A 90,942-nucleotide genomic window follows, 5' to 3' on the forward strand; every position below is an offset into this window, starting at 1 on the left:
GTGTGTTCTTGAGGCTGAAGCTTGTTTTATCGCTCTGCCATCCATTCTTTTTTGATATGAAAAATGTAACAATGATTAGCGCAAACCCGGTGAGAATCCCTGGAAAGATCCCTGCAATAAATAACTTGGAGATTGACTCTTGAGAAACGACTCCATAAATGACAAGCGGGTTACTTGGAGGGATAATGACCCCAATGGTTCCGGCTGCTGCAACAACTGCTGTTGCGAACCCCGGTGAGTATCCCTGTTTAATCATGGCCGGAATTAATAAAGTGCCAATCGCAGCTACCGTTGCTGGACCGGATCCGCTTATGGCAGAAAAGAACATACTTGTGACAATAGCAACCAGTGCTAATCCGCCGGGAAGAAACCCTAATAATTCATCTGAGAGCTTTAGTAATTTCTTGATGATATTCCCGCCGCCCATTATAATTCCGGCTGCGATGAAAAAAGGAACAGCCATAATTGGGAAATTGTCTATGCTGGTGAATGCTGTCTGCGGGAAAAAATCAATCGGGATGGCATTGGTTGCAAGGACGGTAGTCAAGGTGCTGATCCCTAAAGCAAAGGCAATCGGCATCCCGATCACAATAAATAATACAAAGTATCCAAATAATAATAGAGCGATGCTGGTTTCCTGCATAAATAGAACGGGAAGGATCATGAACAAGGCAATCGCCGCACCGATGATTCCGTCCCTGATTTCCATATCCTTTGCGTCATGAAGAAGGTTTTGGATTAGACGGAAAGCGATTAACAGAAAGCCTATTGGCACAGCGCTATATGGAATGGCCATCGGGATGGAAAGGGCTGGAGTTGTTTGCGCTGTTTCAAATTGAAATGATATCAGGTTAAACCCATTTGTTACCATCATATAACTGAAATGAAGCATAAAGATCGAATTGGCCAGTTGAATCGACTTTTGCAGTCCGGCTGGAAAACGTTCAACAACGGCAGTCACCTGGATAGAATCCCTTTTTTTAATCGCAAGACTGGCACCCAGGAATGATACAAAAATGAATAAATACCGGGAAGTTTCCTCTGTCCAGGTTGTTATGTTTGCAATTTCAATAAACGGGAGGACATAGCGGTTGATAACCTGAAGATTGATTAATAAGATAAACAGCAAAAAGCCTGCGACAATTAATATTTCTTCAAAACGGGCATCAATGAGTTTGATTAACTTGATAAACCGGCTATTGCTGTGCAGGATTGGCGGCTGCTGCTTCTCCGTACTGTTCACAGTCGGTAAACTTTGATTCATAACTTCAACTCCTTATCCCAAAAATGGGGGATTGCCAGATGCAGAATAACGGTCATTTAAAGATTTCTTCTTTTGTTTTTCCAAGAGTCTTTAAAATGGTTTCCACATACTCTGGGTCTGCAGCACCTTCTTTCACAAATTCATCCCATACATTTTGAACAGATTGTTTCCAGATCTTCATTTCCTCGGGAGAAGGTTCATAGATTTCAATGCCATAATCAAGGAACTGCTGCTTTGCTTCATCCTCTCTTTCATTCGCTAGATCACGCTGCCAAATGGTCGCTTCCTTTCCGGCTTCCATAATAATGTTCTGGTGCTGTTCTGACAGCCCATCAAATAACTCCTTATTCATTACGACAATATCAGAGCTGTAGTTGTAATTAACCTCTGTCGCGTATTTTAGAACTTCCTGATGCTTAGAATCCCATAATAAAGAGTAGCTGTTTCCTTCACCTTCAACAGTGCCTTGCTGCAATGCGGTGAAAACTTCTGACCAGGCAACAGGTGTCGGGCTTGCTCCAAATTCCTTGAAATCAGCTTGTTCTATTTTGGAGTTGGTTGTCCGTATTTTTAGGCCTTCCAAATCCTCTGGAAGAGTGATGGGCTTGACATTATTCACAACCTGCCGAAATCCATAATCGGGAAAGAATATGACCTTAAATCCGGAGTGTTCCAGCTCTTCACGGATAATTTCACCAGGTTTCCCATCTACTGCTTTATACACTTCTTCCTTGTTTTCAAAAATATAAGGAAGATCCCACGCTGTAAAATAGTTTGTAAAACTAGTCATATTTGGCGTCGATGAGCTGGCCATTTCAAGACTGCCTCGCTGGGCGCTTTCAATCACTTCTCTGTCACTGCCAAGGAGGGAGTCATGGAAGGTTTCAACTTCTAATTCTCCGTTTGACTTTTCTTTTACCAGTTCAGCAAATTTATCGATTCCTTTAGATACAGGATGGTTTCCTGCTTTCGATTGAGCAAGCCTTAAAGTAATTACGCCCTGCTGCTCAGCCCTTGCCTCAGGGTTTAATGCATTTTTCCCTATTAAAACGAACCCCAAAAAAATCAAAGCAGCCAGGGCGACAATAATAGAGTGCTGTTTCGCCTTCATTCAATCACTCCCCATGGTAAAGCTTACAATTCACTCTAAAACAAATGAAGCTGATGAACCATTATGCAAAAAGGATTTATAGATAATTTATTGAATATTCAGATAAAATACAGTGGAACATGGTCGAAACGGGAAGGAGATATAGTCCTGGCCCATTTCGATCATGTATTTATTTAAGCATGTCTGCTTACCAATTTCTATAGTCAAGGTGAGCATATTTTGGCAATAGACGGGTTGGCATTTTCAATGCATCCTTCCTGAATGGTGGAGCAAGCTGGGTACCGTCCACCTGAATATCAAGAACAGTCGGCATATTTGATTGGATGGCCTTCTGGATGGCCGGCCCGACATCCTCCGGACGCTCGACCCGTACGCCGGCAGCTCCCATTGACTTGGCTACTTCTGCAAAATCAGGGTTTTGGATATCTGCACCTACAAAACGATTGTTATAAAAATCAACCTGGTTTTTCTTTTCTGCGCACCATGCTCCATTATTAAAGACACATGCCACGACAGGAATGTTCTCTTCCACTGCTGTACTTACCTCATGTAAACTCATTCCCCAAGCACCATCTCCGACTATAGCTACTACAGGACAATCCGGGTTAGCCAGTTTTGCTCCTAATGCCGTAGGATAAGCGAACCCAGTATTTCCGAAGGTAAGGGCAGCTATATGTTTTCTAGGTTTATTAAATTTTAAATAAGCATTTGCGGTTGAGGAAACATTACCAATGTCAGTTGTAACAATAGTGTTTTCTGGAAGCACCTTAGTTAACTCCAATAATGCCCGGCGCGGGTTAATTGGTGAGCCTTCAACCATGGCAAGGTCGACAAGCTCTTTTTCCCATTGCTGCTTTAGTTCTGCTGCTTCTGCTAATCTTTGCTTATTCTTGCTGGCATTTGGAGCTAGATTCTTAATCCGCTTTAAAAGCTCCTTGCTTGCTTCGCGAGCATCGCCGATAATGCCTACTTCAATAGGATGCGTTCTGGCTAAATTTCTTGGATTAATATCAATCTGGATGATTTTAGCATTCTTTGGGAAGTAGTCAATATCATAGCAAGGAAGTGTTCCAAAGACGGATAATCTAGTCCCGATTGCCAGAACAACATCGGCTTTTTTGAGTGTGTGCATAGCGGCCTTTGAACCCATATAGCCAATCGGCCCGACAGCAAGAGGATGATCAGCAGGGAATGCATCATTGTGCATATAGGATACAGCTGCCGGGATGGTCAAGTGCTCAGCGATGGCCTTTACCTCTTCAATGCCATCTGAGTCTACTGTGCCGCGTCCGGATATAATGACTGGATATTCTGCATTTGCCAATAATTCAGCCGCTTTATCCAGTGATTCAGCGGAGCCGCAGCCGCGGGCATCGACACGGTATTGATGCGGTTCCAAAATATAATCTTCAATTTCACCGTAAAAGTAGTCACGTGGAATATCAAATAAAACAGGTCCGCGTTCTGCATAGGCAATTCTGAATGCCGTCCGGAGACAATCTGCCACCCGGCTTGGGTGAGTAACCCGGACTGTTTCTTTGGTAACAGCTTTGAAAACCGATACCTGATCACACTCCTGAAAGCCATCCCAGCCGACTGTTGGAGTACCAGCAGAAGGAGAGATGACGACCATAGGAGTATGAGCCTGATTGGCAGCGGCAACGGATGTCACCATATTTGTGATTCCCGGTCCATTTTGGCCGATCACTACTCCTGCTTTTCCTGACACCCGGCAGTATCCGTCTTCCATATGTGCCGCACTTTGTTCATGCCGCACACCAATGAACCTGATGCCTGCAGCCGGCAATAGGTCTAACATATCCATGAAAGCAGATCCTAAAATACCTGAAATGTGTGTAATGCCTTCTTTAACCAATGTTTCAACAATCGCTTCACTTGGTGTCATTTTTAGTTTTGTATTAATCACCTTTTTAGTTTCAACTTTTGACATTTGTATTCCTCCCAAATTGATTTAGTATATTTATAATTTGCCAGGTACCGAAATTAACAGGGAATTACTCGATAAAATCAGCTGTACACATAAGATAATTTGTTGGCCAACTTCTCAAATACCTTTATCAGCTCTTCATAAGAAGGGACTTTTCGATTGGTCAAAATCCCGTTCCCTGACAAGGCATCTCTAGATAAAGCAGAAATTTCTTTTTTCAAATCCTCGAGATTGATAAATTTTTGGCCATCAGTCCATATATTAAATTTAGTATTGTACTCATAAATCAGATGGATAGATTGTTCCGCCAATTCTTTTTGGCTTAATGAAGGGGAAGCTCCCAGAGCAACAGCCACTTCAGCATAGCGCTGTTCTGCAGAGTCCAGACTGAACTCCATTACAAATGGCAGCAGCAGAGCTACACTCAGGCCATGCGGGATATGGAACCGGGCTCCCAGTGACCTTCCTGCCGCATGAGCCAAATTTGTTGATGCATTGGAGAAGGCAATTCCCGCATAGCAGCTTGCTATACTCATATTTTCTCTTTCTTCCAGGTTCTCTCCGTTTTCATAAATAATAGGGAGTGATTTTCCAATCATTCGTATGGCTTCTAATGCAAAAAAGTCTGTCATTCTTGTAGCCCTTGTGGAAACATACGCTTCTATTGCATGTGTTAAAGCATCAAGTCCGGTATAGGCAGTGAATGCCTTTGGCAAGCTCAAAGTTAATTCTGGATCGAGGATAGCTGCGTCAGGAATTAAATCCTTATGGCCTGGATTCATTTTGAGGTTTGAGTCCGTATTCGTAATAACCATAACCTTTGTAGCCTCTGAACCAGTGCCAGCTGTTGTTGGGACTAACAGGAGCGGATAACGGTCCAGGATCGGTTTATTTACAATTTCTGCCCAGCTAAGATCCTGGCTTTTTCCAAATAGGGATGCGGCTTTTGATAAATCCATCGCACTGCCGCCGCCAATCCCAACGACACAATCTGCTTTAAAATCCTTCATGATTTCCAGAGCGGCATTTACATGTTCAGTTGTCGGTTCACCCGAAAAGGAACTAAAGATAACGCTTTCAATATTCACCTTCTTTAAAATGCCTCTTACCTTTTCATCAAGACTTACGGGTGCTCGTGCTAAAAATGAATCCATCAGCACAAAAACTCTGCTTCCGCCGGTGGAAAGGACAAATTCAGGCAGCTGATTTATACTCCCTCTTCCGGCATGGATGAGGGACGGAAGATCAAGTCTTGCCATATGTATGTCCATATACATCACTCCTTTTTAAGTTACTCGCTAATATTATTTGCAATATTCGTGCCAAACTGAATATTCTTGAAAATCAACTGTTTTTATATTGTATAATGAAATGGGTGGTATCAATTTGTAACCATAATGGTGTTAAAAGGACAACTGTTTATAAGGAGGGAGTTCTGTTGGGTTCAGCCGATATGCATAGCGAAGATAGACAAATGTTCGACGAGCTGGAAAAATTACGGATAATAAATGAAAACCTCAAGTCTATTATCCATTTCTCTTCAGATGGTTTATTCGTTGTCGATCGGAATGGAGTTGTATTAGAAGCAAACAAATCCTATGAGGACATGACTGGTATAGCGAGAGAAGAGGTTGTGGGGAAGAACATCAAGGACCTGGTTTTGAATGAATACTTTGATCGTTCAGCTGCGTTAATGGCAATGGAATCAAAAAAGAAAACAACTATCATTCAATTGATTAAGAAACAAAAGTATTTTGTGGTCACTGCTAATCCTATTTTGGACAAGGACCAGGAAGTAAAAATGATTGTAACCAGCGTGAGGGATGTAACCTATCTGCATCACCTGCAAAAACAATTACGACAAGCTCAGCAGCTGAATGAAAGTCATGCCGATAAACTCACAGCAAGTAATGAGGAAGAGCAGGCTTCTTTAATATACGCCAGTCCCCCTATGCATAAGCTCTATGAAAAAATTAAGCAGGTAGCTCCTTTTCCTACGAATATATTAATAACCGGGCCGTCGGGCACCGGCAAAGAAGTACTGGCGGGCATGATACATCAATTGAGCTCTTCAGATAAAAAAACATTTATCAAGGTAAACTGTGGTGCTATACCGGCTGAATTATTCGAATCGGAAATGTTCGGCTATGCAAGCGGCTCTTTTACTGGGGCACGGAGAGAAGGAAAGCCTGGCTTTTTTGAGCAAGCCAATAATGGAACGATCTTACTGGATGAAATTGGAGATATTCCGTTGCCGCTGCAAGTCAAATTATTGCGCGTATTGCAGGAAAAGACGGTAACGCGTATTGGGGATACAAAGCCAAGAGAGCTTTCTTTTCGATTGATCTGTTCCACTAACCAGGACCTGAGACAACTTGTATTGGAGAAAAAGTTCCGTCAGGATTTATGGTATAGAATCAATGTCATTCATCTTGAAATTCCTCCTTTAAGTGAACGGAGGGAAGATATTTCACCTCTGGTTGAGCACTTTTTAAGTGAATTTTGCCTCCAATATAAAATCCAAAAACAAATACAGCCGGAAGTGGTTGAAATTTTAACCAAATACGCCTGGCCGGGAAATGTCCGGGAGCTTCGAAATGTAATGGAGTTTTTAATCGTGTCGACTACTTCATTATTCATTACACCTAACGATCTGCCAGAAAATATTAAGGAGAATTGGGATTTTGCCCATCCTTTTAATACAGTTGAAAGTGAAGCCGATTTAACACAGAGAGAACCAGAGCCTAAGAACTTGAAGGAGTCCCTGGACGAGTACGAAAGAAACAGAATTATCGCTGCATTGGACAATTCCAAAAGCATTCGATCAGCTGCTGCTCAGCTGGGTGTCAACCATGCAAATTTAATACGGAAAATGAAACGTTTAGGGATTAAAAAAGACGATATGACGGGAGCGCGGAATTAGGAAGTTCATTAGGACGCGAAATACCCAGCTATTTATATAGCTGGGTATTTCGCTTTTTTTTTTGCTCAAGTGTTTTTATACAAAGATTTTTGTTTAATTATTAAATGTTTACTTTGAATTTTCTAACAATATGTGTATAATACATTTAAGGTATTGAAACGGAAAATGTCCGAAATAACAATCAAGAAGGGGGATCTTTATGGACAGCAGCTTTTTAAAGGAAATATCTCCCCAGCTGATCAAATGGCGCCGCACTTTGCATGCTTTGCCTGAACTGGGGTTCATGGAGTATATCACTACATACCGGATCGGAAAAGAACTGGAAAAGATGGGTTTCAAACTTTATATAGGGAAAGACGCCCTTGAAGAGAATTCCCGTATGGGGCTTCCGGCAAAAGCTGATCTTGAGGCTCAAGAAAAAAAGGCGAGGGAATGGGGAGTTGAAGAGTCCTGGCTCGCTCAAATGCGCGGCGGCAATACAGGACTTGTGGCAGTCTGGGATACTGGCAGAACAGGGGATCATGTTGGTTTTCGCTTTGATATTGACGCCCTGCCGATACACGAATCTGCAGATCGTGCCCATCGTCCAGCTCAATATGATTTTGTCTCAAAAGAAGAGAATGTGATGCATTCGTGCGGCCATGACGGACATACTGCCATCGGCCTTGGGGTAGCTCAGTATATCTCTTCCCATAGTGATCATCTTAAGGGCCGTTTTACCCTTTTGTTTCAGCCGGCTGAAGAAGGTGGACGGGGCGCTCGGGCGATGACGGACAAAGGCTGGCTTGATGATGTTGATTATTTTTATTCAGGCCATATTGGCATTAAGTCCCTGCCGGTTGGGACAATCGCTGCCACAACGCCGGGATTTTTGGCTTCGACTAAATACAATGCTTATTTTAAAGGAGTTTCCTCACATGCCGGCATCAACCCGGAACTCGGAAAAAATGCTTTATTGGCTGCAACGACAGCTGCTAACAACCTTTACGCTATTCCGCGCCATCATGATGGCGTCACCAGGGTAAATGTAGGAAAGCTTACTGCAGGGAGCGGCCGGAACATCATACCGGGAGACAGCTATATGGAAATAGAAGTGCGGGGTGAGACACCTGAGATTGCTCAATATATGGCCGAAAAAGCGACACGGATTATTCAGGCTGCAGCAGATATGCATGATGTGTCCTGCACAATCGAAGCAGTTGGAGTTACAGAAGTGGTTGTCTGTGATGAAGAGCTGATTCCGAAAATTACTAAATGGTGTGCAACAAGCGAGCTTGTGAAAGAAGTGCTGCCTTCTGTCCCTGTCTCCGGATCGGAAGACGTCAGCTTTATGATGAACCGGGTTCAAAAGCATGGAGGCAAAGCTACGTTTATGCTGTTTGGGACGAAGCTGGATTTTCCACACCATCATCCTCAATTCGATTTTGAGGAAGAAGCTTTACTGGCTGCGGTCGATGCTTATATTCACATCTTAAATGGCGGTTCGTCCATTAAGAACTAAGGGAGGAAATCATGAACTTTGCAAAACTATTTTTGTCTGAAAACAAAGAAGAATTCGAAAAAATCAGTGAGTATATCTACCATCATCCGGAAACTAGATTTGAAGAGTATGCATCAGCAGAATTCCTGGCATCTGAATGCGAAAAAGCAGGATTCCAGGTGGAACGGAATGCTGGAAATATTGAAACCGCTTTTGTAGCTTCTTACGGAAGCGGAGCTCCTGTTATTGGGTTTCTTGGTGAATTCGATGCTCTGTCCGGATTGGGGCAGGTGCCAAACAAAACTTCGTTCGAGCCAACCGAGCTGAATGTCGGTCATGGCTGCGGGCATAACCTGCTGGGGACAGGAGCTTTTGCAGCAGCCTGTGCAGCAAAAAAATATTTAGAAGAAAACAATATGCCTGGGACTGTTAAATTCTTTGGCTGTCCTGGCGAAGAGGGCGGCTCCGGGAAAACCTTCATGGTCCGCGAAGGAGTATTTGAAGGGGTGGATGCTGCCTTAACATGGCATCCCTCTCCAGGGAACAGCATCATGAGCTTATCCAGTCTTGCAAACTATCAGGTTTATTTTCGTTTTAAAGGCTTATCCTCACATGCAGCGAACTCGCCTCACCTGGGGAGAAGTGCCCTTGATGCGGTTGAGCTCATGAACGTAGGTGTGAATTACCTTCGCGAGCATGTCGTGCCGGAAGCCAGAATGCATTACGCCATCACCAACACAGGGGGCATCTCGCCAAATGTCGTACAGGCAGATGCCGAAGTCCTTTATCTGATCCGGGCGCCAAAGGTTCAGCAGGTGGATGAAATCTACAAACGGGTTTGCAAAATCGCGGAGGGAGCGGCTCTGATGACAGAAACAGAGCTTACCATTGAGTTTGACAAGGCATGCTCCAACTATATTCCAAACCGCAGCCTTGAAAAAATACTCTATCAAAGCCTTCAGGAAGCCGGCATTGAAAAACCAAACCAAGAGGAAAAGGCATTTGCCGAAAAACTTTGGGCCACCCTATCAGATGGTGAGAAAGAAAGCTATTTAGATATTTTAAGAGGATTTGGCTATGTAGGGGACGGCAGTGAGTTTGAAGGAAAATACCTGGCGGAAACCATATCTGCCTATGAACCTTCCAAAGAAGTCCTTGCCGGCTCTACTGATGTCTCTGATGTAAGCTGGGTCGTCCCAACCGCACAGCTGACAGCCTCAACATCAGCACTGGGGACACCGCTGCATACATGGCAGATGACCGCTCAAGGCATCAGCAGCTACGCCCATAAAGGAATGCTCCGGGCAGCAGAAGCTATGGCATTAACCGCTATAAAACTGCTGACAGACCAGGAGAAATTGGAAGCTATCAAAAAGGAATTCGAAAAGTTTAAGGAAGCTAATCCGTACACATGTCCAATTCCTGCAGAAGTTGAGCCTTCAACTTTAAAGTAGGTTCCATTTGGTCGGGAGCGAGGTGAGTCCGAACTAGGAGCAGCTTCGGACAGAAAAAGCGGAAATCCAGGGTAAAGAGTACGAACCTGGAGCAACTTCGGACAGAAAAAGCAAAAATCTCTGGTTTAGAGTACGAACCTGGAGCAACTTCGGACAGAAAAAGCAAAAATCTCTGGTTTAGAGTCCGAACCTGGAGCAGCTTCGGACAGAAAAAGCAAAAATCTCTGGTTTAGAGTCCGAACCTGGAGCAGCTTCGGACAGAAAAAGCGGAAATTCCGGGTTAAGTGTCCGAACTCGAAGCAGCTTCGGACACAGAAAGCAGAAATCCAAAACACCTGTCCGAACAAGGACGCCGCATGGGAAACAAACGCAGCTTCATTTACCAGTAACAAATCCAAAAACAGAAAAGCGAGGGGAGTATATGAAAACACAAAAGCAAGGAGAGAAAGTGGTATCAGAAAACACGAAACCAGGGATTGCCCAGCGATTTCTTAATGGAGTCGAAAAGGTCGGCAACAAGCTCCCGGATCCATTCATATTATTTGCCGGGCTCGCAGTGCTTGTTATTATCGTTTCAGCCATATTTAGCGCCTTTGGTGCTACTGTTGTCCATCCGGGATCTGGAGAGGAGCTCGAGGTTAAGAACCTGGCATCTGCAGAAGGCCTGAATTTCATCCTGACTTCCATGCTCGATAACTTCACCGGATTTGCGCCTCTTGGACTGGTTCTGTCCATGATGCTCGGGATCGGTCTTGCCGAGAAAGTCGGCATGCTGGATTATGCCATTAAGAAGACGATTTTAAAATCTCCTCCTGCATTAATCACGTACACCGTTGTGTTTGTCGGGATCATGGGGAATATTGCATCAGATGCTGCGATGGTCCTGGTTCCGCCGCTTGCCGCAATGGTCTTCTACAAAATCGGCCGGAATCCAATTGCCGGTTTGGCTGCAGGGTATGCATCCGCAGGTGCCGGTTTTACAGCAAACCTGCTCATTGCGGGAACGGACGCACTGTTGGCAGGGATTTCAACAGAAGCTGCCAAGATTATTGACGAAAATATTGTCGTTACACCAATTGATAACTGGTATTTTAATATTGTTTCCGTATTTGTTTTAACCATTGTCGGGGGACTAGTCACGACGAAGTTCATAGAACCGCGTCTTGGAGAATACAAAGGCGATGAGGTTAAAGAAGCAATTAAGGAAGATCCGCCTAATGCAGGCAAGGCATTGCGGAATGCAACGATTGCCGGGTTCGCCTACATTGCCCTTATTGTGGGAGCGATCCTTATACCAAATAGCCCATTAACCAATGAAGATGGCGGTCTGGTTCCATCTCCATTCCTGGATGGCATTATTCCAATTATTCTCTTCTTCTTCATCATTATCGGTACTGTTTATGGAATAACAGTTGGAAATATTAAGAGCAGTAAAGATGTTGCCAATTTTATGGCTGAATCCATGAAGGATATGGCGTCTTATATTGTCTTAATCTTCGCAATCGCCCAATTTATCGCTTACTTCAGCTGGTCTAATATCGCAACCTGGGTAGCAGTAAATGGAGCAGAATTCCTAAAAGACGTGGAATTTACCGGAATTGGCCTAATTATCGGCTACATCATTTTTACAGCTTCCCTGAACTTCCTGATCACTTCAGGTTCAGCTAAGTGGGCGCTTGAAGCACCTGTGTTTGTGCCAATGTTTATGCAGCTTGGCTATCACCCTGCGTTTACGCAAGTGGCTTACCGTGTAGCAGATTCATCAACCAATATCGTGACACCAATGATGCCATATATGGTTATTGCCCTGGCGTTTATGCAGAAATATGACAAAAAAGCGGGAATTGGAACATTCATTTCTTTAATGCTGCCGTACTCGGTTACGTTCCTGATCACTTGGATCATTATGATTTTAGTGTTCGTCTTCCTTGGAATTCCGTTTGGTCCGGGAATCGGCCCGTATCTATAAAAATAGGATGTGATTAAGTAGTGAGTAATCTTGAAAATCAACTAAAAAAGTGGAGGCGCGATTTTCACCGTTACCCGGAAGGAGGATTCCTGGAAATGCGCACAGCCTCCATTGTCGCATCAATCCTGGATGAACTTGGCTTCGGGCTTAAAATGGGCAGGCAGGTAATGTCCGCTGATTATGTTATGGGTAAGCCGAACCAAGAGGAAACAGCAGCACACTACCAATGGGCTCTTGAAAATGGGGCAAAAAAAGAGTATATTGAACCCTTCAAAGAGGGATACACCGGTATTGTCGCGACGATGGATACGAAAAAGGAAGGCCCGACCATCGCCTTCCGTGTGGATATGGATGCATTGCCGATCCTTGAATCAGAGGAAGACAGCCATTTTCCTCAAAAAGAAGGATTCAGCTCTTCAGTTCCAAACACCATGCACGCCTGTGGACATGATGCCCATACAGCGATCGGGCTTGGGCTGGCAAGCTTAATTGCTGAACATAAAGAGAGCCTAAAGGGGAAAATCAAACTGATTTTTCAGCCCGCCGAGGAAGGCACCCGCGGGGCTCGTTCAATGGCCGAAGCAGGAGTTGTTGATGATGTGGATTATTTAATTGCCTCACATGTCGGCACAGGAGTTCCAGATGGGCAGTTTGTGGCATCAAAAAACGGATTTTTAGCCACGTCAAAGCTTGATGTAACGTTTAAAGGAGTTTCATCCCACGCAGGCGGAAATCCGGAAGAAGGGAAAAATGCCCTGCTGGCAGCTGCTTCTGCCGCTTTAAATATTTATGCTATTCCGCGCCATTCAGAAGGGGCAACCCGCATTAATGTGGGTGAATTGCATGCAGGCTCAGGCCGCAATATTATCGCAGATAAAGCGGTGCTGAAAATTGAAACACGCGGGGAAACGACAAAAATTAACGAATATGTCAAAGCCCAGGCTGAAGCTGTTATCGCAGGATCTGCCCAAATGTATGGAGTAGTGTACGAGATTCAGACTGTGGGCGAAGCCATTAGCGCTCAAGGATCAAAAGAGCTGGCCAGTGTCCTGCATTCATGTGCACAAGAAGCTGACTATTTAAAAGAAAGCATTCTTGAAGACGGTTCACCGGCAGGCTCTGAGGACGCAACCTTTTTTATAGAGCGTGTTCAGCAATCTGGAGGGCAGGCCACTTACTGCATTTTCGGGACAGAACTGGCAGCTGGCCATCATAATGAAAAGTTTGATATTAAGGAAGACACGATGTTGAATGCCGTCAAGCTGCTGTTTGAAGCTTTAAAAAAATTACATTAAGGGACTGATGAGGCAGAGCAATCTGCCTCATTTTCTTCATGATATTCGAGGAGGAGTAAGGAAAATGAAAGAATGGCTGGATAAGCACCTGAAAGCATTGAACTTAACTGACAGCATGAACCAGACTGATGGGTTCTGCAGACTAGGCTACACGGAAGAAGAATGGATGTCCATTGATGTATTTGTTTCCCTTGCAGAGGATATGGGGCTCAAGGTTCGAAGAGATGAAGCGGGAAATGCGATTGCCCGCTGGGAAACCGAAGATTCTTCACCTGCAGTTGCTGTAGGCTCTCATGTGGATACGGTGAAAGGCGGAGGGGGATATGATGGAGTGGCTGGTGTCCTTTGCGGTCTGGCAGCCGTGAAGTCTTTAAAGGATGAAGGGTTTCAGCCTGCTGCCCCAATAGAGGTCATTTGCTTTGCTTCTGAAGAATCAGCCCGCTTCGGCGTATCCACCATCGGCAGCAAGGCTATGAGCGGACTTCTTAATAAAAAAGAAGTGGAAGATGTATCAGATGAGAATGGTATTACCATCCGCCAGGCAATCGAGTACATAGGGCTTTCATGGAATGTCATAGACGCAGCTGAACGGACTGAATCTGATTTAAAAAGTTTTATTGAGCTTCACATTGAGCAGGGAACGAGGGTGGAGGATGCTGGTGCAGACTTTGGAGCAGTTACGGCAGTTGCCTGTCCAATTCGCTTAAAGGTCATTATCAATGGTCAAATGGGGCACACAGGGACGACCCCGATGGGCAAACGAAAGGATGCCTTTGTCGCGGCGGCACCTCTCGTTTCGTTTATATCCGAGAAAGCTCTTGCTTTATCGGATTCAAGTTCCGTGCCGATTGTGGCAACTGCAAGCACCTTTGAACTAAAGCCTAACTCCATGAATGTGATTCCAGGAACGGTTGAGCTTGGAATCGATATCCGCAGTGTGGACGATTCACTGAAAAAAGAAATGGAGAAGCTTATCCGTGAGAAATGTGATCAGCTTTCAGAATCCTTTGGTGTTAAAATAGAAGTAAAAACGCTTGTTCATAATCCATCCATTCAGCTGGATGAGGCAGTGATGCGGAGATTGCAGCATTCAGGCGAATCGTTAGGATATAAAGCATTGGTGCTTGAAAGCGGAGCAGGCCATGATGTCATGAATATGGCGGCCAAATGGCCTTCAGGGCTTTTATTCATACCATGCAAAAATGGCCTCAGCCATCATCCTGAGGAATTTGCAGCGATTGAAGATCTGGAAATGGGTACAAAGATTTTGGCCCATTATTTAAAAATGGAAACAAGCAGATAAAGATAGAAGCAGGTGGAAAGTAATGAAGATTCGCGTTGGGGTAGTGGGGCCGGAAGACTCCGTTGGACACATTCTTGCCTTGTCGCGTGAATACAGCGAGCTTGAAATGACTCCATATGTTTATAAGGAAACAAAAGAAACAGAAAACATCATCAGGGACCATAAGGCGGAAATCGATTTATGGTTTTTCTCCGGACAGGCCCCTTATTATTACGCACGTTCTAAAGGGCTGATTGGGGAAGAAAATGCCCAATTTCCCCCTCTGTATGGCTCCAGCCTTCTGGGCACACTCCTTGAAGCTCATATCAGGGAGGGCGGATTTCAGCAGGCAAGCTTGGACACCATTCAGGAATCCGAGTTAGATATACTTAAGAACACATACTTTTTAGGAGATTTGAACATTCATACTTTTTCCTATCATGAATACGAGCCGGCAGAGGAAATCATCCGTTTTCATCAAAAGCTTTATGAGGAAGGAAAAACGGAGGTCGCCTTAACATGTGTTCAGGAAGTCCATGATCGGCTCAGGGCGCTGGGGATCCCCTGTTACCGGGTGGTGCAGTCTCCTGTCGCAATCAAACTGGTGCTCCGCTATTTAAGGGAAAGAGGCCAGTCCAATTGGTATAAGCGCTCGCAGATAGCGATTATGGGCATGGAAGTCGTTCATTCTGCAAATTCACTGGATGAGCAGCATTTTACCTATGAAATGAAGCGGCATGAGCTGGAAATGAAGCAGGTCCTGCTTGATTATGCCGAGAAGGTCCAGGGCTCGTTTGTGCAGATCGGGGATGGCCTATTTTTTATCTATACAACCCGTGGTGAAATGGACATGCACTTTCAGGAGGATTCCATGTATTCTCTTATAGAAGAAGCGAAATCCCACAGCAAGCTGAAGGTAAGAATCGGTGTGGGTTATGGACTGACGGCATATGATGCAGAGCAGAATGTCAGGCTGGCCCTTCAATATGCACGGGACCAAAAGGCCTCCCCTGTAATAAGCATTGATGAAAATAAGCAAATAAAGGAACACCTTTCAGAAAGCGGCAAAGAGGCGATTGCCTATCAGCAGCGAATATGGGGAGAGGAATGGGAAGAACGATTTAAGGAAGCGAAAATCAATCCGGCAATCGTATCCAAAATTGATTACCTCTCAAGGCATTACAAAAAGAAGATTGTTACTGCGCAGGAAGTTTCCAGGTGGCTCAAAAATACTGAGCGCAACTCGAGAAGAATTATGGCGGAGCTCGAGCGCCTCGGTCTCGCAAAAGTAACGGGTGAAGAACAGCCTGGGCAGCGCGGGCGGCCGCGGAAGGTTTATGAGTTAAGGTTTTGACTTAAATGAAATCAAGAGAACGCGTAAATCAAAAATAACTGATTCTCAGCAAGGTTCCCCCTATTCTTTGGGATTATGGGGGACTTTGATTTTCCCGTAAAAGGGAAATAAGAAAAAAACGTAAATTCAATCAAACGTTTGATTGAATTTATAGACCAGGAGCAAAATACAAGAAATTCAGTAGTCCACAAGCTTAAATTCGGCATTTGCCAAAATCAAAAGGATCTCAATAAGATTGGCTCTAATTGGCACGAAATAGTTTGAATATTTTGTAGTTGACTTTAAAACCACTTTCAATTATCCTAAAAGGGAATATAATATGTAACCGGTTACACAGTGGGATATGAATGTTTTAACAATTTCATCTGATTGGTGATTGTAAGCAATAGCTTTTTTATAGCTAAATGTGTAACCGGTTACATCTTGTGGAATACTAGCTGGATTTTTACTCTATCAAACTCCTAATAGGATGATTGCTTATGGGGGAGTAAGTCGATTCAAATTAGAATATGAAAAATTTTCAAGGGGGAAAAGTGATGAGAAAATCTTTTATTGCCATGCTAAGCCTCATTTTGGTTTTGGGTTTACTGGCAGCTTGTACGAACAAAGAAGATGCAGGTAAGGGAGGTAAAAAAGATAAAGATGGGAGTACAACAATCCGTGTTGTAATGAAGGATGATAACAGCTCTAACCCTGTATCAGAAAAGTATTATGATGCGATTGAAAAGGGTCTCCTTGAAGATGAAAATATTAAAGTGAATTTTGAATTAGTCGACCTCCCGCAAGGTAATTATGCTGAGAAGTTAAACTTGCTGCTCAACAGCGGAGATATACCTGACATGATTTACTTTCAAGGCGGAGATCAAGCCATGGCTGATCAAGGCTTGTTAGAAGATTTAAGACCATACATCAAGGAATCAAAATACCTAAAAGATATTATCCAGCCATTTAACGAAAAGAGGTTGGAAAATTATCCATACCTGCTTTGGATTAAACCGCTTGCTCCTAAAGTTCCTGTCATTAGAGGAGACTGGTTTAACAAAATGGAGACTTCTAAAGCACTAATGGAAAATCCAACTGTGGACAATTATTATGCATTTTTTAAAGAGTTAGTTGACAAGAAGCCTGGCAGTGATAAACCGAAATATGCCATTACGGTTGCCGGCGACATAGCAGAAATCGACTATATGTTTGATATGGCTTTTGGGATCAATAAGACATGGCTGCAAAAAGAAGATGGATCTTATGAATTCTCTAGAGTTTCAAAGCAGCAAAAAGAAAAGCTGGAGTTCTATAACAAGTTATATAAAGAAGGTCTATTGGACCCTCAATATTTAACAAAGCAATGGGATACAAAGGAAAAAGCATTTTTTGATGGAGATGCAGCGATTATCCCTGGTACAGCTGGAAAAGTAATTGATATTTATGAAGGCAAAATGGTTCAAGTGAGCGGAGAAGAAGCGTCATTAGTCACACTGCCGCCTGCAAAGGGTGAGTATCAAGGCTTTGGTGCTACAGATGTTACGAAAGAATCAAGAGGTATTGCCATCTCTGCAAATTCTGAGAATAAAGACCTTGTGTTTAAGATTCTGGATTATATGGCAAGCCCTGAGGGACAAATGATTGACCGATTTGGATTTGAAGGCGAGCACTATAAAGAAGCGGATGGAAAGCTTCAGCTTACTGATAAATATTACAGTGAATGGTTCGCAAGATTCTGGGAGCCGGCTGATTATACACCAGCTACTCCAGTAGATGAAGCAACACCATTATTAAGTGAATCCGCAGAAAAATCACTTCAATCAGCAGAAGAGTTTTATGAAGAGGATAATAGCTTCATTATCCCGGAAGAATACGTTGCTAATTGGGATGCTATGCAAAATCTATATTTGGAATATACAACGGACATCATTACTGGCAAACGTCCAATCTCTGATTTCGAAAAATTCGTGAAAGAGTGGAACAAAGCAGGCGGAAAAGAGATTACAGAACTGGCAAATAAACATTTAAAATAATCCTAAAAAAATAGTGGAGACTCCGATCTCCGCTATTTTTTTAGCAAACTTTGACAAAGGGGGGCCTCATTTGAAATTTGAACAATGGTATAAGAAGGTTTATGGCTGTTTAATAGGATTATCAGTCGGTGACGCGCTGGGAGCTCCGACCGAAGGCCTGGCTTTGGAAGAGATAAAGGAAAAATACGGCTGGGTTACTGATTTTGTCAATGATGATCCAGTGGGAACAGATGATACCGAATATACAATGCTGACTGCAAAAATCATCTTAAAATATGGCAGCAAACTAAACTATGAGGATATGACAAGAGAATGGACACGCTATCTTGTCTCCCAGGAAGGCGGCTTTAAAGGCGGCGGCTTTAGTGAAGTTGAGGCGATCTTTAATCTGCGAAAAGGGCTTGCCGTTCCTGCAGCTGGGGTTGATAACCATCAAATGTGGAGTGACGGAGTAGCCATGAGAATTTCTCCAATTGGCATTTTTTGTGCCGGAAATCCGGAGGAAGCAGCCAGGCTGGCTGAGATTGAAGCCAGAGTAAGCCACGACCGGGATGGAGTATATTGCGGTCAAGCTGTGGCCGCAAGTGTTGCTTACGCCATGACGGGAAAGGATTGGCAAAAAGTAATTGAAACAGGAATGAATTATATACCTAAGGATTCCTGGACCCATCGGAAAATCGACGAGGCTGTAGAAATTGGCTTAAAGTATAACGATGTTCAAGATGCTATGGAAGAGCTCTATAATAAGATCTCGGTTTTTTACTATCCTTGGGCTGATATGGGACCGGAAGCTATTCCGCTCGCTTATGGATTGTTTGCCGCAGCAAAGGGTGAATATATTCCTTCTGTCCTGGGCGGAGTCAATATCGGAAGAGATTCTGACACAATAGCGGCTATGAATGGCGCCATGGCAGGAGCGTTACATGGCGCCGATGCTGTGCCAAAGGCTTGGCAGGACAGAATTAATATTATCCGCGGACGATGTGTTCTGGCCATGAAGGGAATAGACGTTCGAGATATTGCCAAAGATTTAACAAATGTATTAATAGGAGGAAAAGAGTAATGTCCTATGATAAAATTTACGGTTCTCTTCTTGGTATGGCAATGGGTGACTCGACAGGCTTTGCTGCGATGTATCATAGATCGCTCGTACTTCCTCCTAAGCGAAGAAAGCGTTTATGGAGCTTTAGTCAAATTACCGACCAGCATCGGATTAATAAAATTTCACTGCCCTTCACACATGCTCTGAGCGAGGAAATTTTAGATCTGTGCGGAACGGATGATACAGAATTTGCGGTCATGGCAGCCCAAATCCTTCTGGATTGCGGAAATGAAGTAACAGAAGAAAAATTACTTCATGGCTGGATGCAATATATAGTTGGAGCTGAACAGGAAATATGGAGCGGCGTAAGTGAGAGAGCCTCTATTGAAAACATTAAAAAAGGAATCCTTCCACCGGCATCTGGCAATGATAATCCTCATCACTATGATGATGGTGCTGTTTCGCGTGCGGTTCCAATCGGTCTTATTTTTAAAGATCAGCCTGAAAAAGCTGCAAATATTGCACAGAAAATGGCTTCTATCACAAATGCTGAAGATGGCATCTATGCAGCACAGGCTATGGCAGCCAGCATAGCTGCAGCCCTATCAGGCGCTTCTCCGCAGTTGGCAGTAGAAGAAGGATTAAAATACGTACCGGAAAATACCTGGATTCAAAGAAAAATGGAGCTTGCCCTAAATGTATTAGATGAAACAAATGGGGACGGATTTGCAGCTATACCTCTATGGCAAAAACGAGTGGTCAATGCTGTCTATAACTATGCCAATATTGCTCCTGAGACACTCTCAGTTGCTTACGCCATTTTCCTAAGTACAGAAGGAAATCTGCAAAAAGGAATTCAGCTGGCATCCTTACTGCCGAAGCAATCAGATAGTATGCCTGCAATGGTTGGTGCCCTAGCTGGAGCTTCAGAGGGGGCAAATGCGGTCCCGGAAACCTGGAAAGAAGCATTAGACAAAATTAAAGGAATTTGTATTCCCAGTTTACAAGGGACATCCCTAAAGAGTGTTGCTGCTAAATTGGCCAGCTATTAAAAGGACTGAAGTATAATGTAGATGCACGATATACTGAAAGGTTGAATATGTAATCGTGCATCTTATCTTAATAAAAGTGTGAACATTACGATAATAATAGGTTGACAGGAATGGCTGTTGGAAGGTACCATAAATATATAAATGTGTAACCGGTTACACATTCTCTGGGTTTGATAACCCCTTTTTTTAAGACAATATGTAACCGGTTACACATCAAAGTGTTTAACAGACAAAAAACCAGTTAAAAAAGAGGTTAATACTATGACTAGCAGTGATGTACGTATTGTTTCACCGTGCGGAATATTAGGATATGGATTTCCGGAGGAGTCATTTAACAGGGCTTTTGAGAACGGGCAAAAGGTTGATGGAATTGTAGTAGATGCCGGTTCGACTGATGCCGGTCCGCATAAACTCGGTGCGGGTGTGGCGATTGTGAGCCGCCGGGCAACCAAAAAAGATTTGGATATCATCATTAAAAATGGAGTTCCACGGGGGATTCCGATTGTGATCGGATCCGCTGGCGGAGCTGGTGCCAAGCCGCATATGGAGTGGACATTGGATATTATTAAGGAAGTTCTGGAAGAACGCAGCTTAACAGCTAAAATGGCCATGATTTGGGCAGATTTTACACAGGAAGAAATTATGAAAGCAAACCATGAGGGCCGAATTAATCCTCTCACGCCTAACATTCCGACACTTACAGATGAAATCATTCTAGAGACCAGCAACATTGTTGCACAGATGGGGCATGAGCCTATTTTGGAAGCTCTCGAAAACGGAGCTGACATTATTGTCTGTGGAAGGGCATATGACCCGTCACCCTTTGCAGCAGTTGGAATATACCGCGGCAAAGATCCAGGTCTCGCTTACCATCTTGGAAAGATTCTGGAATGTGGTGCACTATGTGCAGAACCAGGGACAACAAAGGATTGTATCGTTGGGACACTAAAGGAAGATTCCTTCACAGTTCAGTCCCTGAACCCTATGCGTAAATGCTCGCCGATTAGTGTAAGTGCCCATACCTTTTATGAAAAAGAACATCCATTTATTTTACATGGGCCAGGCATCATCCTTGATCTTAGCCAATGCGAGTTTACCCAAGTGAGCGACGGTGTTGTCGAGGTGAAAAATAGTAAACTGCAAAAAAATGATCAGTATTGCATCAAGCTGGAAGGTGCGAGAAAGGTTGCATACAGAACCTTTGTTATCGCTGGTGTCCGTGACCCGATTTTAGTAGAAAATATCGAAGGAATCGAGGAGCTTGTGATAGAGCAGGTTAGAGAATATTACGAGGATATCCCGGAAGAAGATTATTCTATCAACTTCTATAATTATGGGAAAAATGGAGTGCTCGGTTCAAGAGAAAGTGCACCTTTCCACGGACATGAGATTGGCGTCATGTTTGAAGTGGTAGCCAAAACACAAGAACTTTCAAACAGTATCTGCTCGAGTGTGAGATCTACATTTCTTCATTACGGGTATGAAAATCGGAAATCAACAGCCGGTAATTTAGCCTTTCCATTTGCTCCAAGTGATGTAGAGTTTGGACCTGTGTATGAGTTTTCTCTCTATCACCTAATGGAAATCACTGAAAGTCCATTTGTCATTGAGTATTTGTAAGGGGATGAAAACATGGCCGCTTTATTTGATCTAGCTAAAGTCTTACGAAGTAAAAATGCAGGACCATTCGAGCTGACATTCGATATTTTATTTGATTCTAAGGAAATTTATGAGCGAGTCAAGGACTCGGGGAAAATCAATAAACAAACCATTTGTGACTTATATAACCTTACTTGCGACCAGATAGATCATCTCGTTTTCTACGATCAGGCACTTGGAATTAAGATTACAATTCTAAGAGATATCTCATCTGGAACAGTTGGAGACAGGGATGTTTATGGCGCACAGCAGCATGCACCGTTAATGAATATACTGATTGATTAGGATGATGAACATGCAGAGAATAGCCGTTGTTGGAAGCATCAATATGGATTATTTTATTGAAAGCGAGATACTGCCTAAATTAGGAGAAACCGTCCTGGGTGAGAATTTCTTTTTATCCATTGGCGGCAAGGGGGCCAATCAAGCTGTGGCAGCAGCCCGTCTTGGCGGAAATGTGTCCTTATTCGGATCGGTTGGTGATGATGAGAATAGTGATTTCATTATCAAAAAGCTGGAGAATGAGAATATCAATCTGGTAAATCTTCAATCTGTAAAAGGATTGCCTACAGGAGCAGCGTTTATTGAGCTTTGTCAAAGTGAAAATCGCATAATTGTGGTACCTGGTGCCAATACACAGACCAATGTTGACTATGTAAAAAATTCTGTATCAGAGCTTCTGAACTGCGATGTGATTGTATTTCAGCTCGAGACACCGTTAGACATGATAGAGTATTTGGTTCCGCTCCTTTATGAAAGAGGAAAAACGATTATTATCAATCCGGCCCCGGCACAAACACTCAGCCCAGGGCTTATTAACAAGGTTACCTATATTACACCGAATGAACACGAATACAAGCTAGTGTTTAACACCGATGATTCAATGGAAGAGCTCCTTAGAAAGCATCCCAATAAACTAATCATTACGTGCGGGTCAGAGGGAGTTCGTTTCTTTGATGGAGCAGAGATCAGATTAGTTCCGTCCATTAAGGTGATTCCGGTTGACACAACGGGAGCCGGTGATACCTTTTCAGGCGCTTTCGCTGTAGCCATTGCTGAAGGGAACAGCCTCGAAGACAGCATACGATTTGGCAACATAGCTGCTGGACTATCGGTTACTAAAAAGGGTGCACAAACGGGAATGCCAAAGCGAAATGAAGTGACTCAATTTGTAAAGGAAAAGGAGTACAAAGATGAAAAAGGGCATACTGAAGCAAATTAAATCAAGCTGGGTCCTATATCTTATGCTTTTTCCAGCCCTTCTTTATTTTTCGATCTTCCACGTCGTTCCGTTAATTGGAATGAAGCTGGCATTTCAGGATTACCGGATTATCGGTGATAATGTTTGGGTCGGGATGAAGCATTTTAAGATTCTATTCAGCTCCCCAGCCTTTTTGGATGTATTACAAAACACCATTATTATTAGTGTGATGAAGATTGTATTCTTCTTTCCGATTCCGATTATCTTATCTTTATTGATCAACGAAGTCAGAGTCGGCAAATTTAGAAAATATGTTCAGTCCATTGTTTACCTTCCTCACTTTTTATCATGGGTCGTGATTGCAGGAATCTGGATTGCATTTCTAAATCCGGAAGTTGGCGGAGTAAACGTAATTCGCAGCTTTTTCAATATGCCTTCGCTTGATTTCATGACAAGTAAAGACCATATCCGCTGGGTATTGGTATTCCAGGAAATTTGGCGCAGTGCAGGGTGGGACTCCATAATTTACTTGGCTGCCATTCTGAAAATAAGCCCGTCTCTCTATGAAGCTGCCAAAATTGACGGAGCATCTAAAATACAGCAAATGAGATACATCACATTGCCTTCCTTAACTTCAACAATCATGACAGTCTTTATTCTAAATCTGGGATTCTTCATGAATGCCGGTTTTGATCAGGTATTTAATATGATGAATTCGTCTGTCATCAGCGTGATTGATATTTTAGACACTTATGTATATCGAATCGGTCTCTTAAATGGCCAATATGCTTATGCAACGGCAGCGAGCCTTTTCAAGGGTGTAATTGGGGTTATCTTAATTTTAAGCACACACTTTATCTCAAAAAGAATTTCTGGTAAAGGTGTTTGGTAGGAGGTGGAACGATGATGAATAAATTAAAAAAATTGAGTGTATCAACCATTATTATTTACAGCATTTTGCTTTTAGTTTCTTTAACTGTGCTAGTTCCGCTTCTTCACTTGCTGGCAATGTCGTTATCAGATCCTCTCAAAGTCCATAAACTAAGCGGCCTGGGTATCATTCCTGAAGGATTTTCACTCATTAACTATAAAATTTTATTATCAAACCCGCTAATTTTAAAAAGTATTTTTAACACCTTATTTATAACCGTTGTGGGTACAGCCTTGAATCTGCTGCTTACTGCAATGACAGCCTATGTGCTGGCAAGAACGAAGTTTCCCGGCCGCAATCTTGTCATGATCTTCCTGATTGTCATCATGGTATTTGAACCAGGATTAATACCGGAATACTTACTGGTGAAAAATCTTGGATTGCTGGATACTTACGCTTCTCTCATTCTTTATAAGACAATCAATATATTTTACTTGTTTATTATGATGAGATTTTTTGAGGATGTTCCTGAGAGTATTCTGGAAGCAGCGCGTATGGATGGGGCCGGGCACTTCCGTATCTTTACAAAAATCATGCTGCCTTTATCGAAGCCGGCTTTGGCAACAATGGGTCTGTTTTATGGAGTTTACCACTGGAATGAATACTTCCGGGCGACAATCTACTTAACGGACACAGGCAAATGGCCACTGCAGCTTGTACTTCGGCAATTTGTAGTAGAACGTGATAATACATCACTGCTGGGAGCGCAAAACTTCCTATCCTATGATCAGATAGCAACGCTTGATTTCGCTTCTCTGCAGGCAGGAACGATCATCATCTCGGTTGTGCCTTTGCTGCTCATTTATCCGTTGATATTAAAGTATTATGCAAAGGGTGCTTTTGAGGGTGGAGTCAAAGACTGATTATTACTCTCTAGGTGGAAAAGAGTAAACACAACAGTAAAAAAGGAGTCTTCATATGGTTACTTTTAAAGAACGTGTAAGAGGTATTGTGCTATCCACTGCACTTGGGGATGCGATGGGAGCACCTGTTGAAAAATTAAGCTATGAAGAGATTAAAAAAATGTATAAGAGGGTTGAGTCGCTCCGTACCAGATGGTACAAGGAAGATTACCCGGCTGACTTAAATCTGGGCAGAAGAAGGGGCAACGGTACAGTTACAGACGACACCCTAATGACTGTTGCTCTCATAAACGTCTATAACAAAGAAAAAAGACATATAGATGCCTATGATATGGGAAACGAATTTGTGAAGGAAATCGCTTTTAACAAAACGTATATCCCTGAGTTTGGAAGAGAAGCGCTCATTATTGATCGTCTCTTCTACCCGGAAAAATATATTTTCATGCGTCATGTATTAGCCAATTGTGAGCCGCGTGAAGGTGGAATTGGCAATATGATCAACTGCGGGGCTGCGATGTATATCGCGCCAGTTGGAATCGTCAATGCCGGAAATCCGAAGGCTGCCTATGATGAAGCGATTTTGTTTGCAATGGGACATCAAAGCAGCTACGGCCTGGAAGCTGCTGGGGTGCTGGCAGCCTGTGTGGCAAAGGCTTTTGAAGAAAATGTGACAGTAGATGAAATTGTGGAGACAGCCCTTTATTTTGCTAAGGATGGAACAAAGAATGCAATCCGTGATTTAACTGCAGCTGCCAGGAAATTGCATTCGGAAGGTGCAGATATGGATACGGTTATTTCTACATTCCAAAATGTGATAGAACCATACTCGCCAATGAAAGACGATGTTCACCGCAAAATGGAGAAGGTTGGTGTACCTTCCAATCACTATACACCAAGCAGGCTTTTCTCCATTGAAGAGCTGCCAATGGCGTTAGCGTTCATGGTGTTAAATGATGGGGATTACTATGGAACTATATTAGATGGCATAAACTCTGGCCGTGATACAGATTCCATCGGGGTAATGGCCGGTGTTATTTTAGGTGCAATGTACGGAGAACGTGTTATTCGTTCTGAAGATGTTGAGCTTTTACAGGAAACGAACAAAATGAATTTACTCGAGACAGCAGACCAATTCTCAGAAACTGCTAAGCTGATTATTGAGCAGGACCTGCAGCTGAATGAAAAAAGAAAAAACCTTCTTTAAAACACTTTGGGGATGGGGAGTTGAGTAATTTGTTGCCTGAAAACTATGTAGAGAGAGTCTATGCCGGCTTCCTCGGAATGAATATTGGAATCCGGCTCGGGGCACCACTGGAGCCAAATGAATGGTCATATGAAAAAATCCAGGAAATTCATGGCGATATCCGGGGGTATGTGAAGGATTATAAAACCTTTTCTGCTGACGATGATGCCAATGGTCCGGTTTATTTTATCCGGGCATTAATAGATGACGCACGGGGGCGGGAACTGACACCGCAGGATGTTGCAAGAGCCTGGCTGAACTATTCGCGGGAAGGAATCGGTATGTTTTGGTGGGGCGGAGACCAAATCAGCACAGAGCATACGGCCTATTTAAACCTTAAAAAAGGCATCCCTGCCCCAAAGTCTGGTTCGGCTGAAGTCAATGGCATCATTATGGCTGAGCAGATTGGCGGACAAATCTTTATCGATACATGGGGATTGCTTTTTCCTGATAATATTCAAAAGGCAGCCGATTATGCTGGGATAGCGGCAAGTGTATCTCATGATAAAAATGGGCTATATGGGGCGCGCTTTATGGCAGCGTGTATTTCGAGAGCCTTTTCAGCTGAAAGCATGGATGTTATTATCGAAGCAGGATTATCCGTAATTCCAAAAGATTCCACCTATTATGCTGTCGTGAAAGATGTGATTGATTTTTATCAGGAGCATCCGGAAGAAGAGGATTTCCGGAAGTGCCGTCAGTATTTAGAAAATGAGTGGGGCTATGATAAGTACACGGGAGTATGCCATATCATCCCAAATGCCGGCGTATGTGCCCTGGCCCTCATGTATGGAAAAGGGGATTTAGCACGGACTGTTGAAATAGCTACGATGTGCAGCTGGGATACGGATTGTAATGCAGGAAATGTAGGAACTATCGCAGGAGTTTTTGCCGGCCTTGATGCAATTCCAGGTCATTATCGAAAGCCAATCAACGATATGATTGCGACATCCAGCGTGTCAGGCTATTTGAATGTGCTGGATATCCCGACCTTCTGTAAAGAGCTTGCCGTTCTGGGCTATCAGGTGAATGGGCTGGAAGCTCCACAGAGATTAGTGGAAAGCATCCGAAACGGGGAAGTTTACCTGGATTTCACCTTGCCGGGATCAACCCACGGCTTTAAGACGAATAATGCTTTTAAGACATTATTGACCCCATGCAATGATCTAGGCATTGAGGAACGCCGGGGCTCATTGTCTGTTCTGTTTGACAGATTTATAGAAGGGGATTCAAGTAAAATATTTTACAAGCCGTTCTATCGCCGTGAAGATTTTAATGATGAGAAATATAAGCCGACCTTTGCACCTTCTGCATACAGTGGACAAAAGGTTTCGGCAAAGGTGTATATGGATAAATGGCAAGGTGGGGCGGATGTTTATTTGACTCCTTATGTCCGCAATAGTTACACAAAGAGTGATGTGAAGCTGGACTCCATCACATTAAACCATCAGCAGTGGCTTGATATTGAATTTGTGATCCCGGAGACTGATGGAGCATTGATTGATGAGGTGGGCTTTATTGTTGAGAGTCCATCACCTCCAGATAACCGTTCATTTGGAAAGTTTTATATCGGCGAGTTCCGGATCTTTGGCAATGCAGATTACTCCATTGATTTTGCCAAACAAGCCATGGAATTCAAATGTGTAACACCATTTGCTCATCACCGTGGCGAATGGACGCTGGAAAATGGTTTTATGAAAGCTGCTGCAGGTGAAGAAGATACTTCTTCCTTTACAGGGAACTATTATGGCCGTGACCTTGAACTGGATATAAGTTTTCAGCCTGTTTCCGGAAAAAGCCACGGGGTCATTCTTCGGGCAATTGGAACCGAACGCTATTATTGGGCAGGATTCGATGGTGACAATCAGGTTTCATTAATTGAAAATAACTTTGGATTTAAGCGCTTAAAGACAATTTCATATGAATGGAATCATGAAGCTATATACAACGTTAAGGCCATCAGCAAAGGAACTGCTGTTCAGATAGAAATCAATGGAGAACGGGTTCTGGATTTCGATGGATTGGGAAATGAATATGGAATGGCAGGATTTGGCCTGCTGGAAAAAGGGGAAACAACAGTGCGAAGTTTCCATGTAAAAGAAATGAATAAATAGGTTAGAGCACAAGAATCCTTTCGAAGGAGAATTTTGCGTGAGAGAAAAACAAATTACCATTCGGGATGTTGCAAAGGAGGCAGGCGTATCCGTAGCGACAGTGTCCAGGTATTTAAACAATAAAGGATATATCAGCCAAAAATCGGAGCTTAAAATTCGCGATGTGATGGAGCGCTTAAACTATCATCCAAATGAAATCGCGAGAGGCTTAGCGAAAAAGAAAACCCGGACGATTGCCCTGATTATCCCTGATATTACAAACCCGTTTTTTCCAGAGCTTGTCGTGGCAATTGAAGAAGTGGCGAAATCAAAAGGGTACAGCATCATCCTGGTCAATACCCAGGACGGGGATATGGAAGATAATCATTTTTGGACACAGCTTCAAAACCGATATGTCGATGGCTTTATCCTGGCATCGTTCGAAATGAGCGAAAAAGTCGTGAAGGCTATTGAAAACTCAAAAATACCGTTTGTAAGAATTGACCGTGCAGCCGAAGATAACACCTGTGACTCGATTGGATTAGATAACTATAAAGGGGCCAGGCTGGCTGTTGAGCACCTGATTGAGGCAGGCTGCAAGAAGATCGCCCATATCAGCGGACCGAAGTCATTCCCTCCATCATCGGAACGGAAACGGGGATATGTGGAGTCAGTTACTGATTGGGCCGAGAGGAATGGAAAAGAATCTCCAGAGGATGCAGTTATCGTCTGCGAAGGAGACTTTACATTAGAAAGCGGCAAGCTGCTGACTCAAGTCCTTATGAACCAGCATAAAGATGTTGACGGGATATTTCTTGGCAATGATTTAATGGCGATCGGCTGTCTCAAAGCTCTTAAGCTAATGGGCTACCAGGTTCCACAGGAAGTCGCAATAATCGGCTTTGATGGAATCAAGCTGACCGAAATGGTAGAGCCGGAAATTAGTACAATTGAACAGCCTATCTATGATATCGGGGCAGTATCCACTAACAAACTCATTCGTAAAATTGAGGGAATGGAGGATGATCAATCATTGCCGGTTGAGCCATCTCTGGATATTCGTCTAGTTGCAAGAGCATCCACGCTTGGTTTTGGGAAATTCCGATGAAATCGGATGGAACGGACAAGGGAAGAAAGGTGGAAAACTCTGCCTTTGTCTACCTTGTCTTATTTCTTTTCCTATATAAGAAGTATTCTTAAGAACTGTTTTAGAGTTAAAACAGTTCTTTTAATATGTTTTATGAAACAATATGAAATGAGACTGCTTTGGCAGGTCCAAAGCGATTTTTTTGTTGTGCACCAATAACAGCTTATTAATTCTTGGAATAGCTTGAGCTGGCAGTTTAGCTTTTTAATAGATTTAAGCTCTCTAACAGAAGTTTTTTATTTTAAATCAAACTTATATGAGTTCCCTCTTTTTATCACATGAGTATCAGCCTAAGATCAGAACTGAAGATAGAATAGCGGCAGGCTGCTAGAGTGAACCCTACCCACTAGGACATCGACCAATGTCGAAACGAACGCTGTCATCAGCTGGAGATTGACGTCGAAAGGACGCAGAAATTTGCATGTTTAAAGTCCCAATTTCCTGAAAATTCGACTTTTATATTAGTTAGTTAAAGAACTAATGTGCTATAGTAAATTTAGTAACAGGTCATAATAGTTAGCTATAGAATAGCGATGGGGGTCTACACTTGTTAACAAATCATCTTGATTTTCGTCTGGAGCCGAAGGTAAGGGAATTGTATGAGGAGCACAAAAAGCGGGCTGAAAAAATAGATTGGGGCTATCACGAATTTCTTCCGTGGGATAAAGCCATGGATTTCCGGCGAGTACCATGGGATGAGAGCCAGGTGACGCTTCCGGAGCCCGTCATTACAGCAGTGGAGACAGCTCTCCTGACAGAAGTGAATCTTCCATGGTTCACCTCTTATTTGGACCAGACCTTTAAAGGGTCATTGAGTGTTATTAAGGAATTTGTGCATACCTGGACAGCGGAAGAGGATCAGCACTCCAACCTGCTTGAAACCTATCTGTTAATCACCCGGAATGTCCATCCGGGAAGGCTTCACCAGCTTCACAAGCAAACAGTGGAAAATGGCTGGAACCCGGATTTCCATACCCCATTTGAAACAATGGTATATACCTCCATGCAGGAGCTGGCCACCATGGTGTTTTACTATAATGTCGCGAAGGTGGCAGGGCCTCATGATAAGGATTTGTCCAGCCTGCTGAGAAGATTGGCTAAGGATGAGACGCTGCATTATACTTTTTACAGGGACGTTATAAAACACCACCTGCAATTAGAACCTAACTATTGCTACTATCTCGCGAACGTCATCATGAACTTTAAAATGCCGGGTGCTGTCATGCCGGATTTTGAAAACCGCATGGCGATCATTGCAAAAGAAGCCAATTACGGCCCGCTCGAATATTTTGATCAGGTTCTCGATGTCATTATAGACTATTGGGAAATTGAGAAGCTCCGTCCGATCGCACCGGAAGCAGAGAAAGCAAGACTCGATATATTAAACTATCATGCCCGCCTCAAAAAGGTCCGGGACCGATTTTACAGCAAGAAATAAGGTATAGAACCGGCCCGGGAAGGCTGGTTCTATTTTTGCTGGAATAGGCCCCAATTGTGAATACTGCAAATAACACACCATTTTTCAATAAAAACACCCCAACGCTAGTTTTGAAGCCCGTTTAATCGGGAATTTACCTCAATAAAACAATTTGGAGGTAATCATTTATGCTTCAATTGATAGAATCCCGCTCTCCTTCTACCATTGCCTTAGCCTTTAATGGCAATGCAACCAAGGAGGATGCTGAAAAACTGGATCAATATGTGAGAGAAAATTTTAAAGAAGACCAGAAATTCAATATCCTGGCCATTATGACAGATGTGGACGGAACAACCTTCCAGGGTGCAGCGGAAGGAATGGGGTTTGATATAAAAAGATGGAAGCAGTTTAATAAATTCGCTGTTGTAAGTGATAAAGACTGGATTGGCACTTTTTCAAAGCTCACGAACTACCTGCCGGGGATCACGGTTGAATACTTTGAAGGCCATCAGCTGGAAGAAGCCTGGTCTTGGATATTGAAATAGCCTTATAAGGGCTATTTTATGGATCTCTAATAAAATCTAGTTTCCATGGATGGCTCAGGATGACTGGGCCATTTTTTTGTTTAAGGTAATCTAAATAACTATTAGAAAGTCTGAAAATACTTGTAATCGCTTACAATCTTTATAGTAGAGAAGTTGATAAGACAAGCTTTCAAAAATAAGTATTTCGTCTCTAAAAATATAGTAGAATATTTCGATAATCTAAGATATACTGATTTTTATTAAAAAGTATGAAAAGTCTAAAAATGACCTTATCTTACTTTTCAGCTCCGCTTACATAGAAATTACAAGGGGGAAAAAACGATGAGAATGAAGTCTTCATTAGTATTAAGCATTTTACTGATTTTTTCGATGCTGCTTTCAGCATGTTCAGGCAGCAGTGAAGAAGCATCTGGCAGCAGCAGCGGCGATCCAAAAGAGGGCGGTTCCTTAATTTATGCCCGCGGTGCTGATGCAATTGGATTGGATCCCATCAATGTAACAGATGGCGAATCCATCCGTGTAACTAGCAATATTTTTGAAACACTTTTTGTGTATGATGAAAATCTTGAAGTCCAGCCCGGATTAGCGGAATCCCACAAAGTCTCTGATGACGGACTGACTTGGACCATTAACCTGAAAAAGGGCATCAAGTTTCAGGATGGAACCGATTTTAATGCGGAAGCTGTCGTGTTCAACTTTGATCGGTGGATGGATCCTGAGAACCCCTACCACAACGGGGATTTTCCGTACTACCCTTTCTTGTATGGAGGGTTTAAAGGAGATCCAAACCATAAAATCGAGTATGTAAAAGCAGTTGATGAATCAACAGTAGAGTTTAAGTTAACTGAAAAGACAGCTCCATTTATCAGCTATTTGGCTATTCCTATGTTTGGAATTGCAAGTCCGGCTGCGATCGAAAAGCATGGCGACAAATTCTATCAAAATCCAGTGGGAACCGGCCCATTTGTATTTGACAGCTGGAAAACCAATGACAAAATAGTGCTGAAGAAAAATGAAAATTATGCAGGTGAAGGTCCATACCTGGATGAGCTGATCTTCCGCGTTATTCCGGAAAATTCCGCACGCCTTACAGCTCTTCAAGCGGGTGAAGTCGACATCATTGATGGGTTAAATCCGGATGATGCCACGACCATTGAAGCTGATTCCAATTTAAGTCTTGTCAAGCGCCCAAGCTTTAACATTGGCTACATGGTTCTGAACACACAAATGGCACCTTTTGATGATGTTAAAGTCCGCCAGGCAGTCAATATGGCCATAGATAAACAAGCCATTGTGGATGCGTTTTACAACGGCTATGCTGAAGTGGCGAAAAACCCGTTCCCATCCGTATTATGGGGCTATAATGACAGCATTGAAGACTACAAATTGAATGTGGAAGAAGCGAAAAAACTATTGGCAGAAGCCGGTTATCCAGATGGATTTAAAACTCAGCTTTGGGCGATGAGCAATCCGAGGCCGTATATGCCGCAGCCAATGAAGGTGGCAGAAGCCATCCAGTCAGATTTGAAGAAGGTCGGCATCGAAGCTGAAATTGTAACCTATGAATGGGCAACGTACCTTCAAAAGTCCGGAAACGGGGAACATCCTATGGGATTATACGGCTGGACAGGTGTAATGGCCGATCCGGATAACTTCCTGTTCCCGAACCTGAGTGCAACGAATACGGAGAAACCTGCCAGTAACCGTGCCTTCTATGAAAATGAGGAATTTACAAAGCTTCTGCAGGATGCACGTGTAACATTTGACCAGGATGAACGGGCAAAGCTTTACCAGGAGGCTCAGGAAATTTTTCATAAAGATGCCCCGTGGGTGACGCTCGCACATACAACACCGCCAATCGCAATGGCAGCCTATGTCCAGGGATTCTCTGCACATCCAATGGAAGATGATGATTTTACAAAGGTTTACCTGACTAATTAACAGCCGGAAACCCCTGCAAAAGCGGGGGATTTCTTTTCATATCAAAGGGAGGGTTTCACTGTGTATGAATTATTAAAAGGGTTATGCAATATAGTAGGTCCGAGCGGTTTTGAACAGGATGTACAAAGATTTATTTTAAATGAAGTGAAGGATTATGTGGATGAATACCATGTCGATTCAGTCGGGAACCTGATTGTAAAAAAGAAAGGGAATAACCCGGATTTTCCTTCTTTAGTCATTGCAGCTCACACCGATGAGATTGGGTTTATCGTGAAGAAAATCGAAGAGAATGGGTTAATTCGGTTTGAAAAATTAGGCGGGTTTGATGACCGTATTCTTTTATCATTGCCGGTTAAAATCCGTTCTGAAAAAGGCAATGTCGATGGAGTGATCGGAACTATTTCGGCCCACTATGTGAAATGGGATGATCCAAAGCGCATTTCCAGCCACCGCGATCTTTATATTGATATCGGAGCCCGTACAGCAGAAGAAGCAGCTGAAATGGGAATCAAGGTTGGACAGCCCATCAGCTATGGCACCGAATTTAAGAAAATAGGAAATAATCGCGTTACCGGCAAAGCCTTGGACGACCGGGCAGGCTGCGCCCTATTGATTCGTCTGCTTCAAAACATTGGAGGAAATGGGGCTCAGCATGGCGACATATATGGTGCCTTTACGGTTCAGGAGGAAGTTGGGCTAAGAGGAGCATCCGTTGTATCTGCAGCTGTAGAGCCCGATTTTGCGCTGGCACTTGATACAACGCCAACCAGCGACACATTTGACGTGCTCATGACAGGCACGAGAATCCTTGGCAGCGGCCCTTGCATCAAAATCGCTGATAAATCCCTGATTGCCCACCCGCTTGTCACTCAGCATCTCGAAAAAGTAGCCGAAGAAGGAGATATCCCCTATCAGCATGAAGTTTTCATGGGAATCGGAACAGATGCCGGAGCCATACATATGACAAATAAAGGCGTCACAGCAGGGGTTATCTCCATCCCATCCCGCTATACACATACGCCGATTGAGGTAGTCGACCTGGATGATATGGAAAACTCCTACAAGCTTCTGCACGACTTTGTTTTGACATTGAATCAGCTCAAGGGGAAGACGTTTTTAGATACATAACCGTATCTGGGAAGACAGGGAGATTATGCTCTCTGTCTTTTTTATAAGGGCTATTGTGCGAAACGGACTATTTGCGGATTTGGCCATTGCAGGTCAAGCAATCTATTTGCAAAATGAGCTTCTCTATTTGCAGGTATCCCGATTCTATTAGTATTGTTTACATTAAAAGAACGAAAGCAGTCTGGCGACGTCCTTTAAAATCAATCAAACGTTTGATTGATTTCTAATCTGAAAGATAATAAATATTTACAATTTATAATTTTATCTTGAAATTATAACGCTTACATTGTATATTGAATACGTATTCAAAAACTAGAAATTTCAGAAAGTTGGTGAGCGATTGGAGAGAATAGCTGTACTTGGGTGCGGCACGATGGGCCATTCCATTGCACTTAATGCGGCTTGGGCCGGATTTAGTGTGACAATGCAGGGAATCAGCGATGCCGACTTGGAACAGGGCTGGACCAACATGCTGAAGAAGCTTGAGGTTATGCTCAATAATGGTATTTTATCCGAATCGGAAGCTGGCCACATTCAGGAAAATATTAAAATGACTGTCTCTGTTGAAGAAGCAGTTCAAGGTGCAACTTTCGTAATTGAAGCTGTACCGGAAAATCTTCAATTAAAAATTGACTTATTTAAACGTCTGGACGCTCTATGTGCTCCTGATGTCATTCTCGCAAGCAATACTTCCGGCCTTAGTCCAACGGATATTGCTTCAGAGACTGCTCACCCGGAACGTACTGTAGTGACACACTTTTGGAATCCGGCTCATCTGATTCCTCTTGTCGAAGTTGTCCGCGGTGAGAAGACCGGCGATGAAGCAGTGGAAAGGTCTTTTAAGCTTTTAATGCAGATGAAGAAAAAGCCGATCGAAGTAAAAAAAGAGATTCCCGGGTTTGTCGGCAATCGCCTGCAATATGCACTATTCCGTGAAGCCCAATATCTTCTGGAGGAAGGCATTGCGAGCAAAGAAGATATTGATGATGCCGTTACTTATGGGATTGGACGAAGGCTGCCGGTTTCCGGCCCCTTGATGACGGCCGATATGGGCGGACTGGATGTTTTCTCGGCTATCTCTGATTATTTGTTCCAGCATCTTTCCGGTGCGGAGGAATCCTTGCCTATTTTAAAGAAGCTTGTAGAAGAACAGAAGCTCGGCGATAAATCGGGTGAAGGCTACTACAAGTGGGATGAGGCTTTTTCCAAAGAGTACAATCAGAAAAGGGAAGCTGGGCTGATCCGATTCTTAAAGAAGGATCTGGGAATCCCTGAGGGAGAAATGGTATGAGATACTTTCCGGATCTTAAGAATAAGTCGGTAATCGTGACTGGCGGAAGCAAAGGAATTGGAAGAGATATCGCCATGTCCTTTGCTGAAAACGGAGCGAAGGTTGTAATTGTGGGGAGAGATGAAGAGGCACTCCGCCAGACAGCCGATGAGCTGAAAAAAATTAATACTAATAGCTATTATGTTTCCGCTGATTTAAATAATGTCTCAGAGATTAAAAGAATGACAGAAGCAGCTGTGGATTATATGGGCTCAATCGATGTGCTGATCAATAACGCCGGAATTAACCGGGCCAAGCCAGCCATGGAAGTGACGGAAGAGGATTGGGATCTGACGCTAGACACCAATTTGAAGGCAGCGTTTTTCTGCAGCCAGAAAGCAGCTGAGTATATGATTCCCAATCAATCCGGCAAGATTATCAACATTGCTTCCCAGATGGCATTTGTCGGCTACTATAAACGGGCGGCCTATTGTGCAAGCAAAGGCGGCATGGTGCAGCTGACGAAAGCACTTGCGGTGGAATGGGCATCACATGGCATCAATGTAAACGCGGTGGCTCCCACCTTTATCGAAACAGAGCTGACTTCAAAGATGTTTGAGGATAAGGAATTTGAAAAGGAAGTCTACGGCAGGATCCCGCTTGGAAAACTTGCAGATCCCGAAGATGTTTCCGCAGCCACCCTATTCCTGTCTTCCAATCTATCAAAGTTTATTACAGGCGATACGATAAAAGTAGATGGCGGATGGACAGCCATTTAATTTTTGCGGATGTTTGCATACGTATTCAAAATTAAAAACAGGAGTGATATCAAAATGGCAACTTTCCTAAAACAGGGTAAAAACGATCAAGAGGTACAGGAAGCAGATGTAAAAGTAAGAGAATCGGTTAGTGAAGTTTTAAAAAAAATCGAAGATAACGGAGATGCAGAGGTACGCAGACTTTCCGAGCAGTTCGATAAATGGTCACCGGAGCAATTCAGATTAACGGAAGAGCAAATCCAGGAAATCGTATCATCTGTACCCGAACAAACAATCAATGACATTAAATTTGCACAGGAACAAATCCGCAATTTCGCCCAGCATCAAAAAGCAGCACTGCAGGACATTGAAGTAGAGACTTTGCCTGGCGTGTTCCTTGGACACAAAAATATTCCGGTAAACAGTGTCGGCTGCTATATTCCCGGCGGACGCTATCCGATGGTTGCTTCCTCCCACATGAGTGTGCTCACGGCGAAAGTGGCAGGCGTTAAGCGCGTGATCGCCTGCACACCTCCGATTAAAGGAGAAATTCCTTCTGCAACGGTGGCGGCAATGCATCTGGCTGGTGCAGACGAGATTTATATCCTCGGCGGAATCCAGGCGATGGGTGCGATGGCAATCGGAACAGAAACCATTGAGCCGGTTGATATGCTTGTTGGACCTGGAAATGCATTTGTAGCGGAAGCGAAGCGTCAATTATACGGAAGAGTAGGAATCGACCTGTTTGCAGGCCCGACTGAGGTTCTGGTCATTGCGGATGAAACATCCGATGCAGAAATCATTGCAACGGATTTATTGGGACAGGCTGAGCATGGACCTAACTCTCCAGCATGTCTAATTACAACTTCAGAGAAGCTGGCGAACGAAACAGTGGCAGAAATCGAACGCCAGCTTGAGACTCTGCCAACAGCAGATGTAGCAGGCGCGGCATGGAAGGATTACGGTTCTATCATTCTTGTAGACAGCCTGGAGGAAGCTGTAGTGGAAGCGGATAAACTGGCTTATGAGCATGTGGAAATTCTAACGGAAGACCCGAACTACTTCCTTGAAAACATGACAAACTACGGTGCACTATTCCTAGGGCCTGAAACAAATGTGGCATACGGGGATAAAGTAATCGGCACAAACCACACGCTGCCGACGAAAAAGGCAGCCCGCTACACTGGCGGCCTATGGGTAGGCAAATTTCTGAAAACATGCACATACCAGAGAACAACTCCGGAAGCGAGTGCGAAAATCGGTGAATATGCATCCCGCCTATGCGACCTTGAAGGCTTTAAAGGACACCAGGCCCAGGCTGACCTTCGTGTGAAGCGCTACAGCAGCCTCGTGAAGTAAGCAAAATCTGTTATAATTTCTCTGTCTAGATCAAGGCAGGAGGAACATGCGTTGAAAAATAAAAAAGTGACAGCCACGGATGTCGCCCGATTGGCAGGCGTTTCCCAATCGAGCGTATCCCGGGCTTTTAGTGAAAATTCAAGTATCTCACCTAAAAAGAAAAAATTGATTCTGGATGCTGCCGAACAGCTGGGATATCAGCCGAATGCCATTGCCCGGGGTCTGATCACCAATCAGTCCCGCATCATTGGAGTTGTCATGCGGAATATCCAGAACCCTTTTTATCCGGAAATCCTCGATAAGTTTTACAGCAGGCTTGCCGAAAAAGGGTACAAGGTTATGTTTATCAACTCCCAGAATAACGAGATCCAAGAGGATGAAGTGAGCCATTTAATTGAATACAGCGTTGAGGGAGCCATCATCACAGATGCGCTATTAACCTCTTCGACTGTACAGAAGTTTACCCGAAATGGCATCTCGGTCGTCCTGTTTAACCGATATGTGAACGATTCCTTAAGCAGTGCTGTTGTATGCGATAACTTTGCTGCCGGGAAAAGGATTGGCCACTATCTGATAGAAAAAGGACATGAAAATCTCGCCTTTATCTCCGGACCGATGAATACATCCACAACAGTTGATCGGAAAAATGGCTTCCAGGAAGCTTTGGCAGAACACGGCATCTCTTCATTTCTAACCGAAAACGGTCTTTATTCATATGAAGGGGGATTTGCTGCTGCCCGAAAGCTGCTGGAACAGGATAAAAAGATAGATGCCATCTTCTGTGCAAATGATATATCTGCATTTGGCGCAATGGATTATCTGAAAAAGCAGGGGATCCGAATTCCTGAGGATATATCTGTTGTAGGCTTTGATAATGTGGCAATGTCGGATTGGTCATCTTATGAATTAACCACCTGGCATCAGCCGGTCGACGAAATGGTCGATTATTCGATTAACCTTCTCTTGGAGCATATTAATGGGGACACGGACACTCCTGAAATCCAAAGAGTAAAAGGCCATTTGGTGGAAAGAGGATCAGTAGCGGACAGAAAGTAAAGGAGAGAAGGCTGGGGTTTTAATAGTACCCATTTTACATCTTAGAAGTTCGATAATTGTCTAGCTCCAGGCGCCATCGGCTCTCAGGTCTAAGCCAATCCGTCTAAAAGGTTAAAGAACAACCTTTCAGCCGGCTTGTCTTATGCTTGTGGCCCGCAGGACATGGAAGGCTTCGTCAGCAAAAACATCGTACGACCGAAAGCGGCAGCTTTTGGGAGGATGCGGGTCATGCAGACGTTGCCGCAGGACGTGGCGGTTTTAGTCTGCGTTCCTAGATAGGCGGGCGCCTTACGCTTTTCTGATAGGAGGATCTTATGCTAAGTATGATTGGATTGCTTGGGGGCATCGGGCTCCTCATCTATTTGACGATGAGAGGGATGAACCTGCTGCTTGCTGCCCCTCTTTCAGCTTTTATTGTTGCAATATTCAGTGGATTGCCGATCTTTCCTCAGCTCGCAGGCGAGGGAGAGGTCAATTTTCTGACCAACTATATGAACGGATTTGCCGGATTTATTACATCCTGGTATTTGATGTTCTTATTCGGGGCCATTTTCGGAAAACTAATGGAGGACAGCGGGGCAGCAGACAGTGTTTCCAAATGGATTATCGATAAGATTGGCATGAAGCGGGCTGCATTAGCCGTTGTCATTGCCTGTGCGGTCTTAACCTATGGCGGCGTAAGTCTGTTTGTTGTTGCATTCTCCGTCTATCCAATGGCATTGAGCCTATTTAAGGAAGCCAACCTGCCAAGAAGATTCATTCCGGCAGCTCTTGCCTTCGGTTCGACTACATTTACGATGACATCAGCCGGCTCCCCGGAAATCCAGAACTGGATACCGATTGAGTTCCTGGGCACTTCCCCATATGCTGCCTGGGAAGTCAGCTTGATTGTTGCTGTCTTTATGATGGCATTTGGATACTGGTGGCTGAAGAAAATGATTAACAAGGCGATTCGCAATGGAGAAAAATTTGAGGCAAGAGAAACAGATTCTGCACTAATCCGTGAAAACTTGCCCAACCCATTATTAAGCATGATACCGCTTTTGGTCGTCCTTGTAATTTCGTTTATTTTCCATGACTCATTAGCACAGTCAGCCTTGATTATTGCCTTATTAAGCGGCTGTTTTGCAACCTATTTTCTTAATCTTAAGTATTTCAAGAATGTATGGGGTGCTGTATCCGAAGGAACCATTGGCGCATTGATTGCCATTGCTAATACATCAGCCGTTGTCGGCTTTGGCGGTGTGGCAAAAGCAACCCCTGCCTTTGCAAGTGCGGTTGATGCCATGACTAATATTCCGGGCAGCCCTTTAATCGGCGGCGCACTGGCTGTAGCTGTCATTGCCGGTCTGACAGGTTCTGCTTCCGGCGGCCAATCAATTGCCTTGCCGCTTTTGGCGCCGCATTATCTGGATATGGGTGTCAATGCAAGTGAACTTCACCGTGTGGTAGCGATATCATCCGGATCCATTGATTCCCTGCCGCATGGCGGTTATGTTGTGACAACCATCCGGGCAATATGCGGTGAGTCCCATAAGGATGCCTATCCGGCATTTGGCGCATTGACTGTGATTGTGCCAATCCTTGGTGTTATTTTAGCGGTGATTTTATTCTCAATTTTCTAAATTGCAGCAGAAAGACAGAGGGGCTTAGGCTCTCTGTCTTTCTTTCTATTAAAATCCGGCGGCGCCCGCTGTGCCGGAATGCTCTATTTACAAATTTCCCGTTTCTATTAGTAATGCTCACAAATCGTATAGGAATCTATCTGCTTCTTTAAAAGTGTTATAATTTAGAAAATTAAGATTAACAGGGGGTTCCATATGCCTCAATCCATTTCTGATAAAAAAGAGACCTTGCTTCATGATGAACACCTAAAAGTGAAAAATTGGATGACACCAAGCCCGTTTTGCATCCATCCGGGGCAGACACTGGCAGCGGCTTCAAAGATGATGGCGGATTTTCATCTGGAATGTCTTCCTGTCACAGATGAAACCAATCGCCTGGTAGGAATGATTACATCCAGGAAGCTGCTTAACTACTTTGCCCAGGGCAAACCAGGAGATGCTTTAATTGGCAGCATCCCAAAATCGAATCAGGCAGCTGTCCGGCCGGATGATTCGATCCTCGATATCATGTCGCTTCCATATGATCAGCTTCCTGTCACAGGTGAAGATGGCAGGCTCCTCGGCATCCTGACAGCCAGGGATATCCTGGATGGACTCTCCAAATATCTGTATAAGCTAAGGCAGCAGCATAATTCCGAAGGTGCACTTGGTGCCATTTTGGAAAGCGCTTATGAGGGTATAGCGGTTGTCGATGAAAACGGGATTCTGCAGGAATTTAATGAAGCCTATAGCCGTTTTACCGGCATTAAGCGGGAGGATGCCATTGGCAGGCATGTCACTGAAGTCATAGATAACACGCATCTTCATGAAACGGTAAAGACCGGGATAGCCGAACGCGGGGTTCTCCAGAACATCCAGGGGCATGACATGGTGGTGCACCGGATTCCGCTCTGGAAGGAAGGCCGGATTGCCGGGGCCATCGGAATGCTGATTTTTGAGGGAGTAACAGAAGTTTATAAAATCTATGAAAAGCTGCAGGAAAAACAAGATTCTAAGCCCGACCTTTTCTCAAAGAAAAAGGAAAATGACAGCCGGGTTACCCTTGACCAAATTATTGGAACAAGTGAAGGGATTACGGAAGTGAAACGGCTGGCAAGGAAGGCTGCACGGACTGCAGCTACTGTCCTTATCACGGGGGAAAGCGGGACAGGAAAAGAAATGTTCGCCAAGAGCATCCATCATCTCAGCCCCTTTTCCACCGGACCCTTTATCAGTGTCAATTGCGGGGCCATTCCGGAGCATTTATTCGAGTCCGAACTGTTTGGCTATGAAGAAGGCGCTTTTACCGGGGCGAAAAAGGGAGGCAAGCCCGGGAAGTTTGAGCTGGCAGACAACGGCACCATTTTTCTCGATGAAATCGGTGAAATGCCGCTTGTTATGCAGACCAAGCTGCTGCGGGTTCTTCAGGAAAAGGAAGCTGAACGAGTCGGCGGCTTGAAGAAATATCAAATCAATGTCAGAGTGATTGCCGCAACAAACCGCAACCTGATGCAAATGGTTGAAACGGGGGAATTCCGGGAGGATCTTTATTACCGGCTGAATATCATCCAGCTCCATATCCCTCCGCTGCGGGAACGGAAAAAGGATATACCTGTCCTGCTGGTCCATTACCTGAAGGAAATCTGCGAGCGGTATCAGGTATCTGGAAAACTATTCACATCTGAGGCGGTAAACGCTTTTGTCCAGCATCCATGGAGAGGGAATATCCGCGAGATGGTGAACACGGTGGAACAGCTGGTGACCCTGGTGGATGGGAAGGTTATTGACTATCATCATTTGCCGGAGATGCTGAAAAAGCCGGAAGCCACTCTCAAAATAGAGGCCCTGGCAGCAGGGTCTATTGAGGAAGCTAAATTACTGGGCAGTCAAAGGGAGTCTGAAATTATTCTGGATGCCTTAAGAAGAGCGGGCGGAAATAAATCAAGAGCTGCAGATCTGCTTGGAATTCATCGGACTACCCTTTATCAAAAGCTGAAAAAGCATGGCATAACCTGAATGAGATGTAGTGATTACACTACAAAAAATCTACAGGTGTAGTGTAGTGACTACAGTATTGCAAACAACAAACCTTGATTTTAGCAGGTTTCAAAGTTGGCACGCTCCTTGCAAGTTATAAAGGTAATAAAAAAAGGGGTGGATGTTCTATGGAGAAACCTGCAGTTTTCCGGGTGCCGGAAACGATTTTTTATGGAAGGGGATCTTCCGAAAAAGTTGGCGAGGAAGCAGCACTCAAAGGGAAAAACGCATTAATAATCAGCGATAAAATAATGGACCAGCTAGGATATGTAAGCGAATGCAGAACCTATCTTCAGGAGGCTGGCGTGCAAAGTGAGGTATATCTCGGGGTAGCATCAGAGCCAACTGATGAGTATGTAGCAGAAGCGCTCGAGCTGTTTCAAAAACAGCAATGTGACCTTGTCATTTCAGTAGGCGGCGGCAGCTGTATCGATACAGCCAAAGCCATAGCAGTCTTAGCAACAAATGGCGGTTATATCGGCGAGTATATGGGTGGGAAGAAACTGGTTCAGAATCCGCCGGTTCCCCACATAGCGATTCCGACCACAGCCGGGACTGGCTCTGAGGCGACAGATGTAACCGTCATCACAAACTCATCCAATGATGTCAAAATGATGATCAAACAGCCCGCCTTTATGCCAAATGTTGCGATTGTGGATCCGCTGCTCACCCTTTCATCACCAAAGAATGTCACATCCGCAACAGGGGTCGATGCGCTAAGTCATGCGGTCGAAGCGTATCTTTCCAAAAAGGCGCATCCGATGACAGACACAATGGCGATATCGGCTATGAAGCTGATCGTGGAAAATATATTAACCGCTTACAATGAAGGGGACAATGTCGATGCCCGGGAAGCAATGAGCCTTGGATCTCTGCAGGCTGGAATGGCGTTCTCAAATGCATCGGTATGTCTTGTGCATGGCATGAGCCGTCCGATTGGCGCATTATTCCACGTTCCTCATGGAATCTCGAATGCCATGCTCCTGCCGGCTGTTCTTGAGTTCAGCCAGGAGGCATGTGTGGACCGCTTAGCGGATATCGGCCGGATTTTTCAGCCTGATGATGAAAGCCTTACCAATGAAGAAGCTGCGGAAGTGGCTGTTCAATCCGTCAAAGAGCTTTGCCGAAAATTAAATATTCCTAACTTAAGAGGATGGGGTATTGACGAGGAAGCATTTAAGAGTGCAGTGGCCAAGATGGCAGACGACGCCATCGACAGCGGCAGCCCCGGCAACAACCCAAGAGTTCCGAATAAAAACGAACTCGAAGAGCTTTACCATGTTTGCTATAATTACCAGTTTTCTTCTGAGACAGAGAAAGTGTAACAGGGGGACATACGGATGATTGGGATGCTCGGGTTGATCGCTTCGCTGATTTTATTAATGGTTTTAACGATGAGAGGCGTAAATATTATTATTGCCGCCATTATCAGTGCAGTTGTAGTTGCTCTTACAGGAGGGCTAAACCTTGAAACAGCCCTGACAGAGCATTATATGACAGGGTTTACAGGATATTTTTACTCATGGTTCCTCATCTTCTTATTGGGTGCCATATTCGGAAAAATTATGCAGGTAACCAAGGCGGCTGACAGCATCGCAAATTGGGTCAAGGATACACTTGGACCATCAAAAGCGGTATTTGCCGTCGTGGCAGCAGCGGCGATTATGACTTACGGAGGCGTCAGCCTATTTGTAGTAGGTTTTGCCGTCTATCCAATCGCTGTTTCCCTATTTAGAGTGGCCAATCTGCCGCATCGTTTCATCCCGGCGGCATTGGTGTTTGGATCGATATCTTTTACGATGACAGCACCGGGCTCACCGGAGATCCAAAACCTGATTCCAACAGAGTTTTTTGGAACAAAGCCGACAGCAGGCGGAATTATCGGGGCGCTAATGGCTCTTTTGATCATGGTTATAGGTGGTATTTTACTTAGCAGAATGGTGAAAAAAGCAGTTCGGAATGGGGAGGTATTCTCCTTGCCGAATCAGCCGTCCGGTGCCAATGAATCGGCAGCAGCTCTTGAATCTGAGGTGGAAATGCAAAGGCCGGATGCAGCTCCGGCAGTGAAGGATTATCCGAATGTCATCCTGGCCATATTGCCGCTGGCATCGGTAATTGCGATTTTAAATACGGCTGCCAACTTTACTTCTTCGACAGCTGCCGCATTAATTTCCTTAACCAGCGGCATCGTTCTTGCTTGTCTGTTGATGATGAAGTATTTGGTCGGATTTTGGGAGGCACTTGCCAAGGGTGCCCAGGATGCCTTAGTCGCAGCCGCTAATACGTGTGCGGTTGTTGGGTTTGGAAGTGTTGCAGCCCAGGTTGCCGCGTTTGATACGTTCGTGGATGCACTGATAAATATCCCGGGGCCGCCATTAATGGGACTGGGGATAGCCGTTACGCTGATATGCGGTATTACCGGTTCGGCATCCGGCGGATTGGGGATTGCACTGCCGATCCTGGCGCCAATGTATCTCTCTCAGGGTCTGGACCCGGGTGCTATGCATCGGATTTCAGCGCTTGCATCCGGCGGCTTGGATTCACTCCCGCATAATGGCTATGTGGTGACAACAATCCGGGCGATATGCGGAGAAACCCACAAACGTGCCTACTGGCCAATATTTATTTTAAGTGTAGCAATGCCAACGGCTGTACTATTCCTGGCAATATTCTTATATTCTATCTTTTAATTTTGAAAGGGGATTTTACTTATGACAGCGACAACAACAACGGTATTAAAAAACTTTATCAATGGCGAATGGGTGGATGCCAACACGGATAAATTCGAAGTGGTGCCAAACCCTGCAACTGGCGAGGAGCTGGCCCGCACACCGATTTCCACACGTGAAGATGTCGATAACGCCGTTCAGGCAGCCAAGCAAGCTTTTAAAACCTGGAGCAAAACGCCGGTGCCCAAAAGAGCGAGAATTCTATTTAAATACCAGCAGCTTTTAATAGATAACTGGGACGAGCTGGCAAAGCTGATTACACAAGAAAACGGCAAAAACTTTAAAGAAGCCTATGGCGAGGTGCAGCGGGGAATTGAATGTGTGGAGTTCGCAGCAGGTGCTCCATCCCTCATGATGGGTAAGCAGCTTCCGGATATTGCGACAAACATAGAATCAGGCATGTACCGCTATCCGGTTGGCGTTATTGGCGGGATCACGCCTTTCAACTTCCCGATGATGGTTCCGTGCTGGATGTTCCCGCTTGCGATTGCCTGCGGCAACACATTTGTTTTAAAGCCTTCAGAAAGAACGCCAATCCTTGCTAACCGCCTGGCAGAGCTGTTCACAGAAGCGGGGCTTCCTGCTGGAGTATTCAATATTGTTCATGGTGCACATGATGTGGTAAACACCCTGATTGACCATCAGGATGTACCGGCGATTTCATTCGTTGGCTCTCAGCCTGTGGCCGAGTACATTTACAAATCAGCAACAGCAAAAGGCAAACGCGTTCAGGCGCTGGCTGGTGCCAAGAACCACTCAATCGTGCTTCCAGATGCAGACCTTGATGGTGCAGTTAAGGAAATTATCGCTGCTGCGTACGGTTCAGCAGGTGAAAGGTGCATGGCCTGCTCGGTGGTAGTGGCCGTGGATTCCATTGCCGACGAGCTGGTAGCTAAATTAAATGAGCAGGCGAGTGAGCTGACAATCGGAAACGGCTTGGATGAAAATGTGTTCCTTGGCCCAGTCATCCGCCAGGAAAACAAGGAACGCACAAGCAATTACATTGAAATTGGCGAAAAAGAAGGAGCAACCCTTGTCCGGGATGGCCGCAAAGATGAAGCCTTCCACGAAAACGGCTACTTCATCGGACCAACGATTTTTGATCATGTAGATCCATCTATGAAAATCTGGAAAGAAGAAATCTTTGCACCGGTACTTTCTGTAGTACGTGTGAAAAACCTTGAAGAAGCGATCGAGCTTACGAACAAATCCGACTTCGGAAACGGAGCATGCTTATTCACTGACAGCGGAAGCAGCGTCCGCTACTTTAGAGAAAACATCGAGGTCGGCATGCTTGGAGTGAACATCGGCGTACCGGCGCCAATGGCCTTCTTCCCATTCTCCGGCTGGAAAAACTCCTTCTACGGAGACCTTCACGCAAACGGAACGGATGGTGTTGAATTCTATACGAGGAGAAAGATGCTGACTGCACGCTGGTAAAAATAAGAGAGAAGAGGCACCTGCCATATTAGGCAGGTGTCTCTTTTTTTAGGCTGTTTTTGCAAGGTTTGATGCTTTTTGTATTATATTTTCTGAGTTGATTGTAGCGGAAGGTGCGAGACTCCTGCGGGAGTAGCGGGACAGGTGAGACCCCGCAGACGCGAAGCGTCGAGGAGGCTCAGCGCCCGCCCCGCGGAAAGCGAGCATCCTGGAGCGGAAATCAACAGGAAGACATTAATGAGGATAAACAATAATTTAAACGAAAAGAGACTTTTGTTAATTACAAAGTCCTATATATTTTAAAAAAGAGTGAAAAAGGTCACAAAATTTCACGTATTCTGTCGATATAATAAAGGAGTATATAGGAGATGGGGAGATAAGGATGTTCGGAAAAGGAAAGTTAAAGCAGCTGGAGGACGAAAAGCGGGAACTGGAAGCAAAACTCCAGTTGGCTGAAGACGAGTTTCAGCGCAGAGAAAAGTATTATCAGACACTGATTCAATCATTTAATGAAGATTTGACAACTACAGTAAGCCAGCATGAGATCGTCAATGGTCAGCACTATATGCTGGGAGACCTGGTTCTGAAAATAAAAGACGGTTTTGAAAATGTAAAAAGGCATAGCGAAGCTACTTTTTCAAACAGCCTCACTTTATCAGATAAAGGGGGAAATCTGATTCAATCTGCAAAAGAGATGGTCAAAAGCTCGGAGGAAGGGCGCGGATCTGTCAGCAAGTCTGAACAGCTGATTAAGCAGCTGGGAGAACAGCTTGAAGTGAACTCACAGAAAATGGAGGCGTTAAGCAAACGGTCAAAAGAGATCGAGATGATTGTTCAGGTCATCAAAGATATTGCGGAGCAAACGAACCTTCTTGCCTTGAATGCATCCATCGAAGCGGCACGCGCCGGGGAACAGGGAAAAGGATTTGCGGTCGTAGCGGATGAGGTCCGGAAACTGGCCGAAAGCACTGCGACAAGCACGGCAAATATCAGCTCCCTGACAAAAAATATTCAGGATGATATTGAAGCCACACTGAACTCAACTGTCGCAAGCACCGAATTAATTAAAGACGGCATGTCCCTGAGCGGCCAGACTACCAGTAAAATTGATTCGATCACAAACATTATCCATGCAGTGGAATCAGAAGTCAGTGAAGTGATGGAAATGATTAACATCCAGAAGGGGTATTCCCGGGAGGTGGCAGGTGAGATTGCGGATACAAAGTCGGTTTTTGACCAAGTGAACGAACTGATCCAGAGGCATATAGACGATGCCAGAGTCGTTGATGAGAAGCTGGAAGGTGCCATCTCGCAGGTGAAGGCGGTAAATTACTAAGTTTTTAAAGGGGCCAAATCATGAAGCTGAAAAATAAGAAAAAAAATGGGTCGCTGTTTTCATTTACGATTAGAAAGAAATTATTACTATCATTTATTATTATTCTATTAATTCCTTCTATATCAATCGGCTGCATATCCTATCAGAAGGCACATGATGAGATAAAGGACCAGATTTCCATGAGTGCCGATAAGAATGTTAAGATCCTTGATCAATTTATCATCAGCTTTATTAAGCCTAAGATGGGGGATGCGAATTACTTTTCAAAAAGGATCAAAAAGGATTTTTATACAGAGGGTGAACTGGAGGGTACGGTAAATGCCTTTAGCCAGTATAAAGAGCTTCATCCGGAGGCCGTGGCTATTTATGCCGGTTCTGAAAATGGCGATTTAGTCATCTACCCGCGTGCAGATTTGCCGTCTGACTTTGATGCCACCTCACGCCCCTGGTATAAGGGAGCAATGGAGGCAAAGGGAAAAGCCTTTATCACAGAGCCATATGTTGATGCTGTCAGCGGAAATATCCTCATCACTGTAGCCCAAAAGCTTGGAGACAGCTCTGGTGTTATTGGAATTGACTTAAGTTTATCTGCTCTTAGTGAGCTTTCCAATAATATTAAAATTGGAAAAGAGGGTTATTCAGCAATTTTAAGCGCAGAGGGAAGCTTTTTAGTGCACCCGAAGGAGAAGCCGGGCACACAGGCAGAAGGCAGCTGGCTGCCGGAAGTCCTGGAAGAGGAAAAGGGGCAGGTGGAGTACACGCTTGATGGCGAAAAGAAAGAGATGCATTTTACCACCGATGCCCTGACAGGCATGAAGGTTCTTGGGACAATGAACGTGGAGGAAGTAACGGCATCTGTTCAGCCTATCTTAGTGTCGACCGTCATATTTATTGCTATCTTCGTACTTGTGGGTGCACTGGTTTCTTATATTATTGTCCGTTCAATAACGCGACCGCTCAATCAGCTCATCGCGGCAACCGATAAAGTCAGCGAAGGGGATCTGACCCAGAAGTTTATTGTCAGGAACAAAGATGAAATCAGCAAACTGGGTGAAAGCTTTAATAAGATGGTTCTATCGCTGCAGCAGCTGATCAACCAGGTTAGTGAAAAAGCGGTCCATCTGGCAGCATCATCAGAACAGCTGACGGCGAGCTCGGAGCAAAACAACATGGCAACAGAACAGGTGGCCAATTCCATTCAGGAAGTAGCTTCTGCAACTGAGCAGCAGACAGAAAAAGTGAAAGAAAGCACGACTGTCGTCAAAGAAATGTCGGGCCAAATTCAGCAAATTATGAGTAACACAAATGTCGTGGCCAAAACGGCGAATGAGACAAATAAAGTGGTTGTAAAAGGAAATACAGCGATCGACCTTTCCACGAACCAGATGAAAAACATTAATGTAACAGTCTCTGAATTAGGCTCTATTATCCATACATTAGGAAAGCGTTCGGAGGAAATTGGCCAGATTGTCAACGTGATATCTGCAATTGCTGACCAGACAAACCTGCTTGCACTAAATGCCGCCATTGAAGCTGCAAGAGCAGGCGAGCACGGAAGAGGCTTTGCCGTGGTAGCTGATGAAGTCCGCAAGCTTGCAGAGCAATCGTCCAAGTCAACCGAAAGCATCCGCGAGCTGATCTCAACCATCCAAACGGACACAAGCAAAGCCATCTCATCAATGGAAAAAGGAACAGCTGAAGTGGAAAAAGGTATAGACCTTGTGAACAATGCAGGTGATGCCTTCAGCCACATCCAGCAATTTGCAGACACCGTTTCTGGCCAGATCGCGGAAGTTTCCACATCCATCAGGGACATGGCCGAAGGTGCTGACCAGGTGGTAGAACTTGTAAACGCAATCGAAGAAATTGCTGCTGTTACGACAGCCGAAAGCCAGGATGTATCCGCTGCGACAGAAGAGCAGCTGGCGTCCATGGAAGAAATTGCGGCATCTGCTGCTTCACTTTCGGGAATGGCGGAGGAATTGCTGGATTCTATTAAGAGGTTTAAAGTGAGTTAAATAGAAGGACCCGCCAGGTTTGGCGGGTCTGATTTATTGTGGAGGCTGTGTATTATGCAAAAAGCTGCAAAAGCCTTTGTAGCTCCTCTCTAAGGAATATAAATATCCAAGCGCTCCTTATCATTCCGCATAACATAATAATTCTGAAATCCCTCACCAATCAATGCATTTCGATACTTCCTCGAGTTTATGGTCAAAACCTGCTTTTTATGTTTTATAAAATAAACGATGCCTTGATGTACATAGATGGAATCAAAGTCCGTACCATCCCGGGTGATAAGCTCATCTTCGTAATAATAATTTAAAATAACCTGCCGATTCTTATAATCACATAAAATAGTAAGATCCTTCATTTGCTTTTCCATACCCTTAAAACGTAACCCCCGCATCCGCATTGATCAATAAACTGAGAGTCTATTGTATTTCCAAAATGCAAGTGCAAAACATCTGTTAAGTAGTCATTTGGATTTCCCAGTTTAGCCGGTGTGACGATATTTACATAATATCCCTTTGTTGTCTGGCTGACAGCTGCCATAGCATCATTGATCAGCAGATCTATATTTGTTTCATACTCCCCCTGCTCCAGGGAAACAGACCAGTTCTTTTCCATCATGGCACCTCTCTTCAGGAATATTTTACAATATATAGAAGAGGGTGGATGTGCGCTGAATCACATTGAGAAATTAAAGGGAGATCCGCATGAGCCTGTACTGCCCCCTTGTAAATGATATATTCTCAGTGGATGGACTGCCGTTTACGATAAGTGCACTATCAGCATTTTGATTGTCCATGCATATACTATGTTCATAGAAAGTGCTCCACCAGCTTAGGCGGAATTCTTGTCTTAAAACGGAGTTGAAATAATGAGCAAATTAGAAGATTTTATTAATAAGGAAGGCCATGTGTTTCCCGGCAAAACATATGCAGAAGAACTGCTGATGCCCGTATTTAATGATCAGCGGGACTATCTGTTCCATGCTATGTTCGATATTCACCGGGCACATGTGATCATGCTGGCAGAACAAGGAATCATTCCGGAAGATGAAGCAAAAACCATGCTGAAGGGAATAAACAAAGTGGCAATGTCAGACCCAGGCTCCCTATCCTATCAGCCTCAATTTGAAGATCTATTTTTTATGATGGAAGCGAAAATAGGAGAGGAGATTGGTGATGAGCTGGCTGGGAAAATTCATATTGGCCGGAGCCGAAATGATATGGGAATCGCGATGTACCGGCTGGTCCTGAAAGAACACCTCCTCGAGCTTTTGGGCAATGCCTATCAGCTTAGTGAGGCATTGCTGGAGCAGGCTGAAGAGCATAAAGAGACCTATATGACCGGCTATACCCATACACAGCCGGCCCAGCCGACCACTTTGGGGCATTATCTGCTCGCTATTTATGATGTTCTTCAAAGGGATATTAGCCGGCTGTGGGCTGCCTATAAAACTGTAAATAAATCTTCACTCGGTGCTGCAGCCCTGACAACGACCGGCTTCCCAATTTGCAGAGACCGCACCCGTGACTTATTGGGTTTTGAAGGGATAATTGAAAACTCATATGACTCAATTGCAGGTGCAGATTATCTTCTGGAAACGTCATCAGCTCTTATGACCTGCATGGTGAATACCGGCCGGTGGATTCAGGATTTCCTTCAGCATGTAACAAGAGAGTTTGGCACCTTTCAGGTGGCGGATCCTTACGTGCAGGTAAGCAGCATTATGCCTCAAAAACGGAACCCGGTTTCCATTGAGCATTCCAGATCCATTGCCAGCAGTGCCTATGGTGAGGCATATGCAGCCATGAACATGGTTCATAACACGCCATTCGGTGATATAGTCGATACTGAAGATGATTTGCAGCCCCATCTGTATCGCGCTTTTAATAATGCGAATCGGGTATTAAAGCTGATGTACGCCGTGATTGCTACATTAAAGGTCAATAAAGAGCATGCGAAAGAAATGGCCAAAAAATCGTGCATCACGATCACCGAACTGGCTGACACCCTGGCAAGAGACTACAGCATCCCATTCCGGAAAGCCCACTCCATTGCCAGCTATATTTCGAAACAAACCGTGAAAGATCAGAAAGAGCTGTGCGACTGGAGAGTGGCGGATGTAAATGAAATTATTCAGGGATATGTTCCCGTGTCCTTGTCAGAGGATGAGTGGAAGAAAATCATTTCTCCAGAATACTTTGTACAGATCCGCAGCCTCCAGGGAGGACCGAATCCGGATGAGGTCACAAGAATGATCAAGAATCGGAATGAAACTCTTACAGGGGATCTGCTCAGCTATGAGGGGACTGTGAAAGGGCTGAAGGAGAAGCGCGAGAATTTGATTAACTTTGAGTTTTGATTTTTAAAGCGGACCTTTCGGGGTTCGTTTTTTTATTAAGCTTTTATTTCTAGAAAAATATAATATGATAAGAATTAGAGGGAGGAAGTGAGATGAAAAAAAGTTTGCTGGCTGTACTCAGCTTAGGACTAATATTCGGTCTGATTTATGTTTTGGCTTCACGTACAGCAGAACCTGCAAAGCCTGCTATTCCTGCTGTTTCCCTGGAAAAGAGCATCTGCGAAAGAGTATCAGAACAATTTGGCGAAGACTGCCAGCGGATTCTTTTATTTGACCCCCATTCACGCTTAGTTTTTGCAGAAACAAATTCAGGCATTATCCCTGTCCTGACCAATCAGGAGTTTACAGAGTTTAAGAAGTTCATATATCCTATCATGGATTACCAGGAGTTCAGTGAGGAAAAAGGAGATAGGGGACCGATTGACTGGCGGGCAGATCATAAGACTGAAAAGGATTTTGCCATCATATATGGATTGGCTGAGGATGAAGCGAAGACCATCGTCATTAACAGTGAAGGCAATATCCAGCCATCCCGTTTTTGGGTGCGGGAAAACTTGTCAGTTTGGTATGCTGTTTTCGAGAAAGATGAAATTAAACTGCCGGTTGAGACTGCCGTTTATGATGCCGAAGGCCGCCTTGTTAACGAAAATGAATAAGTAAAACACCACTTCCTATTCAGTCAGGAAGTTTTTTTATTCCAGCTGATAAACCTTAAGTCCAACTCTTGCAAAAAACTCCTTACAGAATTCGGACTTCATTTTGCGCAATACAGGAGTATAATACTCAGTAAGCAGACAATTCAATGAATTTAGAGTCTGATGTTTGCAAACTTATGATATTAGAATCAGGTAAAGGAGGGAGCGCTCCCGATGATTCTTGACCAGCGCTGCATGACGATTTTGACGAAAATGGTCCATGCGCCTTCACATGTTTCTCCACAGGAGCTAATGGAAGAATTACAGATTTCCAAGCGGACTGTCTATTATGATATTGACAAAATTAATAGCTGGCTGAAAGACCAAGGCTTAGATGAGCTGAAGTATGTCCGTGCTGCTGGATTTTATCTCGATGAAGAAGAAAAGCAGCAGATTAAACAGCGGCTTCATTCATTTGATAAAGCAGGCAGCTATGAGTTTTCGCGCAAAGAAAGAATGGCCTGGACTGCCATCCTCATCCTGACCCGCGAGAAAACCATTTTTTTGCAGGATCTGATGGATAAGCTGGGTGTCAGCAGGAGTACGCTTCTGGCTGATATCAAGGAATTGAAAAAGCAGCTAAGCCAGTTTCAGGTTCAGTTGATTTTTCATAAATCTTCAGGATACTATATCGCCGGTGAAGAGCAGGATAAGCGGAAAATGCTGATTTACTGCTTAACACAGGTTCTAACCAATCGCGGCTGGAATGATCTATTATCAGAAGTTCAGTTAACCATCCAGGACACGCCTGGACTGTCGCCAGAAATGTTTCAGCGGACTGATTTAGAGACCATCTATGAAATTCTGGATGAAAGTGAATCCTTTTCCGGTGTTCATTACACAGATGATGTGATGGAGACGCTAACCGCCCATATATTTATGCTCATCAAAAGATTCAGCCAGGGAAAATACATCAAGATGGATCCGGTTGAAAAACAGGTCATCAAAGAAACTAAAGAGTACACCGCTGCCCGATTTATTTGCAGGAAAATTGAAAGCGGTTTCCGATTGGAGGTTCCTGATGATGAAGCCTGCTATCTTGCAACCTATCTGTTAGGGGCCAAGATAAGCGACTATGATACACATGAGCTCGAGAACCAGGACCTTGCTATCCTCAAATCAATGGCTGTCAGAATGGTCGATGATTTTCAGAAGTATGCATGCGTATTTTTTCAAAACCGGAAGGAACTTGAACGGAATTTATTGATTCATTTAAAACCGGCGTATTTCCGGATTAAATATGGGATCGACCTGGAGAATCCATTATCCAAATCTGTACAGGAGTCTTATCAGGATTTGTTTATCCTAACCAAAAAAGTAGTTCATCATTTTGAGTACGTGCTTGGCAAAAAAGTATCGGATGATGAAGTGGCGTATATAGCAATGCATTTTGGGGGCTGGATTGATAAAGAAGGCGTCAGAGTGGAAGCTCGCAAAAAAGCGGCTGTGGTGTGTGCCAGCGGAATCGGCACGTCCCGAATACTTCAGAAACAAATTGAAGACCTCATGCCATTCGTCGATGTGGCACATGTATACACTGTCCGTGAATATGAGAAAGCCTCCCTGGCTGATCTGGACTTTGTCATTTCGACCACGCCAGTATCCCGGAAACAGATCCCGGTGTTTATTGTAAATCCGATTCTTAACCCGTCCGAGAAGGAATCCCTGCTTAAGCAGGTACAGGCATCAGAAAAAAAGCCGAAATCAGAAACCATAGACGCATTGATGGACATTATCCGGAAGCATGCAGATATAAAAGATGAAAGCATGCTGATTCAGGAATTAAAAGCCTACTATCAGTCCAATAAAGAAGCGAAAAGTGAGGTGGATCAAAAGCCAATGTTAAATGAAGTTTTAACTGCCGATAAGATACAATTTGCAGATTCAGTCCAAAGCTGGCAGGATGCACTGCAAATGGCGTCACAGCCGCTATTGGCCGATCAATCCATCAGCCAGGATTACATTGATGCCATGATCGAAAACGTGAATAAGATGGGGCCATATATTGTCATCACACCGGGAATTGCCCTTCCTCATGCCCGCCCTGAAGCTGGTGTGAACAAGCTGGGAATGAGCTTTCTGCAATTAAAAGAAAGCTGTGCTTTTTCGGAAAAGCCGGAGCATCAGGTTAGATTATTCTTTGTGCTGGCAGCCATCGATAATGAAACCCATTTAAAAGCATTATCCCAGCTGTCCAAAATGCTGTCTGACAGCGACAACCTTGAAAAATTGCAGACTGCTGATGCAGCTGCTGACGTTTTAGACATTATTAATCAATATTCACAAGACTAAGGAGGAAATAAAAATGAAAAAAATTCTAGTGGTATGCGGAAACGGACTTGGAAGCAGCTTTATCGTAGAAATGAACGTAAAAACAGTTTTAAGCCAGCTGGGTGTGGAAGCAGATGTGTCACATACAGATTTAACAACAGCTAAATCCGAGAATGCAGACATTTACCTGGGATCTAAAGACCTGATTTCCACTTTGGATGATGGAACAAGAACGATCATTGGTTTGACAAACATCCTGGATCAAAATGAGCTGAAAGCCGCATTGGAATCACATTTATCATAATAGAGAAAAAAAGAGCAGGCGATAGATTCGCCCGCTGAAAAATAAAAAAGAACACATACAGTATAACCTTAAAAAGGTTTAGAAGAAAGATAGATACAGAGGATTTAAAAAGGAGGGTTAAACATGTTTGATTTTATCATGAACGATATATTGGGCACGCCCGCCATCCTGGTTGGTTTATTCGCCTTGTTTGGCTTGCTTCTGCAGAAAAAAGGCATAGCTGATGTCATTTCTGGTACGCTTAAGACAATCATGGGCTTTCTCATTCTGAATGGAGGAGCAAGCATCTTAATAGGCTCACTTGATATTTTCGGAAAAATGTTTGAAAAAGCCTTTCATATCCAGGGCGTTATTCCGAACAACGAAGCCATCGTAGCGATTGCCCAGCAGACATTTGGGAAAGAAACCGCGATGATCATGCTTTTCGGGATGGTCATGAACATTTTAATTGCCCGTTTTACACCGTTTAAATATATTTTCCTAACCGGCCATCATACTTTATTCATGGCCTGCCTGATCTCAGCCGTGTTTGCAACAGGCGGAGTGACAGGGCTTCCACTGATTATTATTGGATCTATTATTCTGGGATTATTAATGGTATTCATGCCTGCGCTTGTACAGCCATATGTACGCGAAATCACTGGCAATGACAGCATAGCGGTCGGCCACTTCGGATCTTTCGGCTACTTTGTATCCGGCTTTATTGGCAAGCGTGTAGGGGATAAATCCAAATCGACAGAGGCGATCAAAGTGCCAAAATCACTTGGATTCCTGCGCGATACATCTGTTGCGATGTCTCTGACTATGACGATTCTCTTCCTGGTAGTGGCGCCGATCGCCGGAAGAGGCTATGTAGAATCTGAATTGAGCGGCGGAGTTAACTTCCTTGTATTCTCGCTCATGCAGGCGATTACGTTTGCTGCTGGTGTCTATGTGGTCCTTGCCGGTGTGCGGATGCTGATTGCAGAAATCGTACCAGCTTTTAAAGGAATCGCTGACAAAGTGGTAAAAGATGCGAAGCCTGCCCTTGATTGCCCGGCAGTGTTCCCTTTTGCTCCAAATGCAGTTATTATCGGATTCCTATTCAGCTTCGTAGCTGGTTTGCTTTCCATGTTCCTTCTTCCGCTATTCGGCCTGAAGATCATTGTGCCAGGCCTGATTCCGCACTTCTTCACAGGTGCGGCAGCAGGAGTATTCGGAAATGCAACTGGGGGAAGACGCGGAGCGATGATCGGTTCATTTGCCAACGGTCTATTAATCTCTTTCCTTCCGGCCTTATTGCTTCCGGTTCTGGGTTCACTCGGATTTGAAGGAACAACCTTTGGGGATTCGGACTTCGGAGTTGTTGGGATTTTATTGAGCTTCCTTATTAAACTATTTTCTTGATCTAAGCTATTATGGGGACTTCACATTATGTGAAGCCCCCTTTTTGATTTTTCGACAAATTTCGGGTGGTGCCTGTCACTGGGGAATTTATCCAACAGGTGCGGCAGCAGGAGTATTCGGAAATGCGACAGGGGGAAGACGCGGAGCAATGATCGGTTCATTTGCCAACGGTCTATTAATCTCTTTCCTTCCGGCCTTATTGCTTCCGGTTCTGGGTTCACTCGGATTTGAAGGAACAACCTTTGGGGCTTCGGACTTCGGGGTTGTGGGGATTTTATTGAGCTTCCTTATTAAACTATTTTCTTGATCAAAGCTATTATGGGGATTTCACACTTATGTGAAGCCCCCTTTTTGATTTTTCGACAAATTTCGGGTGGTGCCTGTCACTGGGGAATTTAGCCAACAGGTGCGGCAGCAGGAGTATTCGGAAATGCAACAGGGGGAAGACGCGGAGCAATGATTGGTTCATTTGCCAACGGTCTTTAATCTCTTTCCTTCCGGCCTTATTGCTTCCGGTTCTGGGTTCACTCGGATTTGAAGGAACAACCTTTGGGGATTCGGACTTCGGGGTTGTGGGGATTTTATTGAGCTTCCTTATAAAACTATTTCCTTAATCTATTGAATTGGGACTTCACTTTAATGTGGAGTCCTTTTTGGAGTTTTCGACAAATTTCGGGTGGTGCCTGTCACCCAGTTGTAAAAAGGCACCATTCATATCCCATACAAAGGTGCCTTTTTAACTGCTATTTATCGCTGTATGATAGAATCTCATATGAGTTATGACTTCTTTTTCGTTCTAGACTGAAAAAAGCTGACAGCTTCCAAAATAAATAATTTCTCCTGCTCACTCAGCATTGTCCAGTTTCCAGCTTTTATTTTCATTAGTAAGCCCTCCTCGATTTTTCATTCTCTCGTGACAAGGACATGGTTGTAAAATTCTTACTTATCTATACCGCCTTTCCAGTCTAATGAAACAACAAAAGTTTTTGCAAATTCCGACACTTATTTTTGTAGAATAAAGACTAACCACCAGGAAAAATGAGCTTTTAAAGGTCTTTTGCTATAATTTGAGCCGTTTCTGTACCCATTTCTCCACAATTCTACCTATTTCCCAATATTTTGATTTTAAGTTAAAATAAAAGAATAATAGATAATTTTTTGGGGGATACTTTATGGGCTATCGGGTACCGCTGCTTAGAGGGTTAAAGGAACCTTATATGATTTCACATCAGATGAGAAAAGAGGAGAGACTATCTGGTCTATGGAAGCAGATTTTACTGGTAATGCTTCTGAGTGCACTTGTATTTGGACTCAGTGCTTACTTTGGAATTGGAAGCGAACATACTTCAAGAAGCCTGACGGATATGTCCAGAAGCGAGTACGAGCTGTACAAGCTGTTCTTTGGCGGCGGACAAATTGTATACGGCATTATTTATGCAGCCATGATCATTTTTTTACCCTCCCTGTTATTCTGGACACTTGTAGACGTTGAATACCAAAAGCTGATCAGCATCCAGCTGATGGTTATGCTGATTCTCTTAATGGAAAAGGCCATTAACATCCCGCTCTTTCTGTTTCTCGGATTAAACAGTGAATCATCGATATTTTCATTTGGCATCATTGCTCAGGCAGCCTCCTTTCCAGAGCTGCTGGTTTACACGTTTTCCGCCATTACACTCTTTAAAATCTGGACATTTGTCCTGCAATATAAGTACTTAAATGCCGTTTCCGAAAGAAGCCCTCGCTTCCTGATTTTCATGCTGGTCGGAACGCATTTGTTTTTCGTGATTGTCTCAGCTTTACTCTCATCCATTCAATTGGAAAAGCTAATTTAAGTGAGGGATCTTCTATGACGTGGAAAGCGAGAATGCTGATTATTGGTGTAACACTGTTCCTGGCCTGCAATATGGCCCTGATATTCCTTAAAAGTGATAAAATTGGCAGAACCTACTATATTGATGAATGGACGGCTGTGAAAAAACAGGACCTTCTTGAAACCATGCCGGCAAAGGGTGTCCTGGCGCCAATGGAAGAGCATCACCTTTACTATGAGAATACTAAGGGGACATTCAAGGGCTTTCTTGTAGAAAAAGGGGATGAGGTCCAGGCCGGGACAGGTTTATTCGAATACTCACCGGATGACATAACCCTGACAAAGGAGAATTTCCAGATAGAAAAAGAAAAACTGGAACGGGAACAAGCTGGCATAGAGAGCCATATCAGCGAGTTAGAAAGCATGCAGCGAACGCTCGCACTCACCCCTGCAGAAGAAGATGAACCCAATCCAAATGACTACATGATTCAAACCATCGAACGGGATATCGCGGAAAAGGAGCTGCAAGTCAGCAGGCTTGAAAGTGAAGTTCAAAAGTACGAGGATTTGATGGATGCAGCGGACGAAAGCCTGTCCAGTCTGACGGTGGAAAGTGAGATAGCCGGAACCGTCAAAAGCATCAAGACGGACCTCGCCAATCCAGTTGTAACCATCATTTCGAATGAGCAAAAGGTTGAAGGGATCTTTACCGAGCAGGAAATTCATAAAGCGGCAGAAGGAATGAAAGTATTCATCATTCCAAAAGGCAGCAACAAAAAAATAGATGGTACCCTTGAGAAAATATCAAACTATCCAACTTCAGAGCCACATGCCGAAACAGAAAGCCGCTATGAATTTACGATTAGTATGAACGAAACACCTGAGTTTAAGAGTCTCCATGGTGAGCACGCCGATTTGCGAATCATTACAAATGAAGTGGAGGAGACCCTGACGGTTCCAGCCCAAGCGGTGAAAAAGGCGAAAAAAGGCACATATACATATGCCATCAGGCAAAGCGGCAGGCTTGAACGAAAGGCAATTAAAACAGGGCTGAAAATTGGACAGACCCAGGAAGTGAAAGAAGGGGTGGAGAAGGGGGAACTGGTGCTGCTCGAACGGCCGCCATTTCTCAAAACGGGGTCCCCTTTCGCCACGCCATTCGAACCGGCAAAGCTTAAAAAGAAAGACGTAAAGAATTTAAGCAAGAAGGACATGATGAAATACGCAGCAAGAGGACTTCTTACCAGATAGAAAAAACCAGCAGCCCAATTTGCTGCTGGTTTTTTTATAGTTTAATAATAGGGATCTTCCTTACCGGACCGGACCCTGAACAGGATGCCGACAAACAGGATTAAGGCTGTAACCAGCCACACAATCATAAAGGCTGAGCCGAGTGTAATGGAATTGCTTGCGTAATTCCTGCCTAACTCGATATACACTATATATACAAGGGGGACTGCGTTCAAAAGGAAAAAAACAATAATCGCAGCCAGCTTGCCCGGCGTTTGATGCTGAAGCTTGGAATAAATTAAAAGAAGACTCGATAATAATAAAGATAAGGACAAAAATGTAATAATGCCTACGATATTCAATTGATCTCCTCCTTTAGACCCCGCTATTTATAGTATTCTTCAAAATATAACTATATTCCTTCCAGAATATGAAAAAAGACACCTGTAAAAAGGTGTCCTAGTAAAATCTCTTAAATCCATCAAAATGTTTCTTCCAATACGAATTATCCAGACTGGAGACTTCAACGCCTGATGAGCCAGCGTGAATAAATTTATTATTTCCAACATAGAAGCCTAAGTGAGAAATGCCTTTTTTATATGTATTTTCAAAAAATACTAGATCGCCAGGCTGTGGTGTGCTCACATAAAATGAACGGCTGTAGTAGCCTTCTGAAGAGTAGCGTGACATCTTAGAGCCTGTCTGCTTTAAGACATAATAAATGAACCCGCTGCAGTCAAAACCTGAAGGAGTTTGGCCGCCCCATTGATAAGGAACACCAACATGCTTTTGGGCTTCGGCCAAAACCGATGCTGATGCCCCGCTTGTCTGCTCATTATTTCCTGGCTTGCTGCTGGAAACAGATTCATTTGAATCCTTGCTTGCGCTCAAGTTAAGCTTTTGTCCAATCAGGATTAAATCAGAGCTTAATTTATTCCATGTTTTAATCTGTTGAACAGTAGTCTTATACTTAGCAGCAATGGCGCTTAGCGTATCCCCGCTTTTAACTGTATATACCTCTGGACTGCTGTCATTGGAAGGTGCTGGAGTGGAACCTGTCTGGCCTTGAGTATCTCCCGAATTGTTTCCAGCAGATTTTGAAACCTTAAAGACTTGTCCAGGGTATATTAAATGGGTGCTAAGCCCATTCCAGCTCATTAAATCTTTCAAACTAATATTATGACTCAAGGCAATTTTAGATAGAGAATCCCCGCTTTTAACCGTATACGTTTTGGCAGAATTACTCGGTTTAGTTACGGCCGTGCCGCCTGATGACTGATTGGATTCAGGTTTCTCTGCTGCCCCTGGTATTTCAAGTTTTTGATTGATTGATAGAAAATCGGAACTTAAATTATTGGCTTTTTTAATATCTGTAACAGTCGTTTTGTATTTAATAGCCAGATGGAACAGGGTATCCCCTTTTTTTACTGTGTATGTATCGGCGGAAGCCTGAGAGGCAAAGGCAGAAGAAAGCATTGCTGCAGCAGCAATTGAGAACATCTGTTTTTTCACTTTTCCGAATCACTCCTTGGACGTATTTTTGTACTATTTTACCACATATATCGTCCAAAAAGATTATATTTTTACAGCATTATACAAAAAAATAACTATTATTTTACAATAATAAAGGATTGTAGACTTATGTCGAGATGACTATTGGGTATTTTTGTCGAAAATTGCCAATTTACCACGTATAAAGTCATTATATCGTTCATCTCTTTGAATACGGAAAATATCAAGTGCCTGCTCCATATATTTTTTTGCCAAAACAAACTGTTCCTGGAGTTCATAATTAAATCCAATATGATAATGCAGATGTCCCAATAGAAATAACTGATCCTTTTCTAAGCAGATTTCAATGGCCTCATGGCAGAGCTTGGTAGAGCGGTCATAATCCTTTAAGTCTGTATAGGTTTTGGCCGTATTATAAAGAAGCCTGCTTCGGACGGTTTCATCATTTAAATAGAGGATTCCTTCTAAATGATTCATTGCTTGAAGATAGATATCAAGGGCTTCTGTGTATCTTCCTGATTCATATAGTAATATTCCTTTGCTATTTAGAATCTCGATTTCTCTTTCACTCCACACCTTCTCAAATGTCAAATTGATGGCTCTATCGATAAATGAAAGTGCTTGCTCCAGCTGCTGATCGACATGATATTTGTAGATCCCTTTATGCCAGAGGAGGTTCTGGAAATTTTTCTTGTTGGATGTAAAGAGGGGGTTCTTTTCTTCAGATTTCACAATCTCCTTTATGAGAGGGTAATCAAGGTTGCGCCTGGCTATTCTAAGCTGGTTATTCACCTCGTGAACATAATCAAGCCTAGGGGTCGTCCCGTGCTCGAAAAAATAATTGATATCAACACCCAGCTTTTGTGAAATAAAATATAAAGTGGATGCTAAAGGGAGGACATCTCCTTTCTCAATTTTGCTGATTTGTGCCTGAGTACATATATCTTTTGCCAGGTCTTTTTGGGAAAAACCTGCTGCTTTTCTTAACTCTTTGATTTTTATTCCAATTGCAGAAAAATCCAAATGATACCCTCCTAAAAATATTCTTATAGTTATATTTACTATTGAAAATCCATATAAACAAGAGGTTTCACTCTGAAACCCTTAAAAAATAAGTAATTATCAAAGATACATGATTTGCATATAAGTGTTTTAATAAAGATGTGAATTGCGTTTAGGGGGAAACCCTAACTGCATCTGAAGTAACATCCTTTTAAATCTCCAATTTTTTGCCGTTTCCATGTGAGGAAGCGGTTCTTTTTATAGGACTGTTTCCGTAAAGTTTGCTGCCTTTTTATAAGTTAGTTTAATTTGCTGAGTTGTTTGAGTAGGGGGGTGTGTGAGACCCCGCAAGCGAAGCCGAGGAGGCTCACATTCCAGTCCTTAAACCAAAAACAACAATCTTTGAAAAAAGATTGGAAAAATATTGTCAAATGATAAAAAAAGAACTAGAATGTTGTCATAAGATTGCTAGGAAAATAGGAGGAGTTAAAAAGTTGCTGGACAATGAGAGTAGCAGAACGATAAATGAACTTTTTTTGGAGATGCTTACAAAAGTATATGAAATCGGAGTTGGGGAAAAGGAAATGAGTGTAAACCAGCTTCTTTCAGAGATTGAAAATGACCTGAGAAAAATCGTGGGCAATTAATGATATCAGCTAGAATATGGATGTATATTTAACCCTCTTTGATAGAAGGGTTTTTATTTTGTATTAAAAGTAATAAAGCTGCCATCACTTTGAGGGCAGTATTATAAAATTTTTTAATTAAGGAAGGATATTTGCCGGAAATATCGAATAATAATATAGTGGGGCTATTTTAAAGTAGCTGCAAAATGTTATTCTGCATCTCAGTACAACTTTAAAGCATACTCATCATAAACAGCATTTTGACTGATGCAGTTCCTGACCACTCCTGAAACTTTATTAAACGACATTATACGATTTGTGGTAAAATAATACTATTAATCATACTAAGTGAGGGAAAGCTGATGAATTTAAGTGAGTATTTAATTGGCGACAGCTTACAATCTTTTCGTCAGTATAAAGGGTTAAGTGTTAAGGAGCTGGCAGAGGGCATATGCTCTGAGGAAGATCTTATTTCTTTTGAGAGAGAGAAAGCGTATCCAAGTCTGGAAACGCTGAATCAATTAGCAAATAAGATGAATATTGATCTGACATACTTCTTTAATATTGCCTCTAAGTCTACCATAAATTATTCTACTGCTGTTATGCAGATTATTAATAAGCACAAACGGAATTGGAATTATAAGGCCATCTATGAAATTGTTCAAAAGGAACTGGATAATCCCCTTTTTCAGCCTGTTATGCTGAAGCAATTCCTGGTCTGGCACCAGGGTATCTGTGTTTTCTATCTTGAAAATGATTTTGATAAAGCGATCCAAATATTGTATGGCGCTTTGGATCTTACAAATGAAAAAAGGGTCAACTTATCGGAAAGAGAAGTCGAAATACTAGCAAGTATTGCTATTTTATATAAAGATATGAATCTTTATCAGGAAGCCATATCGTTGTTCAAAAAGGCACTTAGTGATTTGGAAAAGCTGCCGCATATCCTTGAAAGCAGAGGGAAGGTCAGGATCCTATTTGGCTTATCCCAGGCCTTGACAGAGGTAGGGGAATTCCAGGAATCCCTTGTATATTGCCAAAAGGGAATTAATATTTGCATACATGAAGAAATCCAATATTTGTTTGCCAATCTTCACTATCAAAGTGGAGAGAATTATATAAAACTTGGCAATAAAGAAAAGGGAATAGAGTTTCTTCAAAAAGCTATTTATATCCTGAAGCTGCAAAAAAATGATAAATTTATCCAAATTGTCGAATCGGAAATGGAAAAATTACTCAATAGGTGTTAATATATAAATTATGAATGAGAGAGGAGTCAATGTCGTGAAAAAATTAATTTTAGCCGGAGCATTGGCATTAGGGGTAATTGGGGCTGGAGCATCTTTTGCGGGGAACCAGGAGGCTGGAATTCCATCAGAGCATAGTGTGGTCAAACCTGTAGAGTTAGCCGGCATTCCATCAGAACATAGTGTTGGCAAAACGATTGAGTTAGCTGGTATCCCTTCGGAACACAGTCCGGCATTTTCAACAATGGGGATTCCGTCAGAGCATTAATCTATTAGTTTTCTATTAAAAACGGGAATTTTCCCGTTTTTTTATTTTGTTTAAAACCAAGCAGAATTCGGATGATCTCGTTTCACCATATAATCTCCCATTTTGAATATTGTAAAAAATAGAGACAGGAAATATAATAGAGAAGTATTGAAAAAATGGTGAAATGAGGAAGATTATGAGGAAATTAGGCGTATTATTATCTGTTTTAGTCTTAATTTTCAGTTTGTTTGCTCCTGCCGCTTCAGCTCAAAGTACGGAATTTGAGAAAGAGTTCCAGCAATATTTAAGTGACATTAGCGCTATCAGAGGCTTTGATGTCACAGAGGAAGATATTGAAATGGTTCTTTCCTTGTATGACGAATCCATTGAAGATTATGATTCTGTACAAGAATTAAGTGACAGCCTTGGTGAAGTAATCAAAGCAGACTTAAGCAACATTCAATTTATCTATGATGAATATGAATTGAATGAAGAATCTTTAAGAAGTCTGCTTGCAGAATTTGGAGAGGAACTAGAGGATTACATTTTCGTTGGTGACCTTGACGAGAGCGTATTTTTTTATACAGCGGATGAAGAAGAGCTGGTAGATGAAGAAATGATTCTGGAGCTGCTAGAAGTTTTTAAGACTGAATTTGATTTAACAGATGAGGAGATTGAGAGATTGAAGAATCATCTCCTTTCGATAGAGGATGACCTTTTAAGCGCTGAGACTATGCAGCGGCTGGAGGACTTATCTTATCGGATGATGGCCATTGGTGAGTTCGATGTAACAGATGATCTGACTTCCGCTCAGGTTGAGGAATTGCTGTCCATCTTTGATGAACTGCTTTCAATCTATCAGGTAAAAGCAGAGTATACCCTTATTACAAAAGATACGGAAAAGAACCTGACTCTTTTTGAACTGATGAATATGGAAGAATTGATCAATGCCAAACTGAAAATCAGCATCTATAATCTAGCTGGCGATTTTCTGGCAGATCTTATTATCACAGGTGAAATGTTTGATTCAGACTTGGTTAAAGAAACAGGCAAGGATATAACAAATGCGGCGGAAAAGGTGAAAAAACCTTCTGCTGAAAAGAAAACAGTAAAAGGCGGAAAGCTGCCAAATACAGCTTCTAACAATCTTATATACGGTGTTCTTGGATTCCTTGCCATTGTGATCGGAACGACATTATTCCGCAGAGTAAGGACCAGATAATATGAGGCCAAGAAATAGCCGAAAGAGAAGAGAAGTCAGCCACAGAAAGCGGCTGCTGCTTCTTTTCTTCAGCTTAAGCTTAATTACGCTGGGACTTTGGTTTACCACGACAAGCGTCTATAATGTAGGAAAAGGGTATATTTCCTACAAGATGAATGCGCCTGAAAGAGAAATGGATCTAAAGAAAGAAGTCTCTGCAGCAGGCAGCATGGAGAAAGAAGAAGAGAAGGTTTTATACCAGGATAAGCCGGAAATTGGCGAGGAAATCGGAGAATTGTATATTCCCAAAATCAAGTCTGTTCTGCCGATCATTCATGGAACAGATGAAGATGAGCTTGAAAAAGGGGTAGGGCATTATGCCGGCAGTGTCATGCCAGGCGAAAAAGATAACTCTGTCCTATCTGGTCACCGGGATACCGTCTTCAGAAGATTAGGTGAAGTAGGAGAAGGAGATATGCTGGAAGTAACGACAGAGGCCGGCACCTTTGAGTACCGTGTAAATAAGGTGCGGATTGTGGACGCGGACGACAGGACGGTCATTGTCCCCAAGCCTCGTGCCATGCTGACCGTTACCACCTGCTACCCATTTGATTTTATTGGGGATGCACCACAAAGATACATTTTGGTGGCACATCTCGTATCTAAAAAATAAAGGATTTACTATTGAAAGAGGAAAGGCTGAAGCCTTTTCTCTTTTTTGCGTACTTTATATGTGGCCTTTCCTATTAGGCAGGTGAATAAAGACACTTTCAATGATACACCCTATTTACAAACATTTGCTATAAATTAACAGAATCTTTACAGCAGTTCAACAGGCATATTGTTAGAATGGGGGTAAGCCGAATGCCCGTAAGCCTTTTGATCAATTACTTGTAAAGAAAGGATTATTTATGATGTCGAAACGAAAGCTAGTACTCTCGGTCGTGACCGCTTTCTTTATCATTTGCCTATTTGGACTTGTGATTATAGAGCCTGCTGATATCTGGAATAGAATCAAACATAATAGCGAAGAACTGAAAGGTGGATATTCAGACAGTGTCGTGTATGACGGAAATCATTATAAATTACTACATCCAATTGGTGAAAAAAACGGCTCCCTTTATATTTCATTGCCTGATTTAGAAGCTATCACATCAGTAAAAACAGAGGAAAAAGAGAATCAGCTTACCATTCGGTATGAAGATAAAAAGCTGACATATGACAATGGGTTTATTCAAGAGTGCAATCTGACAAAGGATGAATTGTGCGGATATGAAATAATTGGCGACATTACCTATATTCCAGATGTGTCTGTCGAAAAATACTTAGGGTTTCAAATGGGCTATTTATATGATAAAAAAACAAATACTGTCTCAATAAAGAGTCCGGAGGAGCAAACAAAGAAGCCTTATGATCAAGAGCTGGGCTTAACCATTTTTGTACATAAGGATAATGTGCCAGCCGAAAAATATGAACCTAGAAGCGGCATTTATTTGGGCGGCTATGTTTTACAGGATGAATTCATCGGTACTAACATGAATACATTCAACAAGCTTACAGGGAAAACACATGCCTCCTATTTCAAATATGTTGGATATGGAAAGCCGTTCCCTAAGGAATGGGCGGAAGAGGTCATAGCAGCAGGTGGGTTCCCGCAGGTGGCATGGGAGCCGAATAATGGGCTGGAGGAAGTGAAGGATGACGAGTATTTGCGGCAGTTCGCAAAGGATGCAGGTGAACTAAAGGCCCCGATTCTTTTGCGCTACGCCAGTGAAATGAATGGAACCTGGACCTTTTATTCCGGTCATTCCGAGCAATACATCGAGAAATGGAAATTGGTCCATGATGTAATGGAGAAAGAAGCTCCCAATGTCATGATGCTCTGGAATGTTTTCACTATGCCGGAATCGACAATTAATAAATTCTATCCGGGTGACGAGTATGTGGACTATATTGGCGTTAATATTTATAACGTTTTCTATCACAATAATAAGATCGAAGACAAATCGGATTTTGAAGACCCGCTGCGTTTATTGGACTATGTCTATAATACATACAGCCATAAAAAACCGATTGTCATTGGAGAGTTCGGGACAACCAATTACACAGTGACAGATGGGCAGCATCATGATGATTTTGCAGTAGAAAAAATAACCCGGATGTATAAACACCTTCCTGAATTATATCCGCGCGTTAAATTTATTTACTATTTCGATGTGAATAATCTCGTGAATGCGCCAGAAGGAAGGAAAATTAATAATTACGCGATTACGGAGAAAAAAAGTATCCTGAATGCATATAAAACCTATGTGAAAACAGATCAGTATCTATCAAAAGTGGAGGAAAATCCAACAAAGAGTGAGACTTATTCCTTCAGAGATTTCTTCTTTTATTATGGTGGAGAGCTATATGTGGATTATAAGTTTGTAAGGGATTATTTAAACATGGAGGTAAAAGAGAAGAGTGGAAAATCAATGCAAGTTGCTTTTAATGGCAAAAGCATAGACGTGAAACAGGAGAGTTTGAAAATAGACAAAGCTGCCTTTTTTGAAAAAAGAGTGATTAAAGGCCTTCCGCTAGGGGAGATATTGAACTCTTTTGAAGTGGAGAATAAATTATTAGATGGAAATCTGCATATTCATATAGCAAATTAGACTAAACCAGTTTAAACCGGCCTAGTCTAGATGGCTACTCTTTATGGATAAAATACTCTATTAAATAGTCAGCCCATACACGATGGCCTTTTTCACTTGGCTGGCTGTTGTCAGAGGATAAATACTCTTTCAATTCAGGATCATCCAGCTCGGGCCAGGCAGTCCAATGATCCAGGTAAGGAATCGAGTGTTCTTCACTGTATTCCTTCAGCTCTTCCACATCTTTAGGATAGTAGATCGTATCGTATAGTGGATGAGGAGGCTGCAGGATAAACGTGCTGTCCGGATTTTTGCTTTTCACTTCAGCCATAACGTAAGCAAGGTTTTCCAGTCCTGCTTTCGTTCCAACTTCACCATTGTCATTCAAGGTGAAAGGTTCGAAGAGAATCAAATCGCCAGGGTTTTTAAGAAGGTCTTCCAAGTGTTGATTAACAAATTGACTAGAAGTCATGTCATAGGAAAGTGTTTTAGTTTCAATAAGGTCTTTCCCGTACGCAGACTGGAGCTCTGACTTTAACCGCTCGGGCCAGGAATCAGACCCTTCCGCAAGCGATTGGGAACCGAGTATGGTTATAGAAAAGGCACGGTTGTCACCCAGAGCTTTTGCAAGCTGCTCCCGGCTTCCTTCCGGCCAGTTGGCTGCTAAACTTAGTATTCTTTCCTTTTCAGGATCGGCTGGCTCTGCAGAGTCGCTGGCAGTTGCAGACGGACTTTCAGGTGCACTACTGCCAGCGATCTTTTTCTCCCAATGGAGATTTCCGGCAATTAATATAAAAACACAGCAGGCAGCCAATAAAAAGGTAATAAATGCTTTCATGTCGCTCCCTCCTAAGATATATACAGATATGATTGCTTTTATAATGATAAACTAGATTATCCCAGATTCAAACCGTTTTTCAACAACTCTTGACAAGATTCGACTAATAAAATGTAATTCCTTCCAATATTACAAAAAGGCTACAAAAACATTACAGTTTATGGTTAAAATAAGAGAGTCGAAGAAAAAGAGAGAGAAAAAATCACGGAATCTTACATAATTCGGTGGTTTCTTTTATTTTTTTGTCAGTATTAACCAAAAAAATTACAGATCTGTGTTATAATACTTTTGTTTTACCTTTACCACTATACAGGAGGAAATCATGGAGGAAACAATTAGTCTGAAAGAACTGCTGCAAACCTTGCGAAAAAGGCTGCTGCTGATTCTTTCCATTACATTTGTTGCAGTTTTAGTGAGCGGAATCGTCAGTTTTTATTTCTTAACTCCCATCTATCAATCTTCTACCCAATTCTTAGTCAATCAGGCCAAAGACGATCAGCCAGTCTACAATCCGGGTGAAATTCAAACCAATTTGCAGCTGATCAATACCTACAATGTGATTATCAAAAGCCCAGCTATTCTGGATATTGTGATAAAGAATTTAGATTTGGATATGACAGCTGAACAGTTGAATTCCAAAATTACAGTGGGGAGCCAGACAGATTCCCAGGTAGTCGCGATAACTGTTCAGGATGCGGATCCAAAGATGGCAGCTGATATTGCCAATACCACGGTCAATGTATTCCAAAAAGAAATCAAAGAAATTATGAATGTTGACAATGTCAGCATCCTGGCTAAGGCAGAAGTGAATTCCTCGCCGGTAAAGCCAAACCCATATTTGAACATTGCGATTGCAGCGGTAGTGGGTTTAATGGCTGGAGTAGGATTAGCGTTCCTGCTTGAGTATTTTGATAACACGGTCAAGGATGAACAAGATATTGAACGGAATCTGGATCTTCCGGTACTTGGTGTGATTTCCATTATTGATACAGGAAAGGTTCAAAAAGAAATAAGCAACAGAGCGGCGAGAAAACGGGCAGGCGGTGAGAGCGTTGTTTAAGAAAAGAAAAGCGAAACCCAATACTAATAGAAGAAGTCTCATCACGATGCTGAGCCCAAAATCCCCTGTTTCTGAACAATATCGAACAGTCCGGACGAATATCCAATTTTCGTCCATAGATAAAGAGCTTCGGTCCATATTAGTGACATCATCTGGACCTGGGGAAGGGAAGTCAACTACTGTATCCAATTTGGCTGTTGTCTTTGCCAACCAGGGCAAGAAGGTATTACTGGTCGATTCTGACCTGCGTAAGCCAACTGCCCATTATACTTTCGATGTCAGCAATATGAATGGACTGACAAATGTCTTAACGAAAAGTTCTTCATTAGAAGATGCAGTTTCTCCTACAAAGGAGCCCAACCTGTATGTATTAGCAAGCGGACCGATTCCGCCAAATCCTGCTGAGCTGCTTGGATCGAAGGCCATGGATGAATTCATTCACGATGCCTATAAAGTGTATGATGTCATTCTATTTGATACGCCGCCCATTTTGGCTGTAGCGGATGCCCAAATATTGTCCAATCATGTAGATGGCTCTATCTTAGTTGTTTATAGCGGAGAAACTGAGATGGAAGCTGCTGAGAAAGCGAAGGAGCTGCTTCAGAGTGCAAAAGCAAAGCTTCTAGGAGCTGTTTTGAACCATAAAAAATTACAGGATTCTCAATACTACTATTATTATGGTGGAAAATAACTAGATTCGACAGCATTCTACAAAATAACCCCGTTATCATATAGGGAAATTGGTGGTATTCTTAGTAGGAATCTAGTGAATTGACATAATTATGGAAAGAGGGATTGCGATGATTGACATACATTGTCATATCTTGCCAGGTGTAGATGATGGAGCCAAGCATATGAGTGAAACGATATCTATGGCAAAAAAGGCTGTCGAAGAAGGAGTCGACACCATCATTGCAACCCCTCATCATAAAAATGGAAAGTATGAAAATAGCAAAGCGGATATTATCAAGAGTGTCAGAGAAGTAAATGAAGAGCTTCAAAAAGAGAGAATTCACTTAAAAATACTGCCGGGACAAGAGCCGGCTATCCGCGGTGAGCTGATCGAAGACTACGAAAATGGCGGGATTCTCACATTGGCAGAAACAAAGTATGTGTTCATTGAATTGCCATCTGGTTATGTGCCTGGTTATACGGAGAAGCTTCTATATGATGTGCAGATGAAAGGGTTAATACCGATCATCGTCCATCCGGAAAGAAATGCAGGGTTCATTGAACGCCCTGAGCTGCTGTATCAGCTGATAAAAAATGGTGCGCTCAGCCAGGTGACAGCTGCGAGTGTGACAGGACATTTTGGGAAAAAGATTAAGAGTTTTACACATAAATTAATTGAAGCAAATTTAACCCATTTTATTGCATCGGATGCCCATAACCATAAAACCCGGCCATTTAAGATGGCTGAGGCATACGACTCTATTGAAGCAAACTATGGGGTAGATATGGTGTATCTATTTACTGAAAATGCTGCATTATTGGTTGAAAATATGAATGTGATGAAAGAGATTCCAGAGCGGGTTCATCGGAAAAAGTTTTTAGGATTATTCTAAATCACAAAGAAATGACCCTTCCAAATTTGGGCGGGTTCAATTTTATCCTTTGTATAGTCGAAAAGTATTATGAAATACCAAATGATGGCGATGTCTCCTTGCCTTTATCTATGGAGATACTCGATAATGCTGTGGGAGATCCGTTTCCTTAGCCCCTGTGGCCAATTAGCATTAGGTGAGGACGGGTTAGATGCCCAAATGTCTAATAGCAAATACATACTTAATGAAAGTATAGGTGTCATGACACGTGTATTTCCATTAGGTATTTATTTTTGGGAAAAATTACTCCGGTGGGTATTTATGGTAGGTGTAAAGTCCTTAAATGGAAGGGGATATTTAATTGACGTATCAAAAGAGACTGACCTTTTTGGTGCTGCTAGATTCATTGATTGTTTTATCAGCTATTTATGTAAGTGTGATGACACTTCACCCGACGCTCGCCTGGCTTCAATCAGAATTTGTACTGGTTACTGCTATTACACTGCTGCTCAGCCATCATTTATATGCTTCGATGTATCGGCTTTATAATAAGGCCTGGGAATATGCGAGTGTGGGAGAGCTTGTTGCGATTGTAAAGGCTGTTAGTCTATCGATCATGACAACAGGAATTATGCAGCAGCTATTAATTGGGAATATTTACTTCAGAGCGTTAATGTTAGCGTGGATGATGCATGTGTTATTAATAGGCGGGTCCCGCTTTTCCTGGAGAGTATACAGGGATCGATATATTAAAGGCACTATTGAACAAAAGCGTGCCCTCATTATTGGTGCGGGGGCTGCAGGTACGATGCTGGCAAGACAGCTGTTGAAAAACCGAGATACAGAAATTCAGCCGGTGGCGTTTATCGATGATGACCCGAAAAAGTATAAACTACATATACTTGGTCTGCCGGTAGTGGGGGATTCTAAGCGTATTGCAAAGACCGTAGAAACGCTGAATATTGATAAAATTATCATTGCGATTCCTTCCTTAAGCAAGGGAGAAATGCAGCGGATTTTTGAAGAGTGCTCAGGAACAAAAGCAAAAACAGTCATCATGCCGATGATTGAGGATGTCATGCTGGGCAATGTATCGGTTAATCAGTTCCGCGATGTTGAGGTAGAGGATCTACTGGGCCGTGAACCTGTTAAGTTAGATATTGATAGTATCTCAGAAAAGCTAACTGGGAAGACCGTTTTAGTGACAGGGGCAGGCGGATCGATTGGATCTGAAATCTGCCGCCAGGTATGCAAGTTTCAGCCGAAGAAGCTTCTTCTGTTAGGACATGGGGAGAACTCAATTTATCTGATTGATATGGAGTTAAGGAATAAGCATAAAGGCGAATTGGAGATTGTCCCAGTTATAGCGGATATTCAGGATCGAAATCGGATTTTTGAAGTGATGGAAGCTCATCGGCCGGATGTTGTGTATCATGCGGCGGCTCATAAGCATGTGCCTTTAATGGAGTACAACCCTAAAGAGGCAGTGAAGAACAATGTGCTTGGGACGAAGAATGTTGCGGAGGCGGCGGACACCTTTGGAGTTGGGACGTTTGTGCTGGTTTCTTCAGATAAGGCTGTAAACCCTACAAATGTGATGGGTTCTACAAAGCGGATTGCCGAGATGGTTATTCAGGAGCTGGATAAGCATAGTGATACGAAGTTTGTGGCTGTCCGTTTCGGGAATGTGCTTGGCAGCCGGGGCAGTGTTATTCCATTGTTTAAGAAGCAGATTCAGGCTGGCGGGCCGGTGACGGTTACGCACCCGGATATGACTAGGTATTTTATGACGATACCGGAGGCTTCGCGGCTTGTGATGCAAGCAGGTGCGCTTGCACGCGGAGGTGAAATCTTTGTATTGGACATGGGTGAGCCTGTAAAGATTGTGGATTTGGCTAAGAATCTTATAACCCTATCGGGTTATTCTGAGGAAGAGATTGGGATTAAGTTCTCAGGAATTCGTCCTGGGGAGAAGATGTACGAGGAACTGCTTGGGGAGAATGAAGTTCATAAGGGAGCTGTATTTCCGAAGATTTTTATTGGGAAGGCAGATTTGGAGCAGGAGGAAGAGGTTCATTATTTGATCGATCAGTTTGATGGGATGTCTACAAATGAAATTGGTGAGTTTGTTTTGAATCTGGCTAATCGGAGAAAGAATAAAGCACTATCATTTGCGAAATGAGAGGGGAAGTTAGAATGAAAAAAGTACGGAAAGCGATTATTCCTGCAGCTGGGTTAGGGACAAGATTTTTACCTGCTACTAAGGCAATGCCTAAGGAAATGCTGCCAATCGTGGATAAGCCCACCATTCAATACATTGTGGAAGAGGCAGTAGCATCTGGTATAGAGGATATTATTATTGTTACTGGTAAAGGGAAGCGTGCGATTGAAGATCATTTTGATTTTTCTTTTGAACTTGAAGAAAACCTAATTCAAAAGCAAAAGTTTGATTTGCTTGAAAAGGTAAAAGAGCCCTCGAAAGTTGATATTCATTATATTAGGCAAAAAGAGCCTAAAGGGCTGGGGCATGCGGTATGGTGTGCACGGAAGTTTATTGGGGAAGAGCCATTTGCGGTGCTTCTTGGAGATGATATTGTTCAGAGTGATACTCCTTGTTTGCGTCAGCTGATGGATGAATATGAAAGAACACTTTCTTCGGTGATTGGGGTACAGACAGTTCCTGAAGAGGAGACACATCGGTATGGAGTTATTGATCCTTCGGATCAAAGCGGACGCAGGTATCAGGTGAATAACTTTGTCGAGAAACCAAAGCAAGGCACTGCTCCCTCCAACCTCGCAATCATGGGGCGTTATATCTTAACTCCGGAGATTTTCTTGTTTCTAGAGCAGCAGGAGTTGGGTGCCGGCGGGGAAGTGCAGCTGACGGATGCGATTCAGAAGCTGAACCAAATCCAGCGTGTGTTTGCTTATGATTTTGAAGGTGTACGATATGATGTTGGAGAGAAATTTGGGTTTATAAAGACGACAATTGAGATGGCTTTGAAAGATGAAACCTTACGGAACGAATTGGTACGTTTTATGGATGAAAGGCTTAGTGAGTTAAAAATCATCGAGAGTTAAGACAGAAATAATTTCAAGATGATCATAAGAAAATTCTAGATATGCCTTTTTATCGGGTGTATCTAGAGTTTTTATGTTTTTTGCACCAAGGTGATGTCTTCTTACCTTTATCAAAGAAGGCACTCGGCTATGCTGTGGGTTTTAGTAAACCTTAGACGCGATTGGTTGTCGGAGGTGTAGCGTGAGGTGGGGTTGGATGCCCTAGGTGTTATTTTTTTGTGGGATTCTCCCTAATACATAATTTTGGAAGGAGCTGGGTATCTTTTAAAATATGGAAAGCTCTTCGAGCTCTTTGTTCAGGTGAGAAGTATGATGGTGGAGCTTGGGTATAAATCCGTGAAAGGGGAGTGATTAAAATGGTATATATAAATAATAGGAAGAAACTCGGTTTTGAGTGGTTGTGAAGTGAATATCTATTTAGTATTTGCTTGGTAGATTGAATAGTTATTAAGAGGTTGCTATCAAAAGTAGATAACAATTTTAGTGAATTAGTAGTTGGTTGGAATGGAAGAATAATAGATTCTAATTAAGTACTAATTTACTAAATATTAACTTAACAAGGGAAGGAAGTCTAAAAATATGGAGTCGACAAAAGTAAAAGAAAGAATATTCCTTTCTTCACCACATATGAGTGATGAGGGTTATGAAATGCAATATGTGAAGGAAGCTTTTGATACAAACTGGATTGCACCACTTGGTGAAAATGTAAATGGATTTGAAAGAGAACTAGCTGAGAAAGTTGGTTCTAAATCTGCTGCTGCACTATCGTCTGGAACGGCCGCTATTCATTTAGCTCTCAAAGCAGCAGAAGTTGGAGAAGGAGATATTGTATTTTGTCCAACGCTTACTTTCTCGGCTACTGCAAATCCAATCATCTATCAAAATGCGATTCCTGTTTTTATCGATAGTGATTATGAAACATGGAATATGAGTCCTAAAGCATTAGAAGAAGCATTTGAGAAATATCCAGAAGTGAAAGCTGTTATTGTTGTTCACTTATATGGTTTGTCCGCTGATATGGATAAAATAATGGAAATTTGCAACAAGCATAATGTTGCAGTCATAGAAGATGCTGCTGAGTCTTTAGGTACTTTCTACAAAGGGATGCAAACAGGGACTTTTGGTGACTACGGCATCTTCTCTTTTAATGGAAATAAGATAATCACTACTTCTGGTGGTGGGATGCTAGTTTCCAATAATGAAGAACGTATTGCAAAGGCTAGATTCTGGGCAACTCAATCAAGGGACCAAGCAAGACATTATCAACATAGTGAATTAGGTTTTAATTACCGTATGAGTAATGTAGTTGCTGGAATTGGTAGAGGGCAGCTTAAAGTGTTAGATAAGAGAGTTGCGAAGAAGAATTATATTTTTGAGTTTTATAAGAGAGAACTTGGTGAACTTGAAGGTGTTGAGTTCATGCCTAACAATGAATGGGATGAACCAAATTTTTGGTTAAGCTCGTTAACATTGTCTGGTAAAATTAGACCTCTTGATATATTTGATGCATTGGAAGCTGAGAATATAGAGTCTAGACCGGTTTGGAAACCGATGCATTTGCAGCCTTTCTTTGATAAATATGATTTTATTGGTGTAGGTGTATCGGAAAAACTGTTTGAGAATGGTGTTTGTTTGCCGTCTGATACAAAGATGACGGATGAAGACCTAGAAAGAGTCGGTAAGATAATTAAAAGGTTGTGGAGATAAATGAGAGTTTTGAATTTATTTATTAAACGGTTAATAGATTTTTTTGGAAGCCTAATTGGTGTTGTTATTATTTCACCAATTCTTATTGTCATAGCCCTATCTATTAAGTTGACTTCAAAAGGCCCAATATTTTTTAAACAAGAGCGTTTAGGAAAGAATGGTAAGGTTTTTAAAATTATTAAATTTAGAACAATGGTTGTTAATGCTGAAAAACTTGGGGACGGATTAACAGTAAAAAATAATAATGATAATCGAATAACTAAGGTAGGTAAAATACTCCGTGCAACAAGTCTTGATGAATTACCCCAATTATTTAATATTGTAATGGGACAAATGAGCCTTGTAGGCCCTCGTCCACCGGTTACTTATTTTCCGTACAATGGGTTTGAAAACTATCCTGAGTGGGCAAAAAAACGTTTTACAGTGCGTCCTGGTGTAACAGGGTTAGCGCAAGTAACGGTAAGAAATTCAGTTAGCTGGGATGACAGAATTGTTGTAGATAACAAATATATTGATGCATTTAATGTATGGCTCGATATTAAGATTTTGTTTAAAACAGTGTTTAAGCTTTTTAAATCTGAAAATATCTATATGGAAACTGACAAAAAGTCTGTATAAGGCTTCGGTTATTAAAAGTGAAAGTGGTGAAAATGTGATCAAAGGAGAAAAAATATATCTAAGGCCAATTCTCAAGCAAGATATTACGTTCTTAAATGAATGGAAAAATGATGAAGAGACTTACAGATATTTAGGTGGGGGGTTTATACCAACATCTATAGATCAACAAGAAAAGTGGATGGACTCTATGATAGATACTACAGGTAATAATAAGCGATTTATCATTTGTGATAATGAAAATCTACCTATTGGAATGGTAGGCTTATATAGTATTAATTGGATTCATCGAACCTGTGAAATCGGCCTTTACATTGGAAACAAAAGTACCCAGGGTAGAGGATACGGGAAAGAATCATGTAGATTAATCGAGCAGTTTGCGAAAGAGTATTTAAACTTAAGAAAAATAAAGTTAAATGTTGTATTTGATAATGCTTCTGCTACAAACATGTGGTACTCCCTAGGTTATGAAAAAGTAGGAAAATTTAAAGATGAACGATTTATTAAAGGTGAATATAAGGATTTAGTCTTAATGGAAAAATTTATTTGATTATAGTAATAAAACTAATTAAAACAGTTGATTTTTAACAGTCTAACATTTGGGAGGATCTGACGAATGGGCATCGATTTAAATATACTAATATTAAGCTGTGGGACTAGAAATAAAATTGTACAGTACTTTAAAAAAGAACTAGGCAGCAAGGGGCTAGTTATTACTACTGATTGTAGTGATTTAGCGCCAGCTTTATATGAAGCAGATAAACATTTTATTGTTCCAAGAATGGGTGATGAGGGATACCTAGATATTATTCTTTCTATTTGCAAGGAGAATAATATTAAAGCCGTCTTATCATTGATAGATCCGGAACTTAGTCTTCTCGCAGAAAACAAACAAGCATTCCTAGATATTGGTACGATGCCTATTATCTCAGATTTGGATGTAGTTGATATGTGTTTTGATAAGTATAAAATGTTTGAGTTTTTGGTTCAGAATGGATTCCAAACTGTTAAAAGTTATGTAGACAAAGAACAGTTTTATATGGATGTGGAAGCTGGAGTTATTAACTATCCAGTATTTGTAAAGCCTACGAAAGGGAGCGCAAGTATCAATATAAGCAAGGCTACCTCCAAAGAAGAAATTGAACTATTATTTAGTAGATTTGATAATTTAATGATTCAAGAGTTTATGGATGGAACTGAATACGGAGCAGATGTTTATATCGATATGATTTCTGGTGACCCGGTAGCCATCTTTACAAAGGAAAAATTAAAAATGCGGGCCGGTGAAACTGATAAGTCTGTCTCGATTAAGGATAAACAGCTGTTTGAACTAATTAAAAAATTCGTAAAGGTGATTGGATTTAAAGGTATTATTGATATTGATATTTTTAAAGTTAAAGGTGAATATTACATCTCTGAAGTTAACCCTCGCTTTGGTGGAGGCTACCCACATGCTTATGAAAGTGGGGTAAACATACCAGAGATGATTATTAATAATATAAATGGAAACATAAATACGGAGATAATTGGTCGTTATGATGAAGGCATTTATATGATGAAGTTTAACGATCTATTTATTCGGAAGGTTAAACTTAAACAAGAAGTAATTTGCTAGATAACAAAACAAACAGGAAAGGATATATATGGTGAAAAAAGACGTATTGCTAATAGCTCATTTTTGTAATGACTTTAAAGGTAACAATAGATTTACTTATATTGCGGATTTGTTTTTAGTTAATGGATTCCAAGTAGAACTGATTACATCAGACTTTTCACATAGTAATAAGGTTAAGAAAGAGATTGTGGAGGAGAAATATAATTATAAAATTACCATGATTTCTGAACCTGGATATAAAAAAAATGTTTCATTAAAAAGATTTTATAGTCATTATATGATGGGGAAAGATCTAAATAAATTTCTAAACAATAGAAAAAAGCCGGACGTAATCTACTGTGCGGTTCCTTCACTTAGCGTTGCTAAAGTAGCTGCAGAGTATGCTAAAAAGAATAATATTAAGTTTATTATAGATATTCAGGATTTATGGCCAGAGGCGTTCAAAATGGTGTTTAATATTCCTGTGATTAGTAATCTATTATTTTACCCATTGCAACAGATGGCAGATAACATTTATAAATCTGCTGATGAGATTGTAGCTGTCTCTCAGACCTATTTAGATAGAGCATTAAAAGTTAACAACAAACATAAAGGGCATAGTATATTCTTAGGTTCTGAATTGAAGTACTATGATAAATTAGTAGAAAAGAATAGGTATACAGAAAAGCCGGAGAATGAAATATGGCTTAGTTATGTTGGAACATTAGGTCATAGTTATGATTTAACTTGTGTATTTGATTCTTTAGAGTTATTACAGAAGCAAGGTATAACTAATATTAAATTTATTGTAATGGGTGACGGTCCACTTAAAAATAGGTTTGAAAACTATGCTAAAGAAAAGAGATTAAATGTAGAATTTACAGGTAGGCTAGAATACGCAAAAATGGTAGGGTTACTTAAAATTTGTGATATTGCAGTAAATCCAATCACCAGTGGAGCTGCCCAAAGTATTATTAATAAGGTCGGCGATTATGCTGCAGCTGGATTACCTGTATTGAATACCCAGGAATGTCTAGAATATAGAGATCTAGTTGATGAATATCAAATTGGTTTAAATTGTGAGAACAACAATGCAGAAGATTTAGCAAGCAATATGTTTAAACTTTATAGTGATATGACCTTAAGAAAAATGATGGGTGAAAATAATCGTAGACTTGCTGAAGAAAGATTCGATAGGGAAAAAACATATCCTAAAATAGTTTCTCTGCTAATGGAATAATAAGTTTAAGTAAATTTGGCTAACGACGAAATAAGTATACGCTTTAAATTGGATGTAAGGCACTCAAACATAGGATTTAATGTAACCTAATAGACTAAAAAAACCTAAATTTATTGAGGTGTGGTTATTTGAATATAGTATATATTTCGTGCTTAACTGGAAATAAATCTGCTGGGCTTACCTACAGTGTTCCTGCGCAAATTGAAAGTCAAAGTATGTTAGATAATGTTTTTTGGTATAATCTGATCCCAAAGTACAGAAGGGAAATAGTCGGAAATATAAAATGTAATAGTGTCGAGGAATATCCTGCACTAAAAATAAAAAATTTGCCTAAACCATTTAACAAGCCTGATCTTGTGATATTTGAGGGCTTTTATTTTTATAATTATTGTAAGATTGCTAAAGAGCTTATGAAATATAATATCCCCTACATTATAATTCCCCGAAGCTCTTTAACAAAGGATGCTCAAGATAGCAAAAAGTTAAAAAAGAGAATTGCTAATTTCTTTTATTTCAATCGTTTTGCAAGTAATGCCATAGCAATTCAATATTTAACAAAGGATGAGCTTGAAGCCTCAGGGAAAGGATGGAATAAAACTGGAATTATAATTCCTAATGGGATTACGAAGAAGTTTAGAACTAAAGAGGTATACAATAATGATACTTTAAAAGGCATTTTTATTGGAAGATTAGATATATATCAAAAAGGTTTAGACTTATTTATTGAAGCATGCGCAGAAGTAAAAGATGAGTTAAAGGAAGCTAGATGTTGTATTGATATATATGGTCCAGATCAGCAAGGATCAAAGAATAAAATAGAAGATTTATTATCTAAGCATGGATTGGAAAAATATATTAAAGTGCATGAAGCTATTTTTGATGATGATAAAGAAAGAGTAATATTAGAAAGTGATTTTTTTATATTAACTTCACGATTTGAAGGTCACCCAATGGGATTGATTGAAGCCATGTCATATGGGCTACCTAGTATAGTGACTCAAGGTACAAACATGGCAGAGGAAATTGAGGTAGGAAATGCAGGTTGGCAGGCTGACAATACTATCGGAAGTATTAAAGAAGCTATTAAACAACTTATTCTGGAAAAGAAAAAATTCAGCGAAAAAGGGAAGAATGCTATTGAGATTTCAAAAAAATATGATTGGATTTCTTTGGCGGAACAAAGTCATCAATTATATGCTAATATACTCGAATATAAAAAGAAATCTTCTTCTTTCAGTTAATAAAAATTTGTAATTCGAAATAGCAGGGGAATTACAATTTTACTCAATAATTGGATGTTAATCTGATACTGCTAGTAAACTAGCAAAGGTTGTGTTGTTGGAGTTTTTTGATAAATCTTTTATTTATACGGAGATGAAATAATGAATATTAATCTCAATAATCGTTTTGTGAGGTTTATGTTTAATCGTATTAGACATTATGATAATAGAAAGTACTGGGAAATGCGTCAAGAGGTAGTAAATCCTAACTCTAAAGTACCAAAAGTGATCAGATTATTTTATTTGTACAAAATAAAAAAAATGGATGCTTTCAATAATGCTTCAATGGGCACGGATTTAGGAGGAGGAGGAGCCCATTTTGCAGAACCACCCATATTGTGGCATGGTCTCAATGGTATTATTATTTCTCATTATGCAAGTATTGGACGTAATTGCCAAATACATCAACACGTTACTATAGCAGAGGAAAATAAGAAATCAGCGAATATTGGAGACAACTGTTTTATCGGGGCGGGTGCTGTTATTATTGGTGGTGTCAAAATAGGAAATAACGTGAAAATTGGTGCTAATTGTGTTGTGGTCAAGGATGTGCCAGATAATTGTACGGCTGTAGGAGTCCCTGCAAGAATTATTTCAAATAGTAACTAGTTAGCTTTTATTGCTTTTTTATAAATTGGGAGAATTTAAACATCCTAGAATGAATATCAGAAAGAAAAATTTAAGTTTTAAATTATCTTATCAGTTACTTTTCTTAAAATACATTCTACAAAAGTGTTTAAGGATGACATTACTTAGATAAAGGAATCCTAGATAAAGCAACCTTTGATAAAGAACGCTACAAAAAAATAAAAAAGATTCTTGCAAAGTTAAACAAAGATAGGTTGTAAGTGAAGAAGGAGTCTTAAATGCTAATATACGTTATTTTGACTATTTTTTATTTGGTATGCATGATAATTGAATCTTCGACAAAAATGAAATCGAAAAAGTTGCATTCAAAGTATTGGATTATTTTCCTCATGAGTCCATTATTTTTACTTGCAGCCATTAGAGATCTTAGTGTTGGTAATGATACTAGCAATTACTTTTGGGCTTTTTCAAATATTTCACAGGAAAACCTATTTGCAGCATCAGAATCTCGTTTTGAAATAGGATATGTATTTTTAGTAAGATTAATCAGTAAATTAGGTTTTGATTATTTTGGTTTTCAGGTAGTTACAACCTTTTTTATTTTTTATGTTTTTAGTTCATTTATAAAAAAGTACTCAGTTAATTATTCCTTTAGTATCTTTATATTTCTTACAATGAATAGCTTTTTCGATACAATGAACATTTCTAGATCATACCTAGCCTTATCCATTTTATTGTTGTCAATTAAGTATATTAATGAAAAATGCCCAATTAAATTTACTCTTTTTGTAGGGTTTGCTACTTTATTTCACACATCGGCAATAGTGTTTTTATTAATATATCCTCTTTCAAAGGTTCAATGGTCCTATAAGAAGTTTATACAAATAATAATTATGGGAGCGATCGTGGGATTACTATTCGATCAAATAGTTAACTTATTTGTGAACCTAACAGGAAGTTATTCAGTTTATTTAAATAGTCAATATTTTGTATTTGAAAATAATATAGCAATATATATTGGATTACTTATCAATTTGGCATTTCTATTATTGGGTATTTTAGTAAGATATTATTGGAATGAAACAGCTGGTTCTTCTTTGATAAAAGATGGTATCAATAAAACGAACTATTTTACTCAGAGTAATTTTAGTAATATTTGGTTTTCTGCTGTAGTAATCTCTTTTGTGATTTCTGTTGCGGGATTAAATTCTACGATTATGAGTAGAGTTGGATTGTATTTCTCGGCATTATATATTGTATTTATACCCAATATACTATCTCAAATAAGAGATTATAAGGTAAGAATATTAGTCGGAATTTTAATAATTATATTTTTATTATTATACTTTTTGATTTTAATGATTTATAGACCTAACTGGTATGGGGTTATTCCTTATGATTGGTTTTTGGAAAACCTCTAAGGTGTCCAACATAGTAGGGTGCTACGAAAGGATAAAATAAATATGGCTAATAAAAGTATAAAGAATATTGTTGAAAAGTGTAGTTCTTATTTATCTGATAAGTTATATCTAAAGTTAAAATATAGAATTTTAATGGGGAAAAAATTAGACCTGCAAAATCCCAAAACTTATAATGAAAAGTTACAGTGGTTAAAAATTAATGATCGAAGACCAGCACAGATGAAGTATGTAGATAAATATGAAGTCCGATCATATATTACCGACACTATCGGTGAAGATTATTTAATACCACTTATTGGGGTATATGAAAGTGTAGAACAAATAGATTGGGGTTTCCTTCCAGCTGAATTTGTACTGAAATGTACGCATGGATGTGGTTCAAATATAATTAGTGATGATAAATCCAAACTTGATATAAATAAGTCCGAAAGGAAATTAAAAAAATGGATGAAAAAAAATTGGTATTGGTATGGTAGAGAATGGCCATATAAAGATTTAAAACCTAAAATCATTTGTGAGAAGTTTCTTCAAGATAACATAGTAGATTATAAAATTATGTGTTTTAATGGGGAACCTAAATTAATTCAAATACATCAAGATAGACACAACAGTCATCACACCATTGATTTTTATGATATAAATTGGAATAAAACTGATATTAGGAGAAAAAATACACCTAACTCAGAATACGCATTACCAAAACCTGTAAAATTAGATGAGATGTTATTTTTGGCAAAAGAGCTTTCTAAAAATGAATACCATGTTAGAGTTGATTTTTATGAAGTAGAAGGAAAAATTTATTTTGGTGAGAAAACATACTATTCAGCTTCAGGTTTTTCCCCATTTAATAAGAAAGAAGATGATGAATTAATTGGTAGTTGGATTAAATTACCATTAAATAATTCCTAGGTATTGTGCAGTTAGATTAAACTATCTTATGGAAAAGGGAAACCAGCTAAAAAAAAGGTTATTACGATAAATTTATATAAAAGCTATTTATACTTAGCTATAAACTAGAATGTAATATTAGAGTAGTATTTAAGGAGTACTATAATTGTATGAAAAACAGATTTTTAAAATTTAGTAAAAAGCCATTTGTGCGTAATGTAGCTATAGTAGCTACCGGTAGTGCGGCGGCTCAAGTTGTTACCTTTATATTTTCACCTGTAATTACACGTATATATGGTCCAGATGCATATGGAGTATGGGGAGTATTTATGTCATTATTTGCAATTATTTCTCCTTTAGCAGCTTTAACATACCCAACGGCTATAGTTTTGCCAAAGAAGGATTCTGATGCAAAATCATTGGTTCAGTTATCATTATATACTTCAGTGGGCATGGCCTTCTTATTAATAATAATTTTGATATTCTTTAACGAATCTATTGTTAGATTATTAAATATAGATGTTATTGAATCTTTTTTATATCTCCTACCTTTTGTAATAATCTTTTCAGCTTTACTTCAGGTTGCACAGCAATGGCTTTTACGCACAAAGCAATTTAGAATCACTGCTAAAAGTGCATTCTTAAATGCTTTAATTTTAAATAGTATTAAAACAGGTATTGGTTTTGTAAATCCTACAGCCTCTGTGTTAATTATCTTAACAACTTTAGGAAGCTTAATAAATGCATTTCTTCTAATGGTTGGAATTTTCCGTAAAAACCCACTTTCAAAACCTGAGTTAAAACATTATATCTATCTTAAAGATATTAGCAAAAAATATCGGGATTTTCCATTATTAAGAGCACCACAGACACTTATCCATTCACTTACACAAAATCTTCCCGTCCTATTTCTTTCCAGTTTTTTTGGCCCAGCTTCTGCTGGGTTCTATTCTTTAGGAAGATCTGTTCTAGGTAAGCCACTAGAACTAATAGGTAAATCAGTAAATGATGTGTTCTATCCTAGAATTAGTGAAGCAGCACACAGAAATGAAAGTATTGGTAATTTGATTATAAGAGCAACTTTATCACTTACTTTAATTGGTGTTCTGCCATTTGGGGCAATAATCTTATTAGGTCCCATTCTATTCGAATTTGTTTTTGGAGCACAATGGATCAAAGCGGGAGAATATGCAAGTTGGTTAGCTATTAATTTCTTTTTAGGTTTTATTAATGGACCATCGAAAATGGCTATACCTGTATTAAACTTACAAGGATTTTATTTAATTTATGAAATAATGAGTGGGGTTTTTCGGATAGGGATATTGCTCTTAAGTTTCTATATTTTTAATAATGACCTATATGTAATTGCCTCTTTTAGTTTAGCAAGTATAATAACCAATTTATTTTTAATAATTTACACCATATATAAATCTAAGCATTTTAAGAAAAATGCTACTTAAACACTATATATAATTAGGAAAACTTAAAATACTAATAGAGTTCTAGAAGAAGTAGAAAGTTAACTAGAGTATCGATATGAAGAACTGAAATATTACAATATGAAAAGGAGTACTATCCATGAATACTATTTTTAAAGATAATAATAGCATTGATGTAAGTATTTTGTGGACAGGCGGGTGGGATTCAACATATAGGATTGTTGAACTTTCTAGACAATTGTGTACTGTGCAACCTATTTATGTGTATGGTGATGATAGGCAGAGTGAAAAATATGAACGAAAAGCTATGAAGAGGATCCTATCGAATCTAAATAACCGAAAAGAAACAAAAGCAACTTTTTTACCAATTAAATTTATAGATAAAAAGTCAATACCTTCAAATCAAGAGATTACTAAAGCGTTTGAATTAATTACTAAAGAAACAAAATTAGGTTCTCAGCATGAATGGTTAGCTCGACTAGCCTTTATTTATCCTGGCTTGGAATTAGGAACAGAAGCGGCTCCTTTAGAAGTAAGTAATATTCTAACAGCTATCAATAAATATGGAAAACTTATAAGAGATGAAAGTGGAGACGGTTATATTCTAGACCCTAATAATAGTGTAAAGGAAGGGATGTTAGTACTTGGTAATTTTAAGTTCCCAATAATTAGAAAAACAGGGGAGGATATGAAAACAAATATTCATTTATGGGGGTATGAAGATGTTATGAAAAATGTTTGGGTCTGTCATACTCCTGTATTTGGAAAACCTTGTGGATTTTGTCATCCTTGTGAATTAAAGATCGAAACAGGTATGGATTTTCTCTTAACGAGGTCTGCATTGAAGAGGTATGCACAAAGGAATAAGCAGCCCTTTAAACTTGTATATAAGATTGTGAGAAGAATCAGTAGAGGTATTGAAAAAGTAATGCCCAACTACTTTATTAAATCTTAGGAGATACGGTTATTAAGGATAAATACTGTAGATTTTAATGAGAATTATTCACACATATCCTCATAATTACAAATTACTACAAGATGGAGAAATACTTATTCCACTTACAATTTCAAGTAAAAGGAAGGAATTTATATGTACAAAATAGCAGTAGCTGGGACAGGTTACGTTGGATTAGTAGCAGGTGTTTGTTTTGCTGAAGTTGGGCATAAAGTTACTTGTGTTGATATCGACGAAAGCAAAGTGAATTTAATGAAGTCAGGGGTTTCCCCAATATATGAGGCTGATTTGGAAGAGCTAATGCAAAAGAATTATGCTGCTGGACGCATTGATTATACCACAGATTATACATCAGCTTACAATGATGCAGATGCTATTTTTATAGGTGTTGGTACACCTGAACAACCAGATGGTTCTGCAAATCTATCATATATAGCAACAGTTGCAAGACAAATTGCTGAATCGGTAGAAAAAGATTGTCTAGTAGTAGTTAAATCGACAGTTCCAGTTGGAACGAATGATAAAGTGGAACAGTTTATTCAAGATTTTTTAGTCAAAGATGTGAAAGTGGAAGTAGCATCAAACCCTGAATTCTTAGCGCAAGGATCTGCAGTTCATGATACTCTTCATGCTGAGAGAATCATTATTGGTTCAGAAAGTAAGTGGGCTGAAGAATTATTAACGAAAATTTATGAACCGTTTCATTTACCGATTGTTTCAGTAAATAGAAGATCGGCAGAAATGATAAAATATGCATCGAATGACTTCCTTGCACTAAAAATCTCGTATATGAACGACATAGCTAATCTTTGTGAATTGGTTGGAGCGGATATTCAGGATGTAGCTCAGGGAATGAGTTTTGATGAGCGTATTGGAAGTAAGTTCTTAAATGCAGGGATTGGCTTTGGTGGATCATGCTTCCCTAAGGATACAAAAGCGCTTGAGTATATTGCTAAACAAAATGGTTATGAACTCAAAACGGTTAAAGCGGCTATTGATGTAAACAAAGAACAAAAAACAATGCTTTATAAGAAAGCTAGTAAAAGACTTATTACATTTAACGGACTCAAAGTTGCTGTATTAGGTTTAACTTTCAAACCAGGTACGGATGATTTAAGAGAAGCAGCTTCCCTGGAAAATGTGCCATTATTGCTAGAGCAAGGTGCGGATATTTTTGCCTATGACCCTGTAGGAGCTAAGAATTTTGCAAAGGTTCATCCAGAAGGTAAAAACGGTAAAGGTAGCATCACATATGTATCAAATATAGAACATGCACTAAAAGATGCAAATGTTTGTTTTATTTTTACCGAGTGGGGAGAAATAAAAGCAGTATCACCTGACACTTATAAAGATTTGATGAGAACTCCTTTGGTATATGACGGAAGGAACATATATAGTATTGAGGATATGCAAGATACGGGAGTTGAGTATCACTCTATAGGAAGAGCACCAGCTAATAGAGATAGTAAAAAGGAGTCGAAGAGACTTGAACTTAAAATCACTAGTTCCTAATAAAGTGTACCTTATTACTGGGGTAGCCGGTTTTATCGGGTTTTATCTATCTAGAAAACTACTTGAACAGGGATGCAGAGTGGTAGGGATTGATAATCTTAATGACTACTATGATGTAAACCTTAAAAATGCCCGTTTAAAACAGCTTGAACCTTACGAAAGGTTTACCTTTATCCAAGTGGATATTTCAGATAAGTCGGCGATTACAAATATCTTTGAAGAGTATAAACCGAATGTTGTGGTGAATCTGGCTGCTCAAGCTGGTGTACGTTATTCGATTGAGAATCCGGATGTATATATTCAAAGCAACATAATCGGGTTTTATAACATCCTTGAAGCTTGCAGATACAATCCAGTTGATCACCTTGTCTATGCTTCATCCAGTTCTGTCTATGGGGCGAATAAAAAGGTCCCATTTGAAGAAACAGATTTTGTGGATAATCCTGTTTCACTTTATGCTTCAACTAAAAAGTCAAATGAACTGATGGCTCATACTTATAGCCACCTATATAAAATTCCTGCAACAGGATTACGCTTCTTTACTGTGTATGGTCCAATGGGAAGGCCGGACATGGCATACTTTGGATTTACCGATAAATACTTTGCAGGTGAGCCAATTAAAATCTTTAACAATGGGGACTTTGAAAATGACCTCTATCGTGACTTCACATATATTGATGATATTGTAGAAGGAATTGAGCGACTTTTAAGCAATCCTCCAGAAGAAGGAGGTTCTGTTCCCCATAAAGTGTTCAACATCGGGAACAACAGTCCAGAAAAGTTGATGGTATTTATAGGAGCCCTTGAAAAAGCATTAAGTCATGCTCTTGGGAAAGAAGTAGTATTTGAAAAGGTATTTGAGCCAATTAAACCAGGGGATGTTCCTGCTACTTATGCTTCCACTGAACAGCTACAAAAAGCTGTAGGCTTTAAACCTGAAACTCCTATTGAAAAAGGGTTACAGAAGTTTGTGGATTGGTATGTGGAGTATTACAGAAAGAAATAGAAAATATTTCGACATTTGCCGACCGAGGATAATTTAATTCAGTCGGCTTTTTTTATAAAAATAGTGCTTAAAAGAATTTACTGTGAAAAGCATATATAATAATTCTTATAGTTCACTTCATATTGCAAAAGTTAAGCAATATTTTATCTTTCCATACCTCATTTTTTTACCATTGAATCATTGGAGGAAAAGAAATGAATTCAGCCTTACAGTATGTTTTTATAATCCCAGTCTTACTACTACCAATCTTAATTCTACTTGTTAAACATCCGATAAGGACTATTAGAGTGTTATCAGTAGTCCTTCTTATTCTATGTGTTTTGGTTTTTGTTGGAGTTTTTCCGATACTTATACTAGTAAAATACAAATATTGGATTTTGTTATACATTCTAATACCTTTTATACTTAGATTTTTGTCCTACTTCACAGATAATTTAAATATTACTAGTGAACAGAAAAAGGAATTTATTAAAAATTTAATACTATCTTCTTTTGCTGCTTTTGCACTTATAATCCTATTCGCAAGCTTTGGCTATATCGAAAAAGGAACGCCATTGATTGTTGGAATGTTCTTGTTTTTTTTTATTTTTCACAAAACAAATAGGTAGTTATCAATTAGTTTCGGCAGTTATATCTGGTATTGTCCCTATGTTATTTCCTGGCTTTGATAAACTGAACTCTTATTTTACTATATTTATAGTTTGGATAACTGTTCAGTTTTCATACCACTTCATTTTAAAACTAATCAACAAAAAGAGAACCCATGAATCTGAGAAAATAGTAATTTTAATTATAGTTTTAATCTCATCTACTCTATTATTAACGAATACAAACATATATGGATGGGCCAATATTAGTCTTTATGGTATTGTTATAATCTCATTTCTTGTATTTATTTATGGGATACCCAATATTTTAGAAGGCAATATAACAAACAAGGTAATTATACATATCTTACCGATAATAATTGCTTTATCTGTTAGTGTTCTTCTTATGTACTTAGGTCTAAATAATCCATTAATTATGAAATTCTTAAATCCTATTTATCCCTATATTCTTTTAACTGTGTTAGTTGTTACTTTTACAAGGGGATTATCTCTGCTAGATCAAAAGTCAAGTTCTTTCTCACCCTTTAATCTAAATAAACTTTATGACTTATTTATACAACTGCTAGGAAAGAAGTTTGGAGCTCCCCTCTTTTTAATTTTTTTCGGTAAACATTACAAAGAAATTAATCAATATATTAATTTGTTAATAGTTATATTAATTTTGACATTTTTTTATTTAATACCTACAGAAATATCAGGGATTTATAAAGATGAATTAATAGCTTCAACTATGTTATTAACATTCCTAACTTTAAACTCTTTAATTGCAACTATGACTTTTGTTAGTGAAGTAATTCATTTAATAAAACTTGAAAATGAGTTACCGATTATATCAAAGGAATATGCTTTGAAAATGAGTACATCTCTTTCATTACAATATGTTTTTATTTTCCTTCCGTTAATACTAGCATTCTACTCGTTATTTAAATTCTTGAATTTCTCGGTTATTATAACCACAATTATATATATTGTTTTGTTTTTCCTGAATATAATTGTATCGTTGTATAAGGACTTAACAGGAGAAGAAAGGAATAATTTTAGAAGAGTTAGATTTAACTTAACTCAATTTTTACAAATAAGT

General features: G+C 41.2%; 76 protein-coding genes and 2 pseudogenes (1 of these 78 cut by a window edge). 67 read left to right on the top strand and 11 right to left on the bottom strand.

From position 1 onward, the window contains the following. The 4 genes from AC6CHU_RS11790 to AC6CHU_RS11805 form a co-directional block, all read right to left on the bottom strand. Positions 1-1,264: the 5' portion of a TRAP transporter large permease gene (locus tag AC6CHU_RS11790; protein WP_159863141.1), read on the bottom strand. The gene continues 650 nt to the left of window position 1, outside the view; the window shows 1,264 of its 1,914 coding nt (coding positions 1-1,264); it begins with the start codon at positions 1,262-1,264; its stop codon lies off the left edge, out of view. A 52-nt stretch (positions 1,265-1,316) separates the two neighbouring features. Next, positions 1,317-2,375 (bottom strand): TRAP transporter substrate-binding protein, encoded by a 1,059-nt coding sequence (locus AC6CHU_RS11795; protein ID WP_251283378.1) that lies wholly within the window; start codon positions 2,373-2,375, stop codon positions 1,317-1,319. A 187-nt stretch (positions 2,376-2,562) separates the two neighbouring features. Beyond that, positions 2,563-4,326, bottom strand: a complete 1,764-nt coding sequence (gene xsc / locus AC6CHU_RS11800; RefSeq protein ID WP_498121749.1) for a sulfoacetaldehyde acetyltransferase — start codon at positions 4,324-4,326, stop codon at positions 2,563-2,565. 77 nt (positions 4,327-4,403) lie between these two features. Continuing rightward, the gene (locus AC6CHU_RS11805; protein ID WP_236566161.1) at positions 4,404-5,594 is read right to left on the bottom strand and encodes an iron-containing alcohol dehydrogenase; all 1,191 of its coding nucleotides are present in this window, start codon (positions 5,592-5,594) and stop codon (positions 4,404-4,406) included. Positions 5,595-5,761: 167 nt separating this feature from the next. Between AC6CHU_RS11805 and AC6CHU_RS11810 the strand changes: the two genes are divergently transcribed. The 18 genes from AC6CHU_RS11810 (at position 5,762) to AC6CHU_RS11895 (ending at position 29,287) form a co-directional block, all read left to right on the top strand. Beyond that, a complete protein-coding gene (locus AC6CHU_RS11810; protein ID WP_251283375.1) occupies positions 5,762-7,246 on the top strand; it encodes a sigma-54 interaction domain-containing protein in 1,485 nt (494 codons plus the stop codon). 199 nt (positions 7,247-7,445) lie between these two features. Next, positions 7,446-8,747 carry an amidohydrolase gene (locus AC6CHU_RS11815; RefSeq protein ID WP_498121752.1) on the top strand — a complete coding sequence of 434 codons (1,302 nt, stop codon included), beginning with the start codon at positions 7,446-7,448 and terminating at the stop codon, positions 8,745-8,747. An 11-nt stretch (positions 8,748-8,758) separates the two neighbouring features. Further along, positions 8,759-10,180 carry a M20 family metallopeptidase gene (locus AC6CHU_RS11820; RefSeq protein WP_498121754.1) on the top strand — a complete coding sequence of 474 codons (1,422 nt, stop codon included), beginning with the start codon at positions 8,759-8,761 and terminating at the stop codon, positions 10,178-10,180. A 421-nt stretch (positions 10,181-10,601) separates the two neighbouring features. Further along, complete coding sequence (locus tag AC6CHU_RS11825; RefSeq protein ID WP_498121756.1) at positions 10,602-12,149, top strand: AbgT family transporter; 1,548 nt, start codon at positions 10,602-10,604, stop codon at positions 12,147-12,149. Positions 12,150-12,169: 20 nt separating this feature from the next. Further along, a complete protein-coding gene (locus AC6CHU_RS11830) occupies positions 12,170-13,444 on the top strand; it encodes a M20 family metallo-hydrolase (RefSeq protein ID WP_159863134.1) in 1,275 nt (424 codons plus the stop codon). 64 nt (positions 13,445-13,508) lie between these two features. Continuing rightward, entirely contained in the window at positions 13,509-14,747 is a 1,239-nt protein-coding gene (locus AC6CHU_RS11835; RefSeq protein ID WP_159863133.1) for a M20 family metallo-hydrolase, read from the top strand. A gap of 22 nt (positions 14,748-14,769) precedes the next feature. Beyond that, positions 14,770-16,080, top strand: coding sequence for a hypothetical protein (locus tag AC6CHU_RS11840; protein WP_498121759.1), 1,311 nt, complete (start codon positions 14,770-14,772; stop codon positions 16,078-16,080). A gap of 536 nt (positions 16,081-16,616) precedes the next feature. Beyond that, on the top strand, positions 16,617-18,095 hold the full coding sequence (locus AC6CHU_RS11845; RefSeq protein ID WP_159863131.1) for an extracellular solute-binding protein: 1,479 nt from the start codon (positions 16,617-16,619) through the stop codon (positions 18,093-18,095). Between the two features lie 70 nt (positions 18,096-18,165). Next, on the top strand, positions 18,166-19,158 hold the full coding sequence (locus AC6CHU_RS11850) for an ADP-ribosylglycohydrolase family protein (RefSeq protein WP_159863130.1): 993 nt from the start codon (positions 18,166-18,168) through the stop codon (positions 19,156-19,158). Beyond that, positions 19,158-20,189 (top strand): ADP-ribosylglycohydrolase family protein, encoded by a 1,032-nt coding sequence (locus AC6CHU_RS11855; protein WP_159863129.1) that lies wholly within the window; start codon positions 19,158-19,160, stop codon positions 20,187-20,189. Before AC6CHU_RS11850 ends, AC6CHU_RS11855 begins: the two co-directional genes overlap by 1 nt. Before the next feature lie 261 nt (positions 20,190-20,450). After that, complete coding sequence (locus tag AC6CHU_RS11860) at positions 20,451-21,809, top strand: acyclic terpene utilization AtuA family protein (protein WP_498121762.1); 1,359 nt, start codon at positions 20,451-20,453, stop codon at positions 21,807-21,809. Between the two features lie 12 nt (positions 21,810-21,821). Next, positions 21,822-22,133 carry a DUF4387 domain-containing protein gene (locus tag AC6CHU_RS11865; protein ID WP_159863127.1) on the top strand — a complete coding sequence of 104 codons (312 nt, stop codon included), beginning with the start codon at positions 21,822-21,824 and terminating at the stop codon, positions 22,131-22,133. A 10-nt stretch (positions 22,134-22,143) separates the two neighbouring features. Then, the gene (rbsK, locus tag AC6CHU_RS11870; protein WP_498121764.1) at positions 22,144-23,070 is read left to right on the top strand and encodes a ribokinase; all 927 of its coding nucleotides are present in this window, start codon (positions 22,144-22,146) and stop codon (positions 23,068-23,070) included. After that, entirely contained in the window at positions 23,042-23,941 is a 900-nt protein-coding gene (locus AC6CHU_RS11875) for an ABC transporter permease (RefSeq protein WP_159863125.1), read from the top strand. Before rbsK ends, AC6CHU_RS11875 begins: the two co-directional genes overlap by 29 nt. 11 nt (positions 23,942-23,952) lie before the next feature. After that, positions 23,953-24,843 (top strand): carbohydrate ABC transporter permease, encoded by an 891-nt coding sequence (locus AC6CHU_RS11880; RefSeq protein ID WP_251283368.1) that lies wholly within the window; start codon positions 23,953-23,955, stop codon positions 24,841-24,843. 55 nt (positions 24,844-24,898) lie between these two features. Continuing rightward, positions 24,899-26,047 (top strand): ADP-ribosylglycohydrolase family protein, encoded by a 1,149-nt coding sequence (locus AC6CHU_RS11885; RefSeq protein WP_498121767.1) that lies wholly within the window; start codon positions 24,899-24,901, stop codon positions 26,045-26,047. A gap of 29 nt (positions 26,048-26,076) precedes the next feature. Then, positions 26,077-28,200: an ADP-ribosylglycohydrolase family protein gene (locus AC6CHU_RS11890; RefSeq protein WP_498121859.1), complete on the top strand. Its 2,124-nt coding sequence runs from the start codon at positions 26,077-26,079 to the stop codon at positions 28,198-28,200. A gap of 37 nt (positions 28,201-28,237) precedes the next feature. Continuing rightward, entirely contained in the window at positions 28,238-29,287 is a 1,050-nt protein-coding gene (locus AC6CHU_RS11895) for a LacI family DNA-binding transcriptional regulator (protein WP_498121769.1), read from the top strand. A gap of 71 nt (positions 29,288-29,358) precedes the next feature. On the opposite strand, the gene AC6CHU_RS11900 is transcribed toward AC6CHU_RS11895, so the two are convergent. Continuing rightward, positions 29,359-29,535, bottom strand: coding sequence for a DUF1360 domain-containing protein (locus tag AC6CHU_RS11900; RefSeq protein ID WP_159863248.1), 177 nt, complete (start codon positions 29,533-29,535; stop codon positions 29,359-29,361). 338 nt (positions 29,536-29,873) lie between these two features. Here AC6CHU_RS11900 and AC6CHU_RS11905 point away from each other — a divergent pair, with 338 nt between their 5' ends. The 15 genes from AC6CHU_RS11905 (at position 29,874) to AC6CHU_RS11975 (ending at position 49,964) form a co-directional block, all read left to right on the top strand. Next, positions 29,874-30,764, top strand: a complete 891-nt coding sequence (locus tag AC6CHU_RS11905) for an acyl-ACP desaturase (protein WP_159863122.1) — start codon at positions 29,874-29,876, stop codon at positions 30,762-30,764. A gap of 167 nt (positions 30,765-30,931) precedes the next feature. Next, positions 30,932-31,288, top strand: coding sequence for a SpoIIAA family protein (locus AC6CHU_RS11910; protein ID WP_159863121.1), 357 nt, complete (start codon positions 30,932-30,934; stop codon positions 31,286-31,288). Positions 31,289-31,609: 321 nt separating this feature from the next. Next, the gene (locus tag AC6CHU_RS11915; RefSeq protein WP_498121772.1) at positions 31,610-33,229 is read left to right on the top strand and encodes an ABC transporter substrate-binding protein; all 1,620 of its coding nucleotides are present in this window, start codon (positions 31,610-31,612) and stop codon (positions 33,227-33,229) included. 60 nt (positions 33,230-33,289) lie between these two features. After that, the gene (locus tag AC6CHU_RS11920; protein ID WP_159863119.1) at positions 33,290-34,357 is read left to right on the top strand and encodes a M42 family metallopeptidase; all 1,068 of its coding nucleotides are present in this window, start codon (positions 33,290-33,292) and stop codon (positions 34,355-34,357) included. 340 nt (positions 34,358-34,697) lie between these two features. Then, a complete protein-coding gene (locus AC6CHU_RS11925; protein WP_498121774.1) occupies positions 34,698-35,648 on the top strand; it encodes a 3-hydroxyacyl-CoA dehydrogenase family protein in 951 nt (316 codons plus the stop codon). Beyond that, positions 35,645-36,406, top strand: coding sequence for an SDR family NAD(P)-dependent oxidoreductase (locus AC6CHU_RS11930; protein WP_159863117.1), 762 nt, complete (start codon positions 35,645-35,647; stop codon positions 36,404-36,406). Before AC6CHU_RS11925 ends, AC6CHU_RS11930 begins: the two co-directional genes overlap by 4 nt. A gap of 54 nt (positions 36,407-36,460) precedes the next feature. After that, positions 36,461-37,744 carry a histidinol dehydrogenase gene (hisD, locus tag AC6CHU_RS11935; protein WP_251283361.1) on the top strand — a complete coding sequence of 428 codons (1,284 nt, stop codon included), beginning with the start codon at positions 36,461-36,463 and terminating at the stop codon, positions 37,742-37,744. Between the two features lie 51 nt (positions 37,745-37,795). Beyond that, complete coding sequence (locus AC6CHU_RS11940; RefSeq protein ID WP_498121777.1) at positions 37,796-38,800, top strand: LacI family DNA-binding transcriptional regulator; 1,005 nt, start codon at positions 37,796-37,798, stop codon at positions 38,798-38,800. A gap of 314 nt (positions 38,801-39,114) precedes the next feature. Then, positions 39,115-40,425, top strand: coding sequence for a GntP family permease (locus AC6CHU_RS11945; RefSeq protein ID WP_251283359.1), 1,311 nt, complete (start codon positions 39,115-39,117; stop codon positions 40,423-40,425). Between the two features lie 195 nt (positions 40,426-40,620). Then, complete coding sequence (locus tag AC6CHU_RS11950; RefSeq protein ID WP_159863113.1) at positions 40,621-42,420, top strand: sigma-54-dependent Fis family transcriptional regulator; 1,800 nt, start codon at positions 40,621-40,623, stop codon at positions 42,418-42,420. A 149-nt stretch (positions 42,421-42,569) separates the two neighbouring features. Then, positions 42,570-43,766 carry an iron-containing alcohol dehydrogenase gene (locus AC6CHU_RS11955; RefSeq protein ID WP_498121779.1) on the top strand — a complete coding sequence of 399 codons (1,197 nt, stop codon included), beginning with the start codon at positions 42,570-42,572 and terminating at the stop codon, positions 43,764-43,766. Positions 43,767-43,781: 15 nt separating this feature from the next. Beyond that, on the top strand, positions 43,782-45,131 hold the full coding sequence (locus AC6CHU_RS11960; RefSeq protein ID WP_159863111.1) for a GntP family permease: 1,350 nt from the start codon (positions 43,782-43,784) through the stop codon (positions 45,129-45,131). A 21-nt stretch (positions 45,132-45,152) separates the two neighbouring features. Next, positions 45,153-46,610, top strand: coding sequence for a CoA-acylating methylmalonate-semialdehyde dehydrogenase (locus AC6CHU_RS11965; protein ID WP_498121781.1), 1,458 nt, complete (start codon positions 45,153-45,155; stop codon positions 46,608-46,610). 382 nt (positions 46,611-46,992) lie between these two features. Next, positions 46,993-47,946 (top strand): methyl-accepting chemotaxis protein, encoded by a 954-nt coding sequence (locus AC6CHU_RS11970; protein WP_498121783.1) that lies wholly within the window; start codon positions 46,993-46,995, stop codon positions 47,944-47,946. Positions 47,947-47,966: 20 nt separating this feature from the next. Next, positions 47,967-49,964 carry a HAMP domain-containing methyl-accepting chemotaxis protein gene (locus tag AC6CHU_RS11975; protein ID WP_498121785.1) on the top strand — a complete coding sequence of 666 codons (1,998 nt, stop codon included), beginning with the start codon at positions 47,967-47,969 and terminating at the stop codon, positions 49,962-49,964. A gap of 89 nt (positions 49,965-50,053) precedes the next feature. Here AC6CHU_RS11975 and AC6CHU_RS11980 read toward each other — a convergent pair whose 3' ends face one another. Together AC6CHU_RS11980 and AC6CHU_RS11985 are read right to left on the bottom strand one after the other, a co-directional pair. After that, positions 50,054-50,329, bottom strand: a complete 276-nt coding sequence (locus tag AC6CHU_RS11980) for a hypothetical protein (RefSeq protein WP_251283352.1) — start codon at positions 50,327-50,329, stop codon at positions 50,054-50,056. Beyond that, positions 50,314-50,574: a CGCGG family putative rSAM-modified RiPP protein gene (locus tag AC6CHU_RS11985; RefSeq protein ID WP_498121787.1), complete on the bottom strand. Its 261-nt coding sequence runs from the start codon at positions 50,572-50,574 to the stop codon at positions 50,314-50,316. Before AC6CHU_RS11985 ends, AC6CHU_RS11980 begins: the two co-directional genes overlap by 16 nt. 253 nt (positions 50,575-50,827) lie before the next feature. On the opposite strand from AC6CHU_RS11985, the gene argH reads away from it, so the two are divergent. From argH to AC6CHU_RS12030, 9 genes and pseudogenes are all read left to right on the top strand, one after another. Next, entirely contained in the window at positions 50,828-52,318 is a 1,491-nt protein-coding gene (argH, locus tag AC6CHU_RS11990) for an argininosuccinate lyase (RefSeq protein WP_498121789.1), read from the top strand. A 92-nt stretch (positions 52,319-52,410) separates the two neighbouring features. After that, positions 52,411-52,974, top strand: coding sequence for a hypothetical protein (locus AC6CHU_RS11995; protein WP_498121791.1), 564 nt, complete (start codon positions 52,411-52,413; stop codon positions 52,972-52,974). Between the two features lie 213 nt (positions 52,975-53,187). Continuing rightward, positions 53,188-55,305 carry a BglG family transcription antiterminator gene (locus AC6CHU_RS12000; protein ID WP_498121793.1) on the top strand — a complete coding sequence of 706 codons (2,118 nt, stop codon included), beginning with the start codon at positions 53,188-53,190 and terminating at the stop codon, positions 55,303-55,305. A 13-nt stretch (positions 55,306-55,318) separates the two neighbouring features. Beyond that, positions 55,319-55,588 carry a PTS sugar transporter subunit IIB gene (locus tag AC6CHU_RS12005; RefSeq protein WP_251283348.1) on the top strand — a complete coding sequence of 90 codons (270 nt, stop codon included), beginning with the start codon at positions 55,319-55,321 and terminating at the stop codon, positions 55,586-55,588. Between the two features lie 123 nt (positions 55,589-55,711). Continuing rightward, the gene (gene ulaA / locus AC6CHU_RS12010; RefSeq protein WP_251283347.1) at positions 55,712-56,974 is read left to right on the top strand and encodes a PTS ascorbate transporter subunit IIC; all 1,263 of its coding nucleotides are present in this window, start codon (positions 55,712-55,714) and stop codon (positions 56,972-56,974) included. 94 nt (positions 56,975-57,068) lie between these two features. Further along, positions 57,069-57,281 (top strand): annotated as a pseudogene (locus tag AC6CHU_RS12015) (PTS transporter subunit IIC); the annotation flags it as partial. A gap of 95 nt (positions 57,282-57,376) precedes the next feature. Further along, positions 57,377-57,588: pseudogene (locus AC6CHU_RS12020) on the top strand (PTS transporter subunit IIC); the annotation flags it as partial. Between the two features lie 558 nt (positions 57,589-58,146). Further along, positions 58,147-58,809 carry a hypothetical protein gene (locus tag AC6CHU_RS12025; protein WP_498121796.1) on the top strand — a complete coding sequence of 221 codons (663 nt, stop codon included), beginning with the start codon at positions 58,147-58,149 and terminating at the stop codon, positions 58,807-58,809. 14 nt (positions 58,810-58,823) lie between these two features. Further along, positions 58,824-60,038, top strand: a complete 1,215-nt coding sequence (locus AC6CHU_RS12030) for an efflux RND transporter periplasmic adaptor subunit (protein ID WP_498121798.1) — start codon at positions 58,824-58,826, stop codon at positions 60,036-60,038. Positions 60,039-60,079: 41 nt separating this feature from the next. Here the strand turns inward: AC6CHU_RS12030 and AC6CHU_RS12035 are convergent, their stop codons facing one another. The 3 genes from AC6CHU_RS12035 to AC6CHU_RS12045 form a co-directional block, all read right to left on the bottom strand. Then, positions 60,080-60,379, bottom strand: coding sequence for a hypothetical protein (locus AC6CHU_RS12035; protein WP_251283344.1), 300 nt, complete (start codon positions 60,377-60,379; stop codon positions 60,080-60,082). A 97-nt stretch (positions 60,380-60,476) separates the two neighbouring features. Further along, positions 60,477-61,529, bottom strand: a complete 1,053-nt coding sequence (locus AC6CHU_RS12040) for a C40 family peptidase (RefSeq protein ID WP_498121801.1) — start codon at positions 61,527-61,529, stop codon at positions 60,477-60,479. Between the two features lie 141 nt (positions 61,530-61,670). After that, positions 61,671-62,552 carry a helix-turn-helix domain-containing protein gene (locus AC6CHU_RS12045; protein WP_498121803.1) on the bottom strand — a complete coding sequence of 294 codons (882 nt, stop codon included), beginning with the start codon at positions 62,550-62,552 and terminating at the stop codon, positions 61,671-61,673. Positions 62,553-62,962: 410 nt separating this feature from the next. Here AC6CHU_RS12045 and AC6CHU_RS12050 point away from each other — a divergent pair, with 410 nt between their 5' ends. From AC6CHU_RS12050 to AC6CHU_RS12075, 6 genes are all read left to right on the top strand, one after another. Further along, on the top strand, positions 62,963-63,178 hold the full coding sequence (locus tag AC6CHU_RS12050) for a YwzD family small protein (RefSeq protein WP_498121805.1): 216 nt from the start codon (positions 62,963-62,965) through the stop codon (positions 63,176-63,178). Between the two features lie 341 nt (positions 63,179-63,519). Next, on the top strand, positions 63,520-64,407 hold the full coding sequence (locus AC6CHU_RS12055) for a helix-turn-helix domain-containing protein (protein WP_498121807.1): 888 nt from the start codon (positions 63,520-63,522) through the stop codon (positions 64,405-64,407). 34 nt (positions 64,408-64,441) lie between these two features. Continuing rightward, the gene (locus tag AC6CHU_RS12060; RefSeq protein WP_095243335.1) at positions 64,442-64,672 is read left to right on the top strand and encodes a hypothetical protein; all 231 of its coding nucleotides are present in this window, start codon (positions 64,442-64,444) and stop codon (positions 64,670-64,672) included. 163 nt (positions 64,673-64,835) lie between these two features. Beyond that, on the top strand, positions 64,836-65,873 hold the full coding sequence (locus AC6CHU_RS12065) for a processed acidic surface protein (protein ID WP_498121810.1): 1,038 nt from the start codon (positions 64,836-64,838) through the stop codon (positions 65,871-65,873). 1 nt (position 65,874) lies between these two features. Then, positions 65,875-66,525 carry a class D sortase, LPxTATN-specific gene (gene srtD, locus AC6CHU_RS12070; protein WP_498121812.1) on the top strand — a complete coding sequence of 217 codons (651 nt, stop codon included), beginning with the start codon at positions 65,875-65,877 and terminating at the stop codon, positions 66,523-66,525. A gap of 241 nt (positions 66,526-66,766) precedes the next feature. Continuing rightward, positions 66,767-68,506, top strand: a complete 1,740-nt coding sequence (locus AC6CHU_RS12075; protein ID WP_498121814.1) for a glycoside hydrolase family 26 protein — start codon at positions 66,767-66,769, stop codon at positions 68,504-68,506. 34 nt (positions 68,507-68,540) lie between these two features. Here AC6CHU_RS12075 and AC6CHU_RS12080 read toward each other — a convergent pair whose 3' ends face one another. Then, a complete protein-coding gene (locus AC6CHU_RS12080) occupies positions 68,541-69,323 on the bottom strand; it encodes an SGNH/GDSL hydrolase family protein (RefSeq protein WP_498121816.1) in 783 nt (260 codons plus the stop codon). A gap of 322 nt (positions 69,324-69,645) precedes the next feature. On the opposite strand from AC6CHU_RS12080, the gene AC6CHU_RS12085 reads away from it, so the two are divergent. The 19 genes from AC6CHU_RS12085 to AC6CHU_RS12175 all read left to right on the top strand — a co-directional run. Continuing rightward, positions 69,646-70,383, top strand: coding sequence for a YveK family protein (locus AC6CHU_RS12085; protein ID WP_498121818.1), 738 nt, complete (start codon positions 69,646-69,648; stop codon positions 70,381-70,383). Positions 70,384-70,429: 46 nt separating this feature from the next. Then, on the top strand, positions 70,430-71,074 hold the full coding sequence (locus tag AC6CHU_RS12090) for a CpsD/CapB family tyrosine-protein kinase (protein WP_498121861.1): 645 nt from the start codon (positions 70,430-70,432) through the stop codon (positions 71,072-71,074). A gap of 109 nt (positions 71,075-71,183) precedes the next feature. Next, on the top strand, positions 71,184-71,948 hold the full coding sequence (locus AC6CHU_RS12095; RefSeq protein WP_498121820.1) for a tyrosine-protein phosphatase: 765 nt from the start codon (positions 71,184-71,186) through the stop codon (positions 71,946-71,948). A gap of 340 nt (positions 71,949-72,288) precedes the next feature. Continuing rightward, on the top strand, positions 72,289-74,109 hold the full coding sequence (locus AC6CHU_RS12100) for a polysaccharide biosynthesis protein (RefSeq protein WP_498121822.1): 1,821 nt from the start codon (positions 72,289-72,291) through the stop codon (positions 74,107-74,109). A 14-nt stretch (positions 74,110-74,123) separates the two neighbouring features. Beyond that, a complete protein-coding gene (galU, locus tag AC6CHU_RS12105; RefSeq protein ID WP_498121824.1) occupies positions 74,124-75,008 on the top strand; it encodes a UTP--glucose-1-phosphate uridylyltransferase GalU in 885 nt (294 codons plus the stop codon). A gap of 579 nt (positions 75,009-75,587) precedes the next feature. Beyond that, a complete protein-coding gene (locus AC6CHU_RS12110; protein WP_498121826.1) occupies positions 75,588-76,715 on the top strand; it encodes a DegT/DnrJ/EryC1/StrS family aminotransferase in 1,128 nt (375 codons plus the stop codon). Further along, positions 76,716-77,333, top strand: a complete 618-nt coding sequence (locus AC6CHU_RS12115) for a sugar transferase (RefSeq protein WP_498121828.1) — start codon at positions 76,716-76,718, stop codon at positions 77,331-77,333. Positions 77,334-77,367: 34 nt separating this feature from the next. Beyond that, complete coding sequence (locus AC6CHU_RS12120; protein ID WP_498121830.1) at positions 77,368-77,880, top strand: GNAT family N-acetyltransferase; 513 nt, start codon at positions 77,368-77,370, stop codon at positions 77,878-77,880. A gap of 66 nt (positions 77,881-77,946) precedes the next feature. Next, complete coding sequence (locus AC6CHU_RS12125; protein ID WP_498121832.1) at positions 77,947-78,945, top strand: ATP-grasp domain-containing protein; 999 nt, start codon at positions 77,947-77,949, stop codon at positions 78,943-78,945. 31 nt (positions 78,946-78,976) lie between these two features. Continuing rightward, positions 78,977-80,164 (top strand): glycosyltransferase family 4 protein, encoded by a 1,188-nt coding sequence (locus AC6CHU_RS12130; RefSeq protein ID WP_498121834.1) that lies wholly within the window; start codon positions 78,977-78,979, stop codon positions 80,162-80,164. Positions 80,165-80,292: 128 nt separating this feature from the next. Beyond that, positions 80,293-81,405 (top strand): glycosyltransferase family 4 protein, encoded by a 1,113-nt coding sequence (locus tag AC6CHU_RS12135; protein ID WP_498121836.1) that lies wholly within the window; start codon positions 80,293-80,295, stop codon positions 81,403-81,405. A 141-nt stretch (positions 81,406-81,546) separates the two neighbouring features. Then, complete coding sequence (locus AC6CHU_RS12140) at positions 81,547-82,053, top strand: serine O-acetyltransferase (RefSeq protein ID WP_498121838.1); 507 nt, start codon at positions 81,547-81,549, stop codon at positions 82,051-82,053. Between the two features lie 323 nt (positions 82,054-82,376). Further along, entirely contained in the window at positions 82,377-83,453 is a 1,077-nt protein-coding gene (locus AC6CHU_RS12145; RefSeq protein WP_498121840.1) for an EpsG family protein, read from the top strand. Between the two features lie 42 nt (positions 83,454-83,495). After that, positions 83,496-84,362 (top strand): ATP-grasp fold amidoligase family protein, encoded by an 867-nt coding sequence (locus tag AC6CHU_RS12150; protein ID WP_498121842.1) that lies wholly within the window; start codon positions 83,496-83,498, stop codon positions 84,360-84,362. Between the two features lie 149 nt (positions 84,363-84,511). Beyond that, positions 84,512-85,801, top strand: coding sequence for a lipopolysaccharide biosynthesis protein (locus AC6CHU_RS12155; RefSeq protein WP_498121844.1), 1,290 nt, complete (start codon positions 84,512-84,514; stop codon positions 85,799-85,801). A 118-nt stretch (positions 85,802-85,919) separates the two neighbouring features. Continuing rightward, a complete protein-coding gene (locus tag AC6CHU_RS12160; protein WP_498121846.1) occupies positions 85,920-86,735 on the top strand; it encodes a hypothetical protein in 816 nt (271 codons plus the stop codon). Between the two features lie 135 nt (positions 86,736-86,870). After that, positions 86,871-88,247 (top strand): UDP-glucose dehydrogenase family protein, encoded by a 1,377-nt coding sequence (locus AC6CHU_RS12165; protein WP_498121848.1) that lies wholly within the window; start codon positions 86,871-86,873, stop codon positions 88,245-88,247. Further along, positions 88,222-89,253, top strand: coding sequence for an SDR family NAD(P)-dependent oxidoreductase (locus AC6CHU_RS12170; protein WP_498121850.1), 1,032 nt, complete (start codon positions 88,222-88,224; stop codon positions 89,251-89,253). The genes AC6CHU_RS12165 and AC6CHU_RS12170 overlap by 26 nt, the downstream gene beginning before the upstream one ends. A 648-nt stretch (positions 89,254-89,901) precedes the next feature. Beyond that, on the top strand, positions 89,902-90,942 hold a 1,041-nt coding region (locus AC6CHU_RS12175), incomplete at its 3' end, for a hypothetical protein (RefSeq protein ID WP_498121852.1).

The sequence above is a fragment of the Cytobacillus sp. GQ23 genome, assembly GCF_059758675.1.

Excerpts from the sequence above, each read along its gene's own strand:
- AC6CHU_RS11795 (WP_251283378.1), bottom strand. The coding sequence starts at position 2,375 with ATGAAGGCGAAACAGCACTCTATTATTGTCGCCCTGGCTGCTTTGATT.
- xsc (WP_498121749.1), bottom strand. The coding sequence starts at position 4,326 with ATGTCAAAAGTTGAAACTAAAAAGGTGATTAATACAAAACTAAAAATG.
- AC6CHU_RS11805 (WP_236566161.1), bottom strand. The coding sequence starts at position 5,594 with ATGGACATACATATGGCAAGACTTGATCTTCCGTCCCTCATCCATGCC.
- AC6CHU_RS11815 (WP_498121752.1), top strand. The coding sequence starts at position 7,446 with ATGGACAGCAGCTTTTTAAAGGAAATATCTCCCCAGCTGATCAAATGG.
- AC6CHU_RS11820 (WP_498121754.1), top strand. The coding sequence starts at position 8,759 with ATGAACTTTGCAAAACTATTTTTGTCTGAAAACAAAGAAGAATTCGAA.
- AC6CHU_RS11825 (WP_498121756.1), top strand. The coding sequence starts at position 10,602 with ATGAAAACACAAAAGCAAGGAGAGAAAGTGGTATCAGAAAACACGAAA.
- AC6CHU_RS11835 (WP_159863133.1), top strand. The coding sequence starts at position 13,509 with ATGAAAGAATGGCTGGATAAGCACCTGAAAGCATTGAACTTAACTGAC.
- AC6CHU_RS11840 (WP_498121759.1), top strand. The coding sequence starts at position 14,770 with ATGAAGATTCGCGTTGGGGTAGTGGGGCCGGAAGACTCCGTTGGACAC.
- AC6CHU_RS11845 (WP_159863131.1), top strand. The coding sequence starts at position 16,617 with ATGAGAAAATCTTTTATTGCCATGCTAAGCCTCATTTTGGTTTTGGGT.
- AC6CHU_RS11855 (WP_159863129.1), top strand. The coding sequence starts at position 19,158 with ATGTCCTATGATAAAATTTACGGTTCTCTTCTTGGTATGGCAATGGGT.
- AC6CHU_RS11860 (WP_498121762.1), top strand. The coding sequence starts at position 20,451 with ATGACTAGCAGTGATGTACGTATTGTTTCACCGTGCGGAATATTAGGA.
- AC6CHU_RS11865 (WP_159863127.1), top strand. The coding sequence starts at position 21,822 with ATGGCCGCTTTATTTGATCTAGCTAAAGTCTTACGAAGTAAAAATGCA.
- rbsK (WP_498121764.1), top strand. The coding sequence starts at position 22,144 with ATGCAGAGAATAGCCGTTGTTGGAAGCATCAATATGGATTATTTTATT.
- AC6CHU_RS11875 (WP_159863125.1), top strand. The coding sequence starts at position 23,042 with ATGAAAAAGGGCATACTGAAGCAAATTAAATCAAGCTGGGTCCTATAT.
- AC6CHU_RS11880 (WP_251283368.1), top strand. The coding sequence starts at position 23,953 with ATGATGAATAAATTAAAAAAATTGAGTGTATCAACCATTATTATTTAC.
- AC6CHU_RS11885 (WP_498121767.1), top strand. The coding sequence starts at position 24,899 with ATGGTTACTTTTAAAGAACGTGTAAGAGGTATTGTGCTATCCACTGCA.
- AC6CHU_RS11910 (WP_159863121.1), top strand. The coding sequence starts at position 30,932 with ATGCTTCAATTGATAGAATCCCGCTCTCCTTCTACCATTGCCTTAGCC.
- AC6CHU_RS11915 (WP_498121772.1), top strand. The coding sequence starts at position 31,610 with ATGAGAATGAAGTCTTCATTAGTATTAAGCATTTTACTGATTTTTTCG.
- AC6CHU_RS11930 (WP_159863117.1), top strand. The coding sequence starts at position 35,645 with ATGAGATACTTTCCGGATCTTAAGAATAAGTCGGTAATCGTGACTGGC.
- hisD (WP_251283361.1), top strand. The coding sequence starts at position 36,461 with ATGGCAACTTTCCTAAAACAGGGTAAAAACGATCAAGAGGTACAGGAA.
- AC6CHU_RS11945 (WP_251283359.1), top strand. The coding sequence starts at position 39,115 with ATGCTAAGTATGATTGGATTGCTTGGGGGCATCGGGCTCCTCATCTAT.
- AC6CHU_RS11950 (WP_159863113.1), top strand. The coding sequence starts at position 40,621 with ATGCCTCAATCCATTTCTGATAAAAAAGAGACCTTGCTTCATGATGAA.
- AC6CHU_RS11955 (WP_498121779.1), top strand. The coding sequence starts at position 42,570 with ATGGAGAAACCTGCAGTTTTCCGGGTGCCGGAAACGATTTTTTATGGA.
- AC6CHU_RS11960 (WP_159863111.1), top strand. The coding sequence starts at position 43,782 with ATGATTGGGATGCTCGGGTTGATCGCTTCGCTGATTTTATTAATGGTT.
- AC6CHU_RS11965 (WP_498121781.1), top strand. The coding sequence starts at position 45,153 with ATGACAGCGACAACAACAACGGTATTAAAAAACTTTATCAATGGCGAA.
- AC6CHU_RS11970 (WP_498121783.1), top strand. The coding sequence starts at position 46,993 with ATGTTCGGAAAAGGAAAGTTAAAGCAGCTGGAGGACGAAAAGCGGGAA.
- AC6CHU_RS11975 (WP_498121785.1), top strand. The coding sequence starts at position 47,967 with ATGAAGCTGAAAAATAAGAAAAAAAATGGGTCGCTGTTTTCATTTACG.
- AC6CHU_RS11980 (WP_251283352.1), bottom strand. The coding sequence starts at position 50,329 with ATGGAAAAGCAAATGAAGGATCTTACTATTTTATGTGATTATAAGAAT.
- AC6CHU_RS11985 (WP_498121787.1), bottom strand. The coding sequence starts at position 50,574 with ATGGAAAAGAACTGGTCTGTTTCCCTGGAGCAGGGGGAGTATGAAACA.
- argH (WP_498121789.1), top strand. The coding sequence starts at position 50,828 with ATGAGCAAATTAGAAGATTTTATTAATAAGGAAGGCCATGTGTTTCCC.
- AC6CHU_RS11995 (WP_498121791.1), top strand. The coding sequence starts at position 52,411 with ATGAAAAAAAGTTTGCTGGCTGTACTCAGCTTAGGACTAATATTCGGT.
- AC6CHU_RS12000 (WP_498121793.1), top strand. The coding sequence starts at position 53,188 with ATGATTCTTGACCAGCGCTGCATGACGATTTTGACGAAAATGGTCCAT.
- AC6CHU_RS12005 (WP_251283348.1), top strand. The coding sequence starts at position 55,319 with ATGAAAAAAATTCTAGTGGTATGCGGAAACGGACTTGGAAGCAGCTTT.
- ulaA (WP_251283347.1), top strand. The coding sequence starts at position 55,712 with ATGTTTGATTTTATCATGAACGATATATTGGGCACGCCCGCCATCCTG.
- AC6CHU_RS12025 (WP_498121796.1), top strand. The coding sequence starts at position 58,147 with ATGGGCTATCGGGTACCGCTGCTTAGAGGGTTAAAGGAACCTTATATG.
- AC6CHU_RS12030 (WP_498121798.1), top strand. The coding sequence starts at position 58,824 with ATGACGTGGAAAGCGAGAATGCTGATTATTGGTGTAACACTGTTCCTG.
- AC6CHU_RS12050 (WP_498121805.1), top strand. The coding sequence starts at position 62,963 with ATGATAAAAAAAGAACTAGAATGTTGTCATAAGATTGCTAGGAAAATA.
- AC6CHU_RS12055 (WP_498121807.1), top strand. The coding sequence starts at position 63,520 with ATGAATTTAAGTGAGTATTTAATTGGCGACAGCTTACAATCTTTTCGT.
- AC6CHU_RS12065 (WP_498121810.1), top strand. The coding sequence starts at position 64,836 with ATGAGGAAGATTATGAGGAAATTAGGCGTATTATTATCTGTTTTAGTC.
- srtD (WP_498121812.1), top strand. The coding sequence starts at position 65,875 with ATGAGGCCAAGAAATAGCCGAAAGAGAAGAGAAGTCAGCCACAGAAAG.
- AC6CHU_RS12075 (WP_498121814.1), top strand. The coding sequence starts at position 66,767 with ATGTCGAAACGAAAGCTAGTACTCTCGGTCGTGACCGCTTTCTTTATC.
- AC6CHU_RS12080 (WP_498121816.1), bottom strand. The coding sequence starts at position 69,323 with ATGAAAGCATTTATTACCTTTTTATTGGCTGCCTGCTGTGTTTTTATA.
- AC6CHU_RS12085 (WP_498121818.1), top strand. The coding sequence starts at position 69,646 with ATGGAGGAAACAATTAGTCTGAAAGAACTGCTGCAAACCTTGCGAAAA.
- AC6CHU_RS12090 (WP_498121861.1), top strand. The coding sequence starts at position 70,430 with ATGCTGAGCCCAAAATCCCCTGTTTCTGAACAATATCGAACAGTCCGG.
- AC6CHU_RS12095 (WP_498121820.1), top strand. The coding sequence starts at position 71,184 with ATGATTGACATACATTGTCATATCTTGCCAGGTGTAGATGATGGAGCC.
- galU (WP_498121824.1), top strand. The coding sequence starts at position 74,124 with ATGAAAAAAGTACGGAAAGCGATTATTCCTGCAGCTGGGTTAGGGACA.
- AC6CHU_RS12110 (WP_498121826.1), top strand. The coding sequence starts at position 75,588 with ATGGAGTCGACAAAAGTAAAAGAAAGAATATTCCTTTCTTCACCACAT.
- AC6CHU_RS12115 (WP_498121828.1), top strand. The coding sequence starts at position 76,716 with ATGAGAGTTTTGAATTTATTTATTAAACGGTTAATAGATTTTTTTGGA.
- AC6CHU_RS12125 (WP_498121832.1), top strand. The coding sequence starts at position 77,947 with ATGGGCATCGATTTAAATATACTAATATTAAGCTGTGGGACTAGAAAT.
- AC6CHU_RS12140 (WP_498121838.1), top strand. The coding sequence starts at position 81,547 with ATGAATATTAATCTCAATAATCGTTTTGTGAGGTTTATGTTTAATCGT.
- AC6CHU_RS12145 (WP_498121840.1), top strand. The coding sequence starts at position 82,377 with ATGAAATCGAAAAAGTTGCATTCAAAGTATTGGATTATTTTCCTCATG.
- AC6CHU_RS12150 (WP_498121842.1), top strand. The coding sequence starts at position 83,496 with ATGGCTAATAAAAGTATAAAGAATATTGTTGAAAAGTGTAGTTCTTAT.
- AC6CHU_RS12155 (WP_498121844.1), top strand. The coding sequence starts at position 84,512 with ATGAAAAACAGATTTTTAAAATTTAGTAAAAAGCCATTTGTGCGTAAT.
- AC6CHU_RS12160 (WP_498121846.1), top strand. The coding sequence starts at position 85,920 with ATGAATACTATTTTTAAAGATAATAATAGCATTGATGTAAGTATTTTG.
- AC6CHU_RS12165 (WP_498121848.1), top strand. The coding sequence starts at position 86,871 with ATGTACAAAATAGCAGTAGCTGGGACAGGTTACGTTGGATTAGTAGCA.